Annotated in this window: 124 protein-coding genes, 3 tRNA genes and 2 pseudogenes (2 of these 129 running past the window's edge); 55 read left to right on the forward strand and 74 right to left on the reverse strand. The window is 32.0% G+C overall.

Translation table 11 applies throughout. The features are described 5' to 3' along the window. From argS to mnmE, 3 genes are all read right to left on the reverse strand, one after another. Positions 1–735, reverse strand: partial view of an arginine--tRNA ligase gene (gene argS / locus SIB45_RS03770; RefSeq protein WP_011862232.1) — the 5' end (the start) only. The gene continues 1,080 nt to the left of window position 1, outside the view; the window shows 735 of its 1,815 coding nt (coding positions 1–735); the start codon lies at positions 733–735; its stop codon lies off the left edge, out of view. Positions 736–762: 27 nt separating this feature from the next. Next, a complete protein-coding gene (gene nadC, locus SIB45_RS03775) occupies positions 763–1,629 on the reverse strand; it encodes a carboxylating nicotinate-nucleotide diphosphorylase (RefSeq protein ID WP_011862233.1) in 867 nt (288 codons plus the stop codon). 78 nt (positions 1,630–1,707) lie between these two features. Further along, on the reverse strand, positions 1,708–3,090 hold the full coding sequence (gene mnmE, locus SIB45_RS03780; RefSeq protein ID WP_011862234.1) for a tRNA uridine-5-carboxymethylaminomethyl(34) synthesis GTPase MnmE: 1,383 nt from the start codon (positions 3,088–3,090) through the stop codon (positions 1,708–1,710). Between the two features lie 66 nt (positions 3,091–3,156). On the opposite strand from mnmE, the gene SIB45_RS03785 reads away from it, so the two are divergent. Beyond that, on the forward strand, positions 3,157–3,600 hold the full coding sequence (locus tag SIB45_RS03785; protein WP_011862235.1) for a DUF2062 domain-containing protein: 444 nt from the start codon (positions 3,157–3,159) through the stop codon (positions 3,598–3,600). An 18-nt stretch (positions 3,601–3,618) separates the two neighbouring features. Here SIB45_RS03785 and SIB45_RS03790 read toward each other — a convergent pair whose 3' ends face one another. Further along, positions 3,619–5,928: a RelA/SpoT family protein gene (locus SIB45_RS03790; RefSeq protein WP_413682144.1), complete on the reverse strand. Its 2,310-nt coding sequence runs from the start codon at positions 5,926–5,928 to the stop codon at positions 3,619–3,621. Positions 5,929–5,982: 54 nt separating this feature from the next. On the opposite strand from SIB45_RS03790, the gene SIB45_RS03795 reads away from it, so the two are divergent. Then, positions 5,983–7,581: an ABC transporter ATP-binding protein gene (locus SIB45_RS03795; RefSeq protein ID WP_011862237.1), complete on the forward strand. Its 1,599-nt coding sequence runs from the start codon at positions 5,983–5,985 to the stop codon at positions 7,579–7,581. Here the strand turns inward: SIB45_RS03795 and SIB45_RS03800 are convergent. Together SIB45_RS03800 and ylqF are read right to left on the reverse strand one after the other, a co-directional pair. Next, positions 7,574–8,533 (reverse strand): RluA family pseudouridine synthase, encoded by a 960-nt coding sequence (locus SIB45_RS03800; protein ID WP_011862238.1) that lies wholly within the window; start codon positions 8,531–8,533, stop codon positions 7,574–7,576. The two genes, SIB45_RS03795 and SIB45_RS03800, sit on opposite strands and share 8 nt — an antisense overlap. Beyond that, positions 8,524–9,396 (reverse strand): ribosome biogenesis GTPase YlqF, encoded by an 873-nt coding sequence (ylqF, locus tag SIB45_RS03805; protein ID WP_011862239.1) that lies wholly within the window; start codon positions 9,394–9,396, stop codon positions 8,524–8,526. The genes SIB45_RS03800 and ylqF overlap by 10 nt, the downstream gene beginning before the upstream one ends. Before the next feature lie 213 nt (positions 9,397–9,609). Here ylqF and SIB45_RS03810 point away from each other — a divergent pair, with 213 nt between their 5' ends. Further along, the gene (locus SIB45_RS03810) at positions 9,610–10,818 is read left to right on the forward strand and encodes a phosphoglycerate kinase (protein WP_011862240.1); all 1,209 of its coding nucleotides are present in this window, start codon (positions 9,610–9,612) and stop codon (positions 10,816–10,818) included. 1 nt (position 10,819) lies between these two features. On the opposite strand, the gene SIB45_RS03815 is transcribed toward SIB45_RS03810, so the two are convergent. Continuing rightward, on the reverse strand, positions 10,820–11,545 hold the full coding sequence (locus SIB45_RS03815; protein ID WP_011862241.1) for a hypothetical protein: 726 nt from the start codon (positions 11,543–11,545) through the stop codon (positions 10,820–10,822). A gap of 41 nt (positions 11,546–11,586) precedes the next feature. Here SIB45_RS03815 and SIB45_RS03820 point away from each other — a divergent pair, with 41 nt between their 5' ends. Next, positions 11,587–12,678, forward strand: coding sequence for a UDP-N-acetylglucosamine--N-acetylmuramyl-(pentapeptide) pyrophosphoryl-undecaprenol N-acetylglucosamine transferase (locus SIB45_RS03820; protein WP_011862242.1), 1,092 nt, complete (start codon positions 11,587–11,589; stop codon positions 12,676–12,678). Here SIB45_RS03820 and SIB45_RS03825 read toward each other — a convergent pair. The 10 genes from SIB45_RS03825 to SIB45_RS03870 all read right to left on the reverse strand — a co-directional run bounded on the left by SIB45_RS03825 (position 12,657) and on the right by SIB45_RS03870 (position 21,875). Then, positions 12,657–13,781, reverse strand: a complete 1,125-nt coding sequence (locus tag SIB45_RS03825) for a pyridoxal phosphate-dependent aminotransferase (protein WP_011862243.1) — start codon at positions 13,779–13,781, stop codon at positions 12,657–12,659. The two genes, SIB45_RS03820 and SIB45_RS03825, sit on opposite strands and share 22 nt — an antisense overlap. A gap of 17 nt (positions 13,782–13,798) precedes the next feature. Beyond that, positions 13,799–14,968 carry a quinone-dependent dihydroorotate dehydrogenase gene (locus SIB45_RS03830; RefSeq protein ID WP_011862244.1) on the reverse strand — a complete coding sequence of 390 codons (1,170 nt, stop codon included), beginning with the start codon at positions 14,966–14,968 and terminating at the stop codon, positions 13,799–13,801. Between the two features lie 6 nt (positions 14,969–14,974). Next, positions 14,975–15,694 carry a ribonuclease HI gene (gene rnhA / locus SIB45_RS03835; protein ID WP_011862245.1) on the reverse strand — a complete coding sequence of 240 codons (720 nt, stop codon included), beginning with the start codon at positions 15,692–15,694 and terminating at the stop codon, positions 14,975–14,977. A 47-nt stretch (positions 15,695–15,741) separates the two neighbouring features. Further along, on the reverse strand, positions 15,742–16,137 hold the full coding sequence (rplL, locus tag SIB45_RS03840) for a 50S ribosomal protein L7/L12 (RefSeq protein ID WP_011817694.1): 396 nt from the start codon (positions 16,135–16,137) through the stop codon (positions 15,742–15,744). A 28-nt stretch (positions 16,138–16,165) separates the two neighbouring features. Then, on the reverse strand, positions 16,166–16,693 hold the full coding sequence (rplJ, locus tag SIB45_RS03845; RefSeq protein ID WP_011862246.1) for a 50S ribosomal protein L10: 528 nt from the start codon (positions 16,691–16,693) through the stop codon (positions 16,166–16,168). 190 nt (positions 16,694–16,883) lie between these two features. After that, entirely contained in the window at positions 16,884–17,591 is a 708-nt protein-coding gene (gene rplA / locus SIB45_RS03850; protein ID WP_011862247.1) for a 50S ribosomal protein L1, read from the reverse strand. Between the two features lie 66 nt (positions 17,592–17,657). Then, on the reverse strand, positions 17,658–18,083 hold the full coding sequence (gene rplK / locus SIB45_RS03855; protein ID WP_002805232.1) for a 50S ribosomal protein L11: 426 nt from the start codon (positions 18,081–18,083) through the stop codon (positions 17,658–17,660). Between the two features lie 67 nt (positions 18,084–18,150). Further along, entirely contained in the window at positions 18,151–18,762 is a 612-nt protein-coding gene (gene nusG, locus SIB45_RS03860; protein WP_011862248.1) for a transcription termination/antitermination protein NusG, read from the reverse strand. 51 nt (positions 18,763–18,813) lie between these two features. After that, on the reverse strand, positions 18,814–19,056 hold the full coding sequence (gene secE / locus SIB45_RS03865; RefSeq protein WP_011862249.1) for a preprotein translocase subunit SecE: 243 nt from the start codon (positions 19,054–19,056) through the stop codon (positions 18,814–18,816). A gap of 62 nt (positions 19,057–19,118) precedes the next feature. After that, positions 19,119–21,875 carry an ATP-dependent Clp protease ATP-binding subunit gene (locus tag SIB45_RS03870; protein ID WP_011862250.1) on the reverse strand — a complete coding sequence of 919 codons (2,757 nt, stop codon included), beginning with the start codon at positions 21,873–21,875 and terminating at the stop codon, positions 19,119–19,121. Between the two features lie 257 nt (positions 21,876–22,132). Between SIB45_RS03870 and eno the strand changes: the two genes are divergently transcribed. Next, positions 22,133–23,425, forward strand: a complete 1,293-nt coding sequence (gene eno / locus SIB45_RS03875) for a phosphopyruvate hydratase (RefSeq protein WP_011862251.1) — start codon at positions 22,133–22,135, stop codon at positions 23,423–23,425. 4 nt (positions 23,426–23,429) lie between these two features. On the opposite strand, the gene SIB45_RS03880 is transcribed toward eno, so the two are convergent. Further along, entirely contained in the window at positions 23,430–25,097 is a 1,668-nt protein-coding gene (locus SIB45_RS03880) for an ABC1 kinase family protein (RefSeq protein ID WP_011862252.1), read from the reverse strand. Beyond that, entirely contained in the window at positions 25,094–25,411 is a 318-nt protein-coding gene (locus tag SIB45_RS03885) for a hypothetical protein (protein WP_011862253.1), read from the reverse strand. The genes SIB45_RS03880 and SIB45_RS03885 overlap by 4 nt, the downstream gene beginning before the upstream one ends. Before the next feature lie 249 nt (positions 25,412–25,660). Here SIB45_RS03885 and SIB45_RS03890 point away from each other — a divergent pair, with 249 nt between their 5' ends. Further along, the gene (locus SIB45_RS03890; RefSeq protein ID WP_011862254.1) at positions 25,661–26,617 is read left to right on the forward strand and encodes an NAD(P)/FAD-dependent oxidoreductase; all 957 of its coding nucleotides are present in this window, start codon (positions 25,661–25,663) and stop codon (positions 26,615–26,617) included. A gap of 17 nt (positions 26,618–26,634) precedes the next feature. On the opposite strand, the gene SIB45_RS03895 is transcribed toward SIB45_RS03890, so the two are convergent. The 3 genes from SIB45_RS03895 to SIB45_RS03905 are packed head-to-tail and all read right to left on the reverse strand — an operon-like array spanning position 26,635 to position 29,576. Beyond that, positions 26,635–26,916, reverse strand: coding sequence for a P-II family nitrogen regulator (locus SIB45_RS03895; RefSeq protein WP_041484740.1), 282 nt, complete (start codon positions 26,914–26,916; stop codon positions 26,635–26,637). A gap of 2 nt (positions 26,917–26,918) precedes the next feature. After that, on the reverse strand, positions 26,919–27,917 hold the full coding sequence (locus tag SIB45_RS03900; RefSeq protein ID WP_011862256.1) for a sodium-dependent bicarbonate transport family permease: 999 nt from the start codon (positions 27,915–27,917) through the stop codon (positions 26,919–26,921). 6 nt (positions 27,918–27,923) lie between these two features. Then, entirely contained in the window at positions 27,924–29,576 is a 1,653-nt protein-coding gene (locus tag SIB45_RS03905; RefSeq protein ID WP_011862258.1) for a SulP family inorganic anion transporter, read from the reverse strand. A 224-nt stretch (positions 29,577–29,800) separates the two neighbouring features. Between SIB45_RS03905 and hemB the strand changes: the two genes are divergently transcribed. The 5 genes from hemB to SIB45_RS03930 all read left to right on the forward strand — a co-directional run bounded on the left by hemB (position 29,801) and on the right by SIB45_RS03930 (position 34,971). After that, positions 29,801–30,802, forward strand: a complete 1,002-nt coding sequence (gene hemB / locus SIB45_RS03910) for a porphobilinogen synthase (RefSeq protein ID WP_011862259.1) — start codon at positions 29,801–29,803, stop codon at positions 30,800–30,802. A gap of 62 nt (positions 30,803–30,864) precedes the next feature. Beyond that, a complete protein-coding gene (locus SIB45_RS03915) occupies positions 30,865–31,251 on the forward strand; it encodes a VOC family protein (RefSeq protein WP_011862260.1) in 387 nt (128 codons plus the stop codon). Positions 31,252–31,266: 15 nt separating this feature from the next. Continuing rightward, positions 31,267–33,678, forward strand: coding sequence for an endonuclease MutS2 (locus SIB45_RS03920; protein ID WP_011862261.1), 2,412 nt, complete (start codon positions 31,267–31,269; stop codon positions 33,676–33,678). Between the two features lie 40 nt (positions 33,679–33,718). Continuing rightward, complete coding sequence (gene obgE / locus SIB45_RS03925; protein WP_011862262.1) at positions 33,719–34,702, forward strand: GTPase ObgE; 984 nt, start codon at positions 33,719–33,721, stop codon at positions 34,700–34,702. 86 nt (positions 34,703–34,788) lie between these two features. After that, positions 34,789–34,971 (forward strand): hypothetical protein, encoded by a 183-nt coding sequence (locus SIB45_RS03930; protein ID WP_011862263.1) that lies wholly within the window; start codon positions 34,789–34,791, stop codon positions 34,969–34,971. 71 nt (positions 34,972–35,042) lie between these two features. Here the strand turns inward: SIB45_RS03930 and SIB45_RS03935 are convergent, their stop codons facing one another. Beyond that, on the reverse strand, positions 35,043–35,261 hold the full coding sequence (locus tag SIB45_RS03935; RefSeq protein ID WP_011817713.1) for a CP12 domain-containing protein: 219 nt from the start codon (positions 35,259–35,261) through the stop codon (positions 35,043–35,045). Positions 35,262–35,380: 119 nt separating this feature from the next. Then, positions 35,381–36,334, reverse strand: a complete 954-nt coding sequence (locus SIB45_RS03940; RefSeq protein WP_011862264.1) for a glutathione S-transferase family protein — start codon at positions 36,332–36,334, stop codon at positions 35,381–35,383. A 17-nt stretch (positions 36,335–36,351) separates the two neighbouring features. On the opposite strand from SIB45_RS03940, the gene SIB45_RS03945 reads away from it, so the two are divergent. Next, complete coding sequence (locus SIB45_RS03945; protein WP_011862265.1) at positions 36,352–37,257, forward strand: aspartoacylase; 906 nt, start codon at positions 36,352–36,354, stop codon at positions 37,255–37,257. Between the two features lie 117 nt (positions 37,258–37,374). Here the strand turns inward: SIB45_RS03945 and SIB45_RS03950 are convergent, their stop codons facing one another. Next, positions 37,375–37,503 carry a hypothetical protein gene (locus SIB45_RS03950; protein WP_011862266.1) on the reverse strand — a complete coding sequence of 43 codons (129 nt, stop codon included), beginning with the start codon at positions 37,501–37,503 and terminating at the stop codon, positions 37,375–37,377. 189 nt (positions 37,504–37,692) lie between these two features. On the opposite strand from SIB45_RS03950, the gene psbA reads away from it, so the two are divergent. Both psbA and aroC read left to right on the forward strand, forming a co-directional pair. Continuing rightward, positions 37,693–38,775 (forward strand): photosystem II q(b) protein, encoded by a 1,083-nt coding sequence (psbA, locus tag SIB45_RS03955; protein WP_002805533.1) that lies wholly within the window; start codon positions 37,693–37,695, stop codon positions 38,773–38,775. A 109-nt stretch (positions 38,776–38,884) separates the two neighbouring features. Beyond that, entirely contained in the window at positions 38,885–39,982 is a 1,098-nt protein-coding gene (aroC, locus tag SIB45_RS03960; protein ID WP_011862267.1) for a chorismate synthase, read from the forward strand. A 34-nt stretch (positions 39,983–40,016) separates the two neighbouring features. On the opposite strand, the gene SIB45_RS03965 is transcribed toward aroC, so the two are convergent. The 6 genes from SIB45_RS03965 to SIB45_RS03990 all read right to left on the reverse strand — a co-directional run bounded on the left by SIB45_RS03965 (position 40,017) and on the right by SIB45_RS03990 (position 46,290). Next, positions 40,017–40,643 carry a bifunctional 4-hydroxy-2-oxoglutarate aldolase/2-dehydro-3-deoxy-phosphogluconate aldolase gene (locus tag SIB45_RS03965; protein ID WP_011862268.1) on the reverse strand — a complete coding sequence of 209 codons (627 nt, stop codon included), beginning with the start codon at positions 40,641–40,643 and terminating at the stop codon, positions 40,017–40,019. A 20-nt stretch (positions 40,644–40,663) separates the two neighbouring features. After that, positions 40,664–42,517: an ATP-dependent zinc metalloprotease FtsH gene (gene ftsH / locus SIB45_RS03970; protein WP_011862269.1), complete on the reverse strand. Its 1,854-nt coding sequence runs from the start codon at positions 42,515–42,517 to the stop codon at positions 40,664–40,666. 45 nt (positions 42,518–42,562) lie between these two features. Then, a complete protein-coding gene (gene sat / locus SIB45_RS03975; RefSeq protein WP_011862270.1) occupies positions 42,563–43,738 on the reverse strand; it encodes a sulfate adenylyltransferase in 1,176 nt (391 codons plus the stop codon). A 73-nt stretch (positions 43,739–43,811) separates the two neighbouring features. Beyond that, positions 43,812–44,606, reverse strand: a complete 795-nt coding sequence (psbO, locus tag SIB45_RS03980; protein WP_041484654.1) for a photosystem II manganese-stabilizing polypeptide — start codon at positions 44,604–44,606, stop codon at positions 43,812–43,814. 216 nt (positions 44,607–44,822) lie between these two features. Next, on the reverse strand, positions 44,823–46,079 hold the full coding sequence (gene coaBC, locus SIB45_RS03985) for a bifunctional phosphopantothenoylcysteine decarboxylase/phosphopantothenate--cysteine ligase CoaBC (RefSeq protein WP_011862272.1): 1,257 nt from the start codon (positions 46,077–46,079) through the stop codon (positions 44,823–44,825). Beyond that, on the reverse strand, positions 46,069–46,290 hold the full coding sequence (locus SIB45_RS03990) for a DUF2555 domain-containing protein (RefSeq protein ID WP_011862273.1): 222 nt from the start codon (positions 46,288–46,290) through the stop codon (positions 46,069–46,071). Before SIB45_RS03990 ends, coaBC begins: the two co-directional genes overlap by 11 nt. A gap of 219 nt (positions 46,291–46,509) precedes the next feature. Here SIB45_RS03990 and SIB45_RS03995 point away from each other — a divergent pair, with 219 nt between their 5' ends. Both SIB45_RS03995 and SIB45_RS04000 read left to right on the forward strand, forming a co-directional pair. Continuing rightward, positions 46,510–46,710: a hypothetical protein gene (locus tag SIB45_RS03995; protein ID WP_011862274.1), complete on the forward strand. Its 201-nt coding sequence runs from the start codon at positions 46,510–46,512 to the stop codon at positions 46,708–46,710. A gap of 11 nt (positions 46,711–46,721) precedes the next feature. Continuing rightward, positions 46,722–47,063, forward strand: a complete 342-nt coding sequence (locus SIB45_RS04000; protein ID WP_011862275.1) for a DUF565 domain-containing protein — start codon at positions 46,722–46,724, stop codon at positions 47,061–47,063. Between the two features lie 2 nt (positions 47,064–47,065). On the opposite strand, the gene SIB45_RS04005 is transcribed toward SIB45_RS04000, so the two are convergent. Together SIB45_RS04005 and SIB45_RS04010 are read right to left on the reverse strand one after the other, a co-directional pair. Further along, a complete protein-coding gene (locus SIB45_RS04005) occupies positions 47,066–48,082 on the reverse strand; it encodes an aspartate carbamoyltransferase catalytic subunit (protein WP_011862276.1) in 1,017 nt (338 codons plus the stop codon). Between the two features lie 20 nt (positions 48,083–48,102). Next, positions 48,103–48,687, reverse strand: a complete 585-nt coding sequence (locus SIB45_RS04010) for a DNA-3-methyladenine glycosylase (RefSeq protein WP_071813371.1) — start codon at positions 48,685–48,687, stop codon at positions 48,103–48,105. A gap of 171 nt (positions 48,688–48,858) precedes the next feature. Here SIB45_RS04010 and gatC point away from each other — a divergent pair, with 171 nt between their 5' ends. Continuing rightward, complete coding sequence (gene gatC / locus SIB45_RS04015; protein WP_011862278.1) at positions 48,859–49,152, forward strand: Asp-tRNA(Asn)/Glu-tRNA(Gln) amidotransferase subunit GatC; 294 nt, start codon at positions 48,859–48,861, stop codon at positions 49,150–49,152. A 1-nt stretch (position 49,153) separates the two neighbouring features. On the opposite strand, the gene SIB45_RS04020 is transcribed toward gatC, so the two are convergent. Next, positions 49,154–50,158 carry a fatty acid desaturase gene (locus tag SIB45_RS04020; RefSeq protein WP_080513427.1) on the reverse strand — a complete coding sequence of 335 codons (1,005 nt, stop codon included), beginning with the start codon at positions 50,156–50,158 and terminating at the stop codon, positions 49,154–49,156. Between the two features lie 185 nt (positions 50,159–50,343). Between SIB45_RS04020 and SIB45_RS04025 the strand changes: the two genes are divergently transcribed. From SIB45_RS04025 to ileS, 3 genes are all read left to right on the forward strand, one after another. Next, positions 50,344–50,425, forward strand: a tRNA-Leu gene (locus SIB45_RS04025). A 71-nt stretch (positions 50,426–50,496) separates the two neighbouring features. Then, positions 50,497–50,946 carry a hypothetical protein gene (locus SIB45_RS04030; protein ID WP_011862280.1) on the forward strand — a complete coding sequence of 150 codons (450 nt, stop codon included), beginning with the start codon at positions 50,497–50,499 and terminating at the stop codon, positions 50,944–50,946. Positions 50,947–51,065: 119 nt separating this feature from the next. Then, complete coding sequence (gene ileS, locus SIB45_RS04035) at positions 51,066–53,972, forward strand: isoleucine--tRNA ligase (protein ID WP_011862281.1); 2,907 nt, start codon at positions 51,066–51,068, stop codon at positions 53,970–53,972. Here the strand turns inward: ileS and SIB45_RS04040 are convergent. Both SIB45_RS04040 and SIB45_RS04045 read right to left on the reverse strand, forming a co-directional pair. Next, positions 53,969–54,304 (reverse strand): hypothetical protein, encoded by a 336-nt coding sequence (locus SIB45_RS04040; protein WP_011862282.1) that lies wholly within the window; start codon positions 54,302–54,304, stop codon positions 53,969–53,971. The genes ileS and SIB45_RS04040 overlap by 4 nt on opposite strands. Continuing rightward, positions 54,264–54,887, reverse strand: a complete 624-nt coding sequence (locus tag SIB45_RS04045) for a DUF3177 family protein (protein ID WP_011862283.1) — start codon at positions 54,885–54,887, stop codon at positions 54,264–54,266. Before SIB45_RS04045 ends, SIB45_RS04040 begins: the two co-directional genes overlap by 41 nt. Before the next feature lie 122 nt (positions 54,888–55,009). Here SIB45_RS04045 and trmB point away from each other — a divergent pair, with 122 nt between their 5' ends. Next, on the forward strand, positions 55,010–55,639 hold the full coding sequence (trmB, locus tag SIB45_RS04050; RefSeq protein WP_011862284.1) for a tRNA (guanosine(46)-N7)-methyltransferase TrmB: 630 nt from the start codon (positions 55,010–55,012) through the stop codon (positions 55,637–55,639). 7 nt (positions 55,640–55,646) lie between these two features. On the opposite strand, the gene SIB45_RS04055 is transcribed toward trmB, so the two are convergent. Further along, entirely contained in the window at positions 55,647–56,999 is a 1,353-nt protein-coding gene (locus SIB45_RS04055) for a phosphoglucosamine mutase (RefSeq protein ID WP_011862285.1), read from the reverse strand. A gap of 138 nt (positions 57,000–57,137) precedes the next feature. On the opposite strand from SIB45_RS04055, the gene SIB45_RS04060 reads away from it, so the two are divergent. Beyond that, complete coding sequence (locus SIB45_RS04060; protein ID WP_041484655.1) at positions 57,138–57,683, forward strand: thioredoxin domain-containing protein; 546 nt, start codon at positions 57,138–57,140, stop codon at positions 57,681–57,683. A 3-nt stretch (positions 57,684–57,686) separates the two neighbouring features. Here the strand turns inward: SIB45_RS04060 and thyX are convergent, their stop codons facing one another. Genes thyX through SIB45_RS04075 form a run of 3 tightly spaced genes read right to left on the reverse strand, consistent with a single transcriptional unit; the run spans position 57,687 to position 59,500 of the window. Then, on the reverse strand, positions 57,687–58,319 hold the full coding sequence (gene thyX / locus SIB45_RS04065) for an FAD-dependent thymidylate synthase (protein ID WP_011862287.1): 633 nt from the start codon (positions 58,317–58,319) through the stop codon (positions 57,687–57,689). A gap of 1 nt (position 58,320) precedes the next feature. Then, positions 58,321–58,914, reverse strand: a complete 594-nt coding sequence (dcd, locus tag SIB45_RS04070; protein ID WP_011862288.1) for a dCTP deaminase — start codon at positions 58,912–58,914, stop codon at positions 58,321–58,323. Between the two features lie 4 nt (positions 58,915–58,918). Continuing rightward, positions 58,919–59,500: a cob(I)yrinic acid a,c-diamide adenosyltransferase gene (locus SIB45_RS04075; protein WP_011862289.1), complete on the reverse strand. Its 582-nt coding sequence runs from the start codon at positions 59,498–59,500 to the stop codon at positions 58,919–58,921. A gap of 199 nt (positions 59,501–59,699) precedes the next feature. Here SIB45_RS04075 and ntcA point away from each other — a divergent pair, with 199 nt between their 5' ends. From ntcA to SIB45_RS04090, 3 genes are read left to right on the forward strand one after another with little or no spacing between them, the layout of a single operon-like run. Next, on the forward strand, positions 59,700–60,434 hold the full coding sequence (ntcA, locus tag SIB45_RS04080; RefSeq protein ID WP_011862290.1) for a global nitrogen regulator NtcA: 735 nt from the start codon (positions 59,700–59,702) through the stop codon (positions 60,432–60,434). Between the two features lie 39 nt (positions 60,435–60,473). Continuing rightward, positions 60,474–61,439: a DUF3084 domain-containing protein gene (locus SIB45_RS04085; RefSeq protein WP_011862291.1), complete on the forward strand. Its 966-nt coding sequence runs from the start codon at positions 60,474–60,476 to the stop codon at positions 61,437–61,439. After that, on the forward strand, positions 61,440–61,877 hold the full coding sequence (locus SIB45_RS04090; RefSeq protein ID WP_011862292.1) for a hypothetical protein: 438 nt from the start codon (positions 61,440–61,442) through the stop codon (positions 61,875–61,877). Here SIB45_RS04090 and SIB45_RS04095 read toward each other — a convergent pair. The 3 genes from SIB45_RS04095 to psbH all read right to left on the reverse strand — a co-directional run bounded on the left by SIB45_RS04095 (position 61,858) and on the right by psbH (position 63,059). Then, a complete protein-coding gene (locus SIB45_RS04095) occupies positions 61,858–62,115 on the reverse strand; it encodes a DUF3146 family protein (RefSeq protein WP_011862293.1) in 258 nt (85 codons plus the stop codon). The two genes, SIB45_RS04090 and SIB45_RS04095, sit on opposite strands and share 20 nt — an antisense overlap. A 9-nt stretch (positions 62,116–62,124) precedes the next feature. Further along, a complete protein-coding gene (gene pth, locus SIB45_RS04100; RefSeq protein WP_011862294.1) occupies positions 62,125–62,721 on the reverse strand; it encodes an aminoacyl-tRNA hydrolase in 597 nt (198 codons plus the stop codon). A gap of 137 nt (positions 62,722–62,858) precedes the next feature. Beyond that, on the reverse strand, positions 62,859–63,059 hold the full coding sequence (gene psbH, locus SIB45_RS04105; protein WP_002805661.1) for a photosystem II reaction center phosphoprotein PsbH: 201 nt from the start codon (positions 63,057–63,059) through the stop codon (positions 62,859–62,861). Positions 63,060–63,137: 78 nt separating this feature from the next. Here psbH and psbN point away from each other — a divergent pair, with 78 nt between their 5' ends. The 3 genes and pseudogenes from psbN to SIB45_RS04120 all read left to right on the forward strand — a co-directional run bounded on the left by psbN (position 63,138) and on the right by SIB45_RS04120 (position 64,167). Next, on the forward strand, positions 63,138–63,290 hold the full coding sequence (psbN, locus tag SIB45_RS04110) for a photosystem II reaction center protein PsbN (protein WP_011817745.1): 153 nt from the start codon (positions 63,138–63,140) through the stop codon (positions 63,288–63,290). Positions 63,291–63,398: 108 nt separating this feature from the next. Continuing rightward, positions 63,399–63,527 carry a photosystem II reaction center protein I gene (locus SIB45_RS04115; protein WP_002805124.1) on the forward strand — a complete coding sequence of 43 codons (129 nt, stop codon included), beginning with the start codon at positions 63,399–63,401 and terminating at the stop codon, positions 63,525–63,527. 410 nt (positions 63,528–63,937) lie between these two features. Continuing rightward, positions 63,938–64,167, forward strand: a pseudogene (locus tag SIB45_RS04120) (DUF3769 domain-containing protein). Here the strand turns inward: SIB45_RS04120 and SIB45_RS04125 are convergent. The 5 genes from SIB45_RS04125 to SIB45_RS04145 form a co-directional block, all read right to left on the reverse strand. After that, positions 64,150–64,788, reverse strand: a complete 639-nt coding sequence (locus SIB45_RS04125) for a 3-isopropylmalate dehydratase small subunit (RefSeq protein ID WP_011862296.1) — start codon at positions 64,786–64,788, stop codon at positions 64,150–64,152. The pseudogene SIB45_RS04120 and the gene SIB45_RS04125 overlap by 18 nt on opposite strands. A 2-nt stretch (positions 64,789–64,790) precedes the next feature. Then, complete coding sequence (gene leuC / locus SIB45_RS04130; protein WP_011862297.1) at positions 64,791–66,194, reverse strand: 3-isopropylmalate dehydratase large subunit; 1,404 nt, start codon at positions 66,192–66,194, stop codon at positions 64,791–64,793. 12 nt (positions 66,195–66,206) lie between these two features. After that, entirely contained in the window at positions 66,207–67,481 is a 1,275-nt protein-coding gene (locus tag SIB45_RS04135; protein WP_011862298.1) for a competence/damage-inducible protein A, read from the reverse strand. Next, positions 67,478–68,749, reverse strand: a complete 1,272-nt coding sequence (gene glyA, locus SIB45_RS04140) for a serine hydroxymethyltransferase (RefSeq protein ID WP_011862299.1) — start codon at positions 68,747–68,749, stop codon at positions 67,478–67,480. Before glyA ends, SIB45_RS04135 begins: the two co-directional genes overlap by 4 nt. Positions 68,750–68,826: 77 nt before the next feature. After that, positions 68,827–68,900 (reverse strand) — tRNA-Arg (locus SIB45_RS04145). A gap of 86 nt (positions 68,901–68,986) precedes the next feature. Here SIB45_RS04145 and SIB45_RS04150 point away from each other — a divergent pair. After that, positions 68,987–69,238, forward strand: coding sequence for a hypothetical protein (locus SIB45_RS04150; RefSeq protein WP_011862300.1), 252 nt, complete (start codon positions 68,987–68,989; stop codon positions 69,236–69,238). A gap of 14 nt (positions 69,239–69,252) precedes the next feature. After that, positions 69,253–69,537 (forward strand): DUF3181 family protein, encoded by a 285-nt coding sequence (locus tag SIB45_RS04155; protein WP_011862301.1) that lies wholly within the window; start codon positions 69,253–69,255, stop codon positions 69,535–69,537. 3 nt (positions 69,538–69,540) lie between these two features. On the opposite strand, the gene murJ is transcribed toward SIB45_RS04155, so the two are convergent. Beyond that, entirely contained in the window at positions 69,541–71,124 is a 1,584-nt protein-coding gene (gene murJ / locus SIB45_RS04160; RefSeq protein WP_011862302.1) for a murein biosynthesis integral membrane protein MurJ, read from the reverse strand. A gap of 70 nt (positions 71,125–71,194) precedes the next feature. Here murJ and sfsA point away from each other — a divergent pair, with 70 nt between their 5' ends. The 4 genes from sfsA (at position 71,195) to SIB45_RS04180 (ending at position 75,525) form a co-directional block, all read left to right on the forward strand. Continuing rightward, complete coding sequence (gene sfsA / locus SIB45_RS04165; protein ID WP_011862303.1) at positions 71,195–71,935, forward strand: DNA/RNA nuclease SfsA; 741 nt, start codon at positions 71,195–71,197, stop codon at positions 71,933–71,935. 179 nt (positions 71,936–72,114) lie between these two features. Beyond that, positions 72,115–73,575, forward strand: a complete 1,461-nt coding sequence (locus SIB45_RS04170) for an ammonium transporter (protein WP_011862304.1) — start codon at positions 72,115–72,117, stop codon at positions 73,573–73,575. Positions 73,576–73,664: 89 nt separating this feature from the next. Further along, positions 73,665–74,861: a 4-hydroxy-3-methylbut-2-enyl diphosphate reductase gene (locus tag SIB45_RS04175; protein ID WP_011862305.1), complete on the forward strand. Its 1,197-nt coding sequence runs from the start codon at positions 73,665–73,667 to the stop codon at positions 74,859–74,861. A 103-nt stretch (positions 74,862–74,964) separates the two neighbouring features. After that, positions 74,965–75,525 carry a DoxX family protein gene (locus SIB45_RS04180; RefSeq protein ID WP_011862306.1) on the forward strand — a complete coding sequence of 187 codons (561 nt, stop codon included), beginning with the start codon at positions 74,965–74,967 and terminating at the stop codon, positions 75,523–75,525. Between the two features lies 1 nt (position 75,526). Here SIB45_RS04180 and purH read toward each other — a convergent pair whose 3' ends face one another. Next, positions 75,527–77,080, reverse strand: a complete 1,554-nt coding sequence (purH, locus tag SIB45_RS04185; RefSeq protein WP_011862307.1) for a bifunctional phosphoribosylaminoimidazolecarboxamide formyltransferase/IMP cyclohydrolase — start codon at positions 77,078–77,080, stop codon at positions 75,527–75,529. Between the two features lie 33 nt (positions 77,081–77,113). Here purH and SIB45_RS04190 point away from each other — a divergent pair, with 33 nt between their 5' ends. Further along, complete coding sequence (locus tag SIB45_RS04190) at positions 77,114–77,731, forward strand: alpha/beta hydrolase (protein ID WP_011862308.1); 618 nt, start codon at positions 77,114–77,116, stop codon at positions 77,729–77,731. Here SIB45_RS04190 and SIB45_RS04195 read toward each other — a convergent pair. After that, positions 77,728–78,096 carry a DUF3155 domain-containing protein gene (locus tag SIB45_RS04195; protein WP_011817760.1) on the reverse strand — a complete coding sequence of 123 codons (369 nt, stop codon included), beginning with the start codon at positions 78,094–78,096 and terminating at the stop codon, positions 77,728–77,730. The genes SIB45_RS04190 and SIB45_RS04195 overlap by 4 nt on opposite strands. A 252-nt stretch (positions 78,097–78,348) precedes the next feature. On the opposite strand from SIB45_RS04195, the gene SIB45_RS04200 reads away from it, so the two are divergent. Next, positions 78,349–79,485 (forward strand): sensor histidine kinase, encoded by a 1,137-nt coding sequence (locus tag SIB45_RS04200; protein WP_011862309.1) that lies wholly within the window; start codon positions 78,349–78,351, stop codon positions 79,483–79,485. Here SIB45_RS04200 and SIB45_RS04205 read toward each other — a convergent pair. Beyond that, complete coding sequence (locus SIB45_RS04205) at positions 79,463–80,227, reverse strand: adenosylcobinamide-GDP ribazoletransferase (protein WP_343287545.1); 765 nt, start codon at positions 80,225–80,227, stop codon at positions 79,463–79,465. The genes SIB45_RS04200 and SIB45_RS04205 overlap by 23 nt on opposite strands. 74 nt (positions 80,228–80,301) lie before the next feature. Between SIB45_RS04205 and tgt the strand changes: the two genes are divergently transcribed. Together tgt and SIB45_RS04215 are read left to right on the forward strand one after the other, a co-directional pair. After that, a complete protein-coding gene (tgt, locus tag SIB45_RS04210) occupies positions 80,302–81,420 on the forward strand; it encodes a tRNA guanosine(34) transglycosylase Tgt (RefSeq protein ID WP_011862311.1) in 1,119 nt (372 codons plus the stop codon). 33 nt (positions 81,421–81,453) lie between these two features. Beyond that, the gene (locus SIB45_RS04215; RefSeq protein WP_011375837.1) at positions 81,454–81,594 is read left to right on the forward strand and encodes a photosystem II reaction center protein K; all 141 of its coding nucleotides are present in this window, start codon (positions 81,454–81,456) and stop codon (positions 81,592–81,594) included. Positions 81,595–81,620: 26 nt separating this feature from the next. Here SIB45_RS04215 and SIB45_RS04220 read toward each other — a convergent pair whose 3' ends face one another. From SIB45_RS04220 to SIB45_RS04230, 3 genes are all read right to left on the reverse strand, one after another. Further along, on the reverse strand, positions 81,621–82,625 hold the full coding sequence (locus SIB45_RS04220; RefSeq protein WP_011862312.1) for a Gfo/Idh/MocA family protein: 1,005 nt from the start codon (positions 82,623–82,625) through the stop codon (positions 81,621–81,623). A gap of 50 nt (positions 82,626–82,675) precedes the next feature. Next, the gene (locus SIB45_RS04225; RefSeq protein ID WP_011862314.1) at positions 82,676–83,944 is read right to left on the reverse strand and encodes a hemolysin family protein; all 1,269 of its coding nucleotides are present in this window, start codon (positions 83,942–83,944) and stop codon (positions 82,676–82,678) included. An 18-nt stretch (positions 83,945–83,962) separates the two neighbouring features. After that, a tRNA-Ile gene (locus SIB45_RS04230) sits at positions 83,963–84,035 on the reverse strand. Positions 84,036–84,176: 141 nt separating this feature from the next. Between SIB45_RS04230 and pyrE the strand changes: the two genes are divergently transcribed. After that, entirely contained in the window at positions 84,177–84,737 is a 561-nt protein-coding gene (gene pyrE, locus SIB45_RS04235) for an orotate phosphoribosyltransferase (RefSeq protein ID WP_011862315.1), read from the forward strand. 10 nt (positions 84,738–84,747) lie between these two features. Continuing rightward, entirely contained in the window at positions 84,748–85,584 is an 837-nt protein-coding gene (locus SIB45_RS04240) for a folate-binding protein YgfZ (RefSeq protein ID WP_011862316.1), read from the forward strand. Here SIB45_RS04240 and SIB45_RS04245 read toward each other — a convergent pair. Beyond that, positions 85,570–86,988 carry a TM0106 family RecB-like putative nuclease gene (locus SIB45_RS04245; protein ID WP_011862317.1) on the reverse strand — a complete coding sequence of 473 codons (1,419 nt, stop codon included), beginning with the start codon at positions 86,986–86,988 and terminating at the stop codon, positions 85,570–85,572. The genes SIB45_RS04240 and SIB45_RS04245 overlap by 15 nt on opposite strands. 80 nt (positions 86,989–87,068) lie before the next feature. On the opposite strand from SIB45_RS04245, the gene SIB45_RS04250 reads away from it, so the two are divergent. After that, positions 87,069–88,523 carry a phosphotransferase gene (locus SIB45_RS04250; RefSeq protein ID WP_011862318.1) on the forward strand — a complete coding sequence of 485 codons (1,455 nt, stop codon included), beginning with the start codon at positions 87,069–87,071 and terminating at the stop codon, positions 88,521–88,523. A gap of 2 nt (positions 88,524–88,525) precedes the next feature. Further along, entirely contained in the window at positions 88,526–89,101 is a 576-nt protein-coding gene (gene rdgB, locus SIB45_RS04255; protein ID WP_041484741.1) for an RdgB/HAM1 family non-canonical purine NTP pyrophosphatase, read from the forward strand. A 2-nt stretch (positions 89,102–89,103) separates the two neighbouring features. On the opposite strand, the gene SIB45_RS04260 is transcribed toward rdgB, so the two are convergent. From SIB45_RS04260 to fabI, 3 genes are all read right to left on the reverse strand, one after another. After that, complete coding sequence (locus SIB45_RS04260) at positions 89,104–90,588, reverse strand: carotenoid oxygenase family protein (protein ID WP_011862320.1); 1,485 nt, start codon at positions 90,586–90,588, stop codon at positions 89,104–89,106. Between the two features lie 70 nt (positions 90,589–90,658). After that, positions 90,659–91,264: an imidazoleglycerol-phosphate dehydratase HisB gene (hisB, locus tag SIB45_RS04265; RefSeq protein ID WP_011862321.1), complete on the reverse strand. Its 606-nt coding sequence runs from the start codon at positions 91,262–91,264 to the stop codon at positions 90,659–90,661. 20 nt (positions 91,265–91,284) lie between these two features. Next, positions 91,285–92,067 (reverse strand): enoyl-ACP reductase FabI, encoded by a 783-nt coding sequence (gene fabI / locus SIB45_RS04270; RefSeq protein WP_011862322.1) that lies wholly within the window; start codon positions 92,065–92,067, stop codon positions 91,285–91,287. Between the two features lie 105 nt (positions 92,068–92,172). On the opposite strand from fabI, the gene SIB45_RS04275 reads away from it, so the two are divergent. Next, on the forward strand, positions 92,173–92,766 hold the full coding sequence (locus SIB45_RS04275) for a thioredoxin family protein (RefSeq protein WP_011862323.1): 594 nt from the start codon (positions 92,173–92,175) through the stop codon (positions 92,764–92,766). A gap of 53 nt (positions 92,767–92,819) precedes the next feature. After that, a complete protein-coding gene (locus SIB45_RS04280; protein WP_011862324.1) occupies positions 92,820–94,025 on the forward strand; it encodes a DegT/DnrJ/EryC1/StrS family aminotransferase in 1,206 nt (401 codons plus the stop codon). On the opposite strand, the gene SIB45_RS04285 is transcribed toward SIB45_RS04280, so the two are convergent. The 3 genes from SIB45_RS04285 to folK are packed head-to-tail and all read right to left on the reverse strand — an operon-like array spanning position 94,010 to position 96,620. After that, positions 94,010–95,446: a cryptochrome/photolyase family protein gene (locus SIB45_RS04285; RefSeq protein WP_011862325.1), complete on the reverse strand. Its 1,437-nt coding sequence runs from the start codon at positions 95,444–95,446 to the stop codon at positions 94,010–94,012. The two genes, SIB45_RS04280 and SIB45_RS04285, sit on opposite strands and share 16 nt — an antisense overlap. Continuing rightward, on the reverse strand, positions 95,443–96,006 hold the full coding sequence (locus SIB45_RS04290) for an NUDIX hydrolase (protein WP_011862326.1): 564 nt from the start codon (positions 96,004–96,006) through the stop codon (positions 95,443–95,445). The genes SIB45_RS04285 and SIB45_RS04290 overlap by 4 nt, the downstream gene beginning before the upstream one ends. Positions 96,007–96,053: 47 nt before the next feature. After that, positions 96,054–96,620, reverse strand: a complete 567-nt coding sequence (gene folK, locus SIB45_RS04295; RefSeq protein WP_011862327.1) for a 2-amino-4-hydroxy-6-hydroxymethyldihydropteridine diphosphokinase — start codon at positions 96,618–96,620, stop codon at positions 96,054–96,056. A gap of 48 nt (positions 96,621–96,668) precedes the next feature. Between folK and bchD the strand changes: the two genes are divergently transcribed. Beyond that, entirely contained in the window at positions 96,669–98,852 is a 2,184-nt protein-coding gene (bchD, locus tag SIB45_RS04300) for a magnesium chelatase ATPase subunit D (RefSeq protein WP_041484657.1), read from the forward strand. A gap of 7 nt (positions 98,853–98,859) precedes the next feature. Here bchD and SIB45_RS04305 read toward each other — a convergent pair whose 3' ends face one another. Together SIB45_RS04305 and SIB45_RS04310 are read right to left on the reverse strand one after the other, a co-directional pair. Further along, the gene (locus tag SIB45_RS04305) at positions 98,860–99,705 is read right to left on the reverse strand and encodes an MlaD family protein (protein ID WP_011862329.1); all 846 of its coding nucleotides are present in this window, start codon (positions 99,703–99,705) and stop codon (positions 98,860–98,862) included. Positions 99,706–99,710: 5 nt separating this feature from the next. Beyond that, on the reverse strand, positions 99,711–100,496 hold the full coding sequence (locus SIB45_RS04310; protein WP_071813373.1) for an ABC transporter ATP-binding protein: 786 nt from the start codon (positions 100,494–100,496) through the stop codon (positions 99,711–99,713). A gap of 133 nt (positions 100,497–100,629) precedes the next feature. On the opposite strand from SIB45_RS04310, the gene SIB45_RS04315 reads away from it, so the two are divergent. Then, on the forward strand, positions 100,630–102,015 hold the full coding sequence (locus SIB45_RS04315; protein WP_413682145.1) for a gluconeogenesis factor YvcK family protein: 1,386 nt from the start codon (positions 100,630–100,632) through the stop codon (positions 102,013–102,015). Here SIB45_RS04315 and SIB45_RS04320 read toward each other — a convergent pair. Genes SIB45_RS04320 through SIB45_RS04330 form a run of 3 tightly spaced genes read right to left on the reverse strand, consistent with a single transcriptional unit; the run spans position 102,012 to position 103,646 of the window. Beyond that, on the reverse strand, positions 102,012–102,545 hold the full coding sequence (locus SIB45_RS04320; protein WP_011862332.1) for an NAD(P)H-quinone oxidoreductase subunit J: 534 nt from the start codon (positions 102,543–102,545) through the stop codon (positions 102,012–102,014). The two genes, SIB45_RS04315 and SIB45_RS04320, sit on opposite strands and share 4 nt — an antisense overlap. Beyond that, positions 102,545–103,279, reverse strand: coding sequence for an NADH dehydrogenase subunit K (locus SIB45_RS04325; RefSeq protein WP_011862333.1), 735 nt, complete (start codon positions 103,277–103,279; stop codon positions 102,545–102,547). The genes SIB45_RS04320 and SIB45_RS04325 overlap by 1 nt, the downstream gene beginning before the upstream one ends. Positions 103,280–103,283: 4 nt before the next feature. Then, positions 103,284–103,646: an NAD(P)H-quinone oxidoreductase subunit 3 gene (locus SIB45_RS04330; RefSeq protein ID WP_011862334.1), complete on the reverse strand. Its 363-nt coding sequence runs from the start codon at positions 103,644–103,646 to the stop codon at positions 103,284–103,286. Between the two features lie 77 nt (positions 103,647–103,723). Between SIB45_RS04330 and SIB45_RS04335 the strand changes: the two genes are divergently transcribed. The 6 genes from SIB45_RS04335 to SIB45_RS04360 all read left to right on the forward strand — a co-directional run bounded on the left by SIB45_RS04335 (position 103,724) and on the right by SIB45_RS04360 (position 106,050). Beyond that, on the forward strand, positions 103,724–104,152 hold the full coding sequence (locus SIB45_RS04335) for a rubredoxin (protein WP_011862335.1): 429 nt from the start codon (positions 103,724–103,726) through the stop codon (positions 104,150–104,152). A gap of 9 nt (positions 104,153–104,161) precedes the next feature. Next, positions 104,162–105,178, forward strand: a complete 1,017-nt coding sequence (locus SIB45_RS04340) for a photosynthesis system II assembly factor Ycf48 (RefSeq protein WP_011862336.1) — start codon at positions 104,162–104,164, stop codon at positions 105,176–105,178. Between the two features lie 136 nt (positions 105,179–105,314). Beyond that, positions 105,315–105,563 carry a cytochrome b559 subunit alpha gene (gene psbE, locus SIB45_RS04345; protein WP_002806020.1) on the forward strand — a complete coding sequence of 83 codons (249 nt, stop codon included), beginning with the start codon at positions 105,315–105,317 and terminating at the stop codon, positions 105,561–105,563. A 2-nt stretch (positions 105,564–105,565) separates the two neighbouring features. Further along, on the forward strand, positions 105,566–105,712 hold the full coding sequence (gene psbF / locus SIB45_RS04350) for a cytochrome b559 subunit beta (protein ID WP_011375863.1): 147 nt from the start codon (positions 105,566–105,568) through the stop codon (positions 105,710–105,712). Between the two features lie 11 nt (positions 105,713–105,723). After that, a complete protein-coding gene (locus SIB45_RS04355) occupies positions 105,724–105,843 on the forward strand; it encodes a photosystem II reaction center protein L (protein WP_002806119.1) in 120 nt (39 codons plus the stop codon). Positions 105,844–105,852: 9 nt separating this feature from the next. After that, positions 105,853–106,050: a photosystem II reaction center protein J gene (locus SIB45_RS04360; RefSeq protein ID WP_011375864.1), complete on the forward strand. Its 198-nt coding sequence runs from the start codon at positions 105,853–105,855 to the stop codon at positions 106,048–106,050. 43 nt (positions 106,051–106,093) lie between these two features. On the opposite strand, the gene mtnP is transcribed toward SIB45_RS04360, so the two are convergent. Further along, entirely contained in the window at positions 106,094–106,987 is an 894-nt protein-coding gene (mtnP, locus tag SIB45_RS04365; protein WP_011862337.1) for an S-methyl-5'-thioadenosine phosphorylase, read from the reverse strand. Positions 106,988–106,997: 10 nt separating this feature from the next. Between mtnP and selD the strand changes: the two genes are divergently transcribed. Continuing rightward, positions 106,998–109,169, forward strand: a complete 2,172-nt coding sequence (selD, locus tag SIB45_RS04370; RefSeq protein WP_011862338.1) for a selenide, water dikinase SelD — start codon at positions 106,998–107,000, stop codon at positions 109,167–109,169. On the opposite strand, the gene SIB45_RS04375 is transcribed toward selD, so the two are convergent. Genes SIB45_RS04375 through SIB45_RS04385 form a run of 3 tightly spaced genes read right to left on the reverse strand, consistent with a single transcriptional unit; the run spans position 109,170 to position 113,060 of the window. Next, the gene (locus SIB45_RS04375; RefSeq protein WP_011862339.1) at positions 109,170–110,417 is read right to left on the reverse strand and encodes a CCA tRNA nucleotidyltransferase; all 1,248 of its coding nucleotides are present in this window, start codon (positions 110,415–110,417) and stop codon (positions 109,170–109,172) included. Between the two features lie 5 nt (positions 110,418–110,422). Beyond that, the gene (locus tag SIB45_RS04380; protein ID WP_011862340.1) at positions 110,423–112,831 is read right to left on the reverse strand and encodes a UvrD-helicase domain-containing protein; all 2,409 of its coding nucleotides are present in this window, start codon (positions 112,829–112,831) and stop codon (positions 110,423–110,425) included. A 22-nt stretch (positions 112,832–112,853) separates the two neighbouring features. Further along, positions 112,854–113,060 carry a hypothetical protein gene (locus tag SIB45_RS04385; RefSeq protein WP_011862341.1) on the reverse strand — a complete coding sequence of 69 codons (207 nt, stop codon included), beginning with the start codon at positions 113,058–113,060 and terminating at the stop codon, positions 112,854–112,856. Between the two features lie 180 nt (positions 113,061–113,240). Here SIB45_RS04385 and SIB45_RS04390 point away from each other — a divergent pair. Next, positions 113,241–113,752 (forward strand): annotated as a pseudogene (locus tag SIB45_RS04390) (R-phycoerythrin subunit beta). Here SIB45_RS04390 and SIB45_RS04395 read toward each other — a convergent pair. The 3 genes from SIB45_RS04395 to SIB45_RS04405 all read right to left on the reverse strand — a co-directional run bounded on the left by SIB45_RS04395 (position 113,736) and on the right by SIB45_RS04405 (position 115,190). After that, entirely contained in the window at positions 113,736–114,284 is a 549-nt protein-coding gene (locus tag SIB45_RS04395; protein ID WP_011862343.1) for a phycobiliprotein lyase, read from the reverse strand. The pseudogene SIB45_RS04390 and the gene SIB45_RS04395 sit on opposite strands and share 17 nt — an antisense overlap. Next, on the reverse strand, positions 114,259–114,438 hold the full coding sequence (locus SIB45_RS04400; protein WP_011862344.1) for a hypothetical protein: 180 nt from the start codon (positions 114,436–114,438) through the stop codon (positions 114,259–114,261). Before SIB45_RS04400 ends, SIB45_RS04395 begins: the two co-directional genes overlap by 26 nt. 116 nt (positions 114,439–114,554) lie before the next feature. After that, positions 114,555–115,190 carry a TVP38/TMEM64 family protein gene (locus SIB45_RS04405; RefSeq protein ID WP_011862345.1) on the reverse strand — a complete coding sequence of 212 codons (636 nt, stop codon included), beginning with the start codon at positions 115,188–115,190 and terminating at the stop codon, positions 114,555–114,557. A gap of 144 nt (positions 115,191–115,334) precedes the next feature. Between SIB45_RS04405 and SIB45_RS04410 the strand changes: the two genes are divergently transcribed. Beyond that, positions 115,335–115,343, forward strand: the beginning of a protein-coding gene (locus SIB45_RS04410) for a hypothetical protein (protein WP_011862346.1). 411 nt of this gene lie beyond the right edge of the window; only the first 9 of its 420 coding nucleotides appear in the window; the start codon lies at positions 115,335–115,337; the stop codon falls past the right edge of the window.

Below are 115,343 nucleotides of genomic sequence, written 5' to 3' on the forward strand. Positions count from 1 at the left end.
AATATCTCCACTTTGTAACTTAACTACTTCCTCTCTAGATCTTTTTTGGAATTCAGATTCGTTATCAAATCTTTTTTTTGATTCTTTATAAAATTCAACTAAATCACTTATCTTGATCTTTCCTATTTCTTCTAGATCATTTGAATATAAATCTTTGAGTTGAGTAATAAGCATGCCAAATTGTGTCCCCCAATCACCAACATGATTCAGTCTTAATACTTCATAACCTCTTAACTCGAAAATTCTAGATATTGAGTCACCTATTATTGTTGATCTTAAATGCCCTACATGCATTTCTTTAGCAATATTAGGACTAGAAAAATCTACAATAACTTTATTAGACAAACCCCTATCTAAATCTTTTCTAATTAGAGGTATGCCAGCCCTATTGCATTGAATATTTGATATAATTTCATTTATTAGAACTTCATCTTTTAATTTTATATTTATAAATCCAGGTCCAGCTATTTCTAGACTCTTACATAATTTTGCTATGCTTTTATTTTTTTTTAAAAGGTTAATAAAATCATTAGAAATATCTCTTGGGTTCTTTTTAAATATTTTAGATAAACTTAAACAAACATTACATTGATAATCACCAAATTCCTCTTTTGATGATTGTGTAATTAAATTTTTTCTAAGAATTTCGAATTCTCCTTTTTTATCATTTTTTTCAAGACTATCTAAAAGAGATTGTTCAAATTGTTTTGTTAATTCTTTAAAAATGATTAGCATTAATTATTCAATTATTTATCTATATGATTAATTAATATAACGCATACTCAAATCAATCCAATTACTTTTGGTGATTGAAGAACTTGTTGAAATCAAATCAATACCTTTTATTAGATATTTACTAATTTCTTGAGGGTTTATTCCAGAAACTTCTATTATCAAATTTTTATTGACTTCTTTTTTTAAGCTATTAATTGATAAATATCTTAATTCTTGAACGCTTTTTTTGATTGTTTCAGGACTAAGTTCATCTAATAAGACACTATCCGCTCCTGCTAATACTGCTTCTTTTGCTTGTTCGATATTCTCAGCTTCAATTACTATATGAGTTGTAAAAGGCGAATTTAGCCGAATTTTTTGTACTGCATTTTTAAGATTATCTGTCCATGCTATATGATTTTCTTTGATCATAGCAGCATCGTATAATCCCATTCTATGATTCACCCCACCTCCGCATTTGAAAGCATATTTTTCAAATATTCTTAAGCCAGGAGTCGTTTTCCTAGTATCTGCTAATTTTATATTTGTGCCTTCTAATTTATCTGTAAGATTCTTTGTATATGTTGATATTCCAGATAAATGCATTGCTATATTTAAGCTGATCCTTTCACTAGCGAGTAAACTTTTTGAAGGTCCATATATTTCTAAGAGTTTTTGATCTTTAACAAATTTATCTCCATCAGAGATATTAAATTTTGGACTGATTTTTAAATCAATTTTTCTAAAAATTTCTTTTATAATTTCAACCCCACAGAATATTCCCTCCTCTTTAGCAATCCAATATGCATTGCCATTTTCTTTTGTAATAGAGGGACTTGTAAGATCTCCTCTGCCTATATCTTCATCGATCCAATTATCAATGATCTTACTTATTATTGGAGTATTTAAATCCACTAAACTAAGAAATAATTAATAAAAATTAAACTGAAGTTAGACATTCAACTATATATCACTATGTAATTTAACTCAAATTTATTTGCCAATACAAAACTTAGAAAAAATATTATCTAGAAGTTCCTCTGTTAATTCTTGACCAGTTATTTTAGATAAGTTTTGAATTCCATCTCTCAGTTCAATTGATAACAAATCAAATGGCAATTTATTTTCAATTATTTCATCAGTATCATTTAAATTAGATAAGCAAGCAGACAAATTTGTTTGATGTCTTTCGTTTAAAAATATATTAATATTTTCTACTTGTTTTAATCCGCATTTTTTTATGATTGTGTCTATTAATAATTTTTCACCATCATTATTCTTAATACTCATAAGAATTGTGTTTTTTAGCTCATTTGAATTAATATTTTTGCAATCAATTAAATCTTTTTTATTGCCCAAAATAGTAATTAATTTTTCTTTGGGGATTTCTTGTATTATTTTTTTGTCTTCTTCATTAAATCCTTCTTCAAGACTATAAATATAAATTATAAAATCTGACTCTTTTATTTTCCCAAAACTTTTTTTAATTCCAATACTTTCAATTTGTTCATAAGTTTCTCTTATGCCAGCAGTATCAATTATTTTCATTGGAATATCATTAATAGTTAAATTAACTTCAATAACATCTCTAGTTGTTCCAGGAATATTAGTTACGATTGCTTTCTCTTTTTTTGCAAGCAAATTTAATAAAGAGCTTTTACCAACATTTGTTTTACCTATAAGCGCAATGGATATCCCATTGTGAATATATGAATTTCTTTTTGCATTTTCAATTAGTAATTCTATTTTTTCTTTGACTTTTTTAATGTTTTTTAGATATTTGGTGTAATCAAAATCTGTGAAGTCTTCTTCAAAATCAACTCTCGCTTCTATTTCGCAAAGTTGATTTATAAGGTCATTTTTAATATCATCAATTTTTTTCTTTATTTCTCCTTGAATTCCGCTAAAGGCTAACTCTGCTGATCTGGTATTGCTTGCATTAATTAATTGATTAATCGACTCGGCTTGAGTAAGGTCTATTTTCCCATTAAGAAAAGCTCTTTGACTAAATTCTCCTGGGTTTGCAATTCTAACTCTAGAATTACTAGATAATAATATCTTTAAAACTTTATTTACTATGATAATCCCGCCATGACAATGAAGTTCAACGACATCCTCTCCTGTGAAGCTATTTGGTGATTTCATCACTAAAATTAAAACTTCATCTATAAATTTATTTTGTTTATTTTCCTGAATAAAACCACGAAAAACCCTATGTGATTCCCATGCATATTTAGATTTAGTTTGAACAATCTTTTTGCAAGAATTTATTGCGTCTTTCCCTGATACTCTTATTATCGCAACTCCTCCCTTCCCAATACTTATAGCTGAAGCAATTGCGGCTATCGTATCTTCTGTAGTAACTATCGAATCCATCTCTCGCTTTGTTATGGATAATTAAGTAAGATTATCAAGAATTTAATTTTGAGATTTTCTTTCTGAATGAGATTTAAAAGAGATATTACCTATAAGAAAATTCTATCATTATTTAGGAATCAGAATAGAAGTCCTTTCTTTAATGCTAAAGGTTTAGCTATAGGGGTATTTAGTGGTTGCTTTCCTTTTTTTGGGTTTCAGACTTTAATGGGGGTATTTTTTGCGAAAATAGCTAAGGGAAATATTGTTCTAGCTGCAATTGGTACCTGGATTAGCAACCCTTTTACTTATATTCCACTTTATTATTTTAACTATAGAGTTGGTTCGATTTTTTTAAATAATCCTTCTAATAAAATTCTTGAAAAAAGTTTAGTTATTGATGACTTATGGAAACAAGGTAGAATTTTTTCCCTAAAATTACTCTTAGGTTCATCTTGTGTAGGTATTTTATTAGCTTTGATTTGCGGCAGTATTGTTTTCTTTATCTACAAAATAAAAAGTAAAAGATAGATTGATCTGTTTTTTATATTAACTTTGTCCAACTCTGGCAATATCTAAAACATCTGCCATTGATTTAATTTGTTCAATTGTTTTGTGAAGTTGATTATAACTTTCAAGACCTACACAAAGATTTATAATAGCTGGTTTACCATAAGCAGTTTTAACATTGGCATCGCTAACGTTTATACCTTTATCAGATAACCGCATAAGAATATCTTTAAGAACTCCAACTCGATCAATTACTTCTATTCGTAGCTGAATTGGAAACTTATTATCGCCAGTTTTATTATCTTGATTCCAACCGACAGGTAATCTTCTCTCTATTGGAATTGGTATTACATTTTCACAATCTTCCCTATGTATAGTTATCCCATGGTTGCCGAGCGACACAGTTCCGATAATATCCTCGCCTGGGAGTGGGGAACAGCATTTACCTATTCTGTAATCAAGACCTTCTATCCCGGAAATTGGTGATTTAGCTGCTGTATTAGGTTGATTAGTGGATAAATTATTATTACTTTTAAGAGATTTTGCTATTTCAGAGTCAGAATCATTTTTTACATCTTCTGTCTGTAATTTTATTTCTTCTCTTAGTCTGTTTAATACTTGATGCAAAGTTAAACCACCAAAACCAAGAGATGCAAGAAGGTCTTCAGTAGTTTTTAAATTGCATCGATTTGCAACTTTTTTCATGGCTTCACTAGAAAGTAATGCTTCAAAACCGTTTTTACCTACTTCTTTTTCAAGTAAATCTCTACCTCTTTTAATCGTTTCATCACGATGGCTTTTCTTATACCATTGGCGAATTCTATTTTTAGCAGTTGGCGTTACTACAAAGTTCAGCCAATCCAAGCTTGGAGTAGAATTATTACTTGTTAAAATTTCTATGAAGTCACCATTTTGAAGTGCTGTAGATAATGGAGAAAGCTTTTCATTAATTCTTATTCCATTACAGTGATTTCCAACTTCAGAATGAATTCTGTAGGCGAAATCTATCGCGGTAGATCCTTTCCTTAAACCAACAACATCTCCTTTTGGAGTGATCACAAATACTTCTTCATCAAATAAATCTTCTTTTATTGAAGCTAGGTAATCATTATGATCCCTTTCATTGCCTTCTTGTTGCCATTCTACTAATTGTCTTAGCCAATTAAATCTCTCGGCATTACTTTTAGCAGGAGAACCACCCTCTTTGTATTGCCAATGAGCGGCAATACCATATTCAGCAATTTGATGCATTGAAGTAGTTCTAATTTGAACTTCAATAGGTCGATGTCTTCCAATCACAGAAGTGTGTAAGGACTGATATCCATTGGGCTTTGGTAATCCTATATAGTCTTTAAATCTACCTGGAATTGGTTTAAAAGTATCATGAACAACTGCTAAAGCTCTATAACAACTATCTGAATTGTCCACGATAATTCTTAGGGCAGCAACATCATAAATCTCGTGAAAATGCTTTTGCTGTCTTTCCATTTTGCTCCAGATGCCATAAAGATGTTTTGGCCTTCCTGTTATTTCAAAATTTTTCAAACCTGCTGAAATCAAGTTTTCCTTCATAAGATTCAAAGTTACTTTTAATCTTTTTTCTCTATCACTTCTTTTAACGGCGATTTGATCTTTAAGATCTAGATATTCTTTCGGTTCTAGGAATTTAAAAGCTAAATCTTCTAATTCCCATTTAAATCTGTTTATTCCTAGTCGATTTGCTAATGGCGCATAAATCTCTCTTGTTTCTCTCGCTATTCTTAGTTTTTTCTCATCATTTAGCCATTCAATTGTTCTCATGTTATGAAGTCGATCTGCAAGTTTTACTAAAACAACTCTGATATCGCTGGCCATAGCCAAAAACATTTTCCTAAGATTTTCAGCTTGTGCTTCAGTCCTGTTGTTAAAGTGAATGCCGCCTAATTTTGTTACACCCTCTACAAGTATTTTTACTTCTAATCCAAAATTTGTTTCTATTTCGGATAAATCAATGCCAGTATCTTCAACTACATCATGTAAAAGGCCTGCAGCAATAACAGATGAACTAGCACCTATTTCTTTAAGGAGATTTGCAACAGCAACCGAGTGGATAATGTATGGCTCGCCGCTCGCGCGGAATTGTCCATCATGAGCTTTATAAGCAAGTTTAAAAGCCTTTACTATAAGGTTTTGATTTTCATCATTTTCTTTATTTGATTTTTCAAAATTATGAATATCTTTAAGAAGCCAATCGGGAATGTTTATTTGATAATTCAAAGATTCACTTTCATATTTTTTATTTTCAGGCAAAATAGTTTTGGAAACTTCAATTTCGTTTTTTTCTTTTGAATTTGCAGCTGCCTCGGACATTTTATACCGCTTTAGATGTATTTTATTTAGGTCTAGAAAAATTTGCTATAAATCATGGAAAAAAATAAAGGAAAAATTATTGTAGTTAAAAATCTGACTGTTAAATATGGTCTAAAACAGCAACCTATTATCAAAAATTTTAATTTGGAAATAGATAGTGGAGATCATTTGGCCATAATAGGACCCTCTGGATGTGGAAAGACCACTTTTGCAAAAACATTAGTAAATATATTGCCTGAAAAGGCCACTTCTAAAGGGTATCTATCGATTTCTAGTTTAGATCCTAGGAAAATAAACAACAAAGATGCACAATTATTTAGAAGAAAGAATTTTGGATTTATTTATCAAGACTCTATAAAAAAACTTAATCCGCTAATGAGAGTTGGGGATCATTTATATGAATTATTTAAAACACATGATCAAACTAAATCATCTTTAGCTATTAAAAAATTAGTGAGAGAAGTTTTTCAAAAAGTCGGAATTGAAGAAAGTAGACTTGATTCTTTCCCACATCAATTTAGCGGTGGAATGAGACAGAGAGTTTCTATAGCAATGGCACTTGCTTTGAAACCTAAATTATTAATAGCTGATGAACCTACAACAAGCTTAGATACGAAAACAAGTTTTGAAATTATGCAAGAAATAATTCATCTATGTAATGAATTTGATACAACTTTAATTTTAATTAGTCATGATATTAATCTTGCAGCAAAGTGGTGTAAAAAAGTTGCAATAATTGAAAAGGGATCGATCGTTGAAAAAGGGAATATATTAGATATTTTGCAATCACCACAATCAGATATAGGGAAAAAGTTAGTAAATGCTTCAAAAATAGTATTAGAACCAAATACTAAAAATAATGCTCAAGATGAGATCGTTCTAGAGGTAAATAACCTAAGACATTGGTATAAATTAAATTCTTCAATTTTCATTAATAAATGGAATAAGGCTTTAAATGAAGTTAGTTTCAAGTTATATGAGAATGAGACTCTTGGAATAGTTGGTTCTTCAGGGAGTGGTAAAAGTACATTATGCAGGGCTTTAATTGGACTTCTTAAAGTAAGAGGTGGTGAAATCAAAATTTATGATAAAAATCATGCATCGAAAAAAAATAAATATTTTAAAAAGAACAATAAAGTGCAAATTATTTTTCAAGATCCTTTTTCAAGTTTGAATCCGAAAATGACAATTAAAAATATTTTGAAAGATATATTTTTTATTCAAAAAATTTCAGATAAAAGAAAAATCGAAAAAGAAATAAATTTAATGTTAAGAAATTTAAATCTTCCCTTAAATAATGATTTTTTTAATTCTTATCCTAACCAATTATCTGGTGGTCAATTGCAAAGAATTGCATTGGCCAGGGCGCTATTGTTGAAGCCAAAAATTTTAATTTGTGATGAGAGCGTAAATATGTTGGATGCTTCAGTAAAAATAGAGATTCTTGAATTACTAAGAGTCTTTCAAGAAAAAATGAATTTAACGATTATTTTTATTACCCATGATTTAGGTATTGCTAAAAGATTTTGTAATAGGTTGCTAGTTATGAATCATGGAAAGATAGTTGATGAAGGAGAGAGTTCTACAATATTCACTAAAACTCAAAACCCGTATACAAAATCGCTTCTAAATTCCTCTTTAAATCTCATTTAACTTTAAGAACACTTAGTAATTTTTGAAAATCTAATGGTAATTCTGATTCAAATATCATTTCTTTACCATTTATTGGATGTATAAGTCCAAGCTTGATGGCGTGTAAAGCTTGGCCATCTAATTTACATGGTAGTTTTTTACATCTTCCATATAAGGGATCACCCACAATTGGATGATTAATGTGAGCGCAATGAACTCTTATTTGATGCGTTCGCCCCGTATCTAGTTTGAAACTCATTAATGAGTAATTGCCAAATCTTTCTTCTAATTTCCAATAGGTTCGGGCATACCTTCCTGAAGTTTCTTCAACTACTTTATATTTCAATCTATTTAATTTATCTCTACCAATGTGTCCCACTATTTGGCCTTCTTCAGAATTAGGTGCTCCATGAATTACTGCAATATATTCGCGTGATGCTATTTTTTCTTTAATTTGTTTCTGAAGATTTACTAATGCCTCTTGGCTTTTTGCAACCACCATACATCCGGAAGTATCTTTATCTAATCTGTGAACAATCCCAGGTCTTAGTTTCCCATTAATTCCAGGCAGATCTTTACAGTGAAAAAGTAATCCGTTCACTAAAGTTCCAGATTTGTTTCCAGGCGCTGGATGAACTATTAGACCTGATTGTTTATTGATTACTATGATGTGCTCGTCTTCAAAAAGGATATTTAAATCCATTTTTTCAGGTTTCAAATAAATAAGAGGTTCTGGCGGAGGCATCCATATTTGAATATTGTCGCCATTTTTTAATGGGGTCTTTGCTTTTGCAGTCTTATAGTTTACAAGTACTAAACCTGAATTTATAAAATGTTGAATTCTTGCTCTACTTTGTTCTGGCCTTTTACTTACCAACCATCTGTCTAGCCTCATAGGCAGAGGTAGCTCATAAATAATTTCTATAAGCTCACCTTCTCCAATGCCGAAAGAATTTTGATTATTTAATTCCATAGTGGGACTTCTAAAGCAATTTTACCCAGCATTTGATTTCTATAATCTTCTAATAACTTATGAGACATTCTCCTTGTATCACCTGAGGTATGTTTGGAAGCTGCTTCGTTGATCCAGGCAGAAGGACTCTTAAAGCCTTTGGTAATATCAACTCCATATCTATTTGATATTTGTTTAGCTGAGATATTTGCATTCTTATCTTTGTTGAGAGTGGATATAATTTTGATAAATTCAATTGCGACACTCTCTATTTCATAAGCAGCTTCACCAATATCATCACACAGTGCAAGATTAAGTGCTGATTTTTGATCTTCTAAATTTGGAGGTATAACACCAGGAGCATCTAGCAGATCTATACCACTTTCTAATTTTATCCATCTTAAATTACGAGTCACGCCTGCTTTCCTAGCGCTATCTACAACTCTTTTTTTTGCAATTCTATTGATTAATGCTGACTTTCCTACGTTTGGGAAACCAAGTGTAAGGGCTCTAATTGGCCTAATTCGCATTCCTCTAGAGAGTCTTCTATCGTCAATTGACGACCTAGAATCTTTGGCTGACTTACAAATTTCTTTGATCCCTATTCCCCTTTTAGCATCACACCAAAGAGGATATTGATCTTTAGCATTAAACCATTTATTCCAGCTATTGATTGTATGAGGGGAGACCATGTCTGATCTGTTAATAACAAGAATGTGTTTTTTATTATTTATCCATTTATTTAAGTGTGGATGTCCTGTTGACAAAGGAATTCGTGCATCTCTAACTTCTATGACTAAATCTACTTTATTGATAACTTCAGATAATTTCTTTTCTGCTTTTGCGATATGGCCTGGGTACCATTGAATTTTGGGTATGTCCACTTCAATAAATCAAATAAAATTTTGTATTCCTTTTAGTTTTTATAAGTTTCAAAAGTATTTACTTCTAAATTTTAGTATAAATTTAATAACTAAAAAATTTTTAAAATCGTTAATTTTTAAAATTTATTAAGGCATAGGTAACAGTAACTACTTTTTAACCCAATAAGCCCAAATTAACGTTAGGGTCTTGAGATTATAAATATAGCTTGTTTAATGTCAAAATTATCTCTTTCCAGTCTTGATAAGACACATTTAGAAGGAAAAAAAGTTCTTGTAAGAGTAGATTTTAATGTTCCATTAAATGAAGATGGCCAAATAACCGACGATACTCGTATTCGTGCAGCGATCCCAACTATTGAATATCTTGTTAATCATTCCGCAAAAGTTATTTTAGCTGCTCATTTTGGTAGACCAAAGGGTCAGGTAAATGAAAAAATGAGATTAACTCCAGTAGCAGCAAGATTAAGTGAATTGTTGGGGCAAAGTGTTGCTCTCACTAACAGTTGTATTGGTGATGAAGCAGTTGCAAAATCAAATAGCTTATCTAATAGAGATGTTCTTTTACTTGAAAATGTTCGTTTCTTTGGTGAAGAGGAAAAGAACGACCTGGAGTTTGCTCAAAAATTAGCGTCACATGCAGATATGTATGTAAATGATGCTTTCGGTGCTGCTCATAGAGCGCATGCTTCAACTCAGGGTGTTACAAATTATTTAAGTCCCTCAGTAGCTGGATTCCTTTTAGAAAAAGAATTGAAATACCTACAAGGAGCTGTAGATTCCCCAAATCGTCCATTGGCAGCAATAGTTGGAGGATCAAAGGTTAGTAGCAAAATAGGAGTACTTGATTCTTTACTAGATAAATGCGACAAAATCATGATTGGTGGAGGTATGATTTTTACTTTTTATAAAGCTAGAGGTTTAGATGTAGGAAAGAGCCTAGTAGAGGAAGATAAACTCGAGCTTGCGAAAGATTTAGAGGCAAAAGCAAAAGCAAAAGGAGTCGAATTATTATTACCTACTGATGTCGTTTTAGCTAATGAATTTTCGCCTGATGCCGAAAGTAAAATATCTCAAATTGATTCAATTAGTGGCAATTGGATGGGTCTTGATATTGGTCCAGATTCCATTAAAGTTTTTCAGAATGCTCTTGCTGAATGTAAGACAATTATTTGGAATGGCCCAATGGGAGTTTTTGAATTTGATAAATTTGCAGACGGTACAAATGCAATAGCTACGACTCTTGCGGACTTAAGTGCTTTTTCTGAGGTATGTACAATAATTGGTGGTGGAGATTCAGTTGCAGCAGTTGAAAAAGCAGGATTAGCAGAGAAAATGTCTCATATATCTACTGGAGGTGGAGCTAGTTTAGAACTTCTAGAAGGTAAAATTCTTCCTGGTGTAGCTGCTTTAAACGACGCTTAAGCTATAACTTATCAACAATATTAATACTCTTTGTGAAAGTAATCATTCCTTCAGGATGAGCTATAATTCCTGACCATATTTGTATCCCTGGTTTTGATGGAGCTCTTGTCATTTTGAAAATACCCCCTGATGATAATGGCTCCAATAATATTTCTTGTTCAAAAAAAGAATTAACTTGATGTGGTTTTATAGCTCCAGCAATAATCACTTCTTCAAGAGGTTTATTTAGAATAATGTCAATATCATATTTCGAACCGGTTAAAACTTTATCTGGAATTTTAAAACTAATATCTATTTTCTTATTATCATTTCTTATTGTTGTGAATAAATTTTTGATAAGTCCCTCATCTATTTTTCCATTTACGACTGTAAATAAATAATCAAAATTGGAATTTAGTATATATATTTCTCCATTAACTATTTTTTCTCCAAAAACTTTTATTTTTAAAAAATTTTTATTAGGAATATTAGATTTTAATTTTTTGATCTTCCATTTGCTCTCAGGGAAATCATTAATAATCTTTGAAAATTGTTTTGTTATATTTTGGCTTTCATCATTTCCGAAATTTTTTTTAATAAACTCTAAATCTCTTGCATTTAAAGAGTTTTCTAGATCTCTTGCAAAATCAATTTTTAAAGTTTGCGATATTGCTGAATAGGGAATAATGAGATAAATAAATAAATAGAGAGAAACTCCTATATTTTTGAATAAGCTTAAAATAAACATATTTATCAATTGTTATTTTTATTCTACTAATTTAAGTTTTTATGTCTAAAAAAAATAATTTATTAGTTGCAGCTAGTGGAACAGGAGGGCATATTTTCCCAGCTTTAGCAGTTACTAAAGAGGTAGAGGATAAATGGAACATACATTGGTTGGGCGTGCATAAAAGACTTGATGCAAACTTTATTCCCAAAAAATATAATTTGAGGACTTTAAATATAAAGACACCAAGAAAAAATATTTTTTTGTTCTATCAATATTTTAGAATTTTAATGTCAACTTTCCAAGTAATTTGGATCTTAAAAGAAGAAAAAATTAACTTAGTTTTTACGACTGGAGGTTATATATCAGCACCTACTATTATCGCTTCAAAACTTCTAAGAATACCTGTCATTATTCACGAATCAAATTTAATTCCAGGAATGGTAACTAAAAATTTTGGTTTTTTATGTAACTATGTTCTTTTAGGATTTAAGAGAACAAATTCTTATTTAAAAAATTGTAAAACTATTTTCACTGGTACCCCTTTAAGAGAGCAATTTTATAAATCTAATCTCTTGCCAGATTGGGTTCCTCAAGGTAAAGGCCCTCTTTTGATTGTTATGGGAGGTAGTCAAGGAGCAAAAGCTATAAATCAGATTCTTTACGAATCTCTAGATTTTTTAATGAAAAAACAGTTTCGGATAGTTCATATTATTGGTGAATGTAATCAAAAATACTTTAATCTAAATACTTCCAATAATTATGTTCAAAAGAAATTTACTAATGAAATCGCAGCTTTAATTCAAAACTGTGATCTTGTAATATCGAGATCTGGTGCAGGGACCATCAATGAACTAATAGAGTCTGAAAAACCTTCAATTTTAATTCCATATCCAAATTCTAAAAATAACCATCAGGAGAAAAATGCAATGATTCTTGCTGAAAGTGGAGGCTCAATCCTAATAAATCAGAATAATATTTCTAAAGAAGTTTTTGAAGAAACTCTAGAAAGAATTTTTAAAATAAAATCAAAAAAGGGAAAAAATCATTATGAAATATTAGATCTCATGAAGAAGAATATGGAAAATAATAAAAAAATAAAATCTAAAATTGAGATTAAAAAATTTATTAATTATTTTTTGAAGGAATTCTGAATTTCTTCACATAAAAGAGTGTTATTTTTGCTGTTCTGCAAACTTATTCTTGCCCACTTTTCGTCAAGAAATCTAAATGAAGTGCATTCTCTAAGCAATATTCCCTTATTTTCTAAGTATTTGATATTTGGCGACAAGGATGTTTTACTTTCTACTAAAAAAAAGTTGGTTGAAGAGTTATGAACTTTAAGACTCTCTATTTTTGATAATTTTTCAAATACTCTCTTTTTTTCAATATTTATCCAGCTGTGAATCTGTTTTGTCCATTGTTCATAGAATTTCTTATTACTTAGTAGATCAATTCCGGCTTTAATAGCAAATGAATTTAAAGGCCAAGGATCTCTTTTTATTTCCCATTGCTTAAGTTTTTTCGATGAACCAATAACGTAACCTAATCTAAGACCAGGAATATTGAAGATTTTAGTCAAGCTTCTCAAGACTAATAAATTATCAAATCTTTGGGTTAATGGTATTAAAGATTCTTTGTCTCCATTAGGTGTTATCGATAAGAAAGCTTCATCACAGATAACTAATTTATATTTTTTTACAAGTTCCTCCAATGAATTCTTTTCCCATAATTGACCGGTAGGGTTATGTGGATTTGTTATCCAAATAACATCACCTTTTGGATGAAGCGGGAATGATTGAGGAAAAATATCATTCCAGTTTTTTGGTAATTCGCAATGTACAAAATTGCTATTCCAACAATTTAAAGATCTTTCATAATCAACAAATGATGGAGAAGGAATACAACTTATTCCAAATTTGGATGCTTCATAACCTGCCCAGGTTATTAGCTCAGAAGCTCCATTTCCAGGCAATATATTATCTGGATTTATCCCATGAAATTTACCGATTATTTCTTTCAGATCACTCAAGTTTCTCTCTGGGTAATATCTAAATCCAAGATTCTTAATTCCCGCATTTAATGAATCTATTAGTATTTGAGGTGGATCAAAGGGTACTAACGAGGCACTTGCGTCAATGATTTCAGAGGGTAATAAATTTAATTTTTTTGCATTTGCATATACATTTCCTCCATGCTTTAAGTCTGATATTTGCATGGCTAATGTTGAGTAATCATTAGTTTCGGATTTGTTCATTATTCATTTTCTAATTTTTATTTAACCCATTTTAAATCTGATCCAATGGCCTCTTTAATATTGGACAATTGATGGATATTGAGTTGCTTTAAAATTCCTTCAAGTATATTGGGGACTAATTGTGGCCCCTTATATATCCATCCCGTATAAAGTTGAATTAATGATGCTCCAGAACAAATTCTTTCCCAAGCCGACTCAGGACTATCGATTCCACCAACGCCAATTAAAATAATATTTTTATCAATATTACGAATATCTTTTATGACTTGATTTGCTTTTTTTTGTAAAGGTTTTCCACTTAAGCCTCCATTTTCTTCAGAAAGTAATAATCCTGTTTGCCTTATCTTCCTATTTTCAAGACCTAATCTATCTATGCTGGTGTTAGTAGCAATTATCCCATCTATATTTTCCTCGATTATTAACTTGCAAATATCTTCAATATCTTTAAGGCTTAAATCTGGCGCAATTTTTACAAATAATGGTGGACAATTAGGTAAGTTTTTAATTGCTCTAAGAAGGTCTTTTAGAAGTATTGGATCTTGCAACTTTCTTAGTCCTTCAGTATTTGGAGAACTTACGTTTATTGCTGCGTAATCACAATATGGAATTAATAATTCTAGAGAAGTTAAATAATCATCTTTTGCTTGAGATAAGCTTGTGATTTTAGACTTACCGAAATTTATCCCTAAACAAATATTATCCCTATTTTTTTTGAACTCGATACCCTGCTCAAGAAAATTTTTAACCAGATTTTCAGCACCATTATTATTGAAACCCATCCTATTTAATGCTGCTTCTTCTTCAGCTAATCTAAATAACCTTGGTTTTGGATTGCCATTTTGAGCAAATTTAGTTACTGTTCCAAGTTCTGCAAATCCAAAACCAAAATCTTTCCATATATTTGCAGCATTCCCATTTTTGTCAAAACCTGCAGCTAAACCAATTGGATTACAAAAATTTATTCCACATATGTTTTGACTTAACCTTTTATCAATTACAGAAAATTCTTCATTTAAATTTTTTAGGATTGATGAAACTAAAGGCCAATTATATTTTCTTGAACTAAATGATAGAAGGCTAAGAGATAAATTAGTTAAATATTCTGCATCTATTCCAGAATCATTTTTTAGTATAGGTGTCATCAAGTTTTTATAAAGATTTTTAAATACCCCCTGCTGTTCATTCATAAAAAATTAGAATTCTTTTTTTTCTATTATCCAATATTTTTTATCTTTGGGAATCAATCTCCAATTACGCCATTCAAAAAGTAAATATTGTTTTATATTTATCTGGTTTTCTTCACCTAATAAATTACTTAGTTCTAGTGAATTTAACAAGTACTTTTTGTCAGCAAATTTTTGAATTAATTCATTTCTTGAAAATAATTCCTGAATTTCTGAAGGTGCATTTTTTTCAAAAAATTCTACTGAAGATTCAGACTCTTTTAAGTTACTTTTTAGAGATATACCTTTGCTATAGTTGGTCGCGATTTTATCTACCCTATCATTTTGTTTGTCACCGCTATGGCCTTTAACATATTCCATTACAAGACCATTAATTCTTAATTGATCAATTTTTTGCCATAAATCAAGATTCTGAACTGATTTTCCTGAGCTTGTTTTCCATCCATTCTTCTTCCAATTAATAATCCATTTTGTATACCCTTCTATTACATATTTACTATCAGTTCTTAATTTAAAGTTTTCTTTTAATTTGAAGGTTTTTAATTTCTCAAGTGTTTTTATAGCCGCAGTTAGTTCCATTCTATTATTAGTAGTATTTTGCTCGGAACCACCTATTTCTAATTCACTTTTGTCATCAAAAATTATTAAACCACCCCAACCTCCTGGACCTGGATTACCACTGCAGGCTCCATCTGTTGCAGCTTCAATTGCAATACAATCAATATTCATAATTTTTGAAGCCGATATAAAGTCTATCGGCTTGAAAAAATATTCTCTTACTTAAGTGTAACTTTACCGCCAGCTTCTTCAATCTCTTTCTTTAAAGATTCAGCATCTGCTTTAGCAATTCCTTCTTTTACTGTTTTTGGTGCAGATTCAACAAGTGCTTTTGCATCGCCAAGACCTAGACCAGTTGCATTTCTTACAACTTTAAGTACTTTGATTTTTGCAGCTGCATCAAAGCTTTCGAGAACTACATCAAATTCAGTTTTTTCTTCAGCAGCGCCACCATCTGCGTCACCGCCAGCTGCTCCAGGAGCTGCCATTACTACGCCTGCAGATGCTGCAGCAGATACACCAAAAGCCTCTTCAATTTGCTTTACAAGCTCAGATGCTTCTAAAAGTGATAGAGATTTTAATGATTCAAGAATTTCTTCAGTTTTTGCGGACATTTTCTTAAAAGTTAATTAGGTTTTCAATTTAGGATTCTGATTTTTCAGAATGTTGTTTAAGTGATCTAGCAAGTCCAGAAGGTACTTCATTAATAGAGATCGCAATTTTTGTTGCAACGCCATTAAGAGCGCCAGCAATTTTTGCCATCAATACTTCTTTGGATGGAAGACTTGCAATTTCTTTTATTTCAGAATCGCTTAGAAGTCTGCCTTCGAATAAAGCTCCTTTGGTTTCGGATTTTTTGGTGTCTTTTTGAAAAGATTGGATAGCTTTTACAGCACCACCAACATCTTCTTTGATTAAGACGAAAGCATTTGTTCCGGTCAGTAAAGATTCAAGATCGTTCCAATTACTATCTCCATCAATAGCTTTACGCATTAATGAATTTTTAGTAACTTTGCAAATGCCATTAGTTGTTTGCAATCTAGATCGCAAATCTGACATTTCTTTGATAGTTAAACCTTTATAGTCAAGAACTACAGCCATTTCCGAGTCGTTTAATAGAGATTTAATCTCAGTAACGATTTGTTGCTTATTCTCTAGTGTTCGGCCCATTGATGTTTTTTGGATCGTAATTTAGGGAGAGCAGGAAATGCGGCAAAGTCCTTTTAAAGAGGCCGCTTTTATTAGATCCAAAAAGAAATAACTTAAGACGAGTCCTCGGTAGGAATTAAAAATTTAGAATAACTAAATCAACCTACTTTCTTTGGCCGTATTATTGCAATTAATATTATACTACAAAGCGTTAACCTTCAGGTTGGTAATCTTGTACGGCATTTATGTCCACTTGAACTGAAGGCCCCATTGTTGAAGTTACATAAAAAGTTTTCCAATACTTTCCCTTAGCTCCACTTGGTTTGTTTTTATCAATTGATTCTTGTAAGGTTTTTAAGTTGTCAAATAGAGCCTCTTTTGTGAAACTTGCTTTTCCAAAGCGGACATGGACGATTCCAGCTTTATCTGCTCTAAATTCGAGCTTACCGGCTTTGAATTCTTTTATTGCATTAGCAATGTCATTAGTTACTGTCCCAGCTTTAGGATTAGGCATTAAACCTCTAGGTCCTAAAACTCTTCCTAATTTTGCAACCTTTGGCATCATATCTGGAGTTGCAATAAGAAGATCAAACTCCATATTTCCTTTGTTGATGCTTTCCACAAGATCTTCTTCGCCAAATAAATCTGCACCAGCAGCCTTAGCTTTCGATACATTCTCACCGCTCGTAATTACTGCAATTTTGATGCTTTGGCCAGTACCATGTGGTAAAGCAACAGTGGTCCTTAATTGTTGATCTGTATATTTTGGATCAATACCTAAACGTATATGTGCTTCAATAGTTTCATCAAATTTTGCATTAGCATTTTCCTTGATAATACTAAGAGCCTCAAGTGGTGCGTAAATGCGATCTTCTATCTTAGTTGATAGAGCCGCCATTCTTTTGGATAGTTTTTTCATAATAATGTTGGGTGCAAACGGTTATTAACTAACCTCCCCTAAATAGTGAGAAATTTTGTATTGAACTCAATCAGTGATAGAGACGCCCATATTACGAGCAGTACCCTCAATCACCTTCATTGCTGATTCAACACTTGAACAGTTTAGATCAGGAAGCTTAGTTTTGGCTATTTCTTCTAATTGAGCTTTACTTATATTCCCAACAGAGCCTTTTGCGGATTCACCTGATCCTTTCTCTATGCCAGCTGCTTTTGTTATTAAGACGGAAGCAGGAGGTGTTTTTGTGATAAAAGTAAAGCTTCTATCTTCAAAAACAGAAATCTCGACTGGAATTACAAAACCTGCTTTATCTTGTGTTCTTGCGTTGTATTCTTTGCAAAATGCCATGATATTGACACCATGTTGTCCTAAAGCTGGCCCTACAGGAGGAGCAGGATTTGCTTTGCCTGCTTGTAGAGCAAGCTTGATAACTGCAACAATTTTTTTTGCCATTAGATTAGAAAATTTAAGCTTAAGTAGAAAATCATAATTTTACTCGATAAACAAGAACAATTAGAAATTAATTTTGTTTATTGATTTGGGAGAATTCTAATTCTACAGGAGTCTCGCGCCCAAATATTGAAAGTAACGCTTTTAATTTATTTCTTTCTCCAGAAACTTCTATAACTTCTCCCTGGAAATCCTTGAATGGACCACTAGTTACAATGATTCTATCTTTTTCTTCAATATCTAACTTGATTACAGCTTTTTTCTCTGATGCGCGCTTAAAGATTCTATTAACTTCTTGTCTTGATAATGGTCGAGGTTTGATATGACCTCGCGATCTTCCGCTGCCTCTACCGTCTTCAGCACCAACAAAGTTAATTACATTGGGGGTACTTTTAACAGCCATCATTGTATCTTCATCCAAAATCATTCTTACGAGGACATAACCTGGGAAAACTTTTTCTTCAGTAGTTTGTCTGCTTCCATCTTTTTTTAATTTAATTCCTGGAGTTTGGGGAATTTCAATTTCAATGATTCTATTATTAACACCTAAAGTTACTGATCTCTGCTCAAGAGTCGCTTTTACTTTTTTCTCACAGCTTGATGCTACTTGAACGGCATACCATCTTGCGATGCTTGTATTTGCTTTTGAAGAAGCAAGGCTTGTAGTTAATTCATCACTCATTTTTCTTGAAGCTTAATTAAGATCTTTATTAGTGGATATTCGGGAGATAATTCAACCAAAAATTTGCGAGGCTGCCCATCCATAGAATCTGCTAACAGAAGCAATGGCTGCAGCAGAAAACGATACCATAATTATAACTGCTACTGATTCGCTAAAAAGTTGTTGTTTGTTAGGCCACACTACAAGTTTAAGCTCATCGTAGGTAGATCTAAAAAAATTATTCTTTTTTTTAGGCTCTTCAACTGCAGGAGAATCCTTTTTAACAGGTTCTTTATTAGTAGTAGGACTTGTCACAAAATTTTTTTTGAAATTAAGCTTTACGCTTTAATTTTTATTTTAGCTTATTGATTTACTCCTCAGCTAGGTTTGAAAATGATCTCATCTTTTTTAGCAGGGTTAAGTTTAATTATTATATTTTTTTTGTTTTTGAAGTTTTCCTCTAAAAGTTTTGCAGCCAAGGGATTTTCTATTTGTCTTCTAAGTTCCCTGCTAAGTGGCCTAGCACCATATTCAGGTTCGTAAGAATCATTTGCAATTTTATTAATAACTTTTTTGTCTATAGCGATATTTATTTTTTGTTCAAGTAGCAGGTTTTTTAAATCTTCTGTTTGTAAAATTATTATTTTTTGAAGTTCATCAATAGATAATGGATTAAACTTTACCACTTCATCAATTCTATTTAAAAATTCAGGTCTAAAAATTGAAGACAATGTATTACTAATGGAGTCATCTAAGTTTTGTTGGTCTTTTTCTAACTTTCCATCACTTCTAGAAATTTTTTGTGAATATTCCAGTATAGATTTACCAGCTAGGTTGCTTGTCATAATGATTACGGTATTTTTGAAGTCTACTGTCCTTCCTTGAGAGTCCGTTAATCTTCCTTCATCTAAAACTTGTAAAAGGATATTAAAAACTTCTGAATGTGCTTTTTCTATCTCATCAAGAAGTATTACTGAATAGGGTTTACGTCTTACAGCTTCAGTTAATTGACCTCCCTCTTCATAACCAACATAACCTGGAGGAGCTCCCAAAAGCCTTGCTACAGCATTTTTCTCCATATATTCACTCATGTCTAATCTTAAAAGTGCGTCTTCTTCATCAAATAAAGCTGTTGCAAGAGATTTTGCTAATTCTGTTTTACCAACGCCTGTAGGACCCATAAATAAAAAAGATCCGATAGGTCTTTTAGGACTTTTCATGCCAACGCGAGCTCTTCTAATTGCAGCAGAAACAGCTTCTATAGCTTTTTCTTGTCCAATAACTTTTTCACTTAGTTCTGTCTCTAGATTGACTAATTTCTTACGCTCATTTGAAACTACTTTAGAAATTGGAATACCTGTAATTTTTGAGACAACATCAGCAATATCATCAGGTTCAACTTGATATTTAAAAGGGAAATTTCTATTTTTCTTTATTTTATTAAAGTTCTCTTCAACTTTTTGTATGTCATTCTCTATTTCACTTAACTCTTCTTCAAGCTTTTCTAAATAATCTAGATCATTTTCAATTTCTCGATTTGATTTATCTTTAATTTGTTTGGTTATCTTATCTTCTTCTTTCATTAAAATAGATAATTCCTCCATTTCTTCACGTAAATTGTTCCAATTTTCTAAAAGAAGGTTCAATTTTGCCTCTGATTGTTGTCTATTATTCAATAGTTTTTCTTGAGCTTCGATATTTTCTCCTTGCAAATTATTCAATTTTTCATCAATTGTATTAAGTTTGTTTTCTTGTTGAAGAATGATTTGAGGCACATTATTAGACTCGATTTTCAACTGTGCAGCTGCTTCATCAATTAAATCTATTGCGCTATCAGGGAGACATTTATCGCTGATGTATCTATCGGCTAATTTTGCAGAATAGTTTACAGCCTCTTCAGAAATTTTTATGCCATGATGTGATTCATATTTCTTTTTGATACCTTGTAGTATTTTTGCGCTTAATTCTACTGAAGGTTCATTAACAGCTATCTTTTGAAAGCAATTATTTAATGCCTGATCTTTTTCAATAGTTTCACGAAATTTCTCAGGTGTTGTTGTACCGATACATCTAAGTTCTCCTTCAGCTAGTAAAGGTTTTAAAACATTACTGATGTTGGTAGAAGATCTGTCAGAACTTAATATTGAGTGAATTTCATCAATAAATAGAATCATTCCTTGGTTTGGATTATTTAGTTCCTGTATTATTAAACTTAGTCTTTCTTCTAGTTGACCTCTAAATTTGGTCCCAGAAACTAATGCACCTAAGTCAAGTGAAATAATTTTTAAGTCCTTTAAAGTATCAGGAACTTTTTTGTCTACAATTAATTGAGCAAGTAATTTTGCAATTGAGGTTTTACCAACTCCAGGATTGCCAATGAGTATAGGGTTATTTTTGTTTCTTCTGCAGAGTACCCTCATTAAATTATTGATCTCATTTTCTCTTCCTAAAATGGGATCCATTAAGCCTTTTTTAGCTGATTCTGTTAAATCTTTTCCATAAATTGAAAGAGCATTTTCATCTTTTCCAACTTGTTTTTTGGTTTCAATTTGAAGTTCACTTTTCGGTAATGGAACAATAGCTTTTTTCAATTTTTCTTCTTTAACTAAAGTTTCTTTATCTGATTCAAAATTAGATTGATTATTTATTTCAATTACATTCCCATAATTAAAAGAATCTTTTGATTGATTAATATTTGGGTAAAACTTTAATTCTTCCTCTAATTTTTCCATTGAAAGGTTTCCTTCTTCAAAAACATAATTCCCAATTCTTAAATCTCTTCCAAGAGCAATTAGTAAATGAGGGATTTCTATTAATCTCGATCCCCATTGAGTTTTAATCTGATTCGCGTTATCTAATAAAATTTCTAAATCTTCTCCGATAGTAAAAATATCTGACTCATTTGTTGGTGTCTCTTCTAAAAAATCTTCTGTTATGTCTAAAACTGTATCTTGGTCGATTGATAATTTTTCAATGAAAGCAAAGAATTCACTTGATGAGAACAATGTATGAATTATGTGTTCAATATTAAATTCGCTATGATCCCATTTTTTTGCGGTTTCTTCCCCTAATAAAAGAAGGTTCCAACTGATATCGCTAAATAATTCGGGACTGGATGTAAGGGTTTCTCTCATAAACTATAAAACTACAGTTGATTATTAATTAATATTCTAAATAGGATATGCATTAATAATCATCCAATAATTTTCAAATTGTAAGATGAAATTTCAAAGAAGATTTATTAAAGGGTTGTGTGGAGTTAGAAATTAATAAAACTCTGAATTATTATCTAAGTTGTTCAAAAAAAAATTATAATTGGTTAACATATATATTTCAGATGTTAGCCAAATAGTTCAGCTATTAATAGGATTTAAATAGTAATATTTAAATTGTGAAAGAAACTATTGAATTCCTTATTGATACTGTTGAAGCAAGGCAAGTCCTTGATTCAAGAGGTAATCCAACTGTAGAGGCAGAAGTATTCTTGGAATGTGGTGCAAGTGGTAGAGCAATTGTTCCCAGCGGAGCTAGCACTGGTGCTCATGAGGCACATGAATTAAGAGATGGTGGTTCAAAATATATGGGCAAAGGCGTTTTGAATGCTGTTAATAAAATTCATGAAACAATATCGCCGGCTTTATGTGGTTTGTCATCTTTAGATCAAATTGCAGTAGATAAATTAATGATTGAAATTGATGGAACTCCTAATAAGTCTAACCTTGGAGCAAATTCAATCCTTGCAGTAAGTCTTGCAACTGCTAGAGCATCAGCAAATGCTTTAGACATTCCCCTCTATAGATATCTTGGAGATCCATTATCCAATCTTCTTCCAGTACCATTGATGAATGTAATAAATGGTGGTGCTCATGCACCAAATAGTCTTGATTTTCAGGAATTTATGCTTGTCCCACATGGAGTTAACAATTTCAGTGAATCATTAAGAATGGGTACTGAAATTTTTCACTCATTAAAATCATTACTTGATCAAAAAGGTCTATCTACTGCTGTAGGAGATGAGGGTGGATTCGCCCCGAATTTGTCATCAAGCGAAGAGGCAGGGGACTTATTATTAGAAGCAATTCAAAAAGCCGGATTCAAGCCTGGTGAGCAGGTATCTTTAGCTTTAGATGCTGCTAGTACTGAATTTTATAGTGATGGTATATACAAATATGAAGGGAAAAGTTTAAATAGTTCTGAAATGATTTCATATCTTTCAAGACTAGTTTCCAATTATCCAATAGTTTCAATAGAGGACGGTTTAGCTGAGGATGATTGGGAGGGTTGGTCAGAATTAAACAAAGAATTAGGAAATAAAGTTCAGCTTGTAGGTGATGATTTATTCGTTACTAATACAGAAAGGTTAAGGAAAGGGATTATGGAAAAATCTGCTAATTCAATCCTAATAAAGGTAAATCAAATTGGAACATTAACTGAAACTTTGGAAGCTATTGAGTTAGCTAAAATGTCTGGTTTCACAAGTGTTATTAGTCATAGAAGTGGTGAGACTGAAGATACAACAATTGCTGATTTGTCTGTCGCCACGAGATCGGGGCAGATCAAGACCGGCTCTTTGAGTAGAAGTGAAAGGATTGCAAAATATAATAGGCTTTTAAAAATTGAAGAGGAATTGGGAAATCAAGCAAGATTCGCTGGAGCTTTAGGTTTAGGTCCCAAAAATATATAGTTTATTATTGCTTTAGTTTTTCTAAACGTGAGCCTTTTCTCATACTTAATTGGCATTTTATCCAATCAATACTTATTGGTACTGCAAAAAGAAGTGGCAACAATGCAAAATTATTTTGTTTATTGGTTACTAGTAATGCAGATGCAATTGATAAGCTGCCTATAAGAATTGAATGGCCTAAAGTTTTTTGAGCGGTAAACATTTTTTTGAATTGCCTATCAGACTCTCCCATTCTTATTTGCAATTGTAAATCGCCCTGTTCTAATCTTTCTAAACTTTCATCTATTCTTTTGGGAATTCCAACAGCTTTAGATCCTAGTTCACCTACTTGCCTTCCAAATTGGTTAATTAAATCGTTGGGAGTTTGGTTATTTGAAGTCATAAGTTCTATTAAATAAGGCTTGGTAACTGATACAAGGTTAAACCCTGGATCGAGCATTCTGCCAACTCCTTCAAAAGTTGATAAAGCTCTCATCACAAAGATTAAATCTACTGGTAGTTGAAATGGTGTTTCATAAACAAGTTCGTATAAATCTCCAGATAATTTTTCAATAATATTTGGGCTAAATGGGGGAGTTAAGGCCTCTTTAAGCATCAGTCTGACTAATCTTCTGACTGGTCCAACATCAATATCTTTTGAAATTAGCCCAGCTTGCTGTAATTGGCTAACAAGTGATGAGGCGTCTCTTAATGCGGCAGCCTTAACCATCCCCCCTAATCTTGTTTGAAGATTATTTGAAATGTTGCCCATCATTCCAAAATCATAAAAAATCAATTTACCTTTTTTTGAAACTGCTAGATTCCCTGGATGAGGATCTGCATGGAAAAAACCGTAATTTACTAATTGTTTTAGATAGCTTATAGCCCCTATTTCTGCAATTTTAGGCAAATCAATTTCTTGTAATTTTAATTTTTCTAAATCGCTTATTTTCGTTCCCTCAAGATAACTTAAGCAAAGCACTTTTTCACTGCTCATATCCCAAATCACTTCAGGAACTTCAACATTTACATCATCAAGAAATTGCTGTCTAAATCTTGCTGCATATTGTGCTTCACAATTAAAATCAAGCTCCTTCATGAGAACTTTTCTGCACTCTTTAGCAATCTCAACCCAGTTTCTACCTCGACTCCAGTTCTTGTTTTTTTGCAACAATCCTGCTATCTGCTGCATTATGCCCAAATCGATAATAAACAATTCTTTTAAATTGGGTCTTTGAACTTTGAATACTACTTTCTTGCCATCTTTTAAAGTCGCCCTATGAACCTGAGCTAGTGATGCTGATCCAACCGGATCAGCTATTATTTGATCTATTTCATAAAACTTGGACCCTAGTTCTTCTCTTATAGTTTCTTCAATTTGCTCAAATGAAAAATTAGGAACTTGATCTTGCAATTTAGACAATTCCTGTATCCAGGTATTAGGAATTAAATCAGGTCTCGCTGATAATAATTGTCCAATTTTAATAAATGCTGAACCAAGATTTATTAATTGATTAGTAAACCACCTAGCTCTTTTAATTTGGACCCTACTTTTTTCATTGCTTTTAATTTGGAAAATTGTAAATCTAATATTATCTATCCACAAATTTATTAAAAGCGAAATAAGAGTTTTCCAAATAAGAAAAGCCCTCTTCAATTTTTTTAAACGATAATGAAGAATTTGAAAACTCATTTAATTTGATTATTTATTGTTTTATTAAACAGATCAATTTGTTCATTAATATCTTCAATTTCATTTAAAGCTTTTTTTATTTTCGAATCTTGATAAGTTTTTGTGTACTCATCCTTTTGAATATTTTCGGCTTTTTCCATTCTTGATGCTTCTTCGATTATGGATTCTTTCAAACCGTCAAATTCTTTTTTGAGAATTTCAGGAGCATCCTGAGCAATATTTGTTGCTTCTTCAATTTTTTCAACCAATATCTCGTTTAATTTTTCGGTTACTTTCTTAATGGCAGCTTTTAAAAGGTAGTCAGAGTTTGTCATGAAAAATATAATGTTTCTACGGCAATTGATTTTTCGATATGACCTAATAATAGTTCAATAGAGAACATTTCACGTAACTGATGAATTTGATAATTAATTTTTTTTGTTTTTCCTATGTAAGTTTGTTTCTATATTATGCTTTTTTCTATTTTTTCTTTTAACTTATATCTAAAGGTTAGGTATTTACATTAAAGATATCTTCTAACCAAGAGCTCATCTAATTAACTACTAAAAAGGAGTTTTATTAAATTGGAAATCATTGAGTCAGATGTAGTTATTATCGGAGGAGGTCCGGCCGGATGTACTTGCGCACTTTATACATCTCGTTCAAACTTAAAGACAGTCGTACTAGATAAAAATCCATCTGTTGGCGCCTTAGCAATAACTCATCAAATAGCTAATTATCCAGGTGTTCCGGTTGATATCAGTGGGGAGAAATTACTTACTCTAATGAGAGAACAGGCTGTGCAATACGGAACAGATTATAGAAGAGCACAAGTGTTTGGAATAGATACTAGTGGAGAATGGAAAATGGTTTATACGCCCGAGGGTACTTTTAAAGCTAGAGCACTTGTACTAGCAAGTGGAGCTATGGGTAGGCCTGCATCATTTAAGGGTGAAGCCGATTTTCTCGGCAAAGGAGTAAGTTATTGTGCTACATGTGATGGAGCTTTTTATAAAAATAGAGAAGTTGCCGTTGTTGGAGTGAATAAGGAGGCAATTGAAGAGGCAACTGTTCTAACTAAATTTGCATCAACTGTACATTGGATTACATCAAGTGATCCTAAATCAGATAATGAGGAAGCTATGGAATTGATGGCTAGTTCAAATATAAAACATTGGAGTAGAACAAGGTTATTAGAAATATTGGGTGATGATATGGGTGTTAATGGGGTTGTTGTAAAAAATAAGCAAGAAGAAAATCCTATCAATTTAAATTTAGATGGCGTCTTTGTATATATGAGTGGTTCAAAGCCGATTACTGATTTTTTAGGGGATCAAATCGCTTTAAAAGAAGATGGAGGAGTTATTGTGGATGACTTTATGTCTACAAACTCTGATGGAGTATGGGCTATTGGAGATATAAGAAATACTCCATTTAAGCAAGCAGTTGTAGCGGCTTCTGATGGATGTATTGCCGCGATGTCAATTGATAGATATCTAAATAGTAGAAAAAATATAAGAGTAGATTGGATTCATTCTTAAAAAATATCTTCTTTACTTTAAAGGGGTGTTGCCTCAGAAATATAAGCAACTCCTCCGTAGTAGCTTAAATCGTCCCTGATGTTATCTCTCATTTTATCTATTATTTCTTGCTCACAAAAAACAATTACATGAGCGTTTGATCCATATCCAGTAAATTCCATATCTTCAGTAACAACTCTTTCAGGCCCTCTGCCTGTGGCGTGCTTCATAACAGTGTATCCAGGAACATTAGCTTTTTCTAATGTTTTAATGATTGCATCTAGTTCTCTTTCACTAAATATCAAGTCTAATCTTTTCATTTTCATAGAGGGGAAAGTGGGATAATGGTATTTACTAAACTCATATATATGGGAATGCCGAGAACTATATTGAATGGGAAAGTTAGACCTAGTGTAGTTGAAATATAATAACTAGATTTGGCTTCTGGTACCGTCATCCTCATCGCTGCAGGAACTGCTAAATAAGATGCGCTCGCACATAAAACCACAAATAAAAGTGCGTTGCCAGGTCCTAAAGATAAAAATCTTGCAACAAAAACACCAATAAATGCATTAAATAACGGCATAAAAATAGCAAAGCCAATCAAGAAGGAACCTGCATTCTTCAGTCTAGGCAATCTTTGAGCAGCGACTATTCCCATATCTAACAAGAAGAAGCATTCTGCTCCATAAAATAATTGTCCAGTAAAAGGCTCCATTTTTGCAATCCCTGAGGGATTACTGGAAGCAGTAAGAAATCCTACAATTAAACTTGAGAGCAATAAATAAACTGATCCATTCAAAAGTGATTCGTGTAATATTGCGCTTAGATGCATTTTTCTTGATTTTGGCCTATTTTTAGGAGCTGCAAATTTCACAAGTAATAATCCAACAATTATTGCAGGAGATTCCATTAAAGCTAAGGCTCCAACCATAAAACCATCAAAAGCTATTTTTTGACTTTCCAAAAAACTTTCTGCGGAAATAAATGTAACAGCACTAATTGAACCGTATGCTGCAGCTATTGCAGCGGAATTAAAGACATCAAACTTAAATCTTAAAATTAAAAATCCAATCAGAGGTATTAATAGTGACATTAGTATTGCAGCGCTTAAAGTCGGCAATACTTGATCTGTAAACCCACTTCTCTGTATCTCTATACCTCCTTTAAACCCAATGGCTAAGAGCAAATATAAGGAGAAGAGTTTAGGCAATGGAGCTGGTATTTCTAAATCAGATTTAAATAGTACTGATATTGCTCCAATTAAAAAGAAAAGAACTGGCGGGGCTAATACATTTTGCAGAATTGGATTTATTTCCATAAATTATTAGGCTATTTCATTTAGAGCGGTTTCTAAAGCTTCTTTTCTTGTCTCAATGATTCCTTCAACTCCAAACTTAGCTAATCTATCTTTTACTTTTTCATTTGCCCCAGCAACAAATGCTTTTCTGGAATTATTTTTTGCTTCTTGCATCATATCCTCTATCGCGAGAGTCGCCGTCACTCCAAGTCTTGGTACATCAGTAATATCTAATATTAAAACCTTGTAGTTTCTTACTAGCATCATTCTCTCAGATATACCTTTAGCCGCTCCAAAACTAAGTGGTCCTTTGAGTCTAAATAACATTACTTCTCCTGCACATCTATCTAGTAAAGCTTTTTCATCAGCAGGTAATGCATTTTTAGCTTGATCATCTTTTGATAAAGGATTATCCTCATCCATGCCTTCTAGTTGAGTCTCGGTTATTGAATCAATAGTGAGCATATTTGCTATGAAAACACCAACTAATACTGCCCAGATTAGATCCCAAAAAACAGTCATTAGAAGTACGCCGTACATTACCGCAGATGTTTTAAGAGATAATTTGTGAGCTCTTCTCAAGAACCCCCAATCAATAATATCTAGACCAACTTTTATAAGAATACCTGCAAGTAAAGCGTTAGGAATTTGCTCTGCTAATGGTCCTGCCCCTACTAATACTATTAATAAAACAACTGAGTGAACCATTCCAGAAATAGGAGTAGAACCTCCAGATTTGACGTTTATAACGGTTCTCATTGTTGCTCCTGCACCAGGTAATCCGGTGAAAAGACCAGCTACTGCATTACCTATTCCTTGTCCAATTAGCTCTCTGTCAGAATTATGCTTAGTTTGAGAAATATTGTCTGCAACTAAAGATGTAAGTAAAGAATCAATTGCTCCAAGCACAGCCAGTACCAAGCCTGCTTGGAAAATAATTGGAAGATATTGATTAAAACTCGGAATATTTAAGGAAGGTACCCCTCTTGGAATATCACCAATTCTAACTAATTCGCCTTCCCCAAACATAAATATTGATATTGGAGTTACTATCAATAATGCTAAAAGAGGAGCAGGTACCCATTGACTAATTTTTCTAGGTGTCAGAAATACTATCCCTAATGTCATTACAGATATACCAATAGCTGCAGGGTTGGGTTGGAAATTAGAAAAAACAGTTGTTAAAGAATCTATTACCTTTCCCTGAGTGGTAATTCCAAGTAATGGCCCAATTTGAAGTGCAATGATTATGAAACCAATACCAGACATAAATCCTGACACTACAGAATATGGTACGAGAGTAATATATTTCCCTAGTTTTAAAATTCCAAATAATATTTGTAATAAACCTCCAATAACTACTGCTGCCATTACTAATGGAAGAATTTGTCCAGCAGAGAGATCTTTTGGAACCCCAACAGCAGCTAAACTTGCCACTACTCCTGCAACGGTCACGCTCATTGGACCGGTAGGCCCACTAACTTGAGCAGGTGTTCCGCCGAATAATGCTGCTAAAAAACCAACTACTACTGCTCCGTATAGTCCATAAATTGCACCGCCAGGTCCCAACGCAGCATTACCAAAAGCAAGAGCGAGAGGTAAAGCCACTACTGCGGCTGTGATGCCTCCAAGAATATCCCCTCTTACATTTTTCAGATGAAATCCATTAATTATTTTCAAAGATGCTCTCCTTAAAATAAATACTTAACTAGAAGATATTATCTCTTAATGACGTAAATTTGTGAAAAATGAAGATTGTGCAAAATATTTTTGTAACTTTTTTTTGCTCTCACTAAATAAATTTTAGTTAATTTTCCTGAACAAAAGTAGTCTCTGATTGATTTATGTGCGAGGCGAGCGACTAATGTATTAGATAAATATTTTTCAATTTAAATAATATTCAAATGAATTCGATTATTCGTCCTAGAAGATTAAGAAGAACTGAAGCAATTAGAGAAATGGTTAGAGAAAACCATCTAATGGCATCTGACTTTATATATCCATTATTTATTCATGAAAAAGACTTTAAAGAGGAAATTTCAGCAATGCCCGGAACTTATAGATGGGATATTAATGGCTTAATAAAGGAGGTTACTAGGGCATGGCAATTAGGAATAAGGTGTGTAGTTCTTTTCCCAAAAGTTAACGATAGTTTAAAGACTGAAGATGGAGCAGAATGTTTTAATGAAGACGGTTTAATTCCTAGGGCTATTCGAATCTTAAAAAAAGAGATTCCAGAAATGGCAATAATGACAGATGTTGCCTTGGATCCATACTCTTGTGATGGTCATGATGGATTAGTTGATGAAACTGGAAAAATATTGAACGACGAAACAATTGAAATTTTAAAAAAACAAGCTTTAACACAAGCAAGAGCTGGAGCGGATTTTATTGGTCCTAGTGACATGATGGATGGGAGAGTTGGAGCAATCAGAGCTGCTCTCGATAGCCAAGGATTTAGTGATGTAGGTATTATTAGTTATACAGCAAAATATTCATCTGCTTATTATGGACCATTTAGAACTGCTTTAGATTCGGCTCCTAGAGAAAATAGTAAGAAAATAATTCCAGACAATAAGTCTACATATCAAATGGACCCTGCGAATTCTAAAGAGGCTTTGATTGAATCTGCATTGGATCAGTATGAAGGAGCTGATATTTTGATGGTAAAACCAGGAATTTCATACTTGGATATTGTTTATAGATTAAGCACTTTTTCAAATAAACCTATAGCTGCATACAACGTTAGTGGGGAGTATTCCATGGTAAAGTCTGCTGCTATGAAGAACTGGATTAACGAGAAAGATATTGTATTAGAAACATTGCTTAGTTTTAAAAGAGCAGGAGCAAAGTTAATACTAACTTATCATGCTTGTGATGCATCTCAATGGTTGCAGGATACTTAAAAACTCATTATTAGTAAAAATTTAGTTTATTCTTAGAAAAGAAATAAATTAACTACTTTGTTTTGAAGCTTTCACAAGGAGTAAATAGGATTGGTCACATTGCACTTAGAGTAGAAAATCTCGAAAGGGCAAAATCTTTTTATATTAAGCTGGGTATGAATTTAGTTTGGGACGATAAAGATTGGTCTTATTTAGAAGCTGGTAAAGGGAAAGATGGACTTGCGTTATTAGGTCCTAGCTACAAAGCTGCGGGACCTCACTTTGCTTTTCATTTTGAAAATAAAAAAGAAGTGGAAAATATTCAAAATGATTTAAAAAATTCTGGTGTAAAAGTTGGCCCTTTACATGAACATAGAGATGGAACAGCATCTTTTTATATGAAGGATACTGAAGGAAATTGGCTAGAGATGCTTTATGTTCCTCCTGAAGGGATTCAATCGAATGTTTGATTCTTTTTTTTTTGTATGCAAGAGAAAAGTTATTCAAAAAAATCATCTTCAAATAACACCTTAGAAGAAGAATCTATAAGCCTTTTAGAGTGGGACTCATTAAAAACGCATTTATCTTCATTCGCCCTAACGGAAATGGGTAAAAGAGCAATTTTAAGTTTTGATATCCCTTCAGAATACGAATCATCTAAAAGACTTTTGAATGAAACTGTTGAAATAACTCAGCTAGAAAATAATTTAGATAAATCAATTAGTTTTTCTGGTGTTTTTGATATTAGTAGAAATATTGAAATATGTTCTAAGGGAGGTGTAATTTCATCTTCTGAATTGTTAGAAATAGCAAAAACAATTGCTGCAGCAAGAAATTTAAAAAAAATCTTATTAGATTTTGAACAAAGGCCTTATATTTCATCATTTACAAAAAATTTAATTGACCATCAGAATATCGAAACGATTTTTAAAAAAGGCATTGAATCAAATGGAAGGATTTCAGACAATGCTAGTAATGAACTATCTATTCTTAGAAAAGAATTTTTATCTAAGAAACTTGAAAGAAAAATATTAGTTGAGAAATTTATTCAAAAGAACTTAGCTTATTTGCAAGATACTACTATTGGAGATCGATATGGAAGGCCCGTTTTAGCAGTGAAAGTTAATTATGTAGATAAATTTAAAGGCATAATTCATGACTCTTCATCTTCAGGAAATACAGTATATTTTGAGCCTGATAGTGTAGTAAATAAAGGTAATAAGATTGCTTCTTTAGAGGCTAGGATCACAGCAGAAGAATTTAAATTACTTAAAAAATGGTCTCTGGTTGTTAGTGATAATTCAGAAAATCTTATTGAAATGGCAGCCATTTTATTGAGATTAGAAAATGCCCTAACTCGTTCAAGATATTCGAAATGGATTGGAGGCAAAACTCCTACGTTTGAGAAAAGTCCTATTATTTCTTTAATTGGCTTTACTCATCCGTTATTGATTTGGGAACATAAGAAAAAAGGAGCCTGTCCACCAGTAGCTGTTGATTTTTATATAAATAGAAATATTAAGGTTGTAGCTATTACAGGTCCAAATACTGGAGGTAAAACAGCAGCTTTAAAAGGCTTGGGCTTGTCTTTACTTATGGCTAGAGCAGGATTATTGATACCTTCAACTAATAATCCTATTATCCCTTTTTGTCCAAATATATATGTGGATATAGGAGATAATCAATCATTAGAAGAAAATTTATCTACCTTCAGTGGGCATATATCCCGCATAAAAGAGATATTAGATTTACTTGATCATAAGAAAGGATTATCAGTTGTTTTGCTAGATGAGATTGGATCTGGTACAGATCCTCTTGAAGGTAGTGCTCTAGCGATGGCTTTATTAAAAGAATTTGCAAATAAATCTGATATCACTTTTGCCACTACACATTATGGGGATATTAAGGCTTTAAAATATAACGATTCAAGATTTGAAAACGTATCAGTTGCCTTTGATGAGGATTCTTTGAAGCCAAAATATATACTCAACTGGGGTATTCCTGGGAGAAGTAATGCTTTGTCAATTTCAAAGAGAATTGGTCTTGATGAAAGCATACTCAATGAAGCTGCAAATTATCTAAAGCCAAAAGAAGTTGACAATATTAACAGTATTATTAAAGGACTTGAGGAAGAGAAGATTAAACAACAAAATTCTGCAGAAGCTGCTGCAGAATTGATTGCAAGGACTGAAATATTACATGATGAACTGAAGAGAAATTATGAATATCAAAAATTAAATGCTGAAAAAATCCAGGAAATTGAAAGGTCTAAATTATCAAAACATATTGTATCCGCTAAAAAAGAGGTGATAGATTTGATTAAAAAATTAAGAGATAAAAATGTTAATGGAGAGGATACGAGAATTATTGGAAAAAGATTAAAGGAAATTGAGACGGAACATTTAACCCAAAAAAAATCTGAAAAGTCAATATCATGGAACCCTCAGGTAGGTGATTTTGTAAAGATTAAAAGTCTAAATAGTACGGGACAAATTGTAGGTTTAGATAAAAAAGGTGGTTTTTATGAAATTAAATGTGGTTCATTTAGAAGCACATTATCTGTAAATGAATTTGAAGGTATTAATGGAGAAAAGCCTAATTTCAAAAGTTCAAAAATTGAGATCAAGTCTACAAGAGAAGATTTTTCTTTTTCTAAAATTAGAACGAGTAAAAATACAATTGATGTAAGAGGGTTAAGAGTTCATGAAGCCGAAATAATTATTGAGGAGAAAATTAGAAAATTTCATGGACCGCTATGGATTGTTCATGGAATTGGCACAGGAAAATTAAAAAAAGGACTAAGAAATTGGTTATCAGGTTTAAATTATGTTGATAAGATTGAAGATGCAGCCAATAACGAGGGTGGCCCTGGTTGCAGTATTGCGTGGATAAAATAAAATTAAAAATACCTAGAAAACGATTTAATAAGCGTATTAAGTGCAATTTATTGATCAAGCCAATATTATTCTAAAAGCTGGAAAAGGTGGAAATGGAATAGTTTCATTTAGAAGAGAAAAATTTGTTCCTGCTGGAGGACCTTCGGGGGGAAATGGTGGAAGAGGGGGTTCAGTTATTTTGATGGCTGATAATAATCTACAGACGTTATTAGATTTTAAATTCAAACGTGAAATAATTGCTGAAGATGGATGCAAAGGAGGTCCTAATAAGAGATCAGGTGCTTCAGGTCAGGATACAATCCTTAAAGTACCCTGCGGTACAGAAATAAGGGATATTAAAACCGGCATTATTTTAGGAGACTTAACTAAAGATAAACAGAGTTTAACTATTGCCATTGGAGGAAGAGGTGGACATGGTAATGCTTACTATTTAAGTAATCAAAATAGAGCCCCAGAATCATTCACTGAAGGAAAAGATGGTGAGATATGGGAGGTTCAATTAGAACTAAAACTTCTTGCAGAGGTTGGGATTATAGGTCTTCCAAATGCTGGAAAAAGTACCTTGATTTCTGTTGTGTCATCTGCCCGTCCAAAAATCGCTAATTATCCTTTCACAACTCTAATACCTAACTTAGGTGTAGTAAGAAAAATGGACGGGAATGGTTGCCTTTTTGCGGATATTCCTGGATTAATATCAGGGGCAGCTGATGGAGTAGGTTTAGGCCATGATTTCTTAAGGCATATCCAAAGAACTAAGATACTTGTTCACTTAATTGATGCAATTGCAGAAAACCCTTTACATGATTTTGAGATAATTGAGCAGGAATTAAAAAAATATGGGAAAGGTCTTTTAGATAAAGAGAGGATTATAGTGTTAAATAAAATGGAGCTGGTAGATGATGATTATTTGCAAATAATTACAAAAAAGTTAGAAGATTTATCTAAAAAGAAAGTTTTAGTTATTTCTTCATCTTTAAAAAAAGGTTTATCCTCACTGCTTTCTGAAGTTTGGAAAAGGATCTAACTAAAATTAAAAATTTTTTTGTAAATAAATACACTTGATTTAATAATAAAAATTAGCCATAAATAAGATAATTCTTTAAAAATAATATGAATTTCTACAGTTGTTTTGATAAACAAGGAAAAATAATAGCTAGATGTCAAACCATTCAAGATATTGAGGTTCTTAAGAAAATGGGAAGACCGATTGTAGAAGTTAAGGAAATGAAAAATGAAGAGTCGGTGGTATGTTCTCTGACAGGTAGCCCATCAGATTTTAATATGGATTACTAAAAGAATTCAAGAAATAAAAAAAGGGCTTCAAAAGCCCTTTTTTTTATGCATTATCTAATAATAAAGAAAATTTAATCATCATAAACAAGACATTCTGGTTCATCTGGGTTGGCATCGCAAAATAATTCCAAAGCATTAGGGTCATGTTTATCTTCTGGATGATGATCCTTATATTCTTCGAGTTCTTTTAGCTCTTCAGTTAAATGTCTGACCTTTGGAAGATTGCCCTCTGCTTTTGCAGATTCGATTTCCGATTGATCTTTTTGGATGTGTTCGTCAATGGATTTCATTTTAAGCTTTTCGTACTTTAGTAGACATACTTAACATAGTTAATTTCTAATGAAATTGCATTATCTATGAACTAAATAAGTGTTCATTACAACATCATTTTTTTTTGGGAAATTGATTTTTATATATTTTTGGGCTCTAATCTCATTATTTCCTCTAGCGATGGTAAAACTGGGATTAGTTGATTTGGATTTAAAGGGAATAAAGCTTTGTAGTAATCTTTTTTCCATTCATTGTCGAAGCATGTCCTTTTTACATTAGATAATTTAAAGAATTTTAATCTCCATTCAATAATCTTTTCAAAACTTGATAGTTCTTGTTGAGTACATTTGAAAAGTTTGCTATATATCAATTCCCATCTTATAAGCGTTGGAAAAAGGTAAATATCTGCGTAGGTTAACTCTTCTCCAAATATCCAGTCTCCTTTATTTTTCTGTAGTAAATTTTCAATTTCATTTATAGCTGCAAAAAGATTCTTACTTGCTTTGTAGTAAGCTGACTGGTTTCTGGCGAAACCACATTTATATACGCCATCATTAATACTGTTATTAATTAAATCTAAAAATTTTTGATTACAATCTTTAATACTTAATGCCTGGTATTTAGATTCACTTTTTATTGAATTGAGTAGTCTTGTAATCTGTGAACTTTCATTAGACAGAATATTTACTTCATCTTTTACAAAGCTAATTAAAAGAGGTAATGTCGCTCTAAAAATAGTCTTTTTATTAGCTTTTTTGTAAAGGTCTGAAAGTCTTATACATCCCTTAATCTTTTTATTTAAAATCCATTCGCCATGCTCAACATCTGCCTTTAAAAAAATTACTTTAACTTTTTTAGATAAATCTTTTATTTCCTGTATGAGTAAAGTTCTTTGACACCATGGACAAGAATGACCTACTAATAAATAAATTTGTCCATTCTGAGTATTAATATCGTATTCACTATCAATCGTTATACCTTTAGGCCTTTTATAATTACCATGTAGATCTGATGGTGCGAAGCCATTCATTAGTTGGGTCCAAAACCAAAACCAGAATTTTTTGGAGGCCATAATAAGGTATTTATTTTGCATAAAACTTTAAAGAAAAAATGACTGTTCAAAGAATACTTATCGTTTCAGGCACTCACGGGAATGAAATTAATCCTGTTTGGGCTGTTAAGCAATTTAGTAGAAAGGAAAATAGTTTAAATAATGGTATTGAGTATGAGTACATAATAGGTAATCCTGCTGCCTATGAAAAAGGTTGCAGATATATAGATGTAGATTTAAATAGATCTTTTAAAGAAAGTGGGAATTTTGATCAACACAAGAATAGCTTTTATGAAACTAATAGAGCCAATTTTTTAGTAGATGAATTTGGAATTGACGGATCTAAACCCTGTCAAATTGCAATCGATTTGCACACTACTACTGCAAATATGGGAACAAGCATTGTTATGTATGGGAGGAGATCCAAAGATTTTTGTTTAGCTGCCTTACTGCAGAACAAATTCGGATTGCCTATTTATTTGCACGAAAAAGATAAAGCCCAAACAGGTTTTCTTGTAGAGGCTTGGCCATGTGGTTTAGTTATTGAAATAGGAGCTGTCGCACAAAATTTTTATGATCAAAATATTGTAAATAGATTCTCTCTAATTATTGGCTCTCTAAGGGAAGAGATAGATAAATTAAAAAATAAACTTGTAGAACTTCCAAAGGAATTAGTGGTTCACGTGCATCAAGGGAGTATAGATTATCCAAGAGATGAAAAGGGAGATATTGATGGCATAATTCATCCTGCGAGAATAAACCAAGATTGGAAAATGATTAAAAAAGGAGATCCATTATTTCTGGATAGCCAAGGAATAATCCACAAATATGAACGGGATAAATTGATTTGGCCTGTTTTTATTGGAGAAGTTGCTTATAAGGAAAAAAAAATTGCCATGAGCTACACAAAAAAAGAAGTAATTTGTTCCAAAAAACAATGGGTTCAAGAGTTTGAAAGTTTTTAAATTAAGAAACCGGAACAATAAATCGTTGAAAACTAATAAGGATTTCTAATTTTATAGATAAGTTTATTTAATATTTAATACTTTTATTTTTTTTTCTAATTTTTAAACCTTAAAAACCTAAATTCTTTCACTCCAATAAATAATAGCTCCAAAAGCCTCTAATTGCAGTCTTCTATGCTTAGCTTCTCTTAAGGAAACTACCTCTCTAGATCTTTTTCCGTTAAGAAGCCATTCGATTATTACCAAGTTGAATCCTCAATAACAAAGAAAATCTTAAGACATGGAAGTTCTTTTCTCCTGTTTTCCAAAAAATAACTTTACTTAAAGAAAAAATATTTACACATTTTTAGCGATTTTGGTCTAAAATCTTCGAAGCGGAAATTTTTTTCCGTTTTTATTTACACGTCTCACTTTAGAGACATACTTTACGAACTCATGACAACTATTCAGCAGCAGCGTTCTTCGCTGTTAAAAGGTTGGCCACAGTTTTGTGAGTGGGTAACATCAACTAACAACAGAATTTATGTTGGTTGGTTCGGCGTCTTAATGATCCCATGCCTACTTACAGCAGCGGCTTGCTTCATCGTTGCATTCATCGCAGCACCACCAGTAGACATCGACGGAATTAGAGAGCCAGTTGCTGGTTCATTCCTATATGGAAACAACATCATCTCAGGTGCAGTTGTTCCTTCTTCTAACGCTATTGGTCTACACTTCTACCCAATTTGGGAAGCAGCTACTGTAGATGAGTGGTTATACAACGGTGGTCCTTACCAGCTTGTAATTTTCCACTTCCTAATTGGTATTTCAGCATACATGGGAAGACAGTGGGAGCTTTCATACCGCTTAGGTATGCGTCCATGGATCTGTGTTGCATACTCTGCACCAGTTTCAGCAGCTTTCGCAGTATTTCTTGTATACCCATTCGGTCAAGGTTCATTCTCTGACGGAATGCCTCTAGGTATCTCTGGAACATTCAACTTCATGTTTGTTTTCCAGGCAGAGCACAACATTCTAATGCACCCATTCCACATGGCTGGTGTTGCTGGTATGTTCGGAGGATCTCTATTCTCAGCTATGCATGGTTCACTTGTTACTTCATCTCTAATCAGAGAAACAACTGAGACAGAATCTCAGAACTATGGTTACAAGTTCGGACAAGAAGAAGAAACATACAACATCGTTGCAGCTCATGGCTACTTCGGTCGTTTGATCTTCCAATATGCTTCATTCAACAACAGCAGAAGTCTTCACTTCTTCCTAGCTGTATTCCCAGTTGTTTGTGTATGGTTAACTTCAATGGGTATCTGCACAATGGCATTCAACCTTAACGGTTTCAACTTCAACCAGTCAGTTGTTGATGCAAACGGTAAGATTGTTCCTACATGGGGTGACGTTCTTAACAGAGCAAACCTAGGTATGGAAGTAATGCACGAGCGTAACGCTCACAACTTCCCACTTGATCTAGCAGCAGCTGAGTCTACAACAGTAGCTCTTTCAGCTCCAGCTATCGGTTAAGCTTAAAGTTCTTAAACTCACAAGCCCCCTTTTTTGGGGGCTTTTTTTTGTTTAATTTTCAATTGGTTTCATATAATGTTTATATATAGATAAAACACTTGATATTTCTATGAGTAGTAGTTTTGGAAAAATTTTTCGTGTTAGTACTTTTGGAGAATCACATGGTGGTGCAGTAGGAGTTATCCTTGATGGATGTCCACCTAAATTAAAAATAGATATAAATCTGATACAAAATGAATTAGATAGGCGCAGACCTGGCCAAAGTGACATTACAACACCCAGAAATGAAGAAGATAAAATTGAAATATTAAGTGGAATAAAGGAAGGGTTAACACTTGGAACTCCAATAGCAATGTTGGTAAGAAATAAGGATCAAAGACCAGCAGATTATAATAATATGGAGCAGGTATTTAGACCTTCTCATGCAGATGGTACATATCATCTGAAATATGGAATTCAGGCAAGTTCTGGCGGTGGAAGAGCCTCTGCTAGAGAAACAATTGGGAGAGTAGCTGCTGGTGCTGTAGCAAAACAATTATTAAAAACCTTCTGTAACACTGAAATACTATCTTGGGTAAAGCGTATACATGATATTGATTCTGATATAAATAAAGAGAAGATTTCTCTCAAAAAAATAGATTCAAATATTGTTAGATGTCCTGATGAAAAGGTATCAACAGAAATGATTGAGAGAATTAAGGAATTAAAGCGTCAAGGAGACTCTTGCGGCGGTGTTATTGAATGTCTAGTAAGAAATGTTCCCTCTGGTCTTGGAATGCCTGTTTTTGATAAATTAGAAGCTGATTTAGCAAAGGCTTTGATGTCTTTGCCTGCCACGAAAGGCTTTGAAATAGGTTCAGGTTTCTCTGGCACTTATTTAAAAGGAAGCGAGCATAATGATTCGTTCATTAAGTCTGATGATTCTAGTAAATTAAGAACAACATCAAACAATTCAGGAGGTATACAGGGTGGAATAAGTAATGGTGAAAATATTGAGATGAAGATAGCTTTTAAACCTACAGCAACTATCGGGAAAGAACAAAAAACAGTAAATGCTGAAGGGAAAGAAGTTTTGATGAAAGCAAAAGGGAGACATGATCCATGCGTTTTACCAAGAGCAGTTCCCATGGTTGATGCTATGGTTGCCTTAGTACTTGCTGATCATTTGCTTCTAAATCATGCTCAATGTGACTTAATCAATAACTAGCAGTTTTGTTGAATAAATTACATTTATCTTTAATTTAATTATTTTTGAGCCATTCAAATATTTTTGGATCAAATTTTTTATTTTTGATGGCTTTATCTCCAATTACGACGGATTTATACCCTAAAGATTTGTAATTTTTTAAATCATTGATTGATAGTCCTCCAGCAGCAATGAAATCAATATTTTTATACTTGAGTATATCTATCGAATTATCTTTACTTTTTATTGGGTAAATTTTGATAATGTTGCAATTTAAATTTGTCGCGTCCTTAAGATCCTTTAAATTATTAATTCCAGGAATTAGTAAATAATTTTTTGACTGTGCATAATTGAAAAGATCTTTATCCCAAAATTTCATCATCGAAAAATTTAATCCAATTTTTAAAGAATCTTCTATTGATTGCTTATTAACTATCGATGCAGAACCTAAATTAACTCTTGGATATTTAGTTTTGATATCGGATAACAAATCTAACCAATTTTTGTTGTTGGACCAACTTATTTCAATATTCTTTAATCCTAATTTTACTAAGCTTTCTAATTCTTCAAAAAATGAATTTCTTATAGAGGTATTTGAGTAAATATTATCGTCAGGTTTTATAAGTAAAAAAAAAGATTCTTTCAGCGATAAATAACAAAAAGAATCTTCCCTAATATTCATTAAGTATTTAAATTTTAAAGTTAAATATAGTTTGCAACTTTAACTTCTGAGCGGTTAAGCAAATCTTGAATATCTTCAGTATCTATAGTTTCTCTTTCAATGAGCATTTGGGCCATTTCGTCAAGAACAGTTCTATTATCTGTCAAAACTTTTGTAGCTCTTTTGTATGCCACATCAACAAGCTCTGAAACCTCAACATCTATAGTAGCAGCAGTATCTTCAGAGAAGTCTCTTGTAGAACTCATATCTCTTCCAAGAAACATTCCACCTTGAGATTGACCTAAAGCGACAGGACCTATTTTGTCACTCATACCAAATTTAGTGATCATTTGTCTTGCTACATTAGCGACTTGCTGTAAATCGTTTGAAGCTCCAGTTGTAACTTCTTCTTCTCCATAGACTATTTCTTCAGCAACTCTTCCACCAAGAGCTACAGCCATTTGATTTTGAAGGTAAGAACGAGAGTAAAGACCTGATTCCATCCTTTCTTCACTTGGAGTAAAAAAAGTTAAACCTCCCGCTTGACCTCTAGGAATTATTGAAACTTTTGCTACAGGATCATAATCAGGCATTAATGCTCCTACGAGTGCATGACCAGCTTCGTGATAAGCAACTAATTCTTTTTTCTTTTCACTGATGACTCTGTCTTTCTTTTCTGGACCAGCCATGACTCTTTCTATAGCATCACCAACTTCATCATTACTTACTTTATCTAAATCTTTTCTAGCGGCTAATATTGCTGCCTCGTTTAATAAATTAGCTAAATCGGCACCCGTAAATCCTGGTGTTCTTCTAGCAACTTTATCTAAATCAACGTCTTTTGAAAGAGTTTTGTCTTTCGCATGAACATTTAATATCTGTAATCTACCAGCGTAATCTGGTCTATCTACTGTTACCTGTCTATCGAATCTTCCAGGACGCATTAAAGCTGAATCTAAGACATCTGGTCTGTTGGTAGCAGCAACTATTATTATTCCTGAATTACCTTCAAAACCGTCCATTTCAGTTAGGAGCTGGTTTAATGTTTGTTCTCTTTCATCATTTCCACCGCCCATACCAGCTCCTCTTTGTCTCCCAACTGCATCTATTTCATCAATGAATACAATACAAGGAGCATTCTTTTTAGCTTGTTCGAAAAGATCTCTAACTCTGCTTGCTCCAACTCCTACAAACATCTCTACAAATTCTGAACCTGATATTGAGAAAAAAGGTACACCTGCTTCTCCAGCTACTGCTTTTGCTAGCAATGTTTTTCCTGTACCTGGAGGACCAACAAGAAGGACACCTTTTGGGATTTTTGCTCCGACTGCAGTAAATCTATCTGGGCTTTTAAGAAAATCAACAACCTCTGTCAGTTCTAATTTTGCACCTTCGACACCAGCAACATCTGAGAAGGTAACTTGTGTGGATGGTTCCATTTGAAGTCTAGCTTTACTCTTACCAAAACTCATAGCAGGGTTACCACCTCCAGCATTTCCACTTTGAGATCTCCTGAAAAGAAAAAATAGTCCTCCAATTAAAAGAACTGGAAAAATCAAGCTACTTAAAGCTTGTTGCCATGGATTGGCTAATTTTGTCGGAGTTACAGCTATATCTACATTGTTATCTGTCAGTATTTTTAATAAATCTTTGTCAGGAGCTAAATTGACCTCAGACCTACTCCCATCATTTTCAACAACTTGAGCTGTGGCATTATCTGGAGATATTAGGACTCTACTGATTTCATTATCTTGGACGGCCTCTATAAAATCACTATATCTCAAGGTCTTTGAAGAACTTTCAGTACTAGGTTTATCAAAGACAGAAGTACCAATGAAAATTACAGTAATCACAGCTAGAACATAAAGTCCTAAGTTTCTCCAACGTTTGTTCACAATAAAAAACTTTAATAAATCTATAATACTAATAATAAAACAATATTAAGAGCGTCTTAGAACATCTACTACACTTTTGAATGCAAACCATTCAGGAATTGGTTCGCCATTCCTCAATTTCTTTCTAAATTCAGTACCACTAAGTTTCATAATTTCATAATTAAATTCTTTAGCTTCTTCAGCTGTTATATATCCTTTTTCCTTCGTATAAACTAAATTTTTTGAAGGAACAGTCTGCATCATTAATTCATCTGCACACTTATTAGCAAAATTCTGGGCGTCATATGGGCCATAAAAATCTTCACCAGTTGATGATGACTTACAACCAGCCATATCTCTACCAATAATAAAGTGGGTGCAGCCATAATTTCTTCTGATTATCATGTGTTGAAGAGCTTCCCTTGGCCCTGCCATATGCATTGAATAAGGTAAAAAAGCCCATTTTATTCTTTCATCAGATATTTCCTCTTCTAATTCTTTATAGGTCAAATATCTAACTTTTCCAGGTATATCGTCTTGTTGAGTTGGCCCACAAGTTGGATGTACCAAAACCACTGAGTTAGAAGAGACATTATCTGAGAGTAGGGCATTAGTAAATAACTCATAATGTGCTCTATGAATTGGATTTCTGCATTGAAATGCAACTACATCATAATTTGATGGCAGTGAAGATCTAACTTCTTCAGGGGTTTTGCAGGGAAATTCTCTAACTGGTAGTTCGAAACCATAAACTTTCCCTCCTATATAGAATCTTCCCCTTTCATTAAAAATCATCTTAACAGCAGGATGATCTAAAGAATTAGTACCATAACAAAATTCGGCTTCTAAAGATTTATCAGGCTCCCAAATAGAACTTACTTCTAAAATTGCAATTTTTTGGTTTTTGTAGGTAAGCAAGATTGTTTCTCCAGCTTTTACTTCATCATTATTTGAATCAAAGACAATAGGTAAGCCAAAAAGCAAACCGCTTGTATCTCTGTTATTTTCGATAACCGATTTGTAGTTATTTTCATCCATAAAACCTTCCAAAGGAGAAAAAGCACCAACCATCAAAAGTTCTACATCACATGCATTTCTCTCGCTACATTCAAATTCATAAGTAGCTTTGGAGATAAGGTCATTTTTAAAGCTATTATCTTTAATTATTAAATTTTTTAGTTCCCCTCCATAAGGCGGTATTAGTCCATTAGGGTCAGTTTTTGTTTTTTGTTGTAATTCCATTTTTTGAATTGATAAATAAAAATTTTGAAAAAAAAAAGAGGGGTGGAACCCCCTTTTATTTATTAATTAGGATTTATGCCTTTCTTCCGTAAAGCTCTCCTATTATTTTTACATCGAGTGGATCTTTTGATCCCATGTCTGTATCTGAAGGTTGGATAGCTTCAAAAGTACCAGCAAATTCGTCTGTGTCAGAATCTACATTGTTAATTGAAAGAGTAATAACGCCAGTGCCGTTTACATCAACTTTGATATTTTCTTTAGCAAGTTCTTCGTCATCTCCTCCTAATGCAACTAAACCTTGAGCATATTCAACACCAGTATTTTTAGCTCTTGCCTTAGGATCTAGAAAATCACCTGTTCTGTAGTTAGGTGTAAATGTTGAGCCACTAACCTCAGTGCCTGGCTGAATTGATGAGGGTAAATCAGCAGTAAGATCTTTTGCTGAGAATGCAAATGGTACCTCTAAACCACCAGGGGTTAATACAGTAATAAGTTGAAAATCAATACCACCTTTTTCGGTGAAAGTTCCTGAATCTATATCTCCATAAACTTCTGTCACTGTGGTGTTATTTCTAGGACTAATAATTTTTGTAGAAACAAATTCTGCAGCTTTTCGTTTTGTCCCTGGCACTTTTACATAAACTTCTGTTGGATGCATGCATATTCCTTTGAGGCTATCTCCATTACTTAGAGATATTGATCCGATAAGAGATGAGTCTAATGTAGGGCAATCATTAGCTTTTCCAGTATTAACAACATCTGTGAATTGTGCATTTCCTCTTTCAGAAAAAGCAAATGTTTTAACAGGTACGAAAGCAAAAGTTATACAAATTGAAATAACAAAAGCTAAGAAAGAACGAATTCTCATAATTAAAGTTGCAGTAAAGTTCTGTGACGATAGATTAAAGGTCATCTAAATAGTTCAGTACGGATATTACAAGGGAAAGGACCATAAAAGAAAGGACTTTTAAATCCTCGAAACAACCCGTAGCTTTTTAGATTTTGAAAAACTGGAATTATTTTAAGCTATTACATTATTTTTAATGATTAAGATTACAAAAAAATACAAATAAAAAATTTTTTTTTATTTTTTTAATGAAATAATTTGGGTTATTAATTTATTTGCTAAATCAATTTTTGATGTTTTTTTAATATAGTGTTCCAAATTGTTCGTATCGAATAGCCAACCTTCATTTTGTGCCAAAAAGCCAAATCCTTGGCCTTCAAGATCTATTGGATTTGCGAATAGAAAATCACAACCCTTTTGGATAATCTTTTCTTTAATAGTTATTCGTGCTTCTTCGATAGATCCTGTAAAAGCACAAAAGCCTACAAAAACTTGGTTATCTTTTTTTGATTTACTAATTGTTTTTAAAATATCTGGGACTAGCTCAAAGTTTTGATTCAAATGTTCATTAATTTTATTTTTTGGAATTTTAGCTGAAGTATCTGAGGTTATCTTAAAATCAGAGACTGCTGCATTCATGAAAAAATAATCGCAATTTGATATTTCATTATCAAGAGCCCTAATTAAATCAACACTGGTTTCAATTTCATATCTTTTTATTCCATCAGTAAGATTCTTATCGATTTTCAATGGCCCATGGACATATTTTACTTGTGCTCCTCTGAACCTCGCTACTTGAGAAAGAAGTAGGCCCATAGCTCCAGAACTTCTGTTGGTAATATGTCTTGCCGCATCAATTTTCTCTGAGGTGCACCCTCCAGTTATTAGAATTTCTTTATTAAGTAAATCTTTGCGATACTCATTTTGTTTGTGTAAAGCTATAAATTCAAGAGCTAATTGAATTAGATTATTTGGAGGAATCTTACCGATGCCAATAGCATCACATGCTAAGAGGCCTTCACTTGGTTGCAAAGACAAAACATTTTCGTAATTTTTTAAATTCTTATAATTTTCTTGGACAGCTTTATTTAGCCACATTTGTGTATTCATTGCTGGTGCAACAATAATTGGCTTTATATTTGCTATTAAGATGCTTGGGATAAGTCCCTCTGCATTCCCAGTTACCCATTTTGCTAATGTTGTTGCTGTTAAAGGCGCAATGATTAAAATATCAGCCCAATTACTGAGTTCTATGTGAAGAGGTGTTGATTGACTATTTGACCATTGATCATCTTCTAAAATGCAAGGGTTTCTACTCAAGATAGAGAGAGAAAGCGGCTTTATTAATTTTTCTGCATTTTTAGATAAAACGCATCTTATTTCATAATTTTCTTTCGCTAATTGGCTTACTAATAATGGAATTCTTACAGCTGCAATACTACCCGTTATTAATAAAAGAACCTTTATTTTGGAGTCATTACTTTTAGTTTTCATCGAAAGGTTCCTGATCGAGAAGATGGATATAATTAGTTGTTAATTCAGGTCTATTGATTGCAAGAGCCCTAAGTAAGTGCCAGTCTTTTAAACCATCAAATGGAGTATTATAATTATCTTCCTCTAGCCTTTTAGCGAGCTCAATAGTCATTTCTTCATCAAAAGAATTTACTAGTTCCGCACTTATTTGATTTTCAGAAATGAATTTCATATTGAGAAAGCCAATATATTCTCATAATAAAACCTTAAGTCATTATTTAAAATTGATATATGTATTAATTAAATATTTATAAGTATATGAAAATTTTTAATATTCATAATCTTTTCAAATAATTGTGAGGTAATTTATCTTCATTCTCAATCATAAATATGCAATCTCTCCTTTTCAAAAATATTCTCTCTTAAAATGTTACTGTCATAAATTTAGACCATGTCGCAAACGAAAAGAGAGCAAGTTATTAGTCACATTCGCTTTTTAAGAGAAGAGCTCAGAGAAATGCATTTAGGTATAAAAGAAGATGATCTTTTCCCTGAACCAGGCGAGTTGAGAGGATTAATGGCTCAGTTAGAAGCATTGCTTGAATTAATAGAAGGAAATACTAAAATTCAATCAAACTCTGAAGCAGCTTAGATTAATACAAAATGGTTGTTAAACCTCAAAAGACAAAATTTCAGCTAAAAATTGTGGAAAATATTCAGACATTAAGTATTTGGGCTAATAATCCATGGCGAAGATATTCAATTTCATTGATTACACTTTTAATTGGCTACTTTATTGGAAGTTCTCTTGGTATGGTAAGTGCTGTTGTGGAACTCATGGATCCTGTAGCTGCTTTCTTATCAGTAGTTTTTATCGAGATTTTAATAACTCTAAGAAGAAACTTTAGATCTGAAAGGAAAAAGAAATTTTTAATACTTTTTTTAGATTCTTTAAGATTAGGATTATTTTATGGATTCTTTACTGAAAGTCTTAAGTTGCTATAAATTTATTGGTTATTTTTTTGTAATAGATAAAGCAAAGCCATTCTTATAGGGATACCATTTGAAACTTGATTATTAATTAAACAATTAGGATATTGATCTACTACTTTGCTACTTATTTCAATATCTCTGTTAATTGGACCAGGATGAAGAATTGGAATTTCTTTATTATTCAAAGATAATTTCTCTGAGGTTAAGCCATAATCCAAACTATATGAATCGATGCTACTGAGTAAATTCTCCATCATTCTTTCTTTCTGAAGTCTTAAAACAATAATCGCATCTGCAATTTTTATTGATTCTTCCAAAGATCTAGAAATTGTTATGCATCCTCTTGATTTAACAGGATCTTCTATTTGGTTTGGCGCGGGAGTTTTTAAAAAATTGGTAAATTCATCAGGTATTAATGTCTCAGGACCGCATAAAATTATGTCTGCGCCGAATGCACTCAAAGCCCAAAGATTAGATCTGGCAACCCTAGAATGATTAACGTCTCCAATTATTAAAATCTTTTTGGAATTTAAAACCCCTGGATTCAGTGTATTTTTGGAAAAGAATTTTATTAATGTATATATGTCAAGCAATCCCTGGCTAGGGTGACTATGTAATCCATCTCCAGCATTAAGAACCGAAGTCTTGGAATTTATTGCATCAAGTTTTTCAGCGATCTCAAAGGTTATGTAACTTGATGAATGTCTGATCACTAATGTATCAGCTCCCATAGCAGAATAAGTTATGGCAGTATCAATTATTGTTTCGCCTTTTGTTAAAGAACTAGAGGATGGGGCAAATGTCTGGACATCAGCAGAAAGTCTTTTTGCTGCAAGCTCAAAACTATTTTTTGTTCTTGTACTAGGTTCAAAAAATAAAGACGTTACTAAAGTACCCTGTAAGGCTGGTATTTTTTTCGTTCCTGAATTCTTTAGTGCATCAAATCTATTAGCTAATTCGAATACTGACTCATAATCTTTTATTGAAAAATTAGCTAGTGAGTGGATATGTTTATGAGGCCAAATTTGCATTACGTTTAAAAGATAAATGATTATTGAAATTTAGGTGTTCTGTCACCTTTTAATCTTTTACTTACACTCCTACTATTTTTGAGATACCAACGCCATTTTATATTTTTTGCCTTTGATATGCCAATTCTCGTAGTTTGAATAAGATCTTTCTCTTCTAAATTGGATTTTCTTGGAGAAATCCATAAAGATTTGTTATTAAGAACTTCAAGTGAGTTAAATGAAATGTCTATGCTGAATGTCTTAGTAACAAGGCCAGGTCCAGAAGCTAATCTTTCATTCTTTTTAGAGATAAAAACTGATCTTATTAATACTCCACTCGCTAAATTTTCTTTATCAGTAACTATGTTTAAACAATGATGAATGCCATAAGATTTATAAATATAAAATGTGCCAGGTTTGCCAAATAATGATTTGTTTGATTCAGTCATTTTGCGGTAGCCATGGCAGGCCTCTTCTTCCTGTGAATAAGCTTCAGTTTCAACAATTACCCCTTTAACTTGATCTATCTCATTATTTTTTTTTATGAGGTGACAGCCTATTAGATCAGGAGCAACAAGTTTAGCGTGCCTGTAAAAAAAATTTTTTGGAAATAATTCTTCTTCTATTTTTCAATATTTATCTAATAACATATTTAGCTGAGAAAAATAGTTAAGGCTATTAATTGATATTGATTTACAAAAAGATGTGATTATTTTTTTAAATTATTTGAAATTCAAAGGATATGTTCATAAGCTGTTCTTAATAAACTATTATTTAATAAGAAAAATATTAAAGGTATGACAAAAATAACTAAAGAGGAAGTAAACAAAGTTGCTAATTTAGCAAGATTAGAACTTAACGAGAATGAAATTAATAATCATGCAGAACAATTAGAAAAGATATTGGATTATATAAGACAACTTGAAAAAATTGATACAGATGATGTTCCCTGTACAACGAGAGCTATAGAGGTTGTTAATGTATTTAGAAAAGACGAAAATAAAAATTCTGATTGCAACGAAGAAATCCTAGAATTGGGCCCATCTAGAGAGGATAAATATTTTAAAGTACCAAAAATAATTAATGAGTAAGTTAGTTGCTTCCAATAAATGTCTTGTTGACTAACTTTAATAAAAATTTTTTTATTTTAAAGCCTGGATATAAATTTATTATTTTTCTTATTTTCCCCCTCTTTTTGCTATGACTCCTTACACCTATTAATAAATCATAAATAAAGTTAAAAATGTCTTCTTGACTTTCAAATATCCCAACCCTTTGAGGGGAGCCTTTTTTATCCAATAATGGCTTAGTTTTTTCATAAGCTATTTTGTATTCAAACCAAGGAATCGAAGGCCAAAGATGATGAATGAGATGGTAATTTTGTCCCATTATTAATAAATTCATAAATTTGCTTGGATAAACTCGAGAATTTATCCATTTATTTCTTGATCGAAATGGTCTATGGGGTAAATAATCAAAAAATATTCCTAAGGTAACTCCTACCATTAATGCTGGGCCGAACCATAAATTATAAATTAAATTCATAAAGTCAAATTTCAAACCTGCCAAAATAATTGTTATGAATATTGATCTTTCAATTCCCCATTGTAATAATTCATATCTTCGCCAGAGTTTTCTTTGAAAGAAAAACACCTCATGATAAAAAAATCTTGGAGCAATTAGCCAAATTGGACCAAAAGTACTGACAATATGGTCTGGATCATTTTTGGGGTGATTTACATGAATATGATGTTGTAAATGAACTCTCGTAAAAACTGGGAAGCTAAACCCTAAAAGAATAGCTGAGCCATGGCCCATTGCTTGATTTATCCAAGGAACCGGATGAGCAGCTTTATGACAGGCATCATGGATAACAGTACCTTCAATATGTAAAGCTAAAAAAGCAGTGGCTACAAGTAAAGGTAAAGGCCAAACACCTCTATACCATTGCCATATGCTAAGAAAAGCAAGAAAATAGCCACCAAAAAATAAACCTAATGTTGGATTCCAAAAACTTGGCGGATCTACGTAATTTTTAATCTCTTTTTGCCAATTAAATGTTTTTGAAGAATTAGTATTTTTAGTTGTATTTTTAATGGTTAAGTTTGAAATCGTTTCCTTTTATTCTTTAAATAATATAACTAATATTTTAAGTTGATTGCATGCTCAAACATAAAAAATTTCTTTCAAGAGATTTTAAATTCATTTTTAATGTGTCAAATTTATCATCTTCAGAAAAAAAATTTTTAAAATAAACCTCTTTCAATTATTATTTTATTTGAGCGGTCGTGGCGGAATTGGTAGACGCGCGAGTTTTAGGTACTCGTATCTTCGGGTGTGGGAGTTCAAGTCTCCCCGACCGCACTTAAGGAAATTCTGAAAGATAGTTTGCTTATTTATATCAACTCTTATAATTCAATTAAGTAGTTAATTTAATGAATAGTTTAATATTTTATTTGGGAACTTTTTATATTTTAGTTGGGACCATTTTTCTAACTGTACCAATAATTTATCTTGAGCTCGGTAAACCAAAAGACTTAATAAAAGCTTTTTTAAATTTATTAATAGGTTTGATATTAATAATTAAAAATAAAACATTAGATGAATCATTTTTTGTAATTTTCCTTTTTTTAACAGTACTAGTTATTTTTTATCTAGTAGAGCTTTTTTGGTCTAGATGGTACCAATTGACAGATAACGAAAAGAAAAAATTAACTACCTTTTTAGAGTTTAAAAATAACTTTTTGAAAATAGTGGAGTCTATTAATCTAGTATTGGGTGATTTTACGAAACCTTCAAATTTTTTTAATTTTGGTAGCAATAATAAAAATACAACCCAAAAAAAGTGGGTTAGAAATGATAAAAATGATAATATAAAATTCTGAAATCAAATAAATTGGTTATTTGAAACATCCCCTAAACACCAGGTCGATTAAGAAAGAATATAATGAATTAGATTTATTTAAATAATTCTTTTGATCACCAATATTTCTTATATCGTCGTATGAAATCTCAAAATAGCAAAGAACAAAAATCAGACTTTTCCTATAAAGAAACTCTAAATTTACTAAAAACTGACTTCTCAATGCGTGCTAACTCAGTTTTGAGAGAACCCGAGATTCAGAATTTTTGGGCTAACAATGATATTGATTTCCAATTAGGTTCAAGCAATTCAGGCGAAATATTTACATTACATGATGGCCCTCCTTATGCAAATGGAGCTCTTCATATGGGGCATGCCCTTAATAAAGTTTTAAAAGACATAATAAATAAGTACAAAACCTTAAAAGGATTTAGGGTTCATTTCGTACCTGGTTGGGATTGTCATGGGTTACCTATTGAATTAAAAGTTCTTCAGAATTTAAAATCTGATGAAAGAAAGAATCTTGATACTCTAAATTTAAGAAAAAAAGCAACAGATTATGCCCATATCCAAATTAATAATCAAAAGGAGGGTTTCAAAAGGTGGGGCATATGGGGAGATTGGAATAACCCTTACTTAACTCTTAAGAAAAGTTATGAATCTGCTCAGATTGGAGTATTTGGGAAAATGTTTTTAAATGGCTATATATATCGAGGTCTTAAACCTGTGCATTGGAGTCCAAGTTCAAGGACTGCACTTGCAGAAGCAGAATTAGAATACCCTGATGATCATTATTCAAAAAGTATTTATGTTTCATTAAAAATCACTAAAATACCTGAGGAAATTCAATTAAATTTCATCCAAAAAAATATAAATATCAAAAAAGATTTTTTTCAAAATAATTCTTTCATAACCATTTGGACCACTACTCCTTGGACCATACCTGCAAATGAAGCAGTTGCAGTAAATCCAAAAATAAATTACATTTTTGCGATCGATGAAGAGAAGCGAATTTACCTTTTTGCTAAGGACTTATGTTCTGAAATAAGTAAGAAATTTAATAAAGATTTCAAGGTGCTTTTAGAGGTTAAAGGCTCCAAATTGGAAAATATTGAATATCAACATCCCTCTAAGAATAAAAATTGCAGAATTGTAATTGGAGGAGACTATATCACTACAGAATCAGGGACTGGAATTGTTCATACTGCTCCTGGACATGGGATAGATGATTTTAATGTGGGTCAAAAATATGATTTACCAATAACATGTGTTGTTGATGAAAAAGGTAACTTAAATGAATATTCTGGGCAATTCAAAGGATCAAATGTCTTGAAAGATGCAAATGATTTAATTATTGAATATTTAAAAGTAAATAATTTGCTTCTATTGCAAGAAAATTATAAGCATAGATATCCGTATGATTGGAGAACCAAAAAACCAACTATTTTTAGGGCAACAGAACAATGGTTTGCATCTGTAAATGGCTTTAGATCATCTGCATTGAAGGCAATCGAAGATGTTGAATGGATGCCAGAGACTGGAAAGAAAAGAATTTATTCTATGGTTGTAGGTAGAGGAGATTGGTGTATTTCTAGACAAAGGTCATGGGGGGTCCCTATTCCAGTTTTTTATAAAAAAAATGGTAATGAGATCCTGCTTAACAAAGAGATAATTAATCATATTCAAGAGCTTTTTAGTGAACATGGAGCAGATATTTGGTGGGATTGGGATGTTAAGAATCTTTTGCCGGAAAATTATGCAAAAGAATCGGATCTATGGAAAAAAGGAAAAGATACTATGGACGTCTGGTTCGATTCAGGATCTAGCTGGGCCGCAGTGTGTGAACTAAGAAGTGAATTAAAGTATCCTGCAGATCTTTATTTAGAGGGTTCAGATCAACATCGAGGATGGTTTCAGTCTTCTTTGCTAACATCTGTAGCAGTAAATAATAAACCTCCATATAAAAAAGTTTTAACTCATGGTTTTGCACTTGATGAAAACGGAAGAAAAATGAGTAAATCTTTAGGAAATGTTGTCGATCCAAATATAATTATTAATGGAGGTAATAATAAAAAAACTGATCCCGCTTATGGTGCTGATGTTTTAAGACTATGGGTAAGCTCTGTAGATTATTCGGTAGATGTTCCAATTGGTTCAAATATACTCAAGCAACTTTCAGACGTTTATAGAAAAGTACGTAATACTGCAAGGTATCTTCTAGGTAATATTCATGATTATGATCCTAAAATTGATAGTTTTGAAATTGATCAATTGCCTCTCTTAGATCAATGGATGTTAGGCAGATTAGTTGAAGTTACAGATCAAATATCAAACGCTTATGAAAATTATGAATTTTCAAAATTTTTCCAAATTTTGCAAAGTTTTTGTGTTGTAGATCTATCAAATTTTTATTTGGATATTGCGAAGGATAGGTTATATGTAAGTTCTAAATCTCAATTTAGGAGAAGATCTTGTCAGTTCGTTATGTCAAAAGTTGTTGAAAATTTAGCCGTACTCATTTCTCCAGTGCTTTGTCATATGGCTGAAGATATTTGGCAAAATATTCCATATTCAACTAAAGAAAAATCAGTCTTTCAAAGAGGATGGCCAATATTTTCGCAGTCATGGAAAAATAAAATACTTAATGAGCACATTTCAAATTTAAGAAATTTAAGAGTTGAAATTAACAAGGCCATAGAAGGATGTAGGAACAAACAAATAATTGGAGCAGCTTTGGAAACTGAAGTTAATTATTTACCGGAAGATAAAGCTTTAAAAGATTCACTTACTTGGCTAAAAGAATTTGGCAATCAAGATGTAGATTTATTTAGGGATTGGCTTATAGTGTCAAACTTCCAAGTGGTATCCGATTTGGTGGATAATTCTCTGGCTACTGATAACAATGCACTCGGTAAAATTCAAATAAATAAAGCTCAAGGGCAAAAATGTGATAGATGTTGGCACTATCAAAAAGAAACTTTTAATGGAATCCAAAATACAAAATTATGCAAAAGATGTTCAAATATAATTAATTTTGAATTTATTTAAATCCAGTTTTTTTGATTCAAAAAGTAAAGTGAGTTTTGATTTTCTCTTATAAAATTTTCTTCTGTTCCTGTTAATGGTGCTTTATAAAGTTTAAAGTTTGTGATCCTATAAGTAAGTGCTATTACTTTTTTTTCTGAATCTATCTCAATTGGATGAGTTGTTGAGCTACTGTAACCTCTGAAAATAATTATTTCTAATTGTTCTTTTTGATTTTTTTCTCGAAGGAATCCTTCTAGCTTAAGTATCCTATTAGGTATCTCGGAACTTATTCTTTCAAGACTATTTATTAAATCAATTTTTGTCATTTTCTGAGAAACAGGAGTTTCTTCCATTTTTAGGTAATTTGATTATTGACCATTGAAAAAGGCCTAAAGTATAAATTAATAATGAAAATAATCCTAAGAATTTTGATATCGTCTGGGTAAAGTTAGCTCCAAAGAAAAAATTAAATAAGTCTTTCATAATAATATATAAATTTGAAGAAGGCTGAAGCCATATTTCACACGCATCGGAATTAATAAAAGAAAAGCAGCTGAAGTTTTGTAAACTCTGAATAAAGAAATTGAGAGATATAAAAGTTATAGTCCATCTCCATATTTTTGTCGTTGTAGTAAGGGAGTAAGAAAAGTCATATTCTCTTAATTCATCATTAATGTCGTTCCAAAACCAAACTGAAACTGTCATTAATAATGTTGCAATATTTGTTACCACAAGCGCATAATTATATTTTCCTATTAAAAGTAGAAGGCTTATAAAAAATAAAATGGATACTTTCCAATAAATTGATAGAAGTTTAATAACTGCTTTATTTCTTTTTTTAATTGACCAGATGGATAGAGTAAAAGGAATACCAAGAAGGAAAATTATTGAAAGTTGAAATGATAGCCAAATAGAAAGTTGATTAAAAACGTCCAAAACTTTTTCTTTTTAAATACATAATAATTAAACATCAAACTGTTACTTTTGAACTTACTATTGTCATAGTTATGAATATTATGCATCCTTATATTATTGCCTAGGAATATATTGATAATTGTATGAGACAGCATGTTAATCCCCTTAGTAGTAATTTCAATCAAATCGAGAAATTACCTTCTTTGAGCGAAATGTTTGGTGATTCTAAATCGAATCTTCATTTGGATATAGGCTGTGCGGCTGGTGAGTTTCTATTTGATTTAGCTTTAGGTAATACCAGTTGGAATTATTTAGGAATTGAAATTCGTGAGAAATTAGTCAAAAATGCAAAATTAAAAGTGATTGAAAGAGAAATCAAAAATCTATATTTTATATTTGGTAATGCTAATAATATTTTGAATGATATGCAAAATAAATTTATTATCAAAAATATAAAAAGTATTTCTTTTTATTTCCCTGATCCCTGGTTTAAAAAGAGGCATTATAAAAGGCGTGTAATTCAGCCAGGATTTGTTAATATGCTCTCAAATTCATTGCAAAAAGGGACCCTAATTTTTATAAAAACAGATGTAAAGGATTTATTCAATTATATGGATTGCACCATATCAAGTAATTTTCATTTTAAGACAATAGATAAAAAAGATTTTAATTATTCTGAAAGTTTTAATCCAATTAAATTAAAAACTGATCGGGAAAAGTATGTGATTTATAACCAACTTGATATTTATGAAAAAATTTATATAAAAATTTAATTCATGATTAATATCTTATTTTATCAATTTCTAAAAAGAGTTTGTTCGTTATTTCGCTTGATAAAGAATCAACTTTCTCATGATTTTTGGCCTCAACTAGAACTCTCATTACAGGTTCTGTACCGCTAGGCCTTATATAAACTCTACAATTTTCCGAATATATTGTCTGAAAATTTTTTATAGATTCATCAATTAAGATTTTGTTTTCTGGATTTAATTTATTAAAATTAAAACCTAATTTAATATTAGTTAGTTTTTGAGGGAAAGGTTCGAAACTACTTTTAAGCCAATCATTTAAATTAATATTTTTCTTTTTACAATATTTGGAAATTTGAAGTGCTGTCAATATCCCATCACCAGAAAAGTTATTAATTTTTGAAAGTATATGACCTGATTGCTCACCTCCCAAAACAGATCTTTTTTTCTTAATTGCGTCATGAACATATTTATCTCCTACATCAGTTCTATATAAAATTCCACCAATTTTCTTCCAGGAATTTTCAAAACCTAAGTTTGCCATTTCTGTCGATATTAGTAAATTATTTGTGAGAAGTTTTTGTTCCATAAGTTCTCTACCCCAAAGAAAAAGAATATGATCTCCATCCAGCACATTCCCTTTTGAATCGATTCCAATTACTCTATCGGCATCTCCATCGAAGCTGAATCCCATATCCGCAGGACTCTCTCTTATTGCTTTTTTTAATGGTTCGAGGTTAGTAGAACCACAATTCAAATTAATTTTCAAACCATTTTTAGAGTTATTGATAACCTTTACATCGGCACCAAGAGACTGAAAAATTTTTCTTGCGCAAGTTGTTGCTGATCCATAGCATGTGTCTAGTATTATTCTCAACCCGCTTAAACTTTCTCCATCCATTGTTTGGATTAGGCTTTTAATATAAGTATCCATAAGATCTTTATTGGCTTTTAGGGGAACCACTTTTGTAGGAATTGATATATTTTGTTTTGACTCTTCAATTATTTTTTGAATTTTATTTTCAAAGATTTTAGTAATTTTTTGACCATTATGATCAAAAATTTTTATGCCATTATATTCTGGCGGATTATGACTTGCAGATATCATAATCCCACTACTTAGGTTCTCTTCTTTGATTAAATAAGGTATAGCTGGGGTAGGGCAGATTCCAAGATTTATAAATTTTTTACCACTTTCATTTATACCTTGTGTTATTGCCTGAAGCAGAATATTTCCACTAATTCTTGTATCTCTTCCAATTAATATTGGATTTTTATTTTCCAAAGTCGAACCTAGAGCATAACCTACTTTGTAGGCTAGAGAATAAGTTATCTCTTCATTAAATCTTCCTCTTATTCCATCAGTTCCAAAGATTGATTGCATAATTAAATTTCAGTAATCAAAGAAATTTTTGATAGCTATTCAATCCTTATTTTATCAGTTGATTAAAAGCTTATAGATTTCAATTCTCTATATTCGTTTGGCTTATTTAAGATACCCTTAATTAATAATACCTTAATAGTGCAATCTAAAAGTCAAGAACCAATTTTCAAGACAAATTTAAAAATAATAATTGTTTTGATTATATCTGTTTTTATTATTTCAATGCTTTTGTTTAAAAATTTATTTTTCAAATCAACTTATCTTCTAAAGAGTTTTGGAGAATTATCTGTTGACCCTGAAATAGCTTTTACAAATAATAAACCTACATTTCTGGAATTTTATGCAGATTGGTGTGAAGTTTGCAAAGAAATGGCTCCACAAGTTTCTTCTCTTAAAGATGAATATGAAAAAGATATTAATTTTGTTTTTTTAAATGTTGATAATCAAAAATGGGGTAATTACATCAAAAAGTTTTCTGTCAATGGGATTCCTCAAGTTAATCTTTTTGATAAGAAAGGCAATTTAATATCTACTTTTATTGGTAAACAAGATGAAATAAAAATAAGAGAATCTATTAATAATTTAGAAAAAGAAGAGAATCCCTATGAGGAAATTGTTAATGCTGAATTTTCAATAATTCAAGAAAATAAAAAAAATGAGGTTAATCCTCGTAGTCATGGATAATTTTTACCATCCTAAAGATTTTGATACAATAGGAAAACTTTTTTTAAAAATCGACTTGCAATTCTGAGCGATAGACTTGTGTTCTTTTTGGGTGCCGTTAGCTGATCTTAAATGAATGTAATGGATCCACGATCTACATGATCCAGACATATAGATTCTTGTTGGAGTAGCTAATGGTAAAACAAATCTCGCACATTCTTTTGCTACGCCTTCAGCGAGTAAATCTTCATATAATTCTGATGCAGCCTGAAAATGTAAACCAATTTTTTCATTGAATCTTTTTTTTAACTCATCAGGGAGATCGGGGATTGAATTTTGCCTATTTTTGAAATCTTGACGCCTTAGTTCTGGTAAGGGAATATTACCCAATTGAGAACTATCTGCATATCTCTGTGAAAATTCCTGGAAAGTAAATGATCTATGTCTTAAAATTTGTGCAGCGATACCTCTGTTGGTTTCTATTTGTAAAGTCATAAATGACTGTTCGAAAACGCTCCAATGTTCATTTTTAATGCAATAACTCAATAATTTTGAGTAGTCCTCATTTTCCTGATTTTTTGGGTTACTAACTCTTGCAATGTAAGCCATTGTTTTTTCTGCATCAGGAGTTAGCGAAATTAGTTCAACTTTACTCATTTTAGATTTTCGCTAGAGTCACCTTTTCTGGTTGGTTTTGATATTTACCTCTTCTATCTTCATAGGTTGTAGAGCATGGATCACCTTCAAAAAAGAGTAGTTGGCAAATGCCTTCTTCTGCATAAATTCTGCAATCTGCACCAGAACTATTACTAAACTCTAAAGTTAGATGACCTTCCCAACCTGCTTCTGCAGGTGTCGTGTTAACAATAATTCCTAGTCTTGCGTAAGTGCTTTTGCCAATACAGATCACAGTTATATTTTCTGGTACTTTCATCTTTTCTAAAGCCACTCCTAAACCATAGGAGTGAGCAGGAAGAATAAAAAAGTCTCCATCATTGTCATGGTGAAGAACAGTTTTTTCTAAATTATTAGGATTAAATTTTTTGGGATTCATCACAGTCCCAGGGATATGTCTGAAAATTAGGAATTCTTTTGATGAAAGTCTTAAATCATATCCATAGGATGAACATCCGTAACTCAAAACTGGCTTTTGTTTATTGTCAGGTTCAAGATGCCTCACTAAATTTGATTGAAAGGGCTTTATCATTCCTTCCGAGGCTTTTTGATTTATCCAGAGATCATTCTTTAGCATAGTTTTATGAGCGAAGTTCAGTAATTTGGTTGGCCATTAATAATAGATCTTTGGGTATATCTGTACCAGTAAGGATTACATCTCCTGATATAAATCGGTTTTCAAGTGTTGAAATCAAATCATCTTTATCGATAATTTTCATGTCAATAGCTAAAAAAATTTCATCAAGTATCATTTGTTCATACTCTCCAGACTGTAGTTTTTTTTTGCAAAAATTCCATAATTCAAAAGTAGATTCATGAATAGATTTTTTTAAATTTTTATTATTTTCAATTTCTTCAGAATTGTATTGATCAAAAGAATGTGATGATCTTACCCAGGTCAAATTACCGCATAGCTTTACTGCATTATCAATTCCTTGCTTGACTCCTCCTCTCATAAATTGTATTAAGAGCACTTTTCTGCCAAGAGCAGCATTTCTTAGAGAGTCTCTAATGATAGATGGGTAACTTCCTCTGTATGATGATTGATAAATTTGAATTTGCCCATTTTGCGTAAATTTTTGTCTGTTGATTTTGTTAGAAGTATTTATATTTACAACATCAAGATTACTTTTGGAATATAGATGAGATGAACTAATTACCATTATTTAAATTCTTTCTACATGCAGTATAATTAGAATCTATTGACACTGCATATAGTGTAATTTTACTTAAAAAAGGGTTAATCAAGTACAAACTGATTTTTAAAGGGTTATCAATAAACCAATAAGAATTTAAAATTGTTACTGTTGATACAAGAAATTTTAGAGTGCCTCCTTAAATTTTTTAATAGTAAAGATATTTATGATACCTGCTTCACGAGGATTCAACCGCTTTAGTTCGCAACAGTCAGGACAAAGTAAAATCAATTCTGTTGGAGAACGTTTCCCAATTAATAGAACTTTAATGGAAGTGATTAAAGGTCTAGATGGAGCAAACACAGAAATGGTTGAAAGATCTAAAACAATATTTTTCCCTGGGGACCCTGCTGAAAAAGTTTATCTCATAAGAAGAGGTGCAGTAAGATTGTCAAGAGTTTATGAGTCAGGTGAAGAAATAACTGTTGCTCTTTTAAGAGAGAATAGTCTCTTTGGTGTTTTATCTCTTCTAACAGGCCATAGATCTGATCGTTTTTACCATGCCATAGCATTCACAAGAGTTGAAATGATAACAGCACCTGCAAATTCTGTTTTAAGAGCTATAGAGGAAGATGCATCAGTAGGACTACTTCTTTTACAGGGCCTTTCTAGTAGGATCCTGCAAACTGAAACTATGATAGAAACTCTTACACACAGAGATATGTCTTCTCGTTTAGTAAGTTTTTTAATGGTTCTTTGTAGAGACTTTGGAGTTGCAGGTGAAAAAGGTATTACAATAGATCTAAGGCTTTCACATCAGGCAATTGCTGAAGCTATTGGTTCTACAAGAGTAACCATTACAAGATTATTGGGAGATTTAAAGGATTCAGGGCTTCTGAATATTGAAAGAAAAAAGATCACAGTATTCGATCCAATTGCTCTTGCAAAAAGATTTAATTGATTCATCATTAATTATGATGTACTGAGTGTATACAAAAATGTGGCTTGGATTTTAATTGTTTTTTTAATATTTTTAGGGGGACTTATTGCACCATTTGGGGATATTCTTGGAACAAAGATCGGAAAAGCAAGATTTAGTATTTTAAAATTAAGACCGAAAAAAACAGCAACTATAATAACTATAATTACAGGAGGGTTTATTAGTTCAATATCAATAGGGTTATTGATTTTAGTTAGTGAAGAATTTAGGCAAAGGCTTTTTGTGGATATTCCTTTGTTGCAAAAAACTTTAGATAAAAGTAAAAAAGCTTTAGTCCCTTTACAGAAAGAGCGAAAAGAACTTGAAAGTAAAATTATTCAAAAAGAAAACGAGTTAAATCAATTAAAAAGTAGTATTAAAGAATTTAGGAGAGGCAATATTGTTATTAAAAGAGGGCAAACTTTATTTATTGCTGAGGTTAATTCCAGCTCAAATATAAAACTAGACTTAACAAAAATCTATAATGAAGCTGATAAATTTGTTAGAAAAATTGTTTTCCCGATTAATAAAGATGCAAAAAATATTCTTTTGTGGAGACCTAGTGATATCTCAAAAATTGAGACAATAGCTTCTAGAGGCGGCGACTGGATTTTATTAATTAAATCAGCAACAAATGTTTTAAAAGGGGATAATTATGTGTTTGTATCTCCTGATTTATTAGAGAATAAATTTATAGTCAAAAAAGGAGATGTCATTACAAGTGCAATTATGGAAAAAAGTGATTTAAATTTTAAAGAAATAAATTTAAAAATAAAATCACTGTTAAGAGAAACAAGGGATGAAATTAAGTCAAAAGGTTCACAAGTTGTTGAAATTAATACAAATGGAAATTTTGTAAAAAAAATTAGAGACTTTCTTCAAGAAAATCAAAATGTAAATTTTATGTTAGAAGTAGTATCTTTGAGAGATAGCAAAACTGTAGAACCCATAGTCGTTGAAATTAATATTGTAAAGATTGCATCTTAAATGGCTAGAGTAGTAACTATTGATCCTGGAAAAAGTAAATGCGGCTTAGTCCTAGCGGAAATTAGTGAAAAAAAAGTTTACAAAGCGATCATCCTGAAAAGTGAATTACTTGAGAATTATCTTAGAAATTTAATTTCCGCTGAGGATATAGAACAAATTATTATTGGCAATGGCACCACCAGTAGAGAAATTAGAGAAAAACTACATTTCTTTAAAAAAGAAATAATAACTTTTGAAGAAAAAAATACTACCTACAGGGCTAAAGCGAGATATTTTGAACTTTTTCCAATTAGTGGCCTGAAGTTTTTAATACCTAGAGAAATTTTTATTCTTAATAAAAACCTTGATGCCATATCAGCTTTGATTATTTTAGAGGATTACTGCAGAATGAAGTTTACTTTGAATCAGAATATAGATTTTAAAACTTGGCTGAAATAGTGAATTTATATTCATTCCCTGCTTCTAGTTCATAATCTTTTTTTAGTAAAAACCTCAATAAGGCATCCTCAATTAAAGCTCTTCCCAAAGGTGGATTTACTGTTAGTAAACCTTTATGAAAAGACCATATAAAAGTCCACCGAAATTGACTAGCTTTTACAACCCCCTGAATTTGCTTTTTTGAGAAGGAATATTCCTTAACACTTACATTGGCAATCGTTTCAGGTTTTGAACGCATTACTTAAGGTTAGTCTTGGTTAAAAGAGTTTAATTCATTAATTATATGATCTTCTTTTTTAGTATTTAGATGTTCGAGGGATTCTATTACTCTCTTAAACACTTTATCCAATATTAATTTTTCTTCTAGAGAAATATTTCCTAATACATGTGAAATAGTATTGAAATTATTTTCTCCTTTTATTAGGGGAGGTGACCCAATACCAATTCTTATTCTCTTAAAGTTTTGTGACTGCAATTGTTCAATGATGCTTTTAAGCCCGTTATGTCCACCTGAGCTTCCTTTTCTTCTAAATCTTATTTTTCCAAGGGGAAGATCTTTATCATCGACTATTATAAAAATTTGATCTAAGTTTACTTTGTACCAATCAACGATTGCTCGGACAGCATAACCACTGTTATTCATAAACGTATTTGGTAAAAATAACCTAAAGGTGTAGTTATTGATTTGAAATTCTGAGCAGGAACTTTTAAGTTTATCTTTTAATAAAAAATTTGAATTATATTTTTTTGAGAGCTTTTCAAGCAGCAAAAAACCTATATTGTGTCTACTGTTGTAATATTTTTTCCCAGGATTCCCAAGTCCAATTAAATATATTTCATGCATGATGTATATCTAAATCTCACTTAATTGAGAATTATAAATATATATAAACTATAACTAATTAAAAAAACAAAATTTCAAAAAAAGTTATTTAGCGATAACTATGTGAAATAAATAACTTCTTGAGAAAATTTTAGAAATTAGTTTCCATTCCAATCTACTGAGAAACCCTGTAGTAGTAGGGATTGGTTATAAATTTGCAAAAGAATAACCAAAAAAACAAGTAGTAGTAGGCCTATGACAGTCATCACAGGAACTGCTCCCCAACCAGGTACTACTTTCCCTTGACCTGAATTACCAATTGCTTTTAGAAGACTGCCTAAGGCTGTTTTTTGACCCATTTGAATCACATAATCGAATATTATTTCGCTATTGTATAAGAACTTATACATAAATTGTTTACAAACTTAGCAAAATTGATGCAAACTTTATCATCTGCTCCAGATCCTGCAGTTTCCATAGCAGTAACAATTCTGGCATTACTCCTAGCTTTAACCGGTTTTGGTCTTTGGACTGCATTTGGACCCAAAGCTGCAAAGCTTACTGATCCTTGGGATGACCATGACGATTAATCTTCTTTAAAGTATTTCAAAATTTTCCAAAAATACAAAAAGTAAACAATTAACCATAGTTTAACTATAAATTTAATAAGATATAAATCTGTCAGCACTAGTAATTCCATGCTTGCCTTAAAAATTTCTGTTTACACTATCGTCTTCTTCTTCGTTGGAATATTTCTTTTCGGCTTTTTGGCAAGTGATCCAACAAGGACGCCTAATAGAAAGGATCTAGAGAGTCCTCAAGATTAAATATTTCTACCTAGGAATCATATTGAAGATCTTGAAATTTAGAAAACTTATATTTACAAATTTATTTTTATTTAATTTATTCAATTTTTCATATCCTGATTAAACTTCATCTATAGACAGTAATATTTTTCGATTAGATGGTTTAAGTTAAAACAATGCAAAACTATCAATTCTAAAAAAACTTCTTTAGATAAAAAAATTGACGAATCTATTCAGGAAATAGCTTTAAGAGAGAATTTAAATCAAGAATTCCAGCTAGAAATACAATCTGATAAACAATTCCAGCAAGAATCTGTTTTATATGCTGAGGGTAATGTTATTGCTAATTATAAAGGAAATACTTTAAAAGCTGATTTACTTGTCTACGACAAGTCAAAAGGAATTGTGAAAGCAGGTTTAAATTCGATCAAATTTCAGATCTTTTCACTTTAAATTTAGCTTTTGATCAACAACTATATGGACCTATACTCTTGAAAACTGATGCTACTTTAAATCTTGATAAGAATTCACAAGATTATGGAGATTTTATAAGTTCGAAAATTTCGATAAGTTTAAAAAAAGATCATATGAATTAGGGGTTTTTTATCAACCTTATAATCAATTTGGAGGAATAAATTTCTCTCTAAATGGTTTCGAATAATTCATTGGATTGATTAAACTTTGTGTAGGGTAGATCATTTATTTTTTTTTCGATTAGTTTTTTATTTGCAAGGAGTGTTGAGGTTGCGTCCCACTCACCAGTCAAAAACATATTTTTTGAAGAAATCTTTATTTCTAAATCAAAATTAAAAAAAGTAGATTTGAAGGTTGATTCATTAATGTTTATTTCACATAAGGAATTATTTATATATTTATTTTCTTGTATATTTTTAATTAATTTTTTTGGGAGTGTGAAACATGGTATTCCAATAGCTATACAATTGCAGTAGAAAATTTCTGCAAAACTTTCTCCAATTATCGCTCTTATTCCCCACCTAAGAAGGGCTTGGGGTGCATGTTCTCTGCTAGATCCGCATCCAAAATTACTATTAACAATTAGTATTGAGGATCCTTTATTCGACTCCAAATCAAAAGGATGTTTACCTTTAAGATTTTTTCTATCATCTTCAAAAACGGATTGTCCTAAATTATCGAAATTTACACATTTTAAAAAACGAGCTGGAATAATTCGATCGGTATCAATGTCATCACCAATTAATACTATCGATTTACCTACTATTTTTGATATAGGCCCTACTGGGGCTTGAAACTTTTTGATCATTTTCACATAAAATTTCTTATGTCTGTTACTTTCCCTGATATTGCAGCAGCTGCAACCATCGCAGGACTCATTAATAATGTCCTTCCATTTGGGGATCCTTGTCTTCCTTTGAAATTTCTATTACTAGAACTTGCACTAAGTTGATTACCTATTAGCTTATCTGAATTCATTGCTAAACACATTGAACAGCCTGGTTCTCTCCATTGAAAACCTGCATCAAGGAAAATTTTGTCAAGTCCTTCTATTTTTGCTTCTTTTGCTACTTTCTCAGATCCTGGGACTACAAATGCTTTTATATTCTGAGATACTTTTTTGTCTTTTACTACTTTAGCAGCAACTCTTAAGTCACTTATTCTTCCATTGGTACAACTGCCTATGAAACAAACATCAATTGGAGTATCCTTAATTGACTGTCCTGGTTTGAAACCCATATATTCATAAGCTTCTTTAGCAACAAATTGGTCATCTGGGGACAATTCTTCTAAAAGAGGGATTTTTTGGTTGATGCCTACACTTTGACCTGGAGTAATTCCCCAGGTTACGGTTGGTTCTACTTTTGAAGCATCAATTTTAGTTACATCATCATAAATAGAATTTGCATCGCTTTTTAATGATTTCCACCATAAAAGTGCTTCATCCCAATTCTCATTTCTGGGCGCACATAATTTATTTTTAATGTAACTAAAAGTCTTTTCATCAGGATTTATGTAGCCGCATCTCGCCCCACCTTCAATAGACATATTGCATATTGTCATTCTTTCTTCCATTGATAATGAATTGATTGCGGGTCCTGCAAACTCATATGCAAAACCTACTCCAGCCTTTACACCAAGTTTATTGATAATATGAAGAACTAAATCTTTAGCATAAACCCCATTAGATAATTTATTTTCACACCAAATCTGCCTTACTTTCAATTTGTTCATGGCTATGGTTTGGGTAGCAAGAACATCTCTAACTTGGCTTGTACCTATCCCAAAAGCAATGGACCCAAAAGCTCCATGCGTTGAAGTATGAGAATCTCCACAAGCGATTGTCATACCAGGCTGGGTTAGCCCCAATTCTGGAGCTACTACATGAACTATACCTTGATTTCCACTGCCAATATTAAAAAATCTTATCTTATGTTCTATGCAGTTCTTTTCAAGTGTTTCAATCATTTGCTCGGCAAGATTATCTTTAAAAGGTCTGCTTTGATTATCCGTTGGCACAATATGATCAACTGTAGCGACAGTCCTACTAGGGAATTTTACCCTTAAATTTTTGTCTTTTAAAGCGCCAAATGCTTGAGGACTTGTTACTTCATGGATGAGGTGAAGACCAATAAAAATTTGATCTGAGCCACCAGGGAGACTGGAAACTTTGTGTAAATCCCAAACTTTATCAAATAAGGTATCTTTACTCAATTTGTAAAAAAGTTACTTACTATCCGATAATAGGATTAATCTGAGGCTGTTTAAACACACATTTACACTTAGTGTTTGAATTTCAAGTCTATTTCGGGTTGAATTAAATTGTTTTTTTATAGTAGTTATATAATTATTCGGTCCTGAAATTGAGATATAGACAAGTCCAACTGGTTTATTTTGACTGCCTCCGTTAGGACCAGCTATTCCACTAATTGATATTGCCCAATCTGCTCTTAATTTCTTTTTGACATTAATTGCCATAGCCTCACAAACTTCTTCAGAAACAGCTCCATATTTTGCAAGCTTTTCTTCAGAAATATCTAATAATAAATGTTTTAGCTCATTACTATAGGAAACAATACTACCTTGAAAAACTTGAGATGAGCCTGATATTGATGTTAGTGATGCAGATAACAGGCCTCCGGTACAGGATTCAGCAAAAACAATAGTTTGTTTCCTCTTGGTTAATTCTTTTATTAAAATACTTGGAAGAGTATCATTATCTTCTCCAAAAATAAATTTAGAAAACTCTTGTTTTAATTTTTCTTTTATTGGTTTAATAATATTCTTTGCTTCAACTTCATTCTTTGCTCTGGCTGTGATTCTGAGTTTAACTTCTCCTAAGTTGGCATATGGAGCAACTGTCGGGTTTTTAAGATTTAATAGATCGTTAATTTTTTCTGCAACACTAGATTCTCCAATACCTGCAAATTTAAGGGTATTTGAAAAAAAGGAATAAGTATCTGAAAATTTGGTTTGAATGAAATCATACGCCGTTTCTTCCCACATAGTTTTCATTTCACTAGGTACTCCAGGGAATGTAAGAATAGTAAATCCTTTTATTGGTTCCCATATCATTCCTGGGGCAGTGCCCCTAGGGTTATTAATTATTTGAGCATTTTTTGGGAAAAAACATTGTTTCCTTAAGCTAGAGGAATCTTCATGGAGCTTTGAGTTTGGCAATTTTTGTTTAATTTCGTCCCATAAGTGCGGTCTTTCAAAAAGAGTTACATTAAAAGATTTGGCTATTGCTTCAGTAGTTAAGTCATCTGGGGTGGGTCCTAAGCCACCAGTTGTAATTAGAAGATTACTTCTTTTCGATATTTCTTGAATTACTCTTACAATTCGATCACAATTATCACCTACAGTTGATTGCCTAAAGTGATTTAAGCCTAATTGAGATAACTGTTCAGAAATCCATTGAGCATTTGTATTTATGATATTTCCTAAGAGTAGCTCTGTTCCAATAGAAAGAATTTCAACTCCCTTGGAGTTAGGACTCATTTAATTGATGCTTCAAGTTTGCTTTCATAAAGAGGAAAACGATTACATAGGGTTAATACTCTTTCTTTACATTGACTTTCAATCAGTGAATCGTCTGGGTTAAGTAATCTATCAGCAATAATTTCACCAACTTCAGCAAAAGCATTCTCATTAAAGCCTCTAGTAGTTAAAGCAGCAGTTCCCAACCTTAGTCCGCTGGTTACAAAAGGTGATTCAGGGTCAAATGGAACGGTATTTTTATTTGCAGTGATATTAACTTCACTTACAAGCAAGTCAGCAATTTTACCAGTCATATTGATACTTCTTAAATCGAGTAAAACAATATGGTTATCAGTGCCGCCACTCACGATATCAATACCTCTATTTATTAGAGTTGAAGCTAGAACTTTTGCATTTTTAATTACTTGTTGGGAATAATTAACGAAATCTGGCTGTAAGGCTTCTCCAAATGCAACTGCTTTTGCGGCAATTATATGTTCGAGGGGACCACCCTGAGTTCCTGGGAAAACAGATTTATCAAATTTCTTTCCAAATTCTGCATCTTTACATAAGATAAGTCCACCTCTAGGCCCTCTTAATGTTTTATGAGTAGTTGTAGTTACTACATCACAATAAGGTATTGGATTTGGGTGAAGTTTACTTGCTACAAGACCGGCAATATGTGCAATATCAGCCATTAAGAAAGCACCAACTTCATCTGCAATATTTCTAAATGATTCAAAATCGATTGTTCTTGGATAAGCAGAATATCCGCATATGATCAATTTTGGTTTTGTTTCAAGTGCTATCTCTCTTATTTCATCAAAATTTAATTCACTAGTTTCTTTATTTACACCATAGTGAACTGCATTGAACCACTTACCACTCATATTTACTGGAGACCCATGAGTTAAGTGTCCACCATGAGATAAATCCATCCCCATGATTGTGTCGCCAGGTTTAAGTAGACTTAAGAAAACAGCAGCATTTGCCTGTGCTCCACTATGGGGTTGAACATTAGCCCAATTTGCATTAAACAATTTTTTCGCTCTCTGAATAGCTAATTCTTCGATCTGATCAACAAATTCACATCCCCCGTAGTATCTTTTTTGGGGTAATCCCTCGGCGTATTTATTTGTAAGGACAGAACCTTGAGCCTCCATAACGGCAATTGATGCGAAATTTTCGCTTGCGATTAACTCAAGATGAGTTTCCTGCCTATTTTTTTCAGATTTGATAAAATTTGATATTACTGGATCACTTTCTTTAAGATTTTGAAGGATATTCATTGAATTTGATAAGTAATATCCATAATATAGACGATATTTTTTAGAAAAATATAAAAAGAATATTTCAGATTTTTAAACGCGCCTGGAGAGATTCGAACTCCCGACACCCTGATCCGTAGTCAGGTGCTCTAATCCACTGAGCTACAGGCGCATAATTATGTAATATCTCTGTTTCAGGGTCTCTTAGTCAACTAGATTTCGGGTAAAATATCTATTATTAACAATCTTATTATTAATATGCCTATAAAGTGGTACGGAAATGGTGATTTAGAAGATCCTATCTATAAACATTTTTCTCGAATAGTAAATTTTGTTATTCACTGCATGATATTCACTGCGATTGTGAGTGGCACGTGGCTTTTAAAAGAGATTAAATATGAAATCGGCTATTTCAATAATTTTGCAATTGTCTGGTCAGTTCTTTTGGCCTCCCATTTACTTTTCGTAATTATAAAAAAACCTAAAGATACTTCAAAACAATCAACTTAAATCAATTTATATCTATGGACTCTCAGATACGTATAAGTGATCTGGAAAATGTTATTTCCGAAAAGGTTTTTATAAAAATAGAAAAGTGGAATTTGTATCTTGGAGACGCTGGCCTAGCTAGGCATCTTGCTATTGAATGTATAAGCAATAAAGATCAGGGCCCATCTGAGGCTGCAAAATTAAGTTTGAAAGCAATAAATGTAAAGGTAGGAGATGGTGTTAATAGTATTCCACTGATTAATTTAATTACTAACTCACAAATTCTTGAACTAGAGGAGATTTTGGAAAGTTTTTTTTAAAAACTAAACCTCTTTTTTTGAAACTTTAAATTTATTTACTTTCAAGCATTTTGTAAGTAAATAATAAATTACAAAAAAAGTTAGAGTTCCAAATATTAATAGTAAAAATTCCGCGAGATTTGAATTGAAGTTATTCGTAGTTTTCAGAATAGTAAAACAAAGTGTGCAGTCTATAAATGCTGCTAATGACATAAGGCTAATCTTCCTCAATAATTCCAAGTTAGTCAAAATGATATTTTCATTGCGCAGATTAAAAGAAAGAAAAATACAAACTATAAAGTTGACTATTACTGAAGATAAAATTATTCCTACAACTCCAAAATTATATGGAGAAAGATTTCCAAAATTATTAATTGGGGCACCAATTAAAAACCAATCAAAAAAAATATTTAATAATATCCCTGCTAATGATGACTTGAAAGGGAAGTTTGTTTTTTCTATTGAATAGTAAGTTCTTACTAATAAATCTCTATAAAGATAGAAGGGTATGCCAACTGCATAAGCAATTAATATATTCTTTACTTTTAAAGTTGCTGAATAATCAAAAGATCCTCTTTGAAACACTAATTGAACGATTTGATTATTGAATGTTATGAAAAATCCGGTTAAAAAAATAGCTGTCAAGAAACAGTACTCTATCCCAGATATCAATTGTTTTTGGAGACCTCTTTCGTCTTTTTCACTTCTCAATTTAGAAAATTTTGGAAGTAATGGCAGAATCAAGGAGTTAGATAATATACCTAAGGGGGCTTGTATGAGAAAGTTTCCGTAAGCTAGTCCAGATGCTGCGCCTTGAAAACTTGAAGCGAAAAACATATCGATAAAAACATTAATTTGACTTAGACCTGATGATATAGATGCTGGAATAATTAGTTTGAAAATCCTCCTCTCTTCATCATTAAATAAATTGAACTTTGACTCTAATCTCAAGAGACCAATTTTATTTATTTCCCAAATTTGAACAACAAACTGAATTAAAGTTCCTGTTAAAGTTGCAAATGCCAGTAATCCCTTGTAAGTAAATAAATTAGAAGATGTATTTTCTTGGTTGAAAATCCAACTTAATAAAATAAAAAAAATAATAGTTACGCTTGTTATCGCTGGACTTATACTTGATAAAAAGAATTTTCTTTGTGAATTTAAGGCGCCAAAGCTTAAACCTATGAAGCCGGATAGAGGGATGCAAGGTGTAAGTATTTTTAATTGGTAAGTGGCAATTGATTTAGCTTCGTAACTTAAATTTGGGGCCAATAAATCAATTAATAAACTTGAATTCGAGTAAATTAATACGGCTAAAATTAATAATAGTATTGAAAGTTTTATGCTTACTTGAGTTAAAACAATCCCTCCATTTTTTTTGTTAAGCGGAGTTAAAACTGCAACGACTGCGTTATGCAATGGACCATTAATACCACCAATAATTATTAGCAAAAAACCAGGAATTATATATGCATAATTGAACGCGTCGTATGTTATACCAACCCCAAAGGCAGCAGCTATAAATATTTGCCTTATACATCCAGCTAATTTACTTAGACTAGTACCAAACGAAATTGAAAAAACATTATTTTTTAAAAATGAATGCATTTGGATTCGTCTAAATTTTTCAATAAGTTTAAGTTTCAATTATATTTGATTTCTAACTAAAGACATATTTATGAATGATCGGATAATTGATTTTGATCCATTAATTGAAGGGGTTTTAATTAAGAGGTATAAAAGATATCTAGCAGATATTGCATTAGAGAGTGGAGAAGTCGTAACTGCTCATTGCGCTAACACTGGACCAATGAAGGGACTTTTGCGTGAGGGAGCAAAAGTACGAATAAGTGTTTCCACTTCTCCAAAAAGAAAATTACCTTTTACTTGGGAACAGATATGTGTTTTAGATGAAAAAAATGAGGAGGTTTGGGTAGGTATTAATACTCTATTTGCAAACAAGTTAATCAAAAAGGTTATTGAGAAAAATTTGCTTGACGAAATAATTGGAGAAATAGAGACAATTAAATCTGAAGTTCCTTATGGAAAAGATAAAAAAAGCAGAATTGACTTTTTCTTAACTCCAAAATCTTCAAATCCTGATAAACGTAACATTTACATAGAGGTTAAAAATACGACTTGGATTAGAGGAAATGTTGCTCTATTCCCTGATACAGTAACGAAAAGAGGCCAAAAACACCTTATAGAATTAAAGGAATTAATTCCTGAAAGTAAAAGTGTTTTAGTTCTTTGTATTACAAGAAAAGACGCTTGTTTTTTTGCCCCTGGAGATGAGGCAGATCCCTTATACGGCAATCTTTTTAGAGAATCTTTAAGTGCAGGAATGATAACGATTCCTTGTTCCTTTGAATTTCATAAAGATCACATATCATGGAGAGGAATTAAACCTTTGAAATAAATAAAAACTTGATATTTTGAAACTTCTAAAAATAAAATTTTTTAATTTAACATTTAATTTTTTAAGGTGCAACTATAAAATTGGTATCAACAACTACTAGACACTGATAAGTTTTTTGAATAAATTTAAATTTGAAAGGAAACAGTAAAACTGTTTTTTTGCAGATCTAATTTTTTTTTATGACCACTGCTTTGCAAACGCCTCAAAGGCGCTCTAGGTCCAAACTTCAAGATGCAAGTCTTGTAAATGGACCTATGCTCCTTTTGAGGAGTATTCGAGGATTTAGTTCAAACCGCTCTATGTTGTGGCTTGCAACTGTTCCCCTAGCTTTGTTTGGTTTAGGTATTTTTAATCTTTCAGCTCATGCAGCTGATTTACCTGAGTTGAATGCAGCTTTTCTTGCTAACAATTTATGGCTTTTGATCGCTACTATTCTAGTGATCTTTATGAACGCCGGTTTCGCTATGGTTGAGGCAGGTATGTGCCGTTCTAAGAACGCTGTTAACATCCTTGCTAAAAACCTCTTTGTATTTGCTCTAGCTGTAACTTCATATTGGTTTATCGGCTATTCATTAATGTACGGAGGAAGTGTTGCCGACGGTTGGCTTTATTTTGGCGGCTTATTTTTTGATCCAACAGTTACTGCAGATATGGTAACTGATGCTGGATTAGTCCCAACAGTTGATTTCTTGTTCCAGTCTGCGTTTGCAGGAACTGCGGCAACTATCGTTTCCGGTCTTGTTGCTGAAAGAGTTAAATTTGGAGAATTTGTTGTTTTTGCTGTTGTATTAACTGCATTTATATATCCAATTGCTGGAAGCTGGAAATGGAATGGTGGTTGGCTTGATTCTTTAGGTTTTGTTGATTTTGCTGGTTCTTCAATTGTTCACTCAGTTGGAGCATGGGCAGGTCTTGTAGGAGCTATGCTTCTTGGACCAAGAATTGGCAAATACTCTGATGGAAAACCACAGGCTATGCCAGGACACAATATGGCTATAGCTACTCTAGGTGCATTAGTCCTATGGATAGGTTGGTATGGGTTTAACCCCGGTTCTCAACTTGCAATGGATCAATGGGTTCCATATGTTGCTGTAACAACTACTTTAGCAGCAGCAGCTGGAGCTATTGGTGCAACTATTGTTTCAACATTAACTTCTGGTAAGCCTGATCTTACAATGATAATTAACGGAATCCTTGCTGGTTTGGTTAGTATCACTGCTGGTTGTGGTGATATGACTCTTGCTGGAGCCTGGTTCGCAGGACTGGTTGGCGGAATTATCGTTGTATTTTCTGTTGCAGCCCTTGATGCCGCTGAGATTGATGATCCTGTAGGCGCATTCTCTGTTCACGGAGTTTGTGGTGTATGGGGTACTGTAGTTATTGGTCTTTGGGGTACAGCTGTACAAGGCGATGGTGCAGGTATGGGATTGTTCAATGGTGGAGGTATTACGCTTCTTCTAGTTCAAGCTCTTGGTGCCGCAGCATATGCTATTTGGACACTAGTTACTTGCTGGATTGCCTGGTCTGTAATTGGAGGATTATTCGGCGGAATCCGAGTATCTGAAGAGGAAGAGACTCAAGGCTTAGATATAGGAGAGCACGGAATGGAAGCATATCCAGACTTTGCATCTGCTAAATAATCTAACTGAAAATTGATTTTAGAAACCTGACTTATGTCAGGTTTCTTTTTTTTTACGAAAAATTATTTAAAACGTTGTAATATAAAAAGATGGATACTCAAGCTTTTAGAAGATCCCTTCATCATTCTGATAGATACAATAGAAGGGGTTTCGATTCTCCAACAAAAAGAGCTCAAGCGTTAGAAGAAGCTTACCAAAGTGATTTGATAAGTTCTATTAGGGATAATGGTTTTACTTATACTAAAGGCAGACTAAATATTAAGTTGGCGCAAGCCTTCGGTTTCTGCTGGGGAGTTGAAAGAGCTGTTGCAATGGCTTATGAAACAAGAAGACATTATCCAAATGAGAATATTTGGATAACTAACGAAATAATTCATAATCCCTCAGTAAATGATCATTTAAGAAAGATGAATGTAAAATTCATTTCAGCTAAAAATGGAATTAAAGATTTTTCTTTAGTTTCTAATGGGGATGTTGTTATACTGCCTGCTTTCGGAGCTACTGTTCAAGAAATGAAACTCTTGCATGAGAAAGGTTGTCATATAATTGATACAACTTGTCCCTGGGTTTCTAAGGTTTGGCATACAGTTGAAAAACATAAAAAACATGTTTTCACATCTATTATCCATGGAAAGTTCAAGCACGAAGAGACTCTTGCTACAAGTTCATTTGCTGGTAAATATTTAGTTGTACTTGATCTAGAAGAAGCAAACTACGTATCTGAATATATTCTGGGGAGAGGTAATAGAAATGAGTTTATGAATAAATTTGCTAAAGCTTGTTCTAATGGATTTGATCCTGATAAAGATTTAGAAAGAGTGGGTGTTGCAAATCAGACAACTATGCTTAAGAGCGAGACTGAGGAAATTGGAAAGGTTTTTGAAAGGACGATGTTAAAAAAATTTGGACCAGAAAACTTAAATAGTCACTTTTTAGCTTTTAATACTATTTGTGATGCAACTGAAGAAAGACAAGATGCAATGTTCTCTTTGGTTGATGAAGATCTTGATATTTTAGTAGTTATTGGAGGTTTCAATTCTTCCAATACTACTCACTTACAAGAAATAGCAATTACAAAAAATATTTCTTCTTTTCACATTGACACGCCTGAGAGGATATCAGTTAAGGAAAACTCAATATTTCATAAACCATTGGGATCGGAATTGGAACTTAAAAATAATTTTCTGCCTAGTGGAAAAATTAATGTTGGAATAACCTCAGGAGCATCCACTCCTGATAAGGTAGTTGCAGATGTTATTGAAAAGTTAATTGATATTGCTTCCTGAATTTGTTGTTCATTTATAAATTTGCTTAGTTTTTTTAATTTATTGGTCAGATTATTCCAAAAGATCTACTTTATTAACTACAATAATGAAAAATAAATGAAGTATGGAAGACAAAGCACAAACAAATCAGGTTCAAACAGCAAGTATGAATAGAACTAAAGCGCCCCAAAAAGTTGAAGTTGTAGTTGCTAATTCATCTTCAGGTTCAGAAGTAAATATCCTCGGAGAATTATCGATTTTTGTTTTAAGGATAGGTTTTTGTGCTTTGATGATTCATCATGGCCTAGAAAAACTTCAGGATCCGCAGGGTTTTGCTGAGTTTGTAGTTGGAAAGTACTTCCCATTTTTGCCAGGTGATCCTGTTATTTGGACATTTGGAGCAGCAATTACTCAATTAGTATGTCCATTAGGATTGGCTTTAGGGATTTTTGCGAGGCTTTCTTCTCTAGGTTTATTCTCTACCATGGCATTTGCTGTTTATTTTCATCTCCTTGATACTGGACTAGAAGGTTTTCCTTTGGCCGTCGTTGAAGGTCATAATTATGCTTTCGAATTATCTTTTATATATGGGGCTATTTCTCTCTACTTTCTATGTGCAGGCCCAGGCCGGTTATCTTTATTCAGAAAAACTAATAAGATTACATATTATCCAAAATCCACATGATTTAATGTAAAAAATGCCTTTTTTGGGTAAATATCATTGATATTCCTTTCAAATTACACATATCAATACTTTCTTGGTCTCTTAGACTTCCTCCAGGTTGAATAATAGCTTTTATTCCATATTCGTGTGCTAGTTCTACAGTATCTGCAAATGGGAAAAACCCATCGCTAGCCAAGACAGCATCAGAACATAAACTTCCAGCTGCTTTTAATGCAATTTTTGCTGCTCCAACTCTATTCATTTGTCCAGCTCCAATACCAATAGTTTTTTGGTCTTTTGCAATAACAATGGCATTAGATTTCACGTGTTTACAAATTTTCCATGCAAAATTTAGATCTAAGTTAGCTTGATTATTCGCATTTTTATTAGTTACTGAAATCCAATCCTCAGTTTTTTCTTGACTATCGTCAGTATCTTGAACTAGTAATCCTCCCATTATTGATTTAGTAGAATTTTGATTCTTTTTTGGAAGTTGATCTTTTGAAAACTTTAAAATTCTTAAATTCTTTTTAACTTTTAAAATTTCTAAGGCTTCTTCATCAAAAGATGGAGCGACGACACACTCTAAGAAAATATCTTTGAGGTGAACAGCGGTGTCACTATCAACATTTGAATTAAAAGCAACTATTCCTCCGAATGCACTAACAGAGTCACATTCCAAGGCATTCAAAAATGCTTTAGAAGCTGAATTACTTATAGAGGCACCACAAGGATTATTGTGTTTTAAAATAACGGAGGCAAACATGTCCGTTTTAAGTTCATCTTTTTCTGTGTAGCCAAATTCTAAAACTGTTGAAAGTGCCGACTCTAGATCCAATAGATTGTTATAACTTAAGTCTTTACCTTGTAATTGTTCTGCTGAGTTCCATCCAATGTTACTTAAACCGTACCAAAAAGCTTTTTGATGTGGATTCTCCCCATATCTCAAGGTTTTGATTAGTGGATAAGATTCAATATATTTGGAAGATTGTAAATCTCTTTCTTTTCTTATCCAATTAGATATTGCAGTGTCATAGTCTGCTGTATGTTGAAAAGCTTCAAGGGCTAATTTTGCTTTATATGCGTCTTTCAATTCACCTTTTTTACTTTCTTCAAGAAAATTTTGATACTGACTAGGATCTACTAAAACAGAAACATCTTTATGATTTTTAGCTGCAGAACGAATCATAGATGGCCCTCCGATATCGATATTTTCAATAGCATCTTCCCATTGTGCTCCTTGATCTACGGTTTTTTTAAAAGGATATAAATTGACAACTACTAAGTCAATTAACTCAAGGTTGTTAGTTTCTACATCTTTTTTGTGTTCCTCATCAGTTCTTTTAGCTAATATTCCCCCGTGTATTTTTGGATGTAAAGTTTTAACTCTTCCTCCAAGAATTTCTGGAGAATTTGTAAAATCAGCAACTTTAATAACTGGAATCTTAGCATCTATAAGATGTTTGGCAGTTCCTCCACTTGATAGAATTTTATAATTAAATTGCTCTATCAATTCCTTGCAAAATGGGATTATATTTTTTTTATCAGAGACACTTACTAAAGCTAATGGAGACATTATGGGAAAGTTTACTTACTTAAGAATATAAACATGAAATATGCTATCAATCATGAATTTGTCTCGATTAGCTCTCAAACTGCAACTCATAGAATTATTTTGATGCATGGTTGGGGAGCTGATTCAGATGACCTTTTAACATTTGGAAAGGAGATGACTGAAAAAATAAATCTTGATTTTGAGGTAATTTCTTTGAGGGCTCCTGGATTACACCCAAGCGGTCAGGGAAGACAGTGGTATGGATTATACCCACATGATTGGAATGGAGCTGAGGTTGAAGTAAATAAACTTTTAGTTACATTAAAAAAATTTGATACTGATCAGATTCCACTAACAAAAACAATTTTGTTGGGGTTCTCTCAGGGGGCGGCAATGGCAATTGATGCGGGATTTCAGTTAGATTTTGGATTAATTGTTGCTTGTAGTGGTTATCCTCACCCCAACTGGACCCTAGGAGAAAAATTCTCGCCATTGATTATTAGTCATGGTTTATTTGATGACGTTGTGCCTATAGATGCTTCTAGGAATATTTATGAACAGGTAAAATGTAAGTCTTCTAAATTTTGTGAATTAATAGAATTCGATGGATTTCATCAAATTGATTCAAATTTAATTAATTTTATTAGTTCAAATATAAGTAATATTTTTTAAACAAAAGCATATTCATATTCTTCAATCTCTTCCCAATCATCTGCAGTAAGTTCTAGACCCTCAAATATTTTTTCTTCACCAATTCCTTCAACTACAACTTTTAGTGATGGAAATAGAAAATGATTTTCTTCAGCATATTGAGCACTAAATAAACCTTTTTCACCCCAAAAAAACCTATCGGTGGTATGTTCATTTCTTCTGACATTAAAAACCGAAGGCGCAGATAGACCATTTTCAGCAATGAACCTTCTTGCTGCTGTAACTGGTTTATGTTTGCCAGTTTCGATATGATAAATAGGTACATGTGCCATTACTCTTTGGCCGGCCAATCTTCTTCTGCTGATTCTTTTTCTTTTTTTTGACATTGATTGGTACTCCTGAAATTATTAATGAGATTAGTCTTATTTATTTTTACTAATCTTATATATGTGATTTTAAATTCACTTCAAATTACATAGAGGACCCATCAACCCCTGATGTAGCTTAAAATATGATTAAATATTCATATTTAAGGCTGGCTAAAGTCAGACCTCTTTATATATCTTAATACTTTTTTCATATTTTACAAGCCCTTTTTCAAGTTTTTTTTAAAAAAATTTCTCAAAATTTCATTAATTATGAATCTTTCAAAAAAATTTGAAGAACTAATTTTAAAACAGTTAGAGAGTTTTGGTTGCTCGATGGGAGTGACTAATTTAGTTATGTATCTTGCTTCAGCTAAGCAAGGAACTAAAGCATCTTTTGAAATGATTGGTCAATGGCCTCAAATTGATAGGCTTCTTACATCAATAGAAGATGATCCTTCACTAAAAGTTTCATCGCCTAATAGAAGATGGTACCCGCTTCAAGAAAACGATATTCTACTTGGTGTCCTTAGAGTAGAAACTGATTTGAAAGGGGAGAATTGGCCAGTATCTCTTGATTCTAGATTAAAAGCGCTTTCAATATCTTTAGCTAAATGCGTCTCTATCGAATTAGAACGTCAAAACAAAAATGAAGAAATTAATTATTTAAAAAATCAGGTCAACACCATAATCCATCAATTAAGGAATCCATTGGCTGCAATTAGGACATATGCAAAATTACTAATAAAAAGACTTGGTTCAGATGATGACTCTATTGAAATAGTCGAACGCTTGATAATAGAACAAAAACAAATTAATCAATATATGGATTCTTTTGCGCAATTAAATTCACCTGTTAAACTTCCTCTAGAAATTGGAGAGGAAAGATTATTATTACCACCAAATTTAGATAATAAAAAGGTAATAACAGTTAAAAGTTTATTGAGTCCAATATTAAAAAGGGGTAAAGCTAATGCGGACTTAGAGAATAGAGTTTGGACTGAACCTACTCTTTGGCCAGATTGGACCATAACTCCTTTAAAGGCAAAATATGCTGTAATTGCGGAAATTGTGGCCAATTTGTTAGAAAATGCGTTTAGATATGCCCAAAAAGATGCTGAAATTGGACTCAAAATCACGAGTAATGGACTTTGTATATTTGATGATGGTAAAAAAATAACCAAAAATGAAAACGAGAAAATTTTTGAAAAAGGTTTTAGAGGATCTGCCGCTAAGAAGAAAGGTGGCACTGGTGTGGGACTTTTTTTGGCTAGGAAATTAGCAAAACAAATTGGAGGAAAATTGAGATTGCTGGAAAAAAACTCGGTTGATGTTACTGAAGAATTAAAAAATCTCAAGAAGAAAAATATTTTCTATTTAGAACTTCCTATAAAAGAATTGAATGCATAAACAAAATTGCAGTTTCAACTAGTACAACACTTGCACCGCAGGCATCTCCATTGAAGCCTCCAATTTTATTACCCAGTATATTTGGGATAGAATAGCTTAGAAAAATACCAACCAAAATAAGAATGAAAAATTTAATTAATAGTGCTTGGGATGTAATTGAAACTAATTGGTATGAAATGAAAATTAAAAGAAAAATAATTGAGATCAAAGATTCTTTTTTAAATCCATTCCAAAACTTTTTGTGACTTATAGATTTTTTCTTATAACTCATATATTTAAACTTTTCTATAAAAAATAAATTTGAAAATCTTCCCCAAAATAAGCATATAGGTAAAACAAAAATTATTTGTGTTTGAATTTTCAGAATGCAAGCAATTTGAATTAAAGTTATGAAAACTAAAGCTTGAACGCCAAAGGAGCCAACTTTACTATCTTTCATGGCTTTTAAACGTTTCTTTTTGCCCGCAAAAATACCATCGAAAGTATCCATTAAACCATCGAGGTGAAGACCGCCAGTAATTAAATATCCTGAAGCTAAACAAATTAATACAGAGCCATAAATTGACCAAGAGTTTGTTTTAAAGAAAACAAAAATATAACTCTGTATTGTTCCAATAAAAAATCCTAAAGGCGGCGCAAATTGTGCAATATTTTTAAATTCGGGATTAATTAAAGGTATCTTTGGAAATGTCGTGTAGAAAATCCAAGATCCTGCAAAATTTTTTATTAAATATTTTTTGATGAGTTAAAAGTAGATTCAATTTTAAATAATAAGGTAGATTAATGAAAAAGGATCAAAAAATTTTATAAATTATTGTGTTTGAATTTGAAATTACATCGGATTGCATTAATACAGGGGCAAGAACTGGTATATTTCATACACCAAATGGTAAGGTAAATACCCCAAAATTTATGCCTGTGGGTACTTTGGCAACGGTTAAAGGAATTTCATCTAAGCAGTTAATCTCTACAGGATCAGAAATGATTCTCTCAAATACCTTTCATCTTCATTTACAACCTGGAGAAAAATTAGTTAAGGCATCTGGTGGAATACATAAGTTCATGAATTGGCCTAAACCTATTCTTACTGATTCAGGCGGATATCAAGTTTTTAGTTTGGCCAAATTAAATAATATTTCTGATGAAGGAGTTGAATTTAAAAATCCAAGAGATGGAAGTCACGTATTTTTATCACCTGAAAAAGTAATAAAGATTCAAATGGATCTTGGATCGGATGTCGCAATGGCTTTTGATCATTGTCCTCCGCATACAGCTAACGAAAATGATATTGAGGACTCTTTAGAAAGAACTCATTCATGGTTGCAAAAATGTGTTGAGACTCATCAGAAATCCAATCAAGCATTATTCGGTATAGTTCAAGGTGGAAAGTATCCGAGATTGAGAGAATATAGCGCAAAATATACAAGTTCTTTTGATCTACCAGGAATAGCAGTGGGAGGTGTAAGTGTTGGTGAGGCAGTCGAAGAAATACATAGTGTAATTAATTACGTCCCGAAATTCTTACCAATAAATAAACCAAGATATTTAATGGGAATAGGCTCTTTAAAAGAAATTTCTTTAGCTGTTGCTAATGGATTCGATATATTTGACTGTGTTTTGCCAACAAGACTAGGAAGACATGGGACTGCATTTTTTAATGATGAAAGATTGAATTTGCGAAATGCTCGATTTAAAAATGACTTTTCTCCGATTGACAAAACTTGTAAATGCGAAACCTGTAAATCCTATTCTCGAGCATATTTGCATCATCTAATTAGAAATGACGAAATATTAGGTCTTAGTCTCATAAGTTTGCATAATATTGCTCACTTAATAAGATTTACCAATGCAATTTCTACTGCAATTAGAGATAATTGTTTTACAAATGATTTCGCTCCTTGGAAAACATCCTCTATTGCTCACCATACGTGGTAACGTCTTATCATAATTAATTAAATTATCAAAAAGGTGCTCATTCTATTTAATACATTCGCTGAATTGCCCGAGGCTTATAAGGCCTTTGCTCCAACTGTTGATGTTCTTCCACTGATTCCTTTATTTTTCTTTTTATTAGTGTTTGTTTGGCAAGCTGCAGTTGGATTTAAATAAAATTCTTAAAGTTTAGATTGTTACTATTAGACGGGATTTTCAAGTAAAATCGCATCTCCAGAATTTTCTACAGCACTCTCTATAAAGTCAGCAATTTTTAGTGCTCTTGAGGCTTGTTCACCATCTACCTCAGGTATTTCCTTGCCCTGAACGCACTTAAGAAAATGTTCCAGTTCTGCATAAAGAGGTTCAATGGAGGTTGTACTAACTTCTTCGACATATCCATCATTTCTATAAACTAATTCTCCATGCTCTGCTGTGTATGATTCATGAGACTTTCGATGGATTTGTAAAGAGTGATTTAAGAAATCAGTTTCTACTAGGCCATTTTGGCAGTGAGCACTTAAACTTCTAATTTTTTTGTGACTCATTTTGCTTGCAGTTAGGCTTGCAATAACATTATTTTTAAAAACTAAAGTAGCATTGACATAATCTATTAATCCTTGGCTATTTCTTCCTCCAACTGCTGCTAATTTTTGTATTTTTGAGTTTACAAGCTCCAAAATAAGATCAATGTCATGAATCATTAAATCCATTACTACAGATACATCATTTGCTCTGTCTGCATGAGGACTATGCCTCCTTGCTTCTAAAACAACAATTTCTTCATTGTTTACTATTTTATTTAATTCTCTAAAAGCAGGATTAAATCTTTCAATATGCCCAACTTGTAATAGACAGTTATTTGCATTAGCAGCCTGTATTAAAGATTTTGCTTCCAACTCGTTAGCTGCAATTGGTTTTTCAATGAGAACATTAGCACCTCCCTTGAGACAATCTAGTCCTACTTTTTGATGAAGTAGTGTAGGGACAGCGATACAGATAGCATCAACTTTTGGAATTAGGTCCTTATAATCCTTGAACCATTCACATTGAAATTGCTCAATAGCTAATTTTCCTCTCTCTTCATTTGGATCTGCGACTCCAATGAGATTGGCATCTTTGAGTAAACTTAGTACTCGAGCATGATGCCAGCCCATATTTCCTATACCTATGACTCCAACCTTTACGGGTGATGAGGTTGGTTGCATAATTTCAAATCCATATATTAATTATCATTATCCTCTATGGGGAGTCATATTTAGCTTTTGGGAAGAATTATTTTAACACGATCAATTTTTGGACCTGACATAGAAATAACTTCGAATTTAATGTTATTAAAATCTAAAACGTCGCCAATTTTTGGAACCATTTGAAATTTTTCTAACATAAATCCAGCAAGAGTATGATAATCAGTACCTTCTGGAATTGAACATCCTATCTTTTTATTGATTTCAACAATTTCTGATTTTCCAGCTATTGACCATTTTTTAGAGAAATTATCTAACATTCTCATATCTGAATAAATTCTATTATTGAGCATTTCCTCTCCAACTATTTCGCCATTTAGATCAGCTGCAGTTATAAGTCCTTCTGTTCCACCATGTTCATCAACTACTAGTAAGAACGGATTGTAGTCTCTAACTATTGGAAATATTTCTGCTAGTGAACATGTTTCTATTATTTTTGTTACTGGTAAAAGGAATGGCTCTAATAATGTATCTGCTTCCATTTCACCTTTTGAAATTGGCTTAGCTAGATAACGTAAATCTAATACACCTAATACATCATCTAAAGACTCACCAATGACAAAGAAGCGAGCATGTCGAGTTTTATCTACTTGTTTCATTAGTTCTGAAAAGGTTATATTTTTTGGCAAAGTTACCATTTCAGATCTTGGAATCATAACTTCTTTAACCTGTGTATCTTTTAAAGCAAAGACTCCCTCAAGAATATTCTTCTCATCTGGTTTTAAACCTGTTACGTTATCTGTTTCTATAAGAGTTTCTAATTCTCCAGCAGATAAACCAGAGTTTAAAGAATCCCATTTGTTATTTAAATTGAACAAGCCTAAACAGGCGCTAGCAAAGAATTCTATTATTTTCACTATAGGATTCATAGCTTTTCTCACGGCATCGAATATTGTAGTTAACCTTAATGCAGCAGATTCTGGATTGTTAATTACTAAAGCTTTTGGAATGAGTCCAGAAACAAGAGTAACAACTAAAACAACAAATAAAAATAATAGAAGATCATAAAATCTATTTGATAAAATATTACTTTTCCAATAATCATTAGCCAGGTTATTGCTGAGCCATCCAATTGCAATTAATGAAATTGTTACTCCAAATTGAGAAGCAATTAGTGAAGATCTAAAACGTTTTTGAATTTTTAAAATTGAAAATGCCCCTTTCTTTTTTTCTTCTATTAACCTTAAAACTTTACTTGGCCTTATTAATAAAAAAGAGAGTTCACTCGCTGCGAAAAAAGCTGGTAGAAATAAAAGAAATAAAAGTAGAGTTATTTTCATTCAATGACAAATGAAGAATGGGGGTGGCGAGGATCGAACTCGCCTTAGCCAAATTATGAGTTTGGTGCATTCACCAGATTGCTACACCCCCAAAGAAATTTATGTAATTTTAATTACATTGAATTTCAATATACAATATAAAAATAATATTTCAAAAAACACCTCATTTGGAATTTTTTGTGAGATTTCTTTTTTTTCTTCTAATCTTTAAATATAAATTTAACTTTTACTAATGGGAAAATTTTCGGATAAGTATTATTTAAATAAAGCAAAATTGTTAAAACAGTTAATTGAAAAATCTTACAAGAAAGGAAACTTCACTTTATCTTCAGGGAAAAAAAGCAGTCATTACTTGAACTGTAAACCAGTGTCATTAAATGGCGAAGGCTTAAACTTAATAAGTGATTTATTTTTAGAGTTAAAGGACTCAAGGTCAAAAGCCGTAGCAGGATTGACATTAGGTGCAGACCCTATAGTAAGTGGATTAATCGTCAAAGCAGCTTCGCAAGGATTAGGACTTAATGGCTTAATAATTCGGAAAGAAATAAAACAATACGGAACTAAAGCTGGAATAGAGGGCCCTAATTTAGAAGAAGGAACTTTGGTAACTGTTTTAGAGGATGTCGTAACAACTGCTGGTTCAGTGATAAAAGCAATAAAAAAGTTACGCGAAAATAATTATGTTGTTGAGGAAGTTTTGTCTATAGTTGATAGGCAAGAAGGCGGATTAGAAGCCCTTGAAGATGAAAATGTTAAATTAAAGAGTCTTTTTACAATAAAAGACTTTTTATAAATATTTCAAAATGCAAGATATAAAAAAAAAGTTTTGGCTTGAAACATTTGATTGTTTTTCTATTACTGGAAAAGATGCCAGAAAATTTTTGAATGGATTAACAACAAGTAATATTATTGATTCAGAAAATAAAGTTATCAAAACTTGTTGGTTAACTCCAAATGGAGTTCTAAGGGCATTAATTGAAATTATTTTTTTAGAAAGAAACTTTGAAATTATTATTTTGGCAGGTAACACTAATGAAATAATTAATTACTTTAATCAAATAATTTTTCCAGTGGATAATGTATTTCTAAGTGAACCTTTCTTAATAAATAGAATTCAGGAAATTGATGAATCTTGTTCATGGAGAACTTACCAGCCTATTTTCTTTAAAACAGATGATAAAGAATTTGAAATATATAAAAATAAACTAAATTTACTAAATCCCAATGATTTAAAACTTTTGAAGATTAATCAGGCAATACCGTCATTAGGAATGGAAATAAACGGAAAAAATAATCCTCTTGAGCTTGGATTAAAAGATCTTATAGATTTTAATAAAGGTTGTTATTTAGGGCAAGAAACAATGTCAAAAATAAAAAATGTTTCTTCTTTAAAACAGGAAATAAGAACTTGGAAATCATTAGAATCTAATTTGAATTTAGACGTTGAAGATAAAAATTTATATATAAATTCTGCCAAGGATATTTCTGTAGGCAAAATCACTAGTTTTTTTAAATCAGATTCTCAAATAAAAGGTTTGGCAATGATAAAAAGAAAATATTTAGAGGAAAGAAATTATTTTTTTTCGGAAATTTTTGGAAAAATTATTATCAATAAATCTGTAGGATCAATTTTTCTTTAATTGATCTTTGATTAAATATTCTACAATTTTTAGAGTAGCCAAACAATCATCTTTGTTATATTGGATAATTTTTTTTAAAAATATTTCGTTTTCTGTAATTTGATATTGAATCCACCAATATAGTGCTTTCGAGCCACTTACATTTTTCTGCACCCATTCGAATCCAAGCCAATTAGAAACAGTTTTTAAGCCATAGTTTTTTATTGGTAATATCCAAGACTTTCTTATTAAGGTATGTAAGTCAATAAATCTTGAGGCAAGTGAATCAATTTCTTCAAAACTAAAATTTAGGTTTTTAGCAATATTAATTATTGCTATTTTTTCAGTTTCTCCGTAATGCAAGACTGGCCATTCCTTGTGTGAAAAAAGTATTGCAATAATTTGCCTGTAAAATTCTTCTTTCTTGTTTTTAAGATTTAAGATTGGTTCATAAATAAGATCTTCTTTTTTTATAGATAAATTATTTACTTTTAAAAATCCATATAAAAAATCATGCTTTTCATCTGGATTGGACTCAATATCAAATATATAAAATCCCGAACATATTTTTTCTAATAGATCTTCCGTATTATTTTTATTAGAAATGAAATATGTTTCTCCTGAGATATATGCTTGTGCTTGCTTTACAAATATGCACGCTTTTTCATACTTTTGATCGTTGAATTTAGATAATTTCTCTCCAAGTTGTTTTTCATTATACGAAGCTAATGCTTGGGTATTAATTATTCCTTTTGATTTGAGTAATGAGGCCGTTTTGGACCCTATCCCATCTATATCTGTTAGATATCCATTTTCTTTCGCTTCTTTGTCACAAAATTTTTGCCAGGAACAAATAGTACATTTTTTTCTATCTTCAGTTATTTCTGGTATAGATCCCTCCAAGCATTCATTCAAATTTAATAAAACATTTAAAACTTTTTTTATTAATTTTTTATTTAAATAAATTTCTTCAACTTTAATTTTTTTATCAAAAGTTGAAATTACTAATCCTTTTTCAATTTTAGATTCTTGAAAAGATTCCAAAAGAATAGAACAAAAAGCTAAGTCGAATAAATGTTCTTTTGTTGTTTTGTGCCCTAACTTATAAACAGCAGGTAAATATTTATATTGTCCCCATTTACTTTTACCTTTAGTCTTTACAAGTAATTGTGGAAGTATCTCTGCGTTTATATTTTGGAAAAGATTCCCTTTGATTTTTAATCCAATTACTCCTTGATAACCATTTTCACAGGCTTTTAATCCTGTATATATTTCACCATTACAAAATTCAGAGAAAATTTTAAACTGATTAATTTTATCTATAGCTTTATGGGGAGACCAAACTTCATGAGATTTTTTACCCTTAAAATCGAGCCATGCTTTTCTTTTGCATCTTGTATAACTTTTTAAATGAAGAGAATTCAAATTATTTCTTTAGGGCGGTTTTAAAATTTACTCATATAAATTAGTATAGATAATTAAAAGAAATCAAGGAAATTTCAAATTTGACAGCTGATAAATTAGACAAGATAAAATTTGGAACTGATGGTTGGAGAGGAATTATTGGTTTTGACTTTAACCTATCCAATCTTTCAAGAGTTGTTGTCGCTGCATGTCAGGAGTTGCATTATCAATATTATAAAGAAGTTAATTCAAAGAAAATTATTATTGGATATGATCGCAGATTTATGGCTTTTGAATTCGCCAAGCAAATAGTGCCTTTTATTAGAGGATGTGGTTTCGAACCGATCTTATCTGATAGCTTTGTTACAACACCCTCTTGCAGTTTCTATGCCAAAGAAGTCGGGTGTCTAGGAGCGTTAGTAATTACAGCAAGTCATAATCCATATAATTGGCTAGGTCTGAAAATAAAGAGTTTTAATGGATGTTCTGTTGACGAATTTTTTACAAGTGAAGTTGAAAAAAGATTAATGCTTGGAAATTCGATTGAAACAATAGATGGTGTTAATCAATTAGTAGATATTAAGAAATTCCATTTAGATAGAATTAAATCCCTTTTTGATATTGACTATATTTCCAAGAGATTAAAAAAAATGAAATTGAGAATTTTTGTAGATGCTATGCATGGTTCAGCTGCAAATTGTATGGCTGAGATTTTTGCTTCAAATGATTTAGAAGTTATTTCAGAAATCAGGAAAGATGCTGATCCTTTTTTTGGAGGAAAACCTCCTGAACCTCTTTTGAATTATGCAGATGATCTAAAACAAATATTAATGAAAAATTCAACAAATGCAGTGAAAACTTTAGGAATTATATTTGATGGTGATGGTGATAGAATTGCGGCAATTGATGAAAAAGGAAGATACTCTAGTACTCAAGATTTACTCCCATACTTTATTAGTTATTTGGGCGAAATTAAAAATAATTCTTATCCAGTATTAAAGACTGTTAGTGGTTCAGATATTATTAAAAATATATCAGAGAGTCAAAATAGAGATGTTATTGAACTTCCAGTTGGCTTTAAATATATTGCTGAAAAAATGATTAAAGAAAAAATATTTATTGGTGGAGAGGAATCTGGGGGAGTTGGTTTTGGTGAATTTATGCCTGAAAGAGATGCTCTATATGCAGCGATGGTTTTATTAAATGGAATTGCTGAAAAATCTCAATATTTATATGAAACCTTAGATGAAATTCAAGAAGATTTTGGTCCAAGTTTTTATAAAAGAATTGATATTAAATTTCCAAATCAGTCAGATAAAAATAACGTAAAAGAATTTATCATAGATAATATTCCTGAGAATATTAATAATCACAAGTTAAAAAGTATCTCAAAAATCGATGGAATAAAGTTGAGAATTGATAAAAATTTTTGGCTTCTTTTTAGGTTTTCAGGAACGGAACCTCTTTTAAGGTTATATTGTGAAGCACCAAAAGAATCTTATCTAATTGAGGTATTAGAGTGGGGTCAAGAATTTATAAATATGGCAATAAAATAAGGATGAAAAATTTATATTTAGCTAGTAAGAATAAAGGTAAAATTGAAGAATATAAGAAATTGCTTGCTGGAGTTAATTGTAAATTGTTACTCCAGCCAGAATCATTAGAAGTTGAAGAGGATGGACTGACATTTAGAGATAATGCAATTAAAAAAGCGAGTGAGGTTTCGAGGAAAACGAATAATTTTTCAATAGCAGATGACTCAGGAATTTGTATTGAAGCACTAGGTGGTAAGCCTGGCATTTACTCATCTAGATATGCAGAAAATGATCAGAAGAGAATTGAACGAGTTTTAAGAGAACTTGATGGAGTTCAAAATAGAAGTGCTTTCTTTATTGCTAATATTTGTATATGTTCACCAAATGGTGAAGTGATTATTGAATCGGAGGCCAAATGTCATGGCAATATAATTTTAAACCCCAGAGGAAAAAGTGGTTTTGGGTATGACCCAATTTTTGAGGAGAGTTCTACCAGATTAACTTTCGCAGAAATGAATAATGATATTAAAGACTCTTGTAGTCATAGAGGTAAAGCATTAAAAAAAATTATTCCAGATTTAATTGAAATTTTTTCTTAAATTCAATTAACCCAAGATCCATGAAGTCCATGAGGAATTGAAATGGGTAATTCATAAACAGCTAATTCTTTTAAGTCTTTTGCGTCTAATATCACTAAATCGCTTCCTCTTCTTTCTCCGTTCCATAGAAGTATAAATAAAAATCCCTCATCTTCTTTTGAAGAGTTTTCTGATGGAACCATAATTGGTTCACTTACAAATCCACTTGGACCTGCTGACCAAGAAATCTCTTCTTTAGAAGTTAAATTTATTTTTTTTATTGCTTGAAGTGGAGCGTTCCCCAGCTTTTGAGATGTGCTTGCCATCCAACTAAAAGTTGCTTTTAATCCTAAGTTTTTAGGATTAACAACAGCAAATTCACAACATTGTTCACTGAAAGTTTCAAGTTCACAAGTTTTTGTCTTTAGATCGATAATTGATCTTTTCAGTTTTCCTTCTGGATATTTATCAAAGTCAATATCCCTAAAATTCTCGTCTGGACCAACTGATGGGAAATCATCATAAAAAATACTATCTAATACGATTTTAGAATCTTTTTCAAATGCGTTTACATGATGAAAAACGAATCCTTCTGGAGCATCTATTGTTAAAGGAGGCTGTCCTCTAAATAATCCACTTTCTCTGGGGATGAAAAAAAACTTTGCCTTTTTATTTGGGTTTGACTTTAGACATTGTGCTGCTCCTCTTTGACCCATTACAAATGGAAGAGGATTGAAATCAATAGCATTCTGTAAAAATATTGCCCAATTAGTTGTGATTGCGAAATCATGAAGGAATGCAAAGCCATTAAAGGTATCTTTTCTGTCAAAGATGAGCTTTCCAGAATTTGTACCAGCATTATCAAATTCCATTAATCTAATGGTACTTTTTGGCCCGGTTTGTACCCCAAAAGTGACTAAAAGTTCTGAAGATGTATTTGAGTTTAGGTCTGTTTTGGGATGTGCACTAAAGGCTTCGTTAGGCTTGAGTACTCCTTTTAATGTTGTTAAACCAATAGTGTCAAGACTATCAGGATCCATTGCATGTGGACCGGCTGCTTCCCATAATGCGAGAATTTCATCTCCTAATTTAACAACATGAGTATTGGCGATATTCTTGAATTTTAGATCTAATGCATTATTTAAAATTCCTCCATTTTTTTGAGTCCCAAAAACACCTCTATAAATAAATTTATTTATTTTTTCTTCTTCTAAATAGCCTTGAGTTTTAACAAATCTATTTGTTAAGAATGGCTGACCATTTTCGAATTTTATGGATGTTATCATTCCATCACCATCAAATGGATGATGAACCCATTGCCCACCTCTCTCTAATATTCCTGGTCCATTTCTTAATAATGTTCCATTTAAATTTTTAATATTATTACCTTTGCTAATTTTTAGAGGCTCCTTGGTTAGCTCCTTTTCTACATTTTGATATGCACTTGACCAATCTTCTTTGTTAAAACTTTTAAATTTATCAATTTTTTTATCTTGTAAATTAGTCACAACAAATTAAGAGCTCTATCTATCTTCGCCAAAAATCAACTGAATTGTGGCTGATTCGAAAAATTTCTATTTATTGATTTTCTAGCATTCCTTTGCTGCTTGGAATTGAACCAGATCTTCTAAGATCTATTTCGGTAGCCATTCTCATTGCTCGTGAAAAAGCTTTAAAGCAAGCTTCAACTATATGATGTGAATTGCTACCTCTTATTTGATTAATATGCAGAGTAATACCACTGTTATTTACAAAGGCGATAAAAAACTCTTTTACTAGTTCAGTATCATAATTACCAATTCTAGGAGCTTTTAATTGAAGGTCATAAGATAGATGCGGTCTGCCAGAACAGTCCAAAGTAACTTGAACTAATGCTTCATCTAATGGGGCAAAGAAATGCCCAAATCTACATATTCCTTTTCTTTCTCCCAAGGCTTTTGAAAATGCTTTTCCTAACGCAATTCCTACATCTTCATTTGTATGATGATCATCAATATGGGTATCTCCAATTGCTCTTATTTTTAAATCGAACAAACCATGACTGGATATTTGATGAAGCATATGATCTAAGAATGGTATCCCGGTATCAATCTCAGAAATTCCATTTCCATCTAAGTTTATAAATACAGAAATATCTGTTTCATTCGTTTTTCTTTTGATTTCAGATTGCCTTAGAGATGACATTTTTATGCAAAAAACTTAGTTTACATTCCATTAATGCAGTAACCCGCATCAACATAAATTGTTTGGCCTGAAATGCCGCTAGAGAGATCACTTAATAAAAAAGCAGCTGTATTGCCTACTTCTGTTTGAGTGACTGTTCTGCGTAAAGGAGCCTTTTCTTCAACATTGTGAATCATATCTAAAATGCCACCTATAGCAGAACTCGCAAGTGTTCTTATAGGCCCAGCACTTATTGCGTTAACTCTGACTTGTCTTTCGGGACCAAGTTCTGCAGAAAGATATCTTACTGAAGCTTCTAAAGCTGCTTTAGCAACTCCCATCACGTTATAGTTAGGAATCGCCCTTTCTGAACCTAAATAAGTTAATGAGACAACTCCAGCACCATCACTAAAAAGTGGTTTTGCTGCTTTACATAAAGGTGCTAACGAATACGCACTTATATTAAGAGCTCTATCAAAACCCTCTGAAGTGGTAGCACTATAATCTCCAATCAATTCATCGCGTCCTGCAAATGCTAGGCAGTGAACTAATCCATCAATTTGCCCCCAATTGTCTTTTATATTTTTAAAGATTTCTTCAATTTGAGCTGGATTTTGAACATCAAGAGGCAAAAATAACGATGGGTTTAAAGGTTCAGTTAGTTCTCTAACTTTAGACTCGAATCTTCCCTTATCATCAGGCAAATATGTGATTCCAAGTTCTGCGCCAGCTTTTGAAAGTTGTTGAGCGATACCCCATGCTATTGAACGATTGTTGGCAATTCCCGTAACAAGAATTTTTTTGCCAGTTAGATTTAGAAGCATTTTGTTTATTATTTCTATTATTCTCCTATATAAAAGTACCTATCTTTACGGATTACTGCAAAATATACAATAATTTTCAAATATCGAAGAATTTTTAACTTGAACATGGTAAGAACAAATTCTATGGTTTTGGAATTAGGTTTTCAATTACCGAATTTCGAAATGTTAAATGCTAATTCTTCAAAAAATGAATATTTTAATTCTCATAATCTAGATAATCGGCATTTACTTTTAATGTTTATTTGTGCCCATTGCCCATTTGTTAAATATATTGAGAATCAAATTTTCATCTTAAGTAAAGAAATTGAAAATACTGTTCAAACAGTTGCAATTTCTAGTAATGATATTGTCACTCATCCTTCAGATTCTCCTACAAATTTGAGATTACAAGCACAAACACAGGGATGGAATTTTCCTTATCTATATGATGAAAATCAAAATTTTGCTAAGAAATTAAAAGCGGCATGCACCCCAGATTTTTATCTTTTTTCAAACGAAGGAGATGGTGATTTTTTGTTGTATTATCATGGCCAATTAGACCATAGTAGACCAGGTAATAATATCCCTTTATCTGGAAAAGATTTGCTTTCTGCCGTAAAAGATTTGAATCAAGATAATTCTTATCCTTCAAATCAGATGCCTTCTTTAGGCTGCAATATAAAATGGACTCCTGGTAAAGAACCAAGTTGGTTTAAATGAATTAAAAAATTTTTTTTACCATAGAAATATGGTTTAGGGTTAATATATTTACTATGCAGATACCTCCATTTACTTTAGATAGGCAGTTTCAAGAAATTGGCTCTGAAATTCAGAGTGAGGTTTCTAAAGTTTTAAAAGGGGGCCAGTATATTGGAGGACAAGAAATTGCCAAATTTGAGGAGAGTTTTTCTAATCTGATTGGTGTTGAAAATACTATTGGATGTAATAGTGGAACTGATGCTTTAGTATTAGCTTTGCGCGCATTAGATATTGGTGTAGGTGATGAAGTTATTACCTCATCTTTTAGCTTTTTTGCAACTGCAGAGGCTATTAGTGCAGTTGGTGCTAATCCTGTTTTGGTAGATATAGATCCAGAAACTTATCTTATTAATACTGAACTAATAGAACAAGAAATAAATTCTAATACCAAGGCAATTATGCCAGTGCATCTATTTGGTAATGCAGTGAATATGTCCTTAATAAAATCTTTGGCCAAGAAATATGACTTAAAAGTAATCGAAGATTGTGCTCAGGCAACATGCACAATGTGGGAAACTTCCAAAGTTGGTAGTATCGGTGATATAGGCTGTTTTAGCTTTTTCCCTACTAAAAATTTAGGAGCTGCTGGAGATGGTGGAGCAGTAACAACTTCAGATCAGAAGATTGCAAAAAAAATTAGAGAACTGGCTGTTCATGGCAGCCCAATAAGATATCATCATACCCAAATTGGATATAACAGCAGACTTGATACCATTCAAGCTGCCATATTAAACATTAAAATTAAATATATTTCTAAGTGGATTAATAATCGCCAAAAAATTGCTAATAATTATCTTGATTTATTAGAAAAAAATCCATTTATTAGTTTTCCAAAAATTAGCTCAGATTCTATTTCCCATTCTTGGAATCAATTTGTAATCAAATTAAGAAACGACAAATATTTTTTAAATGAAGATTTTTTAAATTTATTTGATACTGATTGCAAAAAATACTATTCCTTAAGGAATTTGGTAAAACAACAACTTTTTGAAAAAGGTATTAATTCAATTATTTATTATCCAATTCCAATACACGCACAAATAGCTTACAAAAATAAAAATTTTTCTAGAGCAAAACTCATTAATACAGAGAGAATTTGTACAGAAGTTCTTAGTCTTCCGATGTTTCCTGAAATTTCTTATGAAGAGCAAGTTTATGTAGCAGAAAATTTAAATAAAGTTTTAAAGAATTGTATACAGGAAATTCAAATTTCAGCATAAAGTGATTTAAATAATCTTTGTTGTATGTTGTGATTGACAATAGGGCTTGAATAATTATTTTTTTCTAAATTAGATATCTCTCCATTTAATAATTCTGAATTTGACACTTTAGATAATTCAGGAATCCAATATTTTATATATTCGCAAATAGGATCAAATTTTTTTGCTTGGGTATATGGATTAAAAATTCTAAGTGGTTTTGGATCCATACCGCTACTGGCGCTCCACTGCCATCCCCCATTATTTGCAGCTAAGTCTCCATCAACCAATGTCTCCATAAATTTTTTCTCTCCCATTTGCCAATTGCATATAAGATCTTTTACCAGAAATGAAGCGACTATCATCCTACATCTGTTATGCATCCAGCCAGTACTATTTAGTTGACGCATTGCAGCATCAACTATAGGTACTCCGGTCTCTCCGTTGCTCCAATGCTGAAACCATTCATTATTGTTTTGCCATGGAAAGTGATCCCATTTTTTTCTATATGGACCTTTCTCTAGCTCTGGGAAATGGAATAAGCAATGTTGATAAAATTCACGCCAAACAAGTTCTTTTTGCCAAGTTTCAATTGATAGATAATTTACTCGATTTGCACAATCTGAATTTAAATTTAATGTGGCGTTCCAAATTTTTCTAATGCTAATGGTGCCGAATCTGAGAGATGCACTTAGAAAAGATGTCCCATTATGGGAAGGAAAATCTCGTGCAGAATCATAAGAATATATTTTTTTTTCGTTAATGAAGTTTTCTAATATTGTCTCTGCAGCATTCTCTCCAGGTTTACATGGACAAATATTCGAACCAGGAAATTTTATATTTTTGATAAATTTCTCTAGAACAGAATCAGATGAATTTATTGTCTTATTTTCTTTGAGTTTATTATCTATATCTTTAAACTGGAAAACAACTTTATCTTGGTCATATGGACCTAATAAATTCATTTTTGATTTAAGGTTTTTATAAAAAGGCCCATAAACTGAATAAGGTTTATTATTTCCGGAAAATATTTTTAAAGGTTCTATTAATAAGTGATCCCAAGTTTCAATAACTTGAATATTTTGTTCTTCTAAATTTTTTTTTATTTTTAAATCGCGATTAATCTCATAAGGTTCAATTGATTTATTCCAAAAAACAAATTTAGCATCTATTTTCTTTGCTAATTGAGGAATTATTAATACCGGATCTCCTTCTTCCATGATTAATCTACTACCCATTTTTTTCCAATTATTTCCTAATTCTTGAAGCGAATTTCCTAGAAACCAAGCTCTTGAATTTGCATTGAAATCGTGCGGGTAATTTTTATCAAATATGTAAGTCGAAGTAATAGCATTTGATAATGAAAATGCTTTAATTAAAGATTGATTGTCAAATATTCTTAAATCCTTTCTATGCCAAAAAAGTATTCTAGGTTTATTCATAATTTATCTAAAAATTGTTTAGCTCTAAACCAAGCTGTCACAGTTTTTGCGTCAAGAATCTCATCTCCACTAGAAATAAGATTATCTAGTTCGTTCGGATCTAAAATTAATACTTCTATATCTTCATCTAAATCTCCATCAACCTCTGAATTTAGTTTGCTCAAATCACGCGCTAAAAATAAATAAATTTCTTCATCTGCATAACCAGGAGCGGGGACAAGAGTTCCTAGTTCATCCCATTTGTTGGCACTAAATCCAGTTTCTTCTTGTATTTCTCTTTTAATTGAATTAATAGGTGTTTCACCTATTTCTAATGTGCCTGCTGGAAATTCTAATAAATACCTTGAAACAGCAAATCTATATTGCCGAAGAATAATAACTTTATTGTCTTTTGTAATAGGTACGGCTAATGCTGCCCCGGGATGCTTAATGTGTCCATATTCACCTTCGTGTCCATTTGGAAGCTCAATTCTATTGATTTCGAAACTAAACTTTTTTGACTTCAATTCAGATATTTTTTCTTTAAAAATGGATCTTTTTAAAAAGTTTATGTTGCCCATGAATTTTAAATAAAAACAGCTTAACAGTTATTTTTTGGTTTTGTAAATCAATTAATAGACCATTTTGGGTCATCAAACTTTGTGATTTTTTGGCTTCTACTTAAGATTTCAGAAAGTGGTGTAATAACGAAATTCCGATTCATGAATCTAGGGTGAGGTAATGTTAATTCCTCGTCAACCGTATGAAAATCTTCCCACCAAAGAATATCTAAATCGAGACATCTTGATAGCCATTTTTTACCCTTTGGCGTCTCTTCTCGTCCGAAAAATCTCTCTAACTTTTTTAGCTCTTTTAAAAGTAATTTCGCGTTTTTAGTTGATGGTTTAGGGAAAGAATTACTTTTTATAAGTAATAAAGTATTTAAATAATTTGGCTGCTCATTATCAACACCATGAGGTAATGTCTCATAAATTGAAGACCAAAAAAAGTTTGCATTAAATTTGCTTTTCTCTTCTTTTTTTTCGTTGGAACTATCTCCCCACTCATTTATTATTTCCTTTATTTTAGGTTTGCAAATTAATAGTGACTCAAGAGGGCTTCCGAATTTACTATCAATATTTGCTCCGAGGGATATACATAGTCCATTTTTGATATTAAGATTTGATAATTCCACTACAAAAAACAAAGTTATTGGATAAATTCTATATCAGGCATTTTTAAAGTGATTTTGAACCCCGAGTTAAAAGAAAAAGGAGAAATAAAAGATTTAATGAAGTCAAAGGATTCTTTTAGAGCTTTCCCTTTGGCCGCAATTACTGGTCATAGCTTATTGAAATTATCTTTACTTTTGGCAGCAGTTGATCCCAGTTTAGGGGGAGTGATTATTGCTGGAGGAAGAGGTACTGGTAAGTCAGTATTAGCAAGGGGTTTACATACTTTACTTCCTCCTATTGAGGTATTAGATAATGAATTAATACTGGAAAAGCTAACTGAGAAAAATAGTGGAACTTCATTAAGACCTATTGGTAGGAACCTAGATCCAGATAAGCCAGAGGAATGGGATATTAGTACTAATAAATTAATGGAGGAGGTAATTGGAAGTGATTATTTGAATCAAATTGATGAAATTCCCAAAAAGGTAAGAGAGGCTCCATTTATTCAAGTTCCAATTGGCATAACTGAAGACAGGCTTGTTGGATCAATTGACGTCGCTGCATCATTAAGTACAGGAGAACAAGTTTTTCAACCTGGAATTTTAGCAGAGGCTCATAGAGGTGTTCTTTATGTAGACGATATAAATTTATTGGATGATGGGATTGTAAATTTAATTCTTGAAGCTACAGGAAGAGAGAAAAATAATATTGAAAGAGATGGCTTAAGCCTTTCTCATCCTTGTAAGTCACTTTTAATAGCAACTTATAATCCAGAAGAAGGTGCTTTGAGAGATCATGTTTTAGATCGTTTTGCTATTGTGCTTTCCGCAGATCAATCTATTGATAATGCTCAAAGAGTTGAGATTACAAAATCTGTTTTATCACACGCGGAAAATAATATTAAATTTTCAGAAAAATGGTCGGAAGAATCCGATAATTTATCTACTCAATTAATTTTGGCAAGGCAGTGGTTAAAGGATGTCAAGATAACAAAAGAGCAAATAACCTATTTAGTGAATGAAGCTCTTAGAGGAGGAGTAGAAGGACATAGGTCAGAATTATTCGCAGTAAAAGTAGCAAAGGCTAATGCAGCTCTTCGAGGCGATGAGAATGTGAATTCTGAAGATCTAAAAGTCGCAGTAAGGTTAGTTATTCTTCCACGAGCAATGCAAATACCTCCAGACGATGATGATATTCAACCACCCCCTCCAGAGGATCAGAGCCCCCCACCCCCGCCTCAATCAAATAATGAAGAGTCTGAACCTGAGACTAGTGAAAATGATAATGAGCAAGACAAAGAACAAGAAGAAGATAATTCTGATGGAGAAGAAGAATCTACTCCCGAAATACCTGAAGAATTCATATTAGACCCTGAAGCATGTATGGTTGATCCTGATTTATTGCTTTTTTCATCAGCTAAAGCTAAAGCAGGAAATAGCGGAAGTAGATCAGTCATATTCAGTGATAGCAGAGGAAGATATGTAAAACCTATTATTCCAAGAGGTAAAGTAAAAAGAATTGCTGTAGATGCTACCCTTCGAGCTGCTGCTCCTTATCAAAAATCGAGAAGATTAAGGAACCCTAACAAATCAATAGTTATTGAAGAAAATGACTTTAGATCAAAGCTTCTTCAAAAAAAGGCGGGGGCCTTAGTAATTTTTCTAGTTGATGCTAGTGGCTCTATGGCTTTAAATAGAATGCAAAGTGCAAAAGGCGCTGTAATTAGACTTTTAACAGAAGCATATGAGAATAGAGATGAAGTAGCTCTTATTCCTTTTAGAGGTAATCAGGCCGAAGTGCTTTTGCCTCCAACAAGATCAATAACTGCTGCAAAAAGAAGGTTGGAAACAATGCCTTGTGGTGGAGGTTCCCCTTTGGCACATGGATTAACACAATCAGCAAAAGTAGCAAAAAATGCTCTTGCAACTGGAGATATAGGTCAAGTTATTGTTGTAGGGATCACTGACGGTCGAGGAAATGTACCATTAGGATTATCTTTAGGACAAAATGAGGTTGAGGGAAAAGATAACGAAAATGAAAATGTCAATTTAAAACAGGAGGTTCTAGATATAGCTGCAAAGTATCCCATGCTCGGGATAAAACTCTTAGTAATTGATACAGAGAGAAAATTTATAGCAAGTGGATTTGGTAAAGAATTAGCAGAGGCTGCTCAAGGGAAATACGTCCAATTGCCCAAAGCTACAGATAAAGCGATTGCAGCTATGGCTTTAAATGCTATAAATGAATTCTAAATATTTGTTATGGATAAATTTCATTAAGGAATTTTGAAAGTCCAATCGTTAAATCTCTTATAGATTTAGTTAGTTCTTTGTCTTGCGTTAATTTTTCAAAATCATCGCTCATGTTATCTATTTTGGTTGAGATAGATCTAGCAGCATTAATTGTCAATTTAATGTCATTAAGGGTTTCTTTATCATCAATAGTAGACAAAATGTTATTTAAATGATTGGCAGCAATTGTAATTTCTTTTATTAGAGGTTCAACTCTTTGCAGTTCTTGTTTCGATAAAAAAATTAATTCATCAAGATTTTCTTGTGTTCTATCAAATTGGTCAATTGAGGTAACGATGTTTTCAATTAAGTTTTCTTGATTCGTTTCTTTTAGAAGTTGACTTATTCTATTAGTTATATTTGAGAGACTTGATAGTTGTTTACCTGTAATAGTGTTTCCCTGACAAACTATTAATTTGGCATCGCATTCTTCTGATATGGGTTTTGCAATGTTTTTAAGAATTGTCTTGTCACTAGCTTCTAAAGCAACTTGTACATCTCCTCCAAGGAAAGAATTTGTAACTACCCTTGCAAAAGCTGGCCTTGGAAGAATAATTTCAGGATTATTTAAAACTATCTTTGCTTTAATTGATTCATTTGTGAATATGATATCTTCTATAGATCCAACTAAGATTCCTCTATAAGTAACTGGCGATTTTTTTGATAAACCGCTTGCGTTATTGAATTCAGCAAAGAGATACCAATTTTTTGAAGATAATCTCACTCCTCTTAGCCAAAAAGAAAAAAATGTGAATATTAAAATTCCTCCTAATAAGGAAAAACCAACTATTGAATCTCGCAGGCTTCTACGCATAATTTCTAAATGTCTTTGGGTTGCATTGGACCATCCAGTTTTCCATTCCTAAATTGAAATACATAGGGGTCTTCACTCTTTTTAAATTCATCAATCGAGCCTGCCCATCTGAATTTACCTCCATAAAGCATTAAAACTTTATCTGAAGTTCTTTCTATAGTACTAAGAACATGGCTAACCACAATAGATGATCCGCTAGCTTTATGATTTGTCTTATTAATTAAATCTTCAATTCTTGAAGAGGCAATGGGATCAAGGCCGGCAGTTGGTTCATCAAAAAGTAATAAAGGTTTAGATTTTGCATTAAGCGTTTGATCAGTAATTAACGCTCTCGCAAAACTTACTCTTTTTTGCATACCTCCACTTAATTCATTTGGAAGTTTATTCTCAACATTAAATAATCCTACTTCTGCTAAGCATTCACGTACTGTTTCATGAATTGACTTTTTTGATAGGTTTTTATTTCTCTTGAGGAGAAAACCTACATTTTCTTCAATAGTTAGAGATCCCAATAAAGCCGGGTTCTGAAAAACTAGTCTTACATCAGGGGGATTATTTTGATCTAATCTCAAATATGTTTGCTTCTCACCAAATATTCTTAATTCTCCTTTGGTAGGTAAAATTAGTCCTGCTAATATTTTTAATATGGTTGATTTGCCAGAACCTGAGGGGCCAACAATAGCTAATTTCTCTCCATCATTAAGTTCAAAATTTATTTGATTAAGCACATTTACTTCCCCCCAGCTTATTGAGAGGTTTTTTGTTTCAACTGCATGCTTTGATTTTTTCAAAACTTATATAAAAAGCATATATATATATTTTATTCTGCCTATTTTTAGAAATAAAAAAAGGATGTATGAATTTGATTTATAATGATTTTATATAGTCTTTAAATTATAAAAAAATAATTTAAGAGGTTTTTTAATGAATAAGCGTAAAAAAAGGGTAAGAAGGTACTATAAAAACTTTAAAAAGACTAATTTTGTATTGTTAAACAAAATCTTAAGAATTTTGAGTTGGCTTTTACCTGGATTGGTAATAAAAAGATGGATGCTTACATCTGCGATAGGATCTTTGACTACATTATTAGGCTTGATAATTTGGACAAATTTAAGACCGCTTTATTGGCTTATTGAATTCTTTTTTGGAGTAATAACAGGTTTAACACGAATTTTGCCTGTTTCATTAATGGGACCGTTGATTGTTGTTCTTGGATTACTATTAATTGGGATTGGACAAAATAGAAGTATTAATTCAATTCAAAAAGCGCTTGTTCCAGAAAAAAATACATTTTTAGTTGATGCATTAAGAGTTAAAAGTAAATTAAACAGAGGCCCAAATATTGTTGCAATTGGCGGAGGTACAGGTTTATCTACTTTACTGAAAGGCTTAAAAAATTACAGTAGTAATATTACAGCAATTGTGACTGTTTCCGATGATGGTGGAAGTAGTGGAATTCTCAGAAAACAATTAGGTGTGCAACCTCCAGGAGATATCAGAAATTGTTTGGCAGCTTTATCAAACGAGGAACCTACTTTAACTAGATTATTTCAGTATAGATTTTCAGGGGGAAGTGGTCTAGAAGGTCATAGTTTTGGAAATCTATTCTTGTCAGCTTTAACAACAATTACGGGCAGTTTAGAAAAAGCAGTTCAAGCCTCTAGTAAGGTTTTGGCGGTACAAGGTCAAGTTTTACCTGCAACAAATATTGATGTTATGTTATGGGCCGAATTAGAAGATGGTGAAAAAATTTTTGGTGAAAGCAAGATCAGTAAATCTAAAAAATTAATTTCGAGGATTGGTTACCTACCAGAAAATCCTTCAGCTCTTCCAAGTGCTCTTGAATCTATAAAAGAAGCTGATTTAATTGTTCTTGGTCCAGGTAGTCTATACACCTCTTTATTGCCTAACCTTTTAGTCCCAGAGATAGTGGATGCCTTATTGCAAAGTAATGCTCCTAAAATTTATATAAGTAATTTGATGACTCAGCCTGGAGAAACAGATGGACTCGATGTCTATCAACATATTAAAGCAATAGAAAAACAATTATCAAATTTTGGAGTTAATGCGCGAATTTTCAACTCAATCTTGTCTCAGATTCAATTTGAAAAGTCTCCATTAGTAGATTATTACGAAAGTAGGGGGGCAGAGCCTGTCCAATGTAATAAAGAAAAATTATTATCTGAGGGTTATTATGTTTTGCAAGCACCATTATATTCAAAAAGAATAACTCCAACTCTTAGACATGATCCAAGGAGACTCGCAAGAGCAGTTATGTTTATTTATCGCAAATTAAAAAAATTAAACTAATAAGCATCTTGAAGTTCATAGAAATCCGGCTGGATATAATCTTTTCGTAATGGCCATCCTCTCCAATCTTCAGGCATTAATAGCCTTTTGGGATTGGGATGATCAATAAAATTTATTCCATACATATCAAAAGTTTCTCTTTCTTGCCAATCACTTCCTTTGAAAATTTTATACAAACTAGGGATTGATAAATCAGAATCTCTTTTTAAGAAAACTTTTAATCTGACTTCTTTAATTTTTTCAATTTTTTGTAAATCATCAACAGTTATAAAATGGTAGAAACTAACAAGATTTTTGCCTGGTCCCTCATCATATCCTCCTTGACATTGGAGATAGTTGAAACCGTAATTTCTCAAGAAAGATACTGCTTCATATAATTTGTTAGGTTCCACAGAAATGTTTTCAATTCCTATGTGATCATCAGGTAAAGATTGATTTGGAATTCCATCTTTAGACAAAGATTGGCTTATAAAGCCTTCTTTTTCTATTAATGAATTATCTGAGGATTTAGCTGAACCGTCTTTTTCCATTAATTTTCTAAAGTATCAATAATTTCTGCTTTTTCATTATTATCAGGTAGTTCAGTTATTTTTTCTTTTTTGGAGGATGGAATGGAGTTAGCTGAAGTTTTATTTAGATATTCACCTGTATTTTCTGAGAAAACAAGATTCATTTCATGATCAGATGTTATGTATCTGTGGGTTTGTTCAGTTTTTGTGCGCTCTAAGATTGATTCGTTACCAACTTTTTTTCTTAATTTGATTACTGCATCAAAAATTGCTTCTGGTCTTGGTGGGCATCCTGGAAGGTATAAATCAACAGGAATCAATTTATCAACACCTCTTACAGCAGTTGTAGAGTCTGCGCTGAACATTCCTCCTGTGATTGTGCATGCACCCATCGCAATGACATATTTTGGTTCAGGCATTTGCTCATAAAGTCTTACTAGAGCTGGCGCCATCTTCATAGTTACTGTTCCAGCAACTATTAGCAAATCTGCTTGCCTTGGAGAGCTTCTAGGTACTAATCCAAATCTATCAAAATCAAATCTAGATCCGATTAAGGCGGCAAATTCTATAAAACAACAAGCTGTTCCGTATAAGAGAGGCCAAAGACTGCTTAGTCTAGCCCAATTATGAAGATCGTCTAAGCTTGTCAATATAATATTTTCGCTCAAATCTGTAGTTACTTGGGGTGCACCAAGAGGGTTGCAAGTCCCTTCTCGAATTTCTCTTATTGCTTTTGGGGATAATTGTGGATTCAATTTTTTAACTCCATTCTAAAGCACCTTTTCTCCATGCGTATGCCAGGGCAATAACAAGTATTGCAATGAAGATTAAAGCCTCAATAAATGCTAGTAAGCCTAATCTATTAAAAGCTACAGCCCAAGGATAAAGGAATACTGTCTCAACATCAAATATAACGAAAACCAAAGCAAACATGTAATAACGAATATTAAATTGAATCCATGCTCCTCCAATAGGCTCCATTCCAGACTCATATGTAAGTCTTCTTTCCCCTGCTCTGCCTTTAGGAGCAACTATGAGATTAGTAACTAGAGCTAATACTGGAACAGCTGCGGCAATTAAAAGGAAACCTAAAAAGTATTCATAGCCAGTTAATAAAAACATCTTAAAAAATTAATTTTGAATAAAAGTCGCTTAATTAAGCAAAATCTTTTAAAGTTCTTAAAGAACAATAATAAACCGTGAGTGAAAACATTCAACCAGCCTCTGAGGAAAACAAAATAGTTGAAGATTTTGAGAAAGAAAAACTTTCTGAAATTTCATCAGAAGTAAATGTTGAACAACCTACCCTTAATCTAGAACAAAATAGATTCGAATGTAGAAGTTGTGGATATATTTATGATCCGTCTGAAGGAAATAAAAAACTAAACATACCTAAAAATACTCCTTTTTCAGAGTTAGATGGGAATACCTTCGCTTGCCCTGTTTGTAGAGCTGGTAAAAATTTTTATAAGGATATAGGTCCTAAATCTAAACCTAGTGGTTTTGAAGAAAATTTAGTTTATGGGTTTGGTTTTAATAGTTTACCTCCTGGACAAAAAAACATATTAATTTTTGGAGGTCTGGCGTTTGCTGCTGCTATGTTCCTTTCTTTGTACTCTTTGCATTAATATATACAAATGAAAAAAATTATTACTAGTATTCCCAATCTTCTTTTATCAATTCTTCTTTGCTTTGTATTGAGCAGTTGTTCATCTACAGGAGTAAAGATGAGTGATAGCAGCCCTTGGAAAACAATTCAGTTTGAGGACCAGGCTAATGCTTTAGATGTTGATTTTATAGATAATAAAAATGGATTTTTAGTCGGTTCTAATAGACTTATTATGGAATCTAATGATGGAGGAGAAACTTGGGAAAAAAGAAATTTAGATTTACCAAGTGAAGAGAACTTTCGTCTTCTAGATATAGATTTTAAAGGGCCAGAGGGATGGTTAATAGGTCAACCTTCATTAGTTATGCATACACTTGATGCAGGAAAGAATTGGACACGTTTATCTCTAGGTAACAAATTACCAGGCCAACCATTTCTAATAACAACTGTCGATGCTGGGGTTGCAGAATTGGCTACCACTGCAGGTGCTATTTATGAAACATCAGATAGTGGTGAATCATGGAATGCAAAAGTTGTAGATGCATCTGGTTCTGGAGGTGTAAGAGATTTAAGAAGAACTAGTAAAGGAGATTATGTCAGTGTAAGTAGTCTAGGTAATTTCTTTTCTACTTTGGAAAATGACAGTGATGCATGGATAGCTCATCAAAGAGCCAGTAGCAAAAGAGTTCAAAGTATTGGTTTTAATCCAGAAGGAAGTTTATGGATGCTTTCTAGAGGAGCAGAAATTAGATTTAATGAAGATACTAATGATCTAGAAAATTGGTCAAAGCCTATCATTCCAATTCTTAATGGATATAATTATCTAGACATGGGATGGGATCCAAATGGTGACATATGGGCTGGTGGAGGTAATGGAACTTTAATAGTGAGTAAAGATCAAGGTAAAACTTGGAATAAAGATCCTATTGCTTCTGAATTGCCAACAAACTATATTAAAATAGTTTTTCTTGATAAGGATGCTTTAGACAATCAAAAAGGATTTGTACTTGGCGAGCGTGGTTATATCCTTAAATGGAATAGCTAATTTTATATAAAGCGAGGTAATAGTAAAAAAAAAATTAATTTTTGAAAGATTTAGCAACTGTCTGTAACCAACCTGTAAAATTCTTCGCGAACTTATGATTTTACACTGTAAGATCATAGGGTAAACATTTGTGATTATGGCCGCAGGTTCAACGGGTGAACGCCCATTCTTTGAAATAATCACCAGTATTAGATACTGGATTATTCATGCAGTAACATTACCAGCTATCTTTATAGCAGGCTTCTTATTTGTATATACAGGCTTAGCCTACGATGCTTTCGGAACTCCTCGCCCAGATAGTTATTTCCAATCATCTGAATCTAAAGCACCTGTCGTAACACAAAGATATGAAGCTAAATCTCAACTAGATTTAAGAACAAAATAACAATGACTAATTCTCAAGCTCCAATGCAGGCTGCGGAAGTCCGCGTTTATCCTATATTCACTGTCCGTTGGCTAGCAGTTCATGCTCTAGCTATCCCATCAGTATTCTTTCTAGGTTCTATTGCTGCTATGCAATTCGTAGCCCGATAAATTTAACTATCATGCAAGTAAACGAAAATCCTAACAAAGTTCCAGTTGAACTTAATCGTACAAGCCTTTATTTAGGCTTACTATCAGTCTTCGTATTGGGAATTTTATTTTCCAGTTACTTTTTCAATTAAATTAAAACTATGAGTAAATTAAAAGGACCTGATGGAAGAATTCCAGATAGACTTCCCGACGGTAGACCAGCAGTTGCATGGGAAAGAAGATGGACAGAAGGAACTCTTCCTCTATGGCTTGTTGCTACAGCTGGTGGAATTGCAGTTATCTTCGTTTTAGGTATATTTTTCTATGGTTCATACCAAGGGGTTGGAGCTGGAGGCTAACAAATGCTTACCTTGACCTGATAATCACTGATATCAAATAAACCTAATAAGAATCAGTAAATATCCTGAGTTTCTCTATTGTTGAGCTTGGGATATTTTCTTTTTGGGTTATCAATCCATCTTTTAATGAAAAATGAGACTTACTTTTTGGTCTTTCTTTTTCAATTAATTTAGCTACTTCAAATATTATTTTATTAGCCACTTCAGTATTTGATCTAAGATTATCCAAAACCATCTCTACAGAAACTTCTTGATGAGTTTGATGCCAGCAATCATAGTCAGTTACCATAGATAAGGAGGAGTAAGCTATTTCAGCTTCTTTAGCTAATCTTGCTTCTGTGTGGTTCGTCATTCCAATTATTGAACATCCCCAACTCCTATATAAATTAGATTCTGCTCTAGTTGAGAAAGCGGGACCTTCCATTGCTAGATAGGTACCCCCTCTATGCAATTGTCTTCCGCCAGGAATATTTTTTTCTCCGATTTCACTTAATATACGTGATAAATTTGTGCAGAAGGGATCCCCCATAGTTACGTGAGCAACAGCCCCCTCGTTAAAGAAGGTTGCAGGTCTATTTTTTGTCCGGTCTATAAATTGATCTGGAACCACTATATCAAGTGGCCTAATCTGTTCTTGTAATGAACCAACTGCAGATGGGGCAATGATCCATCTTACTCCTATTGATCTTAAAGCCCAAATATTAGCTTTGTAAGGTATTTCAGAAGGATTTAAACTATGTTTTCTGCCATGTCTAGGAATAAATGCTATTTCTAGGTTTCCAAGATTATATACTTTTATTGAATCAGAAGGTTTACCATAGGGAGTATTGATTTCTAGTTCTCTTAGGTACTCTATTTGATCCATTGAATAAAATCCACTTCCACCAATCACTCCTAATCTTGATTTTTCTATTGGTAATAAATGTTCTTTATTCATAGTGATTTAAATGGCTTTTAATCATCTGGTACTAATTGGAGGAGGACACTCAAATGTTTCTTTATTGAAGAAATGGTTAATGTTTCCGAAATTAATGCCAGAAATTCCTGTTTCAATTATATCTAGAGATTCTCATTTGGTTTATTCGGCGATGTTCCCATCGGTGATTTCAAAATCAATCACTTTAGAAGAGAGTTTAATTAATATAAAATCTTTGGCAAAAAATGCAAAAGTATCTTTTATAGAAGAAGAAGTAAAGAATGTTGATTTCAATTTAAAGAAAATTGTTTTAAGTAATAGACCTTCAGTTAATTATTCTAAGTTGGTGCTTAATTATGGAAGTCAAACAATAATTCCAAAAGAATTTGAATCACTAGTTAAAAATCGAAATGCTTTTTCAATTAAACCTTTTTTAAGGGCTTATGACTCAATCCTAAAAGAGGACATTTTTGATTCAGTTAATGAACTTCCATTTGTAATAGTTGGCAGTGGTCTTGCTGCAATTGAAGTATCATTTGCTTTGAGAAAAAGATGGGGAGATAGACCTTTAAAACTATTATGTGATTCAAGAAAAATTAATAATACAATTCTAAAAAGTTTACGGAATTCCAATATTGATTTAATTGAAAAACTTAATTTTGATTATGGCAAGATTCTTTTATGTACTGGAAATACATCTCCGTTATGGTCACAAAAAAAATTATTAGATTCGGATTCTTATGGCAGAATAATTACAAATCAGAATTTGCAGATAAAAAGTTTCTCTGGAATCTTTGCTGTTGGCGATTGCGCAGTTGTAGGTTCAGCAAAAAGACCAGCATCGGGAGTTTTTGCAGTAAAAGTTGTAAATACATTAGTACAAAATCTAAAAAAAGATATAGAAGGAAGATCATTAAAAAAGTGGTTTCCCCAAAAGATCGGATTACAAATAGTAAATATATTTCCAAGCCATCATCCAAAGGCTTTTGCTATTTATCGCAATTTTGTTTTCGGCCCTTCTTTTATTTTTTGGATTTTAAAGCATAAAATTGATCTCAACTTTATTAAAAAGTTCAGATCAAAAAGGCTAATTATGAAAAGTAGTGAAAAAAGTATTTCTTTGAATGATTGCAGAGGATGTGCAGCTAAAATTCCTCAAGTTGTTTTGAATAAATCATTAATAAATTCTAATTTAAATTCTTTTGCCTCATCACCTGAAGATTCAGTTGAGATATATCAAAATGGTCAAGATATTATCTTGCAAAGTGTAGATGGATTTCCTGCTTTGGTAAGTGATCCTTGGCTTAATGCAAAAATTACTACTTTGCATGCTTGCTCAGATTTGTGGGCATGCGGCGCAAAACTTTCATCCGCGCAGGCTTTAATTTCATTACCAAAAGTTGAAAGGGAATTTCAGAGTTACCTCTTTTCTCAATCACTTCAAGGAATTAAATCAACAGTTGAGGATCAAGGAGGTGAATTACTTGGAGGCCATACTTTCGAGGCAAGAAGTTTAGTAAATAAACCTTATTCATTAGGAATAGATATTTCTTTAACAGTTCAAGGTATTTTAAAAAATGGAGCAAAACCATGGCTTAAATCTGGAATGAATAATGGAGATATTCTCATGATGTCTAGACCTCTGGGGGTTGGGATTTACTTTGCCGGTCAAATGCAAAATATTAATATGCTAGATACTTCTTCTAAAGTAATTAATAATTTAGTAAAGAGTCAGCAATATTTGATTGATGAAATTTATCTTTTTCAAAATCAATTTAAAGAATCATTAGTCAATGCTGCGACTGATATTACTGGATATGGATTTATTGGACATCTTAAAGAAATGGTTGAATCATCTAATTTATATAGGCAAAGCAATAATCTTGAACCACTAAAAGTTTTATTAGATTTATTTGCATTTAAAGCTTATCCTGGAGTATTTGATTTAATAAGAAAAGATGTTAAAAGTACTTTCTTTGAATCTAATAAAGAAATTTTTGACAAAATTTATAAAGTAAATAAGCAAAAAAGAATAATTAATTTTTTAAACGAAAATTCATTAGATCAAGAGACTTTTAACGAGAGAATATCATTACTATTAGATCCTCAAACATGTGGACCTTTGTTGATTAGTTGCAATCGTAAATATGAAAATGTTCTAAAGGATAAATGGTACAAGGTTGGAGAGGTTGTAAAAATGTAATTAATTTCTATTTAACTTGTCAATTTCCAAATATCTTAATCTTTTAATTTCCTTTCCCATCTCCTGCCCTGGTTCCCATCCTTCTTTTTTTAATGTTTCTCCATCTTTTTTTGATTTTATAAATTTGTAAATAAATAACCACCTAAACAATTTACGCCAGTATGGTCCTCCATCACAAATTAATAATTTTACTGTCTCATCATTAAGGTTTCTGCTCTCAATAAATTCTGTCCAACTTGATGGAGAAAAATGATTGAAATTTTTTTTGTTTGTATTTAATATCTTTTTGATATTTAAATAATCTTCTAATATTTTTATCTCACTATTATTTACCAAAAATCTTTGACATGCTTTTTTTAAATCTTCTGAATCTTTTAATAAGTAAAGCATATGATTTCCTTTTACCTTCTTTATCCAATTTAGTCCTCTTAAGAACCTTTTATCGACTTTAATATTTTCATTTAAGATTGAGATAATTTCCCATTTGTGAATTATCGAAATTACATTAGTCAAATTATCGTGTTTGCATATTTCAGCTAGTTCCATCCTTATTCGTATGCCTAGTGCAGGAGGGTAAATCACTTTCTGATGAGTTTCTGAACTTTTCCATGGCCATTGTCTAACTGTTTCTTGAGATTGTTTGAGGGAATTATTTGAAATATTGAAATCTAATCTTGAAGCATATTTTGCACATCTAATTAATCTACTTGGATCATCTGAAATACTATTACTGTGAAGTAAGTTCAATCTTTTACTTTTTATATCAGAAATTCCTCCATAAAGATCATAGATTTTCTTTGTCGAGACCTCGAAGGCTATTGAATTTATAGAGAAATCTCTCCTCTTAAGATCTTCCTCAATAGTACTTTTATTTACTGTGGGATTTAAGCCTGGAGCAGAGTAAATTTCTTTCCTTGCACAAGCAATATCAATTTTATAGTCATTAATATTTATTTCTACAGTGTTGTATAAATTAAATTCTTTGATTAAACATAAATCTACATTTACAATATTTTTTTTTATAAATTTTGCGAGAGAAATAGAGGATCCTTCAATAACAAGATCAATATCTACAGGTTTAGAAAACGATTTTTTGTGGAATTTACTTATTAACAAATCTCTTAAATAACCGCCAACAAAAGCCACTTTAGTATTCTTATTAGATTCTATGTATTTTGTAATAAGGTTATATAGATTAAATGGAGTTTTGATTAATTCCCCTTGGATGTAATCAGAGATATCGTTCATGAGTTTTAACTTACATAACGAATTGGAGCTAATCTGGGATCTAGAATTTTACTTCCTTTATCACCAAATTTTACTGCCAAAGATATTTTTTCCCCACTCCCAAAAATATGTATAATTTCACCTTTCCCAAATTTTGAGTGAATTAGCTTATCTCCAACTATCCAGCTTTTCCCTTTACTTGGCCCTGAATATAATTTCCTTACTGCATTTATTGGTTTGTTAACAAATTCATTTGGATTGTTTCGATCAACTCTTGTTAAACGATCAAGATGCAAATCTCTTCTAATTGAAGCACCACCAGTTTGTGGTAATTCGCCATCTATTAAATCTTCAGGTATTTCCGAAAGAAATATTGAAGGAATTGTTGCTTCACGCATTCCACCCCATAATCTTCTTTCTCTGGCATGACTTAAGAAAACTCTCTCTTTAGCTCTAGTAATACCTACGTAGCATAATCTTCTTTCCTCTTCAAGAAGTGATGGAGTATCTATTGATCTATGGCTAGGGAAGAGACCTTGTTCTAGCCCAGTGATAAAAACATTTTGAAATTCTAAACCTTTACTATTATGCAAAGTCATGAGAGTTACAGAGTTAGGATTATTTTTCTTAGTATCATTATCAGTTGTCAAGGCTGCTGTAGAAAGAAATCCCTCTACATCTCCACTTTCTGTTTCTTCTTCATATTGAGTAGCTGCATTAATTAGTTCTTGTAAGTTATTTCTTCTATCTTCAGATTCTTCAGTCCCACTAGAGAGTAAATCACTTAAATAACCACTTTTTTCTAAAATAAGTTGTAGTAGTTGAGCGGGACCTGAATTTTCTAGGTAACACAGTAGGTCATTCATAACTTCAGTAAATTTATTAATTCCTTTTGATGATCGGCCTATTGTTTCTTCAAGACTTTGCTTATCATTAAGAACCTCCCATAATGGAATATTTAACCTATTGGATAGTTCATTAAGTTTTTGAATAGTAGTCTTACCAATCCCTCTTCTAGGAACATTTATGATTCGTAAAAGACTAACGTTATCTGAAGAATTAACCAGAACTTTCAAATATGCTATCGCATCTTTAATTTCTCTCCTATCATAAAAACGCAATCCTCCAAAAATTGTATAAGGAATGCGCCACCTTACAAGAGATTCTTCTAATACTCTCGACTGAGCTCTGGTTCGATATAAAATTGCAAAATTTTTCCAAATTGGGTTTTGATTATAGTTATTGAGTGATTTAATTTTATTTGTAATTGCTTCTGCCTCGGAAATTTCATCATCACAGCTGAGTAACGTTAAAAGTTCCCCTTTTTCTTTAGTAGCCTTTAAAACTTTGTCAATTCTTTCAGAGTTGTTTTCAATTAGTGAGTTTGCAGCATCAAGAATATTGGAAGATGACCTATAATTTTCTTCTAATTTAATTAAAGATGAATTTGTATCGTCGTTGATTGAAGTTTTAAAATCCTCTTGAAAACCAATTAAAATTCTGAAGTCAGCTGCTCTGAAACTATAAATACTTTGATCAGCATCCCCAACTACAAAAATTGACCGATCTTCCCAATTGAAGAATTTTTTTGGTTCAGTATTTCCAGCTGTAATTAATTTTATAAGTTCATATTGTGTTCTATTTGTATCTTGATATTCGTCAACTAAAATATGTTTAAATCTTTTGTGCCAGTAATCACGGACTATATCATTTTGCCTCAATAAGAAAACGGGCAAAAGTAGAAGATCATCAAAGTCTAAAGAATTATTTTTTGATAGCGAAATTCTATATCTTTTGTAGGCTTCTGCAACTGTTTTATCAAAATTATTTTCTGCTTTTTCTAAAAGATCATTAGAAGTTAAGCATTGATTTTTAGCATTACTTATTAATCTTTTAATCTTTTTGGGATCATATCTTTTTGGGTCAAGACTCATATCTTGACTGATAATTTCTTTTACTAATGTTTGAGAATCTGTTTCATCGTAAATTGAAAATTGCCTTGTCCATTTTAGGCCTTCTGGATCGGTATATTTTTCAATATCGTATCTCAGAAGTCTTGAAAATAAAGAATGGAAAGTACCTATCCAAAGGTTCTGAAGCCTCTCTTGGTGAACGTTTGTTCTTAATTGATTTTGATCAATTTCTTTGAGAGTTGTCCAAGGCTGACCAAATTGATTAAAAGCTAATTCTTGGGCTAGAAGAACCTCTAATCTTCCTTTCATTTCTTTAGCAGCTTTGTTAGTGAATGTGACTGCGAGAATGTTATAAGGATCTATAGAGTTACCCTCAATAAGGTTTGCAATTCTGTGAGTAAGAGCCTTAGTTTTTCCGCTACCTGCACCTGCTACAACTAATAGTGGTCCATAAACATGTTTTACTGCTTGGAGTTGTTGATTGTTTAGGGAATTAAAAAGGAAATTGTTGGTTTGATGCACTTTTGGAAGGGTTTTTCAAAAATCAGACTTTACTATGCGATTCAGATTCTGTTTCTAGATCTTCTAACGCTTTTTTTAAATTTATAAGTTCATTATTGTTATTAATTATTTCTTCGAATTTATTTTGAGGCATTTTTAATTTCATACTTCTTTCAAAAATCTCTTTTTCCAATCTCTTTTTATATGAGGAAATAAGTTTCTTTGATAATTTTAAATCCTGTTGATCCAAAACTTTTTATTAAAAATGTAGTTTTATATTAGCGGAAAAAAAATTTTTATTTGAATTATTTCAACTATCACTTTGGAATGAAGTTATTAATTAAGAAGCGTTGCGTTACGTTTGAAATTGTATTGTTTTTACTAGCTTTGTATTATTCTTAAGATCGATCTTTAAATTTTTACTACAGGAATGTCAGTTTCAAAGAATCATCAACTGTTGTCAGTCGATAAGAAATTAAATGATTTAAGCAATATAAAAGAATTTATTAATACTGCAAACTCAAGATTAGATGCAATAACATCAATAACCAATAATTCACATGCAATTGCAGCAGACGCAGTAACAGCAATGATTTGCGAAAATCAAGATTCACTTAATTCAAAAATATCTTTAAATACAACTAACAAGATGTCCGTTTGTTTAAGAGATGGAGAAATAATCCTAAGGATTGTTGCTTATCTTTTAATTTCTAATGACGAATCAGTTTTAGAAAAAAGTTGTTTGAAGGATCTTAAAAATACCTATCTTGCTCTTGGGTACCCTTAAGAAATGCAAGAAGGGTTTTTGAATTAATGCGAGATGCAACTATCTCTGATTTGAATTCAACAGTTAATAATATGCGCGGAAACAAAGGCTTTCTTCCTAAATTAATATCTGAAACAGAGTTTCAATTTGAAAGGATAATTAATCTTTTAAACTAGCTAAATTCCTTATCTCAGAAGTATGGGACGTCTGTATAACTGAGTTATTTTCTAGATTTCTAATAGTAGAAAATCTGGATCTTACATGAGTGGATAAAAAGGAAATTCTTTCTTCGGAAACTGTCGATTTATAAATAGTTTTAATGTGTAAATTATTTTGTTCAACAAAATAATTGGATGATGAAATAAAGGATTCTGTATAACCTTTATTTCTTAAAACAATTCCTGAATTTTCATCTTTGGGTAAAAAAATCAGAATAGTTTCATCTCCCTCACTGATATCATCATTGTCCCAATCACTAATAGCTTGCCAGTTTATAGAAATGGCTATGCTATCTAGGCTTAAACTAAATTTATAATTTTTAAAAATTTCAACGACTTTTTTATTTTTTTTGTTGATATGTTTTATAAATATTTTGCTAGTTGAGTTTTCAAATTCCTGAAAAGCTAAAGTGTGAGTACTTCTAATAGATTTCCACTCTCCTATACTTTTATCAATGAATTGATTAATTAGTGTTAGATTCTTCGTCAAGTTTATCTTCTACGGAATGATTTTCTGCTTTTTGTATCATTCTTACCATTGAATCCACCATTAATCTCTTTGCAGAAGTTACTTTTAATCCAGAAGGAGTAGTTGATATTTGTTCTCCAGGGCGATCATATGAAGTTGGTCTAAATGGAGTCATCTAATAACTTTAAAATTAATCGATCTCTATTCTTGCATGAATCATTATTTATGTAGTTATTGTTTGCGAAAATGTCATATCTTTCTTCTTTGATTACAGAATTATCAACTGTTTTGTTATTTAGGCATTTTATTTTTTGCCAAACCTGAAATAGTCGCTAAAGCAAACATTCCCAATAGAGCAATCCCTAGAAATAATCCTGCTCCCTGGCTAACACCAGCTCCTACTGCGACAAGTATAGAGTCACTGATTAGAAGACTTATTAATAATGCAGGAGTAAATATTTTCCAGCGAGTTCCTCCAATCCCAATTGCGTAGCTTAGAAAATCAAAAAGGCCAGTCATAAGTAGACCTGTCATGAGAAAGAAATTTTCTTCAAGTTGGTTTTGATTAAAACTTTCAATTTTTTTCATCGCTTTGGTGCCTACCAAATTCCTTACAGGGACTCGCCCATAATTTCTTGCAATAAAGAAAGCAGCTTGGCAAAAAACGATATCAGAAAAGACTATTGTAATATAACCTTTTTGAAATCCTAATAATGATCCTGCTAGTAGAGAATAAGCTGAACTTGGAAGAGCTGGTAAAATAATACTTACTCCTCTGAGTATGAAAATTCCAAAAGGAGCCCAAATTCCCATACTTTCTATTTTGTTCCTCAGGGGCTCAATCCCATAATTTTGGATTAAGTAAATCAATACAACAAATATTGCAATAAAAAAAACTACTGAGAGAAATTTCTGTATTTTATTCATTATTTTTTAGTGAATTTATTGGGAGTAAACTCTTAATTTAATATTTGATTGTATCTATAATAGAAATACTAATCAATAAAAATTTTTACAAATTTTTAATCTTATTTTCTTCCGATAAAAGTTTTTTGTATTTCAGACGTATTAATGATTAAT

The sequence above is a fragment of the Prochlorococcus sp. MIT 1304 genome, from assembly GCF_047305015.1.
Classification (GTDB): Bacteria; Cyanobacteriota; Cyanobacteriia; order PCC-6307; family Cyanobiaceae; genus Prochlorococcus_A; species Prochlorococcus_A marinus_E.

Coding starts and splice junctions, on each gene's coding strand:
- mnmE (WP_011862234.1), bottom strand. CDS start 3,090: ATGGATTCGATAGTTACTACAGAAGATACGATAGCCGCAATTGCTTCA.
- SIB45_RS03785 (WP_011862235.1), top strand. CDS start 3,157: ATGAGATTTAAAAGAGATATTACCTATAAGAAAATTCTATCATTATTT.
- SIB45_RS03790 (WP_413682144.1), bottom strand. CDS start 5,928: ATGTCCGAGGCAGCTGCAAATTCAAAAGAAAAAAACGAAATTGAAGTT.
- SIB45_RS03795 (WP_011862237.1), top strand. CDS start 5,983: ATGGAAAAAAATAAAGGAAAAATTATTGTAGTTAAAAATCTGACTGTT.
- SIB45_RS03800 (WP_011862238.1), bottom strand. CDS start 8,533: ATGGAATTAAATAATCAAAATTCTTTCGGCATTGGAGAAGGTGAGCTT.
- SIB45_RS03810 (WP_011862240.1), top strand. CDS start 9,610: ATGTCAAAATTATCTCTTTCCAGTCTTGATAAGACACATTTAGAAGGA.
- SIB45_RS03815 (WP_011862241.1), bottom strand. CDS start 11,545: ATGTTTATTTTAAGCTTATTCAAAAATATAGGAGTTTCTCTCTATTTA.
- SIB45_RS03820 (WP_011862242.1), top strand. CDS start 11,587: ATGTCTAAAAAAAATAATTTATTAGTTGCAGCTAGTGGAACAGGAGGG.
- SIB45_RS03825 (WP_011862243.1), bottom strand. CDS start 13,781: ATGAACAAATCCGAAACTAATGATTACTCAACATTAGCCATGCAAATA.
- SIB45_RS03830 (WP_011862244.1), bottom strand. CDS start 14,968: ATGAATGAACAGCAGGGGGTATTTAAAAATCTTTATAAAAACTTGATG.
- rnhA (WP_011862245.1), bottom strand. CDS start 15,694: ATGAATATTGATTGTATTGCAATTGAAGCTGCAACAGATGGAGCCTGC.
- rplL (WP_011817694.1), bottom strand. CDS start 16,137: ATGTCCGCAAAAACTGAAGAAATTCTTGAATCATTAAAATCTCTATCA.
- rplJ (WP_011862246.1), bottom strand. CDS start 16,693: ATGGGCCGAACACTAGAGAATAAGCAACAAATCGTTACTGAGATTAAA.
- rplA (WP_011862247.1), bottom strand. CDS start 17,591: ATGAAAAAACTATCCAAAAGAATGGCGGCTCTATCAACTAAGATAGAA.
- rplK (WP_002805232.1), bottom strand. CDS start 18,083: ATGGCAAAAAAAATTGTTGCAGTTATCAAGCTTGCTCTACAAGCAGGC.
- nusG (WP_011862248.1), bottom strand. CDS start 18,762: ATGAGTGATGAATTAACTACAAGCCTTGCTTCTTCAAAAGCAAATACA.
- SIB45_RS03870 (WP_011862250.1), bottom strand. CDS start 21,875: ATGAGAGAAACCCTTACATCCAGTCCCGAATTATTTAGCGATATCAGT.
- SIB45_RS03880 (WP_011862252.1), bottom strand. CDS start 25,097: ATGAGTTTTCAAATTCTTCATTATCGTTTAAAAAAATTGAAGAGGGCT.
- SIB45_RS03885 (WP_011862253.1), bottom strand. CDS start 25,411: ATGACAAACTCTGACTACCTTTTAAAAGCTGCCATTAAGAAAGTAACC.
- SIB45_RS03895 (WP_041484740.1), bottom strand. CDS start 26,916: ATGAAAAGATTAGACTTGATATTTAGTGAAAGAGAACTAGATGCAATC.
- SIB45_RS03900 (WP_011862256.1), bottom strand. CDS start 27,917: ATGGAAATAAATCCAATTCTGCAAAATGTATTAGCCCCGCCAGTTCTT.
- hemB (WP_011862259.1), top strand. CDS start 29,801: ATGAATTCGATTATTCGTCCTAGAAGATTAAGAAGAACTGAAGCAATT.
- SIB45_RS03920 (WP_011862261.1), top strand. CDS start 31,267: ATGCAAGAGAAAAGTTATTCAAAAAAATCATCTTCAAATAACACCTTA.
- SIB45_RS03930 (WP_011862263.1), top strand. CDS start 34,789: ATGAATTTCTACAGTTGTTTTGATAAACAAGGAAAAATAATAGCTAGA.
- SIB45_RS03935 (WP_011817713.1), bottom strand. CDS start 35,261: ATGAAATCCATTGACGAACACATCCAAAAAGATCAATCGGAAATCGAA.
- SIB45_RS03940 (WP_011862264.1), bottom strand. CDS start 36,334: ATGCAAAATAAATACCTTATTATGGCCTCCAAAAAATTCTGGTTTTGG.
- SIB45_RS03945 (WP_011862265.1), top strand. CDS start 36,352: ATGACTGTTCAAAGAATACTTATCGTTTCAGGCACTCACGGGAATGAA.
- psbA (WP_002805533.1), top strand. CDS start 37,693: ATGACAACTATTCAGCAGCAGCGTTCTTCGCTGTTAAAAGGTTGGCCA.
- aroC (WP_011862267.1), top strand. CDS start 38,885: ATGAGTAGTAGTTTTGGAAAAATTTTTCGTGTTAGTACTTTTGGAGAA.
- SIB45_RS03965 (WP_011862268.1), bottom strand. CDS start 40,643: ATGAATATTAGGGAAGATTCTTTTTGTTATTTATCGCTGAAAGAATCT.
- sat (WP_011862270.1), bottom strand. CDS start 43,738: ATGGAATTACAACAAAAAACAAAAACTGACCCTAATGGACTAATACCG.
- psbO (WP_041484654.1), bottom strand. CDS start 44,606: ATGAGAATTCGTTCTTTCTTAGCTTTTGTTATTTCAATTTGTATAACT.
- coaBC (WP_011862272.1), bottom strand. CDS start 46,079: ATGAAAACTAAAAGTAATGACTCCAAAATAAAGGTTCTTTTATTAATA.
- SIB45_RS03990 (WP_011862273.1), bottom strand. CDS start 46,290: ATGAAATTCATTTCTGAAAATCAAATAAGTGCGGAACTAGTAAATTCT.
- SIB45_RS03995 (WP_011862274.1), top strand. CDS start 46,510: ATGTCGCAAACGAAAAGAGAGCAAGTTATTAGTCACATTCGCTTTTTA.
- SIB45_RS04000 (WP_011862275.1), top strand. CDS start 46,722: ATGGTTGTTAAACCTCAAAAGACAAAATTTCAGCTAAAAATTGTGGAA.
- SIB45_RS04005 (WP_011862276.1), bottom strand. CDS start 48,082: ATGCAAATTTGGCCTCATAAACATATCCACTCACTAGCTAATTTTTCA.
- gatC (WP_011862278.1), top strand. CDS start 48,859: ATGACAAAAATAACTAAAGAGGAAGTAAACAAAGTTGCTAATTTAGCA.
- SIB45_RS04030 (WP_011862280.1), top strand. CDS start 50,497: ATGAATAGTTTAATATTTTATTTGGGAACTTTTTATATTTTAGTTGGG.
- ileS (WP_011862281.1), top strand. CDS start 51,066: ATGAAATCTCAAAATAGCAAAGAACAAAAATCAGACTTTTCCTATAAA.
- SIB45_RS04040 (WP_011862282.1), bottom strand. CDS start 54,304: ATGGAAGAAACTCCTGTTTCTCAGAAAATGACAAAAATTGATTTAATA.
- trmB (WP_011862284.1), top strand. CDS start 55,010: ATGAGACAGCATGTTAATCCCCTTAGTAGTAATTTCAATCAAATCGAG.
- SIB45_RS04055 (WP_011862285.1), bottom strand. CDS start 56,999: ATGCAATCAATCTTTGGAACTGATGGAATAAGAGGAAGATTTAATGAA.
- thyX (WP_011862287.1), bottom strand. CDS start 58,319: ATGAGTAAAGTTGAACTAATTTCGCTAACTCCTGATGCAGAAAAAACA.
- dcd (WP_011862288.1), bottom strand. CDS start 58,914: ATGCTAAAGAATGATCTCTGGATAAATCAAAAAGCCTCGGAAGGAATG.
- SIB45_RS04075 (WP_011862289.1), bottom strand. CDS start 59,500: ATGGTAATTAGTTCATCTCATCTATATTCCAAAAGTAATCTTGATGTT.
- ntcA (WP_011862290.1), top strand. CDS start 59,700: ATGATACCTGCTTCACGAGGATTCAACCGCTTTAGTTCGCAACAGTCA.
- SIB45_RS04090 (WP_011862292.1), top strand. CDS start 61,440: ATGGCTAGAGTAGTAACTATTGATCCTGGAAAAAGTAAATGCGGCTTA.
- SIB45_RS04095 (WP_011862293.1), bottom strand. CDS start 62,115: ATGCGTTCAAAACCTGAAACGATTGCCAATGTAAGTGTTAAGGAATAT.
- pth (WP_011862294.1), bottom strand. CDS start 62,721: ATGCATGAAATATATTTAATTGGACTTGGGAATCCTGGGAAAAAATAT.
- psbH (WP_002805661.1), bottom strand. CDS start 63,059: ATGGGTCAAAAAACAGCCTTAGGCAGTCTTCTAAAAGCAATTGGTAAT.
- psbN (WP_011817745.1), top strand. CDS start 63,138: ATGCAAACTTTATCATCTGCTCCAGATCCTGCAGTTTCCATAGCAGTA.
- SIB45_RS04115 (WP_002805124.1), top strand. CDS start 63,399: ATGCTTGCCTTAAAAATTTCTGTTTACACTATCGTCTTCTTCTTCGTT.
- SIB45_RS04125 (WP_011862296.1), bottom strand. CDS start 64,788: ATGATCAAAAAGTTTCAAGCCCCAGTAGGGCCTATATCAAAAATAGTA.
- SIB45_RS04135 (WP_011862298.1), bottom strand. CDS start 67,481: ATGAGTCCTAACTCCAAGGGAGTTGAAATTCTTTCTATTGGAACAGAG.
- glyA (WP_011862299.1), bottom strand. CDS start 68,749: ATGAATATCCTTCAAAATCTTAAAGAAAGTGATCCAGTAATATCAAAT.
- SIB45_RS04150 (WP_011862300.1), top strand. CDS start 68,987: ATGCCTATAAAGTGGTACGGAAATGGTGATTTAGAAGATCCTATCTAT.
- SIB45_RS04155 (WP_011862301.1), top strand. CDS start 69,253: ATGGACTCTCAGATACGTATAAGTGATCTGGAAAATGTTATTTCCGAA.
- murJ (WP_011862302.1), bottom strand. CDS start 71,124: ATGCATTCATTTTTAAAAAATAATGTTTTTTCAATTTCGTTTGGTACT.
- sfsA (WP_011862303.1), top strand. CDS start 71,195: ATGAATGATCGGATAATTGATTTTGATCCATTAATTGAAGGGGTTTTA.
- SIB45_RS04170 (WP_011862304.1), top strand. CDS start 72,115: ATGACCACTGCTTTGCAAACGCCTCAAAGGCGCTCTAGGTCCAAACTT.
- SIB45_RS04175 (WP_011862305.1), top strand. CDS start 73,665: ATGGATACTCAAGCTTTTAGAAGATCCCTTCATCATTCTGATAGATAC.
- SIB45_RS04180 (WP_011862306.1), top strand. CDS start 74,965: ATGGAAGACAAAGCACAAACAAATCAGGTTCAAACAGCAAGTATGAAT.
- purH (WP_011862307.1), bottom strand. CDS start 77,080: ATGTCTCCATTAGCTTTAGTAAGTGTCTCTGATAAAAAAAATATAATC.
- SIB45_RS04190 (WP_011862308.1), top strand. CDS start 77,114: ATGAAATATGCTATCAATCATGAATTTGTCTCGATTAGCTCTCAAACT.
- SIB45_RS04195 (WP_011817760.1), bottom strand. CDS start 78,096: ATGTCAAAAAAAAGAAAAAGAATCAGCAGAAGAAGATTGGCCGGCCAA.
- SIB45_RS04200 (WP_011862309.1), top strand. CDS start 78,349: ATGAATCTTTCAAAAAAATTTGAAGAACTAATTTTAAAACAGTTAGAG.
- SIB45_RS04220 (WP_011862312.1), bottom strand. CDS start 82,625: ATGCAACCAACCTCATCACCCGTAAAGGTTGGAGTCATAGGTATAGGA.
- SIB45_RS04225 (WP_011862314.1), bottom strand. CDS start 83,944: ATGAAAATAACTCTACTTTTATTTCTTTTATTTCTACCAGCTTTTTTC.
- pyrE (WP_011862315.1), top strand. CDS start 84,177: ATGGGAAAATTTTCGGATAAGTATTATTTAAATAAAGCAAAATTGTTA.
- SIB45_RS04240 (WP_011862316.1), top strand. CDS start 84,748: ATGCAAGATATAAAAAAAAAGTTTTGGCTTGAAACATTTGATTGTTTT.
- rdgB (WP_041484741.1), top strand. CDS start 88,526: ATGAAAAATTTATATTTAGCTAGTAAGAATAAAGGTAAAATTGAAGAA.
- hisB (WP_011862321.1), bottom strand. CDS start 91,264: ATGTCATCTCTAAGGCAATCTGAAATCAAAAGAAAAACGAATGAAACA.
- fabI (WP_011862322.1), bottom strand. CDS start 92,067: ATGCTTCTAAATCTAACTGGCAAAAAAATTCTTGTTACGGGAATTGCC.
- SIB45_RS04275 (WP_011862323.1), top strand. CDS start 92,173: ATGGTAAGAACAAATTCTATGGTTTTGGAATTAGGTTTTCAATTACCG.
- SIB45_RS04280 (WP_011862324.1), top strand. CDS start 92,820: ATGCAGATACCTCCATTTACTTTAGATAGGCAGTTTCAAGAAATTGGC.
- SIB45_RS04285 (WP_011862325.1), bottom strand. CDS start 95,446: ATGAATAAACCTAGAATACTTTTTTGGCATAGAAAGGATTTAAGAATA.
- SIB45_RS04290 (WP_011862326.1), bottom strand. CDS start 96,006: ATGGGCAACATAAACTTTTTAAAAAGATCCATTTTTAAAGAAAAAATA.
- SIB45_RS04305 (WP_011862329.1), bottom strand. CDS start 99,705: ATGCGTAGAAGCCTGCGAGATTCAATAGTTGGTTTTTCCTTATTAGGA.
- SIB45_RS04315 (WP_413682145.1), top strand. CDS start 100,630: ATGAATAAGCGTAAAAAAAGGGTAAGAAGGTACTATAAAAACTTTAAA.
- SIB45_RS04320 (WP_011862332.1), bottom strand. CDS start 102,545: ATGGAAAAAGACGGTTCAGCTAAATCCTCAGATAATTCATTAATAGAA.
- SIB45_RS04330 (WP_011862334.1), bottom strand. CDS start 103,646: ATGTTTTTATTAACTGGCTATGAATACTTTTTAGGTTTCCTTTTAATT.
- SIB45_RS04340 (WP_011862336.1), top strand. CDS start 104,162: ATGAAAAAAATTATTACTAGTATTCCCAATCTTCTTTTATCAATTCTT.
- psbE (WP_002806020.1), top strand. CDS start 105,315: ATGGCCGCAGGTTCAACGGGTGAACGCCCATTCTTTGAAATAATCACC.
- psbF (WP_011375863.1), top strand. CDS start 105,566: ATGACTAATTCTCAAGCTCCAATGCAGGCTGCGGAAGTCCGCGTTTAT.
- SIB45_RS04355 (WP_002806119.1), top strand. CDS start 105,724: ATGCAAGTAAACGAAAATCCTAACAAAGTTCCAGTTGAACTTAATCGT.
- SIB45_RS04360 (WP_011375864.1), top strand. CDS start 105,853: ATGAGTAAATTAAAAGGACCTGATGGAAGAATTCCAGATAGACTTCCC.
- mtnP (WP_011862337.1), bottom strand. CDS start 106,987: ATGAATAAAGAACATTTATTACCAATAGAAAAATCAAGATTAGGAGTG.
- selD (WP_011862338.1), top strand. CDS start 106,998: ATGGCTTTTAATCATCTGGTACTAATTGGAGGAGGACACTCAAATGTT.
- SIB45_RS04375 (WP_011862339.1), bottom strand. CDS start 110,417: ATGAACGATATCTCTGATTACATCCAAGGGGAATTAATCAAAACTCCA.
- SIB45_RS04400 (WP_011862344.1), bottom strand. CDS start 114,438: ATGACTCCATTTAGACCAACTTCATATGATCGCCCTGGAGAACAAATA.
- SIB45_RS04405 (WP_011862345.1), bottom strand. CDS start 115,190: ATGAATAAAATACAGAAATTTCTCTCAGTAGTTTTTTTTATTGCAATA.